103 protein-coding genes and 1 pseudogene (1 of these 104 cut by a window edge) are annotated in these 113,809 nt (G+C 61.3%); 53 read left to right on the top strand and 51 right to left on the bottom strand.

All coding sequences use genetic code 11. The annotated features are described in order from the left end of the window. The 3 genes from J1G35_RS08910 to J1G35_RS08900 form a co-directional block, all read right to left on the bottom strand. Positions 1 to 1,362, bottom strand: the 5' portion of a protein-coding gene (locus J1G35_RS08910; RefSeq protein WP_053129800.1) for an ATPase domain-containing protein. Its footprint begins 141 nt before the window's first position; the window shows 1,362 of its 1,503 coding nt (coding positions 1-1,362); its start codon is at positions 1,360 to 1,362; its stop codon lies off the left edge, out of view. Positions 1,363 to 1,473: 111 nt separating this feature from the next. Further along, the gene (locus J1G35_RS08905; protein ID WP_053129802.1) at positions 1,474 to 2,532 is read right to left on the bottom strand and encodes a HEAT repeat domain-containing protein; all 1,059 of its coding nucleotides are present in this window, start codon (positions 2,530 to 2,532) and stop codon (positions 1,474 to 1,476) included. Between the two features lie 76 nt (positions 2,533 to 2,608). After that, a complete protein-coding gene (locus tag J1G35_RS08900; protein WP_223014693.1) occupies positions 2,609 to 3,502 on the bottom strand; it encodes a bestrophin family protein in 894 nt (297 codons plus the stop codon). Between the two features lie 214 nt (positions 3,503 to 3,716). Here J1G35_RS08900 and J1G35_RS08895 point away from each other — a divergent pair, with 214 nt between their 5' ends. Genes J1G35_RS08895 through J1G35_RS08880 form a run of 4 tightly spaced genes read left to right on the top strand, consistent with a single transcriptional unit; the run spans position 3,717 to position 7,605 of the window. Then, positions 3,717 to 4,484, top strand: coding sequence for an SDR family NAD(P)-dependent oxidoreductase (locus J1G35_RS08895; RefSeq protein WP_223014691.1), 768 nt, complete (start codon positions 3,717 to 3,719; stop codon positions 4,482 to 4,484). An 11-nt stretch (positions 4,485 to 4,495) separates the two neighbouring features. Continuing rightward, positions 4,496 to 5,680 carry an acetyl-CoA C-acyltransferase gene (locus J1G35_RS08890; RefSeq protein ID WP_223014690.1) on the top strand — a complete coding sequence of 395 codons (1,185 nt, stop codon included), beginning with the start codon at positions 4,496 to 4,498 and terminating at the stop codon, positions 5,678 to 5,680. 12 nt (positions 5,681 to 5,692) lie between these two features. Continuing rightward, complete coding sequence (locus J1G35_RS08885) at positions 5,693 to 6,820, top strand: acyl-CoA dehydrogenase (protein ID WP_223014688.1); 1,128 nt, start codon at positions 5,693 to 5,695, stop codon at positions 6,818 to 6,820. Between the two features lie 11 nt (positions 6,821 to 6,831). Next, positions 6,832 to 7,605 carry an enoyl-CoA hydratase gene (locus tag J1G35_RS08880; protein WP_223014686.1) on the top strand — a complete coding sequence of 258 codons (774 nt, stop codon included), beginning with the start codon at positions 6,832 to 6,834 and terminating at the stop codon, positions 7,603 to 7,605. A gap of 75 nt (positions 7,606 to 7,680) precedes the next feature. Here the strand turns inward: J1G35_RS08880 and J1G35_RS08875 are convergent, their stop codons facing one another. From J1G35_RS08875 to arnC, 12 genes are all read right to left on the bottom strand, one after another. After that, a complete protein-coding gene (locus J1G35_RS08875; RefSeq protein ID WP_223014684.1) occupies positions 7,681 to 8,832 on the bottom strand; it encodes an acyl-CoA dehydrogenase family protein in 1,152 nt (383 codons plus the stop codon). A 3-nt stretch (positions 8,833 to 8,835) separates the two neighbouring features. Next, entirely contained in the window at positions 8,836 to 9,939 is a 1,104-nt protein-coding gene (locus J1G35_RS08870) for an enoyl-CoA hydratase/isomerase family protein (protein WP_223014682.1), read from the bottom strand. 142 nt (positions 9,940 to 10,081) lie between these two features. After that, entirely contained in the window at positions 10,082 to 10,792 is a 711-nt protein-coding gene (locus J1G35_RS08865; RefSeq protein WP_053129823.1) for an HPP family protein, read from the bottom strand. A 197-nt stretch (positions 10,793 to 10,989) separates the two neighbouring features. Next, positions 10,990 to 11,226: a type VI secretion system contractile sheath small subunit gene (locus J1G35_RS30875; protein WP_082340924.1), complete on the bottom strand. Its 237-nt coding sequence runs from the start codon at positions 11,224 to 11,226 to the stop codon at positions 10,990 to 10,992. Positions 11,227 to 11,417: 191 nt separating this feature from the next. Beyond that, complete coding sequence (locus J1G35_RS08855; protein ID WP_223014680.1) at positions 11,418 to 13,040, bottom strand: phospholipid carrier-dependent glycosyltransferase; 1,623 nt, start codon at positions 13,038 to 13,040, stop codon at positions 11,418 to 11,420. Between the two features lie 3 nt (positions 13,041 to 13,043). Continuing rightward, on the bottom strand, positions 13,044 to 14,423 hold the full coding sequence (locus tag J1G35_RS08850; protein ID WP_053129829.1) for a UDP-glucose/GDP-mannose dehydrogenase family protein: 1,380 nt from the start codon (positions 14,421 to 14,423) through the stop codon (positions 13,044 to 13,046). Further along, complete coding sequence (gene arnF, locus J1G35_RS08845) at positions 14,420 to 14,833, bottom strand: 4-amino-4-deoxy-L-arabinose-phosphoundecaprenol flippase subunit ArnF (RefSeq protein ID WP_223014672.1); 414 nt, start codon at positions 14,831 to 14,833, stop codon at positions 14,420 to 14,422. Before arnF ends, J1G35_RS08850 begins: the two co-directional genes overlap by 4 nt. Beyond that, positions 14,830 to 15,177 (bottom strand): 4-amino-4-deoxy-L-arabinose-phosphoundecaprenol flippase subunit ArnE, encoded by a 348-nt coding sequence (gene arnE, locus J1G35_RS08840; RefSeq protein WP_053129835.1) that lies wholly within the window; start codon positions 15,175 to 15,177, stop codon positions 14,830 to 14,832. The genes arnF and arnE overlap by 4 nt, the downstream gene beginning before the upstream one ends. After that, the gene (gene arnT / locus J1G35_RS08835; RefSeq protein ID WP_053129841.1) at positions 15,174 to 16,829 is read right to left on the bottom strand and encodes a lipid IV(A) 4-amino-4-deoxy-L-arabinosyltransferase; all 1,656 of its coding nucleotides are present in this window, start codon (positions 16,827 to 16,829) and stop codon (positions 15,174 to 15,176) included. Before arnT ends, arnE begins: the two co-directional genes overlap by 4 nt. Continuing rightward, positions 16,826 to 17,710 (bottom strand): 4-deoxy-4-formamido-L-arabinose-phosphoundecaprenol deformylase, encoded by an 885-nt coding sequence (gene arnD, locus J1G35_RS08830; RefSeq protein WP_223014669.1) that lies wholly within the window; start codon positions 17,708 to 17,710, stop codon positions 16,826 to 16,828. Before arnD ends, arnT begins: the two co-directional genes overlap by 4 nt. After that, positions 17,710 to 19,701 carry a bifunctional UDP-4-amino-4-deoxy-L-arabinose formyltransferase/UDP-glucuronic acid oxidase ArnA gene (gene arnA / locus J1G35_RS08825; RefSeq protein ID WP_223014667.1) on the bottom strand — a complete coding sequence of 664 codons (1,992 nt, stop codon included), beginning with the start codon at positions 19,699 to 19,701 and terminating at the stop codon, positions 17,710 to 17,712. Before arnA ends, arnD begins: the two co-directional genes overlap by 1 nt. Further along, positions 19,698 to 20,735, bottom strand: coding sequence for an undecaprenyl-phosphate 4-deoxy-4-formamido-L-arabinose transferase (gene arnC / locus J1G35_RS08820; RefSeq protein ID WP_053129847.1), 1,038 nt, complete (start codon positions 20,733 to 20,735; stop codon positions 19,698 to 19,700). The genes arnA and arnC overlap by 4 nt, the downstream gene beginning before the upstream one ends. Before the next feature lie 435 nt (positions 20,736 to 21,170). Between arnC and J1G35_RS08815 the strand changes: the two genes are divergently transcribed. Further along, positions 21,171 to 21,983, top strand: a complete 813-nt coding sequence (locus J1G35_RS08815; protein WP_053129849.1) for a hypothetical protein — start codon at positions 21,171 to 21,173, stop codon at positions 21,981 to 21,983. 106 nt (positions 21,984 to 22,089) lie between these two features. Next, a complete protein-coding gene (locus J1G35_RS08810; RefSeq protein ID WP_223014665.1) occupies positions 22,090 to 23,004 on the top strand; it encodes a tyrosine-type recombinase/integrase in 915 nt (304 codons plus the stop codon). A gap of 193 nt (positions 23,005 to 23,197) precedes the next feature. Here J1G35_RS08810 and J1G35_RS08805 read toward each other — a convergent pair whose 3' ends face one another. Both J1G35_RS08805 and J1G35_RS08800 read right to left on the bottom strand, forming a co-directional pair. Continuing rightward, positions 23,198 to 24,055 (bottom strand): SDR family oxidoreductase, encoded by an 858-nt coding sequence (locus tag J1G35_RS08805; protein ID WP_223014663.1) that lies wholly within the window; start codon positions 24,053 to 24,055, stop codon positions 23,198 to 23,200. 100 nt (positions 24,056 to 24,155) lie between these two features. Continuing rightward, positions 24,156 to 25,364, bottom strand: a complete 1,209-nt coding sequence (locus J1G35_RS08800; protein WP_223014661.1) for a multidrug effflux MFS transporter — start codon at positions 25,362 to 25,364, stop codon at positions 24,156 to 24,158. 157 nt (positions 25,365 to 25,521) lie between these two features. On the opposite strand from J1G35_RS08800, the gene J1G35_RS08795 reads away from it, so the two are divergent. From J1G35_RS08795 to J1G35_RS08780, 4 genes are all read left to right on the top strand, one after another. Then, positions 25,522 to 27,135 (top strand): HAMP domain-containing methyl-accepting chemotaxis protein, encoded by a 1,614-nt coding sequence (locus tag J1G35_RS08795; RefSeq protein ID WP_223014659.1) that lies wholly within the window; start codon positions 25,522 to 25,524, stop codon positions 27,133 to 27,135. Between the two features lie 200 nt (positions 27,136 to 27,335). Beyond that, on the top strand, positions 27,336 to 28,256 hold the full coding sequence (gene rbsK / locus J1G35_RS08790; RefSeq protein ID WP_223014657.1) for a ribokinase: 921 nt from the start codon (positions 27,336 to 27,338) through the stop codon (positions 28,254 to 28,256). A 28-nt stretch (positions 28,257 to 28,284) separates the two neighbouring features. Continuing rightward, on the top strand, positions 28,285 to 29,616 hold the full coding sequence (gene fucP, locus J1G35_RS08785) for an L-fucose:H+ symporter permease (protein ID WP_053129868.1): 1,332 nt from the start codon (positions 28,285 to 28,287) through the stop codon (positions 29,614 to 29,616). Then, complete coding sequence (locus tag J1G35_RS08780; protein ID WP_223014655.1) at positions 29,613 to 30,659, top strand: aldose 1-epimerase family protein; 1,047 nt, start codon at positions 29,613 to 29,615, stop codon at positions 30,657 to 30,659. Before fucP ends, J1G35_RS08780 begins: the two co-directional genes overlap by 4 nt. Here the strand turns inward: J1G35_RS08780 and deoR are convergent. After that, the gene (gene deoR, locus J1G35_RS08775) at positions 30,656 to 31,414 is read right to left on the bottom strand and encodes a DNA-binding transcriptional repressor DeoR (protein ID WP_223014653.1); all 759 of its coding nucleotides are present in this window, start codon (positions 31,412 to 31,414) and stop codon (positions 30,656 to 30,658) included. The two genes, J1G35_RS08780 and deoR, sit on opposite strands and share 4 nt — an antisense overlap. Positions 31,415 to 31,542: 128 nt before the next feature. On the opposite strand from deoR, the gene deoC reads away from it, so the two are divergent. After that, on the top strand, positions 31,543 to 32,226 hold the full coding sequence (deoC, locus tag J1G35_RS08770; protein WP_223014651.1) for a deoxyribose-phosphate aldolase: 684 nt from the start codon (positions 31,543 to 31,545) through the stop codon (positions 32,224 to 32,226). An 801-nt stretch (positions 32,227 to 33,027) separates the two neighbouring features. Here deoC and J1G35_RS08765 read toward each other — a convergent pair. Genes J1G35_RS08765 through J1G35_RS08750 form a run of 4 tightly spaced genes read right to left on the bottom strand, consistent with a single transcriptional unit; the run spans position 33,028 to position 36,833 of the window. Next, entirely contained in the window at positions 33,028 to 33,873 is an 846-nt protein-coding gene (locus tag J1G35_RS08765) for an alpha/beta hydrolase (protein ID WP_223014649.1), read from the bottom strand. Positions 33,874 to 33,885: 12 nt separating this feature from the next. Next, positions 33,886 to 35,178 carry an FAD-binding oxidoreductase gene (locus J1G35_RS08760; protein ID WP_223014647.1) on the bottom strand — a complete coding sequence of 431 codons (1,293 nt, stop codon included), beginning with the start codon at positions 35,176 to 35,178 and terminating at the stop codon, positions 33,886 to 33,888. A gap of 57 nt (positions 35,179 to 35,235) precedes the next feature. After that, entirely contained in the window at positions 35,236 to 35,658 is a 423-nt protein-coding gene (locus J1G35_RS08755; RefSeq protein ID WP_012724249.1) for a RidA family protein, read from the bottom strand. Positions 35,659 to 35,693: 35 nt separating this feature from the next. Continuing rightward, complete coding sequence (locus tag J1G35_RS08750; protein ID WP_223014645.1) at positions 35,694 to 36,833, bottom strand: tyramine oxidase subunit B; 1,140 nt, start codon at positions 36,831 to 36,833, stop codon at positions 35,694 to 35,696. A gap of 186 nt (positions 36,834 to 37,019) precedes the next feature. On the opposite strand from J1G35_RS08750, the gene J1G35_RS08745 reads away from it, so the two are divergent. The 6 genes from J1G35_RS08745 (at position 37,020) to J1G35_RS08720 (ending at position 41,346) form a co-directional block, all read left to right on the top strand. Then, entirely contained in the window at positions 37,020 to 37,847 is an 828-nt protein-coding gene (locus tag J1G35_RS08745) for an AraC family transcriptional regulator (protein WP_065950670.1), read from the top strand. Between the two features lie 146 nt (positions 37,848 to 37,993). Further along, positions 37,994 to 38,740, top strand: coding sequence for a response regulator (locus tag J1G35_RS08740; protein ID WP_223014644.1), 747 nt, complete (start codon positions 37,994 to 37,996; stop codon positions 38,738 to 38,740). Beyond that, positions 38,737 to 39,813: an ATP-binding protein gene (locus J1G35_RS08735; RefSeq protein WP_053129928.1), complete on the top strand. Its 1,077-nt coding sequence runs from the start codon at positions 38,737 to 38,739 to the stop codon at positions 39,811 to 39,813. The genes J1G35_RS08740 and J1G35_RS08735 overlap by 4 nt, the downstream gene beginning before the upstream one ends. A 23-nt stretch (positions 39,814 to 39,836) precedes the next feature. Then, positions 39,837 to 40,037: a hypothetical protein gene (locus tag J1G35_RS08730; RefSeq protein WP_012724254.1), complete on the top strand. Its 201-nt coding sequence runs from the start codon at positions 39,837 to 39,839 to the stop codon at positions 40,035 to 40,037. 20 nt (positions 40,038 to 40,057) lie between these two features. Further along, positions 40,058 to 40,456: a hypothetical protein gene (locus tag J1G35_RS08725; protein ID WP_223014642.1), complete on the top strand. Its 399-nt coding sequence runs from the start codon at positions 40,058 to 40,060 to the stop codon at positions 40,454 to 40,456. Then, positions 40,429 to 41,346, top strand: a complete 918-nt coding sequence (locus J1G35_RS08720) for an ABC transporter six-transmembrane domain-containing protein (protein WP_223014640.1) — start codon at positions 40,429 to 40,431, stop codon at positions 41,344 to 41,346. The genes J1G35_RS08725 and J1G35_RS08720 overlap by 28 nt, the downstream gene beginning before the upstream one ends. 12 nt (positions 41,347 to 41,358) lie before the next feature. Here the strand turns inward: J1G35_RS08720 and J1G35_RS08715 are convergent, their stop codons facing one another. The 9 genes from J1G35_RS08715 to J1G35_RS08675 form a co-directional block, all read right to left on the bottom strand. Further along, positions 41,359 to 42,300 (bottom strand): helix-turn-helix domain-containing protein, encoded by a 942-nt coding sequence (locus tag J1G35_RS08715; RefSeq protein ID WP_053129938.1) that lies wholly within the window; start codon positions 42,298 to 42,300, stop codon positions 41,359 to 41,361. A gap of 76 nt (positions 42,301 to 42,376) precedes the next feature. Continuing rightward, positions 42,377 to 43,156, bottom strand: coding sequence for a 2-keto-4-pentenoate hydratase (locus tag J1G35_RS08710; protein ID WP_223014638.1), 780 nt, complete (start codon positions 43,154 to 43,156; stop codon positions 42,377 to 42,379). Next, positions 43,153 to 44,760: a bifunctional 3-(3-hydroxy-phenyl)propionate/3-hydroxycinnamic acid hydroxylase gene (locus J1G35_RS08705; RefSeq protein WP_223014636.1), complete on the bottom strand. Its 1,608-nt coding sequence runs from the start codon at positions 44,758 to 44,760 to the stop codon at positions 43,153 to 43,155. Before J1G35_RS08705 ends, J1G35_RS08710 begins: the two co-directional genes overlap by 4 nt. Positions 44,761 to 44,822: 62 nt before the next feature. After that, a complete protein-coding gene (locus J1G35_RS08700; RefSeq protein ID WP_043206254.1) occupies positions 44,823 to 45,425 on the bottom strand; it encodes an amino acid synthesis family protein in 603 nt (200 codons plus the stop codon). 10 nt (positions 45,426 to 45,435) lie between these two features. Further along, positions 45,436 to 45,894 carry a VOC family protein gene (locus tag J1G35_RS08695; protein ID WP_012724261.1) on the bottom strand — a complete coding sequence of 153 codons (459 nt, stop codon included), beginning with the start codon at positions 45,892 to 45,894 and terminating at the stop codon, positions 45,436 to 45,438. Positions 45,895 to 45,905: 11 nt separating this feature from the next. After that, positions 45,906 to 46,946 (bottom strand): YCF48-related protein, encoded by a 1,041-nt coding sequence (locus J1G35_RS08690; protein ID WP_223014634.1) that lies wholly within the window; start codon positions 46,944 to 46,946, stop codon positions 45,906 to 45,908. Positions 46,947 to 46,958: 12 nt separating this feature from the next. Next, positions 46,959 to 47,753, bottom strand: a complete 795-nt coding sequence (locus J1G35_RS08685) for an SDR family oxidoreductase (protein WP_053129953.1) — start codon at positions 47,751 to 47,753, stop codon at positions 46,959 to 46,961. A 27-nt stretch (positions 47,754 to 47,780) separates the two neighbouring features. After that, complete coding sequence (locus J1G35_RS08680; protein ID WP_223014632.1) at positions 47,781 to 49,271, bottom strand: aldehyde dehydrogenase family protein; 1,491 nt, start codon at positions 49,269 to 49,271, stop codon at positions 47,781 to 47,783. Between the two features lie 11 nt (positions 49,272 to 49,282). Next, positions 49,283 to 50,824, bottom strand: a complete 1,542-nt coding sequence (locus J1G35_RS08675) for an acetolactate synthase large subunit (protein WP_223014630.1) — start codon at positions 50,822 to 50,824, stop codon at positions 49,283 to 49,285. A gap of 237 nt (positions 50,825 to 51,061) precedes the next feature. On the opposite strand from J1G35_RS08675, the gene J1G35_RS08670 reads away from it, so the two are divergent. Then, positions 51,062 to 51,820 carry an IclR family transcriptional regulator gene (locus J1G35_RS08670; protein WP_223014628.1) on the top strand — a complete coding sequence of 253 codons (759 nt, stop codon included), beginning with the start codon at positions 51,062 to 51,064 and terminating at the stop codon, positions 51,818 to 51,820. A 10-nt stretch (positions 51,821 to 51,830) separates the two neighbouring features. Here J1G35_RS08670 and J1G35_RS08665 read toward each other — a convergent pair whose 3' ends face one another. The 3 genes from J1G35_RS08665 to J1G35_RS08655 form a co-directional block, all read right to left on the bottom strand. After that, on the bottom strand, positions 51,831 to 53,156 hold the full coding sequence (locus J1G35_RS08665) for an alginate export family protein (RefSeq protein WP_223014626.1): 1,326 nt from the start codon (positions 53,154 to 53,156) through the stop codon (positions 51,831 to 51,833). 3 nt (positions 53,157 to 53,159) lie between these two features. After that, entirely contained in the window at positions 53,160 to 54,590 is a 1,431-nt protein-coding gene (locus J1G35_RS08660) for an aldehyde dehydrogenase family protein (protein WP_223014624.1), read from the bottom strand. Positions 54,591 to 54,681: 91 nt separating this feature from the next. Continuing rightward, positions 54,682 to 56,130, bottom strand: coding sequence for an APC family permease (locus tag J1G35_RS08655; RefSeq protein ID WP_223014622.1), 1,449 nt, complete (start codon positions 56,128 to 56,130; stop codon positions 54,682 to 54,684). A 343-nt stretch (positions 56,131 to 56,473) separates the two neighbouring features. Here J1G35_RS08655 and J1G35_RS08650 point away from each other — a divergent pair, with 343 nt between their 5' ends. Together J1G35_RS08650 and J1G35_RS08645 are read left to right on the top strand one after the other, a co-directional pair. Continuing rightward, positions 56,474 to 58,525, top strand: a complete 2,052-nt coding sequence (locus J1G35_RS08650; protein ID WP_223014620.1) for a methyl-accepting chemotaxis protein — start codon at positions 56,474 to 56,476, stop codon at positions 58,523 to 58,525. Between the two features lie 65 nt (positions 58,526 to 58,590). Further along, positions 58,591 to 60,084, top strand: coding sequence for an MFS transporter (locus J1G35_RS08645; protein ID WP_223014618.1), 1,494 nt, complete (start codon positions 58,591 to 58,593; stop codon positions 60,082 to 60,084). Here the strand turns inward: J1G35_RS08645 and J1G35_RS08640 are convergent. Together J1G35_RS08640 and J1G35_RS08635 are read right to left on the bottom strand one after the other, a co-directional pair. Further along, positions 60,081 to 61,529: an APC family permease gene (locus J1G35_RS08640; protein WP_223014616.1), complete on the bottom strand. Its 1,449-nt coding sequence runs from the start codon at positions 61,527 to 61,529 to the stop codon at positions 60,081 to 60,083. The genes J1G35_RS08645 and J1G35_RS08640 overlap by 4 nt on opposite strands. Positions 61,530 to 61,743: 214 nt before the next feature. Further along, the gene (locus J1G35_RS08635) at positions 61,744 to 62,718 is read right to left on the bottom strand and encodes a helix-turn-helix domain-containing protein (RefSeq protein WP_053129978.1); all 975 of its coding nucleotides are present in this window, start codon (positions 62,716 to 62,718) and stop codon (positions 61,744 to 61,746) included. A gap of 191 nt (positions 62,719 to 62,909) precedes the next feature. On the opposite strand from J1G35_RS08635, the gene J1G35_RS08630 reads away from it, so the two are divergent. The 3 genes from J1G35_RS08630 (at position 62,910) to J1G35_RS08620 (ending at position 66,414) form a co-directional block, all read left to right on the top strand. Further along, positions 62,910 to 64,286: an aspartate aminotransferase family protein gene (locus J1G35_RS08630; RefSeq protein WP_223014614.1), complete on the top strand. Its 1,377-nt coding sequence runs from the start codon at positions 62,910 to 62,912 to the stop codon at positions 64,284 to 64,286. A 27-nt stretch (positions 64,287 to 64,313) separates the two neighbouring features. Next, positions 64,314 to 65,768: an aldehyde dehydrogenase family protein gene (locus J1G35_RS08625; RefSeq protein WP_223014603.1), complete on the top strand. Its 1,455-nt coding sequence runs from the start codon at positions 64,314 to 64,316 to the stop codon at positions 65,766 to 65,768. Positions 65,769 to 65,850: 82 nt separating this feature from the next. Continuing rightward, positions 65,851 to 66,414, top strand: a complete 564-nt coding sequence (locus tag J1G35_RS08620) for a cytochrome b (protein WP_126570222.1) — start codon at positions 65,851 to 65,853, stop codon at positions 66,412 to 66,414. Positions 66,415 to 66,478: 64 nt separating this feature from the next. Here J1G35_RS08620 and J1G35_RS08615 read toward each other — a convergent pair whose 3' ends face one another. Then, the gene (locus tag J1G35_RS08615; protein WP_223014601.1) at positions 66,479 to 67,816 is read right to left on the bottom strand and encodes an alginate export family protein; all 1,338 of its coding nucleotides are present in this window, start codon (positions 67,814 to 67,816) and stop codon (positions 66,479 to 66,481) included. Positions 67,817 to 68,054: 238 nt separating this feature from the next. Here J1G35_RS08615 and J1G35_RS08610 point away from each other — a divergent pair, with 238 nt between their 5' ends. The 12 genes from J1G35_RS08610 to J1G35_RS08555 all read left to right on the top strand — a co-directional run bounded on the left by J1G35_RS08610 (position 68,055) and on the right by J1G35_RS08555 (position 77,243). Continuing rightward, entirely contained in the window at positions 68,055 to 68,447 is a 393-nt protein-coding gene (locus tag J1G35_RS08610) for a DUF6152 family protein (protein WP_223014599.1), read from the top strand. 64 nt (positions 68,448 to 68,511) lie between these two features. After that, positions 68,512 to 69,282, top strand: a complete 771-nt coding sequence (locus tag J1G35_RS08605) for a hypothetical protein (protein WP_223014597.1) — start codon at positions 68,512 to 68,514, stop codon at positions 69,280 to 69,282. A 34-nt stretch (positions 69,283 to 69,316) separates the two neighbouring features. Next, positions 69,317 to 70,807 (top strand): alpha/beta hydrolase domain-containing protein, encoded by a 1,491-nt coding sequence (locus J1G35_RS08600; protein ID WP_223014596.1) that lies wholly within the window; start codon positions 69,317 to 69,319, stop codon positions 70,805 to 70,807. 21 nt (positions 70,808 to 70,828) lie between these two features. After that, a complete protein-coding gene (locus J1G35_RS08595; RefSeq protein ID WP_223014594.1) occupies positions 70,829 to 71,308 on the top strand; it encodes a DUF6644 family protein in 480 nt (159 codons plus the stop codon). A gap of 32 nt (positions 71,309 to 71,340) precedes the next feature. After that, a complete protein-coding gene (locus J1G35_RS08590; RefSeq protein WP_223014591.1) occupies positions 71,341 to 71,829 on the top strand; it encodes a DUF6644 family protein in 489 nt (162 codons plus the stop codon). Further along, on the top strand, positions 71,829 to 72,530 hold the full coding sequence (locus J1G35_RS08585) for a hypothetical protein (RefSeq protein ID WP_223014589.1): 702 nt from the start codon (positions 71,829 to 71,831) through the stop codon (positions 72,528 to 72,530). The genes J1G35_RS08590 and J1G35_RS08585 overlap by 1 nt, the downstream gene beginning before the upstream one ends. Then, complete coding sequence (locus J1G35_RS08580; protein WP_223014588.1) at positions 72,527 to 73,459, top strand: zinc ABC transporter substrate-binding protein; 933 nt, start codon at positions 72,527 to 72,529, stop codon at positions 73,457 to 73,459. Before J1G35_RS08585 ends, J1G35_RS08580 begins: the two co-directional genes overlap by 4 nt. Beyond that, positions 73,456 to 74,163, top strand: a complete 708-nt coding sequence (locus J1G35_RS08575) for a metal ABC transporter ATP-binding protein (protein ID WP_223014586.1) — start codon at positions 73,456 to 73,458, stop codon at positions 74,161 to 74,163. Before J1G35_RS08580 ends, J1G35_RS08575 begins: the two co-directional genes overlap by 4 nt. Beyond that, positions 74,160 to 75,065: a metal ABC transporter permease gene (locus tag J1G35_RS08570; protein ID WP_223014584.1), complete on the top strand. Its 906-nt coding sequence runs from the start codon at positions 74,160 to 74,162 to the stop codon at positions 75,063 to 75,065. The genes J1G35_RS08575 and J1G35_RS08570 overlap by 4 nt, the downstream gene beginning before the upstream one ends. Next, positions 75,062 to 76,057: a zinc ABC transporter substrate-binding protein gene (locus J1G35_RS08565; RefSeq protein WP_223014582.1), complete on the top strand. Its 996-nt coding sequence runs from the start codon at positions 75,062 to 75,064 to the stop codon at positions 76,055 to 76,057. Before J1G35_RS08570 ends, J1G35_RS08565 begins: the two co-directional genes overlap by 4 nt. 29 nt (positions 76,058 to 76,086) lie before the next feature. Further along, positions 76,087 to 76,410: a hypothetical protein gene (locus J1G35_RS08560; RefSeq protein WP_223014580.1), complete on the top strand. Its 324-nt coding sequence runs from the start codon at positions 76,087 to 76,089 to the stop codon at positions 76,408 to 76,410. Positions 76,411 to 76,418: 8 nt separating this feature from the next. Beyond that, positions 76,419 to 77,243 carry a DUF4198 domain-containing protein gene (locus tag J1G35_RS08555; RefSeq protein ID WP_223014578.1) on the top strand — a complete coding sequence of 275 codons (825 nt, stop codon included), beginning with the start codon at positions 76,419 to 76,421 and terminating at the stop codon, positions 77,241 to 77,243. Between the two features lie 40 nt (positions 77,244 to 77,283). Here the strand turns inward: J1G35_RS08555 and J1G35_RS08550 are convergent, their stop codons facing one another. Next, complete coding sequence (locus J1G35_RS08550) at positions 77,284 to 78,216, bottom strand: LysR family transcriptional regulator (RefSeq protein ID WP_223014576.1); 933 nt, start codon at positions 78,214 to 78,216, stop codon at positions 77,284 to 77,286. A 165-nt stretch (positions 78,217 to 78,381) separates the two neighbouring features. Here J1G35_RS08550 and J1G35_RS08545 point away from each other — a divergent pair, with 165 nt between their 5' ends. From J1G35_RS08545 to J1G35_RS08515, 7 genes are read left to right on the top strand one after another with little or no spacing between them, the layout of a single operon-like run. Beyond that, positions 78,382 to 79,722, top strand: coding sequence for a cation:dicarboxylase symporter family transporter (locus J1G35_RS08545; protein WP_223014574.1), 1,341 nt, complete (start codon positions 78,382 to 78,384; stop codon positions 79,720 to 79,722). A gap of 12 nt (positions 79,723 to 79,734) precedes the next feature. Next, complete coding sequence (locus J1G35_RS08540; RefSeq protein WP_177013697.1) at positions 79,735 to 80,295, top strand: carboxymuconolactone decarboxylase family protein; 561 nt, start codon at positions 79,735 to 79,737, stop codon at positions 80,293 to 80,295. A gap of 10 nt (positions 80,296 to 80,305) precedes the next feature. After that, entirely contained in the window at positions 80,306 to 81,124 is an 819-nt protein-coding gene (locus J1G35_RS08535; protein WP_223014573.1) for an SDR family NAD(P)-dependent oxidoreductase, read from the top strand. Positions 81,125 to 81,141: 17 nt separating this feature from the next. Further along, positions 81,142 to 81,969 carry an amidohydrolase family protein gene (locus J1G35_RS08530; protein ID WP_223014571.1) on the top strand — a complete coding sequence of 276 codons (828 nt, stop codon included), beginning with the start codon at positions 81,142 to 81,144 and terminating at the stop codon, positions 81,967 to 81,969. A 26-nt stretch (positions 81,970 to 81,995) separates the two neighbouring features. Continuing rightward, positions 81,996 to 82,931: an SMP-30/gluconolactonase/LRE family protein gene (locus J1G35_RS08525; protein WP_223014569.1), complete on the top strand. Its 936-nt coding sequence runs from the start codon at positions 81,996 to 81,998 to the stop codon at positions 82,929 to 82,931. A 53-nt stretch (positions 82,932 to 82,984) separates the two neighbouring features. After that, positions 82,985 to 83,770 (top strand): substrate-binding domain-containing protein, encoded by a 786-nt coding sequence (locus J1G35_RS08520; RefSeq protein WP_223014567.1) that lies wholly within the window; start codon positions 82,985 to 82,987, stop codon positions 83,768 to 83,770. Further along, a complete protein-coding gene (locus J1G35_RS08515) occupies positions 83,770 to 84,651 on the top strand; it encodes an alpha/beta hydrolase (protein ID WP_223014565.1) in 882 nt (293 codons plus the stop codon). Before J1G35_RS08520 ends, J1G35_RS08515 begins: the two co-directional genes overlap by 1 nt. A gap of 81 nt (positions 84,652 to 84,732) precedes the next feature. On the opposite strand, the gene J1G35_RS08510 is transcribed toward J1G35_RS08515, so the two are convergent. Continuing rightward, entirely contained in the window at positions 84,733 to 85,611 is an 879-nt protein-coding gene (locus J1G35_RS08510; RefSeq protein WP_223014564.1) for an alpha/beta hydrolase, read from the bottom strand. A gap of 237 nt (positions 85,612 to 85,848) precedes the next feature. Here J1G35_RS08510 and J1G35_RS08505 point away from each other — a divergent pair, with 237 nt between their 5' ends. Then, on the top strand, positions 85,849 to 87,144 hold the full coding sequence (locus J1G35_RS08505) for an MFS transporter (protein WP_075944466.1): 1,296 nt from the start codon (positions 85,849 to 85,851) through the stop codon (positions 87,142 to 87,144). Positions 87,145 to 87,189: 45 nt separating this feature from the next. On the opposite strand, the gene J1G35_RS08500 is transcribed toward J1G35_RS08505, so the two are convergent. From J1G35_RS08500 to J1G35_RS08470, 7 genes are all read right to left on the bottom strand, one after another. Continuing rightward, positions 87,190 to 89,256 carry a 3-hydroxyacyl-CoA dehydrogenase NAD-binding domain-containing protein gene (locus J1G35_RS08500; protein WP_223014563.1) on the bottom strand — a complete coding sequence of 689 codons (2,067 nt, stop codon included), beginning with the start codon at positions 89,254 to 89,256 and terminating at the stop codon, positions 87,190 to 87,192. Between the two features lie 12 nt (positions 89,257 to 89,268). Next, positions 89,269 to 90,516 (bottom strand): OprD family porin, encoded by a 1,248-nt coding sequence (locus J1G35_RS08495; protein WP_262417201.1) that lies wholly within the window; start codon positions 90,514 to 90,516, stop codon positions 89,269 to 89,271. A gap of 82 nt (positions 90,517 to 90,598) precedes the next feature. After that, positions 90,599 to 91,594 carry an ABC transporter substrate-binding protein gene (locus J1G35_RS08490; RefSeq protein ID WP_223014561.1) on the bottom strand — a complete coding sequence of 332 codons (996 nt, stop codon included), beginning with the start codon at positions 91,592 to 91,594 and terminating at the stop codon, positions 90,599 to 90,601. Between the two features lie 36 nt (positions 91,595 to 91,630). Further along, complete coding sequence (locus J1G35_RS08485) at positions 91,631 to 92,398, bottom strand: ABC transporter permease (protein ID WP_223014560.1); 768 nt, start codon at positions 92,396 to 92,398, stop codon at positions 91,631 to 91,633. Next, the gene (locus J1G35_RS08480; RefSeq protein ID WP_223014559.1) at positions 92,395 to 93,243 is read right to left on the bottom strand and encodes an ABC transporter ATP-binding protein; all 849 of its coding nucleotides are present in this window, start codon (positions 93,241 to 93,243) and stop codon (positions 92,395 to 92,397) included. The genes J1G35_RS08485 and J1G35_RS08480 overlap by 4 nt, the downstream gene beginning before the upstream one ends. A gap of 179 nt (positions 93,244 to 93,422) precedes the next feature. Continuing rightward, positions 93,423 to 95,507 (bottom strand): acetate--CoA ligase family protein, encoded by a 2,085-nt coding sequence (locus J1G35_RS08475; RefSeq protein ID WP_223014558.1) that lies wholly within the window; start codon positions 95,505 to 95,507, stop codon positions 93,423 to 93,425. A 2-nt stretch (positions 95,508 to 95,509) separates the two neighbouring features. Next, on the bottom strand, positions 95,510 to 96,319 hold the full coding sequence (locus tag J1G35_RS08470) for an enoyl-CoA hydratase/isomerase family protein (protein WP_075944460.1): 810 nt from the start codon (positions 96,317 to 96,319) through the stop codon (positions 95,510 to 95,512). A gap of 120 nt (positions 96,320 to 96,439) precedes the next feature. On the opposite strand from J1G35_RS08470, the gene J1G35_RS08465 reads away from it, so the two are divergent. After that, positions 96,440 to 97,237, top strand: coding sequence for an IclR family transcriptional regulator (locus J1G35_RS08465; RefSeq protein WP_223014557.1), 798 nt, complete (start codon positions 96,440 to 96,442; stop codon positions 97,235 to 97,237). 70 nt (positions 97,238 to 97,307) lie between these two features. On the opposite strand, the pseudogene J1G35_RS08460 reads toward J1G35_RS08465, so the two are convergent. Continuing rightward, a pseudogene (locus J1G35_RS08460) lies at positions 97,308 to 97,975 on the bottom strand (FAD-binding oxidoreductase); the annotation flags it as partial. A gap of 216 nt (positions 97,976 to 98,191) precedes the next feature. Next, positions 98,192 to 98,437, bottom strand: coding sequence for a hypothetical protein (locus J1G35_RS30870; RefSeq protein WP_262417200.1), 246 nt, complete (start codon positions 98,435 to 98,437; stop codon positions 98,192 to 98,194). Positions 98,438 to 99,033: 596 nt separating this feature from the next. Between J1G35_RS30870 and J1G35_RS08450 the strand changes: the two genes are divergently transcribed. The 5 genes from J1G35_RS08450 to J1G35_RS08430 all read left to right on the top strand — a co-directional run bounded on the left by J1G35_RS08450 (position 99,034) and on the right by J1G35_RS08430 (position 106,411). After that, positions 99,034 to 99,903, top strand: a complete 870-nt coding sequence (locus J1G35_RS08450; RefSeq protein WP_053130002.1) for an oxaloacetate decarboxylase — start codon at positions 99,034 to 99,036, stop codon at positions 99,901 to 99,903. A 184-nt stretch (positions 99,904 to 100,087) separates the two neighbouring features. Continuing rightward, positions 100,088 to 101,827: an N-6 DNA methylase gene (locus J1G35_RS08445; protein WP_223014555.1), complete on the top strand. Its 1,740-nt coding sequence runs from the start codon at positions 100,088 to 100,090 to the stop codon at positions 101,825 to 101,827. Then, positions 101,824 to 103,437 carry a hypothetical protein gene (locus tag J1G35_RS08440; protein WP_223014553.1) on the top strand — a complete coding sequence of 538 codons (1,614 nt, stop codon included), beginning with the start codon at positions 101,824 to 101,826 and terminating at the stop codon, positions 103,435 to 103,437. The genes J1G35_RS08445 and J1G35_RS08440 overlap by 4 nt, the downstream gene beginning before the upstream one ends. Further along, on the top strand, positions 103,438 to 105,294 hold the full coding sequence (locus tag J1G35_RS08435) for an AAA family ATPase (RefSeq protein ID WP_223014551.1): 1,857 nt from the start codon (positions 103,438 to 103,440) through the stop codon (positions 105,292 to 105,294). It begins immediately after the preceding gene. Next, positions 105,287 to 106,411, top strand: coding sequence for a hypothetical protein (locus J1G35_RS08430; protein WP_223014549.1), 1,125 nt, complete (start codon positions 105,287 to 105,289; stop codon positions 106,409 to 106,411). The genes J1G35_RS08435 and J1G35_RS08430 overlap by 8 nt, the downstream gene beginning before the upstream one ends. A 38-nt stretch (positions 106,412 to 106,449) precedes the next feature. On the opposite strand, the gene J1G35_RS08425 is transcribed toward J1G35_RS08430, so the two are convergent. Both J1G35_RS08425 and J1G35_RS08420 read right to left on the bottom strand, forming a co-directional pair. Next, positions 106,450 to 107,805: a PAS domain-containing methyl-accepting chemotaxis protein gene (locus tag J1G35_RS08425; RefSeq protein ID WP_053130018.1), complete on the bottom strand. Its 1,356-nt coding sequence runs from the start codon at positions 107,803 to 107,805 to the stop codon at positions 106,450 to 106,452. A gap of 122 nt (positions 107,806 to 107,927) precedes the next feature. After that, positions 107,928 to 108,416 (bottom strand): helix-turn-helix domain-containing protein, encoded by a 489-nt coding sequence (locus J1G35_RS08420; protein WP_053130021.1) that lies wholly within the window; start codon positions 108,414 to 108,416, stop codon positions 107,928 to 107,930. A 106-nt stretch (positions 108,417 to 108,522) separates the two neighbouring features. Between J1G35_RS08420 and fabF the strand changes: the two genes are divergently transcribed. From fabF to J1G35_RS08405, 3 genes are all read left to right on the top strand, one after another. After that, positions 108,523 to 109,791 carry a beta-ketoacyl-ACP synthase II gene (fabF, locus tag J1G35_RS08415; RefSeq protein ID WP_223014548.1) on the top strand — a complete coding sequence of 423 codons (1,269 nt, stop codon included), beginning with the start codon at positions 108,523 to 108,525 and terminating at the stop codon, positions 109,789 to 109,791. 73 nt (positions 109,792 to 109,864) lie between these two features. After that, on the top strand, positions 109,865 to 110,245 hold the full coding sequence (locus J1G35_RS08410; protein ID WP_223014546.1) for a RidA family protein: 381 nt from the start codon (positions 109,865 to 109,867) through the stop codon (positions 110,243 to 110,245). Between the two features lie 70 nt (positions 110,246 to 110,315). Next, positions 110,316 to 112,295 carry a U32 family peptidase gene (locus J1G35_RS08405; RefSeq protein ID WP_223014544.1) on the top strand — a complete coding sequence of 660 codons (1,980 nt, stop codon included), beginning with the start codon at positions 110,316 to 110,318 and terminating at the stop codon, positions 112,293 to 112,295. Here the strand turns inward: J1G35_RS08405 and J1G35_RS08400 are convergent. Continuing rightward, a complete protein-coding gene (locus J1G35_RS08400; protein WP_223014542.1) occupies positions 112,273 to 113,175 on the bottom strand; it encodes a DMT family transporter in 903 nt (300 codons plus the stop codon). The genes J1G35_RS08405 and J1G35_RS08400 overlap by 23 nt on opposite strands. A 109-nt stretch (positions 113,176 to 113,284) precedes the next feature. Here J1G35_RS08400 and J1G35_RS08395 point away from each other — a divergent pair, with 109 nt between their 5' ends. Continuing rightward, entirely contained in the window at positions 113,285 to 113,728 is a 444-nt protein-coding gene (locus J1G35_RS08395; protein ID WP_053130035.1) for an Lrp/AsnC family transcriptional regulator, read from the top strand. Positions 113,729 to 113,809 lie beyond the last annotated feature (81 nt).

Here is a 113,809-nt window from a genome sequence, read left to right as displayed (position 1 = left end):
GTGCGCGCCAGTGCGCTTCTTGATGATCGAGATGGCGCGGCGCACCTTGCCCAGGGCCTCGAAGTAACGCAACAGGATCACCGTATCGGCCAGGTAAGTGATGTCAACCGGCGCCTGCATGTCGCCGACCAGCCCGTGTTGCGCGACGGTCATGAACGTCGCCGCGCCACGGCGGTTGAGGTACAGCAGCAGTTCATGCATGTGCAGGATCAGCGCGTTTTCTTCCGGCATCGCCGCCTGGTAACCGTTGATGCTGTCGATGACCACGGTCTTGATGCCGCGCTCATCCACGCAACGGCGCACGCGGTGGGAGAACTCGCCGGGCGACAGTTCGGCGGCGTCCACTTGCTCGATCAGCAGGTTGCCAGTGGCTTGCAGGGCGGCGAGGTCAATGCCCATGTTGTTCATGCGTTCGAACAGCAAGCCCAGTTCTTCATCGAAGATAAACAGCGCGGCTTTTTCGCCACGGGCTACCGCGGCTGCGGCGAAGATCATCGAGATCAGCGATTTGCCGGTACCGGCCGGGCCGAGGATCAGGCTGCTGGAGCCCGTCTCGACACCGCCGCCCATCAACGCATCCAGCTCGCGAATGCCGCTGCTCAACGTCTGACGCACATAACCGCCACGATGCTCGGCCGCGACCAGGCGCGGGAACACGTGGATGCCATCGTGCATGATGGTGAAGTCGTGAAAACCACCCCGGTATTTTTGCCCGCGATACTTCACCACCCGCACGCGACGGCGTTCAGCGCCGTAGTTGGGGGTCAGTTCTTCCAGGCGAATCACGCCGTGGGCCACGCTGTGCACGGTTTTGTCGAGGGACTCGGTGGTCAGGTCGTCGAGCAGCAGCACGGTGGCGTCATAGCGCACGAAGTAATGCTTGATCGCCAGGATCTGCCGGCGATAGCGCAACGAGCTTTGCGCCAGCAGGCGGATTTCCGAGAGGCTGTCGATCACGACGCGGGTCGGCTTGACCCGCTCCACCACTTCGAAGATCTGCCGGGTGGCTTCGCCCAGCTCCAGGTCGGAGGAGTACAGCAGGCTTTGCTGATGCTCGGCATCCAGCAGACTCTCCGGCGGGGTCAGCTCAAAGATATGGATATTGTCGTCCAGCTCCCAACCATGGGACTCGGCGCCCTGGCGTAACTCGCGCTCGGTTTCGGACAGTGTGATGTACAGCGTTCGCTCACCCTCTTTCGCCCCGGCCTGCAAGAAGTGCAGGGCGACCGTGGTTTTACCGGTGCCAGGTTCACCTTCCAGCAGGAACAGGTGGCTGCGCGATAGCCCGCCGCAAAGAATGTCATCAAGACCTTCGATGCCGATGGCTGCTTTTTCGGTTAACAACGCTTTGGATGTAGACAAGAAGTGCCCTCAGGTCACATACGAGTAGAGGATGCGCGCCCTTGTGGACGCGCCATGTTCTCTTGACCGTAGTGCTTTGCGGCGGTTCAAATTGATGCGCGATTATTGCGCCTACAGGCCTTGCTGCAGGGCCGGATCGTCAGGATTTTGCTGTTCGAGCTGGGCAAGCAGCACCTGCACATTCTGCAATTGGCCGCTTTCTTTCCAGTAGTTGACCAGCAGCACCCGCGCCTTGCGATTGGCCGGGTGGCGCTGGATGATTTCTTCCAATTGGCGCTGGGCGGCTTCCAGTTCCTGCTGGGCGTGCAGGGTGGTGGCCAGGTCATAACGATAATCCTGGTTGTCCGGCTCCAACTCCACCGCCTTGGACAGGCCCAGCAGCGCATAAGGACGCTCGCCGTGGTGCAGCAACCACATGCCGAGGGCGTGCTGCAGGTAGGCCGATTCGGGATGCGCCGCCAATTGCCGCGCCAACAACTGGCGGGAATCGTCGGTCTTGCCCTGCTTATCCAGCAATTCGATTTGAGCCACCACGGCCTGCAGGTTATCCGGTTGCAGGCGCATGGCCTGCTCCAGGGCATGTTGCGCCTCGGGCAACAGGGCGCTGTGGATGTACAGGCGTGCCAGTTGAATCCAGCCTTCGGCGGTTTCGGGCTGGGCCTTGAGCTTCTTCACGAATTCATCGAGTACTTGCTGCAACGGTCCGAAATACAGCCCCAGGGTATCGGGCGACAGTCCGAGCAAGGCATTCGCGGCGGCAAAGCGCACCTCCTGCTCGGGGTCATCCAGCGCCGGGCCGAGCAACAGCGTGCGTTGGCCGGTCGGCACCAGGCCGACAATGCTGTGGATGGCGGCCTCGCGTACCCGCGGTGATTCGCTGCTGAGGTCTTTATCCGCGAGCTTCAAGGCTTGGGGGCTGGGGTAGTTGGGCAGTTCGACGTGCAACGCGGCGCGGCGCTCGGGTGTCAGGTCCGGCCGGCCCAATTGCTGATACAGCACGCGCGCGGCGCCTGGCTCACCGTTGTGCGCCTGTTTCAGGGCTTTGGAGTAACCATGGGCAATGGCGGGAGGCACGGCCACCTGGGTGTTGCGGGAGAAATACCAGGTGATCAGCACAATCAACAACAGGGCGCACAGGCCGACGATGGAGTAACGGCGTGACTTTGACATGCAGGCGTCCGAAAGCTTGGGCAGCTAGAGCAAAGCCATCAGCTTCGGTCAGACCAGGGCAGGTGTCAAACCTGTGTCAGGTGAGCACGTATTCCACCGGCTCCAGGGCTGGCGGCAAGTCGGTTTCGCCCAGCGCGGCGAGCACCTCGCGCTCCAGGGTGCGCAGCAGCGCATTGCAGGGCAGGTCGTTTTCGTCGAAGCCGAAGGGGTCTTCCAGGTCATCGCCGATTTCATCCAGGCCAAAGAAGGTGTAGCTGACGATTGCGGTGAACACCGGCGTCAGCCAGCCCAGTGGCTCGGCCATAGCGAACGGCAACAGAATGCAGAACAGGTAGATGGTGCGGTGCAGCAGCAAGGTATAGGGGAAGGGCAGCGGGGTGGTCTTGATACGTTCGCATGAGGCCTGGACCTGGCTGAGGCTGACCAACCGGGTTTCCAGCTGGGTGTAGCGCCATTCGCTGAGCACGCCTTGCTCGGTCAGTACGGAAAACCGCGCACCGACCGCCTGCAACAGCTTGTCCGGGAGATTGGGGTGGCGGCTGTCCACCTCGCTCCAGGGCTGGATTGCCCGGGCTTCATCTTCATGGCGCAAACGCGCGATCAGGCCGTGGGCAAACCCGCACAGTGCGCGCAGCAGGGCGGCACGTTCGGCCGGGTCGCTGAGTACCTGGGTTTGGCGAATCAGCGAGCGCACATCGATGATCATCTGCCCCAACTGCTTGCGACCTTCCCACCAGCGGTCATAGCAGGCGTTATTGCGAAAGCTCATGAAGATCGACAGCGACAGCCCCAGCAGCGTAAACGGCGTGGCATTAACTTTGGAGAAGTACGCCGGGTGCAGGGTTTCCACCAGCACGATCACCGAGGCCAGCAACGTTACCAGCAGGCTGCGCAGCGCGATGCGCTTGGCAATCGAGCCCTTGAGGGAGAACAGGATACCCAGGAGGTTGGGTTTGGGACGCAAGATCATCGGGAGCAGGACTTCTTCGGTTGCGCAGGCCCTCAGGTTAGGAGCTCGCGCGATCGACGTCCAATCGCTTGGGCTGACCGGCCGATCAGCGGGGTCGATGATTGGCCAAACCAGTCAGCCAAGTTGAAGGCTTTGACCATTGCCGCTGCAGCGCTGCGGGGCGACTATTTCCCGGGTTCCGTCCTTAGTTGATGCACAGTTCAAGGAAACAATGATGCAGATTCAGAACAAGATTTTCCTCGTCAGTGGCGGCGCGTCAGGCCTGGGCGCAGCCACCGCTGAAATGCTCGTAGCGGCCGGCGCCAAAGTGATGCTGGTGGACTTGAACGCCGACGCCGTAGCCGCCAAGGCCAAGCAGCTCGGCGACAACGCCCGCAGCGCAGTGGCGGATATCAGCCAGGAAGCGGCTGCCGAAGCCGCCGTGCAGGCAACGGTCGCGGCGTTTGGCGGCTTGCATGGTTTGGTCAACTGCGCGGGCGTGGTACGCGGTGAAAAGATCCTCGGTAAGAATGGCCCTCATGGCCTGGCCAGCTTTGCCCAGGTGATCAACGTCAACCTGATCGGCAGCTTCAACCTGTTGCGCCTGGCGGCAGCGGCCATCGCTGAAACCGAAGCGAATGCCGATGGCGAGCGCGGCGTGATCATCAACACCGCCTCCGTGGCGGCCTTTGACGGGCAGATCGGCCAGGCGGCCTACGCCGCGTCCAAAGGCGCGATTGCCAGCCTCACGTTGCCCGCGGCCCGTGAGCTGGCGCGCTTCGGTATTCGGGTGATGACCATCGCCCCGGGCATTTTCGAAACACCGATGATGGCCGGCATGACCCCCGAAGTGCGCGACTCCCTGGCCGCCGGCGTGCCGTTTCCGCCGCGCCTGGGCAAACCCGCCGAGTACGCCGCACTGGTGCGGCACATCATTGAAAACAGCATGCTCAATGGCGAGGTGATCCGTCTCGACGGCGCCTTGCGCATGGCTGCCAAGTAAGGAGCACTTCCATGACCGATCCTATCGTCATCGTCAGCGCCGTGCGCACGCCCATGGGCGGGTTCCAGGGCGACCTCAAGGGCCTGACCGCGCCGCAATTGGGTTCCGCCGCCATCCGTGCAGCGGTCGAGCGCGCCGGCATTGCCAGCGACGCCGTGGATGAAGTGTTGTTTGGTTGCGTGCTGCCCGCCGGCCTCGGCCAGGCACCTGCGCGCCAAGCCGCCCTGGGCGCGGGCCTGGACAAGTCCACACGCTGCACCACCCTCAACAAGATGTGCGGCTCGGGCATGGAGGCGGCGATCCTGGCCCATGACTCGCTGCTGGCGGGCAGTGTCGATGTGGTGATCGCCGGGGGCATGGAAAGCATGTCCAACGCGCCGTACCTGCTGGATCGCGCCCGCAGCGGCTACCGCATGGGCCACGGCCGCGTGCTCGACCACATGTTTCTCGACGGCCTGGAGGATGCCTACGACAAGGGCCGCCTGATGGGCACCTTTGCCGAGGAATGCGCGCAGCTGAACGGCTTCAGTCGTGAGACACAGGATGCGTTCGCCATCGCTTCGCTGACCCGTGCGCAAGAAGCAATCGCCCATGGCAGCTTCGCCGCCGAAATTGTCCCGGTACAGGTCACCGTCGGCAAAGAGCAGAAAACCATCCTGCATGACGAACAACCCCCCAAGGCCAAGCTGGAAAAAATCCCCAGCCTGAAACCGGCGTTCCGCGAAGGTGGCACCGTCACGGCGGCCAATTCCAGCTCGATTTCCGACGGCGCGGCAGCGTTGCTGTTGATGCGTGAGTCCGAGGCACAGAAGCGCGGCCTTAAACCACTCGCGGTGATCCACGGGCACACCGCGTTTGCCGATGAGCCGGGGCTGTTTCCAGTGGCGCCGGTGGGGGCGATTCGTAAGTTGATGAGCAAGACCGGCTGGAGCATCGCCGACGTCGATCTGTTCGAAATCAACGAAGCCTTTGCCGTGGTCAGCCTGGTGACCATGAGCAAGCTGGAAATTCCCCATGCCAAGGTCAATATCCACGGCGGCGCCTGCGCCCTGGGCCATCCGATTGGCGCATCCGGCGCGCGGATCCTGGTGACCCTGCTCTCGGCCCTGCGCCAGAAAGGCCTCAAGCGTGGCGTTGCTGCCATTTGCATCGGCGGTGGTGAAGCCACGGCCATGGCCGTTGAATGCCTGTATTAAGGACTGATCCCCATGCTGCCCAATGACGAACAACTGCAAATCAGCGACGCGGCCCGGCAATTTGCCCAGGAGCGGCTCAAGCCGTTTGCCGCCGAATGGGACCGTGAGCACCGCTTTCCCAAGGAAGCCATCAGCGAGATGGCCGAACTGGGCTTTTTCGGCATGCTGGTGCCGGAACAGTGGGGCGGGTGCGACACCGGTTACCTGGCCTACGCCATGGCCCTGGAGGAAATCGCCGCCGGTGACGGCGCCTGCTCGACCATCATGAGCGTGCACAACTCGGTAGGCTGCGTGCCTATCCTCACTTTCGGCAACGATCAGCAGAAGGCGCAATTCCTCAAGCCCCTGGCCAGTGGCGCCATGCTCGCTGCGTTCGCCCTGACTGAACCCCAGGCCGGCTCGGATGCCAGCGGCTTGAAAGCCCGCGCACGCCTTGAAGGCGATCATTACGTGCTCAACGGCTGCAAACAGTTCATCACCTCCGGCCAGAATGCCGGGGTAGTGATTGTGTTTGCGGTGACCGACCCGGCAGCGGGCAAGCGTGGGATCAGCGCGTTTATCGTGCCCACCGATTCGCCGGGCTATAGCGTGGCGCGGGTCGAGGACAAGCTCGGCCAGCATGCGTCCGATACCTGCCAGATCCTGTTCGAGGATGTAAAGGTGCCGGTGGCTAACCGTCTTGGGGAGGAGGGCGAGGGCTACAAGATCGCCCTGGCCAACCTTGAAGGCGGTCGCGTCGGCATCGCCTCGCAATCGGTGGGCATGGCCCGTGCAGCCTTTGAAGCGGCCCGCGACTACGCCCGTGAGCGCGAGAGCTTTGGCAAGCCCATCATTGAACACCAGGCCGTGGCTTTTCGCCTGGCGGACATGGCCACGCAAATTGCCGTGGCGCGGCAGATGGTGCATTACGCCGCTGCGCTGCGTGACAGTGGCAAGCCCGCCCTGGTGGAGGCCTCGATGGCCAAGCTGTTCGCCTCGGAAATGGCCGAGAAAGTCTGTTCCGCCGCCTTGCAAACCCTCGGCGGTTACGGTTACCTGAGCGACTTCCCCGTGGAGCGGATCTACCGCGATGTGCGGGTTTGCCAGATTTACGAAGGCACCAGCGATATTCAACGCATGGTCATCTCACGCAATCTCTAAGGAGCCGATACATGAGTTACGAAACGATTTTGCTCGAAGTCCAAGGCCGCGTCGGGCTGATTACCCTCAACCGCCCTCAAGCCCTGAATGCCCTGAATGCGCAGTTGGTCAGTGAGTTGAACCAGGCCCTGGATGGCCTGGAAGCCAACCCGGAAATTGGCTGCATCGTCTTGACCGGCTCGAAAAAAGCCTTCGCTGCCGGTGCGGACATCAAGGAAATGGCCGAGCTGACCTACCCGCAGATCTACCTCGACGACCTGTTCAGCGACAGTGACCGCGTGGCCAACCGGCGCAAGCCGATCATCGCCGCGGTCAACGGCTTCGCCCTGGGCGGCGGCTGCGAACTGGCGCTGATGTGCGATTTTATCCTGGCCGGTGACGGCGCCAAGTTCGGCCAGCCGGAAATCAACCTCGGCGTGTTGCCAGGCATGGGCGGCACCCAACGCCTGACCCGCGCCGTGGGCAAGGCCAAGGCCATGGAAATGTGCCTGACCGGGCGTTTTATCGATGCGGTGGAAGCCGAGCGCTGCGGGATTGTCGCGCGCATCGTGCCCGCCGATGAACTGCTCGACGAGGCGCTGAAAGTCGCCACGCTGATTGCCGGCAAATCGGTGCCGATCAGCATGATGGTCAAGGAAAGCGTGAACCGTGCGTTTGAAGTGAGCTTGTCCGAGGGGGTGCGCTTTGAGCGCCGGGTGTTCCACGCGGCGTTCGCGACGCAGGATCAGAAGGAAGGCATGGCAGCATTTGTGGGCAAGCGTGCGCCGGAGTTCAAGGATAAGTAAGCGACCCCTCAAGAACTCAGGATCAAATGTGGGAGGGGGCTTGCCCCCTCCCACATTTGTTTTGTGGTGTGTCAGTTAGAGCTGGTAGTGCTTGAGCTCTCTGGCAATCACCATCCGCTGTATCTCGCTGGTCCCTTCGTAAATCTGCGTGATCCGCGCATCCCGGTAGTAACGCTCCACTGGGTAATCCTCCAGATAGCCATAGCCGCCATGAATCTGCATCGCACTGGAGCAGACTTTCTCGGCCATTTCCGAGGCAAACAGCTTGGCCTGGGACGCTTCCGAGAGGCAGGGCTTGCCGGCGCTGCGTAGGCGCGCCGCGTGCAGGATCAGTAAGCGGGCAGCGTTCAAGCGGGTTTGCATATCCGCCAGCAGGTTGGCCACGCTTTGGTGTTCGATGATCGGCTTGTCGAACTGCACCCGGTCGCGAGCGTAGGCCAGCGCTGCCTCAAAGGCCGCACGGGCGATGCCCAGGGCTTGGGCGGCAATACCGATGCGACCGCCTTCGAGGTTGGACAGGGCGATGGCCAGGCCTTTACCGCGCTCGCCAAGCAGGTTGGCCTCGGGCACGCTGCATTGGTTCAGGGTGACGGCGCAGGTGTCCGAGGCCCGAATACCCATCTTGTGCTCAGTGCGGTCGACCACAAACCCAGCGGTGTCGGTGGGCACCAGGAACGCGGAGATGCCTTTTTTGCCCAGGTCTGGATCGGTCACGGCAAACACGATGGCCAGTTTGGCGCGCTTGCCGTTACTGACGAACTGCTTGGCGCCATTGATCACCCACTGGCCGTCGCGCAGTTCGGCGCGCGTGCGCAGGTTGTGTGCTTCGGAGCCGGCCTGGGGTTCGGTCAGGCAGAAACAGCCAATCGCCTGGCCACTGGCGAGGTCGGCCAGCCAGGTTTGTTTTTGCTCTGTTGTGCCGTAGTTGAGGATTGGCCCGCAACCGACTGAATTATGGATACTCATCAGCGCGCCGGTAGCGCCATCACCTGCGGAAATTTCCTCCACCGCGAGTGCATAGGCGACGTAATCGACATAGGTGCCGCCCCATTCTTCCGGCACTACCATGCCCAGCAGGCCCAGTTCGCCCATCTTCGCCACGAGGGCGTCGTCGATCCAGCCAGCTTTCTCCCAAGCTTGGGCGTGAGGGGCAATCTCGCCACGGGCGAAGTCGCGCGCCATGTCGCGGATCATTACCTGTTCTTCAGTGTATTCAATATCTTGCATGGCTTATTTCGCAACCTGCTCGAAGTGATGGAAGAAGCTGTCGACATGGCTTTTGTCTAGCCCATGGAGCGTCGGCGGGTTCCAGCGAGGGTTCTTGTCTTTGTCGATGATCAGCGCGCGGACCCCTTCGATCAGGTCGCCGCGTTCGAACCATTGGCGGTCGAGGTGCAGTTCCAGGGCAAAGCACTGCTCCAACGGCAAGCGCCGGCCGCGTCGCAGCATTTCCAAGGTCACGGCCATGGCCAGGGGCGAGCGGGTTTGCATCAGGTGCACGGTGTTCAATGCCCACTCATGGCTGTCGGCGACGGTGACTTCCTGGAGTTGCTCGACGATGCTCGGAATATCCGGCAGGCCGAAGAAGTGGTCGATAGCTGGGCGCAATGCGGCCAACGGCGGGTCGGGCAGCCGCTGTACAGCCAGCTTGGCCAGCACGCCTTGCAGGTCTTTGAGCGGCGATTCGTGCCATTGCAGGCTATCGAGCTTCTGGTCCAGGTCGGCGAGTCTGGCACTGTCCAGGTACCAGTCCGCCAGCCCGCAGTAGAGTGCGTCAGCGGCGCGGATCTGCACGCCGGTAACGCCGAGGTAGATCCCCAGTTCCCCCGGGATGCGTGGCAGGAAGTAGCTGCCACCCACATCGGGGAAGTAACCGATGGCCACTTCCGGCATTGCCAGGCGGCTGCGCTCGGTGACGACGCGCAAATCCGCGCCTTGCACCAGCCCCATGCCGCCGCCCAGGACAAACCCGTCCATCAACGCCAATACGGGCTTACGGTAATGGTGGATGGCCAGGTCCAGCGCGTATTCCTCGACGAAGAAGTCTTCGTGCAAGGTGTCGCCGCGCTTGAAGCTGTCATACAGGGAACGGATATCGCCGCCGGCACAGAAAGCCTTTTCGCCCGCACCGCGCAGGACTACGCCATGCACCTGCGGGTCGTCTGACCAGGCCTGCAGCTGTTGCGTCAGGCGGCGGACCATGTCCAGGGTGAGGGCGTTCAAGCCGGAGGGGCGGTTCAGGGTGAGGTGGCCGATATGGTTGCGTACCTCGGCCAGTACGTCTTCCTCAAGCCTATCGGCACTGCTTGCTTCGCTTGAAACCTGAGCAGTCATCTATAACTCCCTGCTTTTATTGTTCTTTATCAAGATGTTCGTGCGCGAACACTCTCGTGAGAGTACCAGTGCAAATTTGCACAGTACAACCCGGAATCATGCAGGTCGTTTTTGCATTTATGCAGGGAGCCGGTGATCCGGCTCAGGGCACGCGACTTGCCAGGACTTCGCCGATGCTGCGGCGGCGCGCGTGGGTTTCGGCTGCGTGAATCAGCTGCTCCAGCTCTGTGGGCGCCACATCATAGAACTGCTCCATTTCGGCCAGCGCCAGCTTCAGGTCGGCGGCGGTCACGGCAGGATCACGGCCGGCATTCGGGCGGTTCAAAATAGCCGTCGGTGACTCAACCGCGCCCTTGGGGTAGCGCGTGCGCGTGGCATTGTTGTAGGCCAGGGCACAGGCGAGCAGGGTGCCGGCGCCGAGCAGCACGGCGCCCATCTCATGCCAGCCCAGGGCGGCGGAGGCTGGATCTGCGAGGACCAGGGTCATGGCAAGGCCGCCGGCGGGCGGGTGCAGGCAACGCAGCCAGCACATCAGCACCACGGCCATTCCGGCCGCCAGGCAGGCACCGCCCAGGGTGCGCCCAAGGACGCGGGCCACCAGCAATGCCACGACACCGGCGCACAGGTAGCTGCCGATGATCGACCAAGGTTGCGCCAGCGCGCCGGACGAGACCGCAAATAACAACACCGCCGAAGCCCCCAGCGGACCGAGTAGGTGCAGCGCGACCTCCATGCCAAAGACCTGGGCACACAGCCACACACTGAACAAGGTACCCAGGGCCATGCCAATGGCGGCACGGCTCCATTCAGTGGGGCGGGTGTTGATAGCAGCGGGAAACCAGCGAGCGAGCATTGAACAGAAATCCATAAACGGCGGGCAAAAAAAAGGCTTGTCTGGTTGCCCGGAAAAGCCCTTCGAAAGTTCCTGCATTTGGGGGAGGAACCTGCGCAGTGTGCCGCGCCTGTTAAGGCAGCGCCAATGCATATTAATGAGGGTTAAATACAAAAATAATGAATTTACAGGCGCTGTATCAAACGGGCGTGAGTCGATCAGGGCGTGACAGAGGGGTTGAGTTCGCCCAATACGCGGTTATCGGCCTCTTCATTGAACAGCTGCTTTTGCAGGTTTTCCTGCAGTCCTGGGTCGCCGGCCAGGGGGCCTTTGAGTGCCACCAGGGCATTGCGCAGCGACATCAGTCGATCCAACGGCGGAGTAGACAGATAGCCGATATGCACGCCATCACGGGCCAAGGCCGCAGGGGTATCCAGTAAACGATCATTTGGCAAGGCATTGTCCTCTCACGAAGTGAACCGCGATGCTGGCTGCAGCTCCTGGCGTCCTTGTTGTAATCCATCGTCCAGGGCGGTAGATACTTACCGCACGTGGACGTCGAGTCTACAGTTGGGCTTAAGGCGCGTGAAAGTGAAATGACACCAGCCATTACGCATAGCTGTGTAGGATCTTTCTGTGCCGTTGCTCAAGGTTGGGTGGATTTGGCCAGGTACAGCAACACATACGGGTTTCGATCGAACTCGCCGGTCAACGTGGGGGTGATAGCGGCAAAGCGCGGGTCTTTCAGCGCCTCGAAATCCACTTGGCTCATCACCAGCCAGGCTGGCCCTTGGATCGGCGCCAGGTCAGAGGCCTGTTGGGTAAACAGCGGTACCTGATCGCAGTCGAGGTTGACCATGTATTTGATGGCCTTGGCGTCTTTGCCCAAGCCGTGCAATACCACGGGGGCCCGCTGCTGCATCACCTGCTCGTGAACGTGCAAGGTAAACGTGCGGGTGTCATACAGGCTGCGCTCCAGCGGCTCCACCACCAGGATATAAGTGGCCCACACCGCCAACACTGCAGCAAACGCCGGAATCACCGGACGCAGGCGTGATCTGAACAACCCCAGCAGTGCCAGTACCTGCAGCGCACCCAGCACACCCAAGACCACTCCCAGATCACTCAACTGTTGCGCATAGCGTGGCCGCACGAACAACAATCCGGTGATCAGCAGCGCGGGCAGCAGCGTCCAGAGCCCCAGTATCAGCCCGCGTAGCCAGGCGAACAGTCGACCCTGTGCGACATAGAAGGGATAGGCCGCAATAATCGCCGCCATCGGCAACATCGGCAGGACATAGCGGGCCTTCTTCGCCTGGGGAATCGACAGGCCCAGCATCACCAGCAACCCCGCCGCGGCGCAGTACAGCACCAACTGCAAGGCCGGCTCCGGGGTACGGCGGCCACCGATTGCCACCGCCAGCAGCACCAACAAGGCCAAGGGATAGGCGAGCGCGTAGTTGCCCAGTGAGCTGGTGAAGTAATACAACGCACCGCTGGAGCCCTCGCTGCCATCCATGCGCCCGAGGAACTGCATGCGGATTACATCCTGCATGAAGCTCTCGCCGCCACTGAGCTTGGCCATCAGCAACAGCAGGCCGACACAGGCCACCAGCAGCGCCAGGGCCAGCCCGCCGAAACTGAACAGCTGACGCCATTGCCGGTTGATCAGGTAGTAGCTGCACAGCACGCCCGTCGGCACGACCAGGCCAATCGGCCCGCGAATCGCGAAACCTAGGATCAGCAGCAGGAACAGCCAGTGCAGGCGTTTGCCCGCCGCGAAATGATCGTGGGCGTAACCCAGGTAGAACACCGCCAGGGTAATGGCCGCGAGCATCTGGTCCAGGGACACCGCGCGGGTTTCGCTGATAAAGGTGGTGCTCAGCAGCAACACCGCAACACTCAACAGGCCCCAGCGTTGGGAGTAGGGCGCCGTCAGGCGATACACCAGGCTGACGATCACTGCCGAGGCCATGGCCGTCGGCAGCCAGGCCGTGAGGCTGGTGACCTGGCCAAGTGGCCATGACAGCAGCCAGGTCATCAGCGTCGAAGTGGCCAGGTAATCGGCATACGGCTGGCCGTAGGTGGTGGGGAAAAAGCTCGGTCCGTGCCGTAGCATCTCCTGGGCAAACACCACGAAACGTGAGTCGAAACCGATAATCGCCTGGTGCCAACTGCCGGCGATGAACAACAACAGCGCCAGCAATCCCAAGCCGAGGGATTGGCGGCGAATCGTTGGGCTGAGCAGGGACGGTTGAGCTTTGTTCACGTATCAGGCTTCCACGACCTGAGGTACCCACTGCTGCTGGGGAATCGGCAACTGGCAGGAATCGCCACGGCCGATCGGGTAGTACTGGAAGCCTTTGCGTGCCAGGCGTTCACCGTCGTACAGGTTGCGGCCGTCGAAGATCACCGGGGTTTTCAGGCGCTGGTGGATCAGGTCGAAGTCCGGGGCCTTGAACTGCTGCCATTCGGTGCAGACGATCAGCGCATCGGCGCCGACCAGGGTGGATTCCGGCGTGCCCATCAGCATCAGCCGCTCCTCGTCACCGTAGAGGCGCTGGGTTTCCTGCATGGCTTCCGGGTCGAACGCCCGCACGCTGGCGCCGGCGGCCCACAATGCTTCCATCAGTACGCGGCTGGGCGCATCGCGCATGTCGTCGGTGTTGGGCTTGAACGCCAGGCCCCACAAGGCAAAGGTCTTGCCGCGCAGGTTGCCCTGGAAGAAGGCATTGATCCGTTCGAACAGCTTGCTCTTCTGGCGCTGGTTGATGGCTTCCACGGCTTCCAGCAGGTCGCTGGAGCAGTTGGCCTGCTTGGCGCTGTGGATCAGCGCGCGCATGTCCTTGGGAAAGCACGAGCCGCCGTAGCCGCAGCCGGGGTAGATAAAGTGGTAGCCGATGCGCGAGTCGGCGCCGATCCCCAGGCGTACGGCTTCGATGTCGGCGCCCAGGTGTTCGGCCAGCTCGGCGATCTGGTTGATGAAGCTGATCTTGGTGGCCAGCATGCAGTTGGCGGCGTATTTGGTCAGTTCGGCGCTGCGCAGGTCCATGAAGATGATGCGGTCATGGTTGCGGTTGAACGGCGCGTACAGGTCGCGCATCACGTCGCGCACTTCTTCACGCTCGCAGCCGATGATGATGCGGTCCGGGCGGCGGCAGTCGGCAACGGCCGAGCCTTCCTTGAGGAATTCCGGGTTGGAGACGATATCGAACTCCAGGTGCCGTCCGGCCAGGTGCAGGGCTTTTTCGATGTGGGCGCGCAGGGTGTCGCCGGTGCCCACCGGCACGGTGGATTTTTCCACCAGGATCACCGGTTCGATGCGGTGGCGGGACACGGCATCGCCCACCGACAGCACGTACTTGAGGTCTGCCGAGCCGTCTTCATCCGATGGCGTGCCGACCGCGATAAACAGCACTTCGCCGTGTTCGACGGCGAGTTTTTCGTCAAAGGTGAAGCGCAGTCGCCCGCTTTCCAGGTTTTCCTTGACCATGGCCGCCAGCCCCGGCTCGAAGATGCTCACATGGCCCTGCTGCAGGAGCTTGACCTTGTTCTGATCGACGTCCATGCAGATGACATCGTGACCGACTTCGGCCAACACAGTGGCCTGCACCAGACCGACGTAACCACTACCAAATACACTGATTTTCATGGGGCATTCCTGGCGCTTGCAGCGCTAGCACGACGAGAGTTAATGACCAGCACACCAAGGATGACCAAGGCCACCCCCAGGGTTTTCGAGAGGGAAAAATGTTCGTTGAACACCGGCAAGCTGGCGGCCAGCAGGTACACCAGTGCATAGCTGATGCTCAGCAGTGAATAGGCGCGGCCCAGGGGCAGGTGCTTGAGGGCGCCGAGCCAGCAGAGCATCGACAACGCATAGGCGAGGATCGCCAGGCTCACCACGCCCAACGCTCCGAAGTCGATGGCGTTGCTGTTGAAGGCCGTCAGCCATTCGGTGGGCAAGGGCAGGCGCGTCATGCTCCAGCGCATGCCCAATTGGGCGGCGCTGACCAGGCCAACGCTGCCCAGGGCCAGGGCAAAACCACGCACGCGGCTCATACTTGGCGCCCCAACAGCACCACACCGGCAATCACCAGCACCACACCCAGCCAATGCCGTGTGTCGATGTGTTCCTTGAACACACAGCGCGCCACCAGCGTGACCAGCACGAAATTGAGGCTGAGCATCGGGTAGGCGATGCCGACTTCCAGGCGCTGCAACACCAGCAACCACACCAGCAAGCCAAAACCCAGGCACAGCAGGGCCGACCACAGCCACGGCGAGCGCAGCTTCAGCGCCCAACCGTCGGGCTGGTCGCGCCAGCTTTCCACGGCGAATTTTTGCGAGACCTGGCCCATGCATGTCAGCAGGCAGGCGGCCAATAACAGGCACAGCGTGATCATGGCGCAACCTGCGGGAACACCAGGATCACGATATTGCCTTGCTCGTAGCGCTTGCCGTCTTTGGGCAGCAGCTCCACTTCGGCGAGTTCGTCGTCACCCTTGACGCGCATTACCACGCCGACCGCGCCGTGTTTGCGTGCGTCGCTCATCCACTGTTGGACTTGCGTGGTGTCGACCTTGTGATGGGCCGCATCGTCAAAGGCCAAGCCATATTTCACTTCGCCGACGGTGTTATAGAGGGTCACGTCCGGGCGCTTGACGCGCCAGGCCAGGGCGGAGGCCGCGCCCAGGTCGTTGCTCAGCAAGGCACTGGTCTGACTCAGCTCCTGAAGGTGATCGATGATGAACTGGTCCGGAGTCTTGTTGTAAACCACCGAATGGGGCAGTGCGGCCGGGACCAACGCCACCAGCAACCAACTGCCGACCACCGGCGCTGCCCACAAGCGCAGCGGGCGTGACGCTTGCAGCAGGTTGGCAACGATCCAGCCGAACAGAAAGACAAACACCAGCACCAGGCTGAGGGTTTCGCTGCCGTGCTCATACACCGGTTTTTTCAGTTGGAACCACGTCAGCGCAAGCAAGGCCAGCACGCCGATGACCAGGTTCAGCCAGCCGTTGATGCGCAACACACGGCCACGGGCCTGGGCCAGTTTGTCGGCCAGGGTATGACCCATCAACAACGCCAGCGGCAACAGGCACGGCATGATGTAGGAGGGCAACTTGCCCTTGGCCAGGCTGAAAAACGCCAGCGGCATCAGCAGCCACAGCAGCAGGAAGGCAGTTTTCGCCGCGCGTTTTTCCTGCCACGCCTGTTTCAGGGTGGACGGCAGCAGCGCAACCCACGGCAGGCAGAATGCGACCAGCAGCGGCAGGTAATACCAGAATGGCTCGGCATGCTGGGCATCCTCGCCGGCAAAACGCTGGATATGCTCGTGCCAGAAGAAGAAGTTCCAGTAGTCCGGCTCTTGCAGGTGCACGGCCAGGGCCCACGGCAGGCTCACAACAATGGCGACGACCACGGCGACCAGGCCGTAACCGAGCAGTTCGCGAAAGCGCTTCTGCCAGATCGCGTAGGGCAGGGCGATCAACACCGGCAACAGCCACGCCAGGAAGCCCTTGGTCATAAAGCCCATGCCACAGGCAAAACCGAGCAGCGCCCAGGCTCCCAGGCGGCCGTTGCGGGTGGTGCTGTCGAAGCAGAACCACAGGGCAACGCCGGTCAGGTTGACCCAGAACGTGAACTGCGGGTCGAGGTTGGCGTAGCCGCCCAGTGCCGCCACGCTGACAAAGCTCATGTACAGCACGGTGCTGACCAGGCTTTTTTGCGGGTCATTCCACAGACGGCGCGACACCAGGTACACCAGCAGGATGCTCAAACCGGTGCTCAACGCCGATGCGAAGCGCACGCCAAACAGGTTTTGCCCGAAGATCGCCTGGCCGAGCGCGATCATCCAGTAACCGGCAGCCGGTTTTTCGAAGTAGCGAATCCCCATGAAGTGCGGCGAGGCCCACTTGCCGGTCAGCAGCATTTCCTGGCTGATCTGCGCGTAGCGGGTTTCATCCGGAATCCACAGGCCGTGGGTGGCCAGCGGCAACAGGTAAAACACACCGAACGCCAACAGGAGCAGGGGCAAGGCCCAACGCCGGATCATGCCTGCTGCACTCCGAGCCAACCCTCACGGCCGTTCAAGGCGCCGCGCACCAGGTGTTGCTGGGGCAGGGTGGTCAGGTCCGCAGGCAACAAGTCGCCCAGCGGTTTGAAATCAATGCCGCGCTGCCCTGCCTGGGCAAGCAACTGGCGAAAATCGTTGGCCATCAGAATCCCTTCTACTTCTGCGTGGATCGTGTAGACGTTGAGCTTCGACGCGGCAAACCGGTCAAGAATGAAGCTGTTGAAGTCTTTGGCGGCCACCACCGGCCCGACGACTTCGTCGAAGGTCGGCAGGTCCACCGGAATTTGTGGCGTACCCGCGCTGCCATCGGCCAATGTCGGCCGAAACAGGCTGGTACCCCGGCAATCGCTGTTGTAGCGAAAGTTGAAACCTTGCTTGGCTTGCACCACACGCTCATCGGCACGCCAACCGGCGGCCGCCGAACAGTCGATGCGTTCGCCCAGGATGTCGCTCAGGGTCTCCACGCCGCGTCGAATCTGCTCGACCAGCTGCGCATCGCTCCAACGCCCGGTGTTGGCCTGCCAGCCGTGGTGATCCCAGGCGTGCAGGCCGACTTCATGCCCCGCCGCCTTGGCCTGGCGCATCAAGTGCCCCAGGTCACGACCGATCGGCTTGCCCGGCCAGGCAGTGCCGGCGAGCAGGATGTCCCAGCCGTACAGGCCGGCAGCGTTGGAGCGCAGCATCTTCCACAGGAACTGCGGGCGGATCAGGCGCCACAAGTGGCGCCCCATGTTGTCCGGCCCGACACTGAAGAAGAACGTCGCTTTTACCCCGGCCTCATCCAGGGATTCGAGCAACCGTGGCACACCTTCACGGGTGCCGCGGTAGGTGTCGACGTCGATGCGAAGACCTGCCTCCATTACTTTTTGTCCGCAATTTCAAGCATGGCTTCACGCAGGAAGAAATCGAGCGTATTACCGATGGTTTCGCTCATTTCCACGGTCGGCTCCCAGTTCAGCAGGCGCTTGGCGTTTTCGATGCTTGGCTTGCGGTGTGCCACGTCCTGGTAACCGGTGCCGTAGAACGCCTTGCTTTCTACATCGCGGAAACCGGCGAACGGCGGGAAGTTGCTGCGCAGTGGGTGTGCTTCGAACTGACGCAGCAGCTCTTCGCCCAACTGACGGATGCTGGCTTCGTTTTCCGGGTTGCCGATGTTGATGATCTGGCCGTTGCAGGCATCGTTGTCGTTATCGATGATGCGCGCCAGGGCTTCGATACCGTCGGCGATGTCGGTGAAGCAACGCTTCTGCTCGCCACCGTCGAACAGGCGGATCGGCGTACCTTCCACCAGGTTCAGGATCAACTGGGTGATCGCACGGGAGCTGCCGATACGCGCCGAATCCAGGCGGTCCAGGCGTGGGCCCATCCAGTTGAAGGGACGGAACAGCGTGAAGTTCAGGCCCTTGGCGCCGTAGGCCCAGATCACGCGGTCCAGCAGTTGCTTGGAAACCGAGTAGATCCAGCGCTGCTTGTTGACCGGGCCAACCACCAGGTTGGAGGTGTCTTCGTCGAAGTACTGGTCCTGGCACATGCCATAGACTTCGGAAGTCGACGGGAAGATCACGCGCTTGTTGTACTTGACGCAGTAGCGCACCAGCTTGAGGTTCTCTTCGAAGTCCAGCTCGAACACGCGCAGCGGGTTACGGGTGTATTCGATTGGCGTGGCGATGGCCACCAGCGGCAGGACCACGTCGCACTTCTTGATGTGGTACTCGATCCACTCGGTGTGGATGCTGATGTCGCCTTCGACGTAATGGAAGTTCGGGTGGCTGCGCAGGCGCTCGATGGCGTCGGAGCCGATGTCCAGGCCGTAGACTTCATAACGGTCGTCACGCAGCAGGCGTTCTGACAGGTGGTTACCGATAAAGCCGTTCACACCGAGGATCAGCACGCGGGTACGGCGCGGCTTGCGGCCGGACTCGGCACCGCGCAGCACGGAGCCGTCGACCAGGCCCAGTTCGTTGGCCAGTGACGGACCGGCCAGATACAGGCCGTTGTCGTTGCGCTGGCCGAACTTGACCACGAGGGAGTCTTCACCGCAGGCGATGCGCAGCGGGTTGACGCTGATCACGCGGCCCGGCGCCAGGCCTTCATTGCCCTTGACCACTTCGGCTTGCCAGACGATGAGCTTGTGCTCACCGACGGCGCAGAACGCGCCCGGGTACGGTTGAGTCACCGCACGCACGAGGTTGAACAGTTCTTCAGCCGGTTTTTTCCACTCCAGCTTGCCGTCGGCAGCGGTGCGACGACCGAAGTAGGTGGCCTGGCTTTCGTCCTGGGCGGTTTCAGTCAGCTTGCCTGCGGCCAGTTGCGGCAGGGCGTCGCGCAGCAGGCTGGTCGCTGCATCACGCAGTTTGGCGTGCAGGGTCAGGCCGGTGTCAGTGCGCTCGATCACAACTTTCTGTTGGGCCAGGATCGCGCCGGCATCGGCACGCTTGACCATACGGTGCAGGGTCACGCCGGTTTCGGTTTCGCCGTTGACCAGCACCCAGTTGGCCGGTGCGCGGCCACGGTATTTAGGCAGCAGCGAGCCGTGCAGGTTGAACGCGCCTTTGCTGGCGGTGGCCAACAGCGGCTCGCTCAGCAGGTTGCGGTAATAGAAGGAGAAGATGTATTCCGGGTTCAGCTTGGCAATGCGCTCGATCCACAACGGGTGGTTGGCATCTTCCGGCGCGTGCACCGGGATGCCGTTGCGCGCGCACAGCTGGGCGACGGAACCGTAGAAATTGTTTTCCTTGGGGTCATCGGCATGGGTGAACACGGCGGCAATGTCGTAGCCGGCAGTCAGCAGGGCTTCAATGCCCGCACAGCCAATATCGTGGTAAGCGAAGACAACGGCTTTTGAATTCATGACGAAACCTGATCGGAAGGAGAAGTTGTGGTGGTATGGGAGGACACCAGGCCGTCAACGACGACCACGGGTGCCGGTGCTGCGGGTTGGTTGCGCAGCACTTTTTCAATAAAGAAGCGGGGGCGGGCGCGGACGTCGCTGTACATGCGGCCCAGGTATTCACCCAGCAGGCCCATGCCGATGAACTGGCCACCGGTGAACACGAACAGCACCGCGAACAGTACGAACAGACCGTCGCCGGCCCAGTCAGCACCGAAGGCCAGGCGCATCACGATCAACGCAAAGGCGAAAAATACGCCCAGCGCGGCCAGGCTGAAGCCGACGATGGAGAGCAGGCGCAGCGGGGTGGTGGTCATGCAGGTCAGCAGGTCGAACATCAGGCTGATCAGGCGCATGGCGCTGTATTTGGATTCGCCGTGTTCACGCTCGGCATGGTGCACCAGGATCTCGGTGGTATGACGGGCAAAGCCGTTGGCCAGGATCGGGATAAAGGTGCTGCGCTCGCGGCAGGCGAGCATGGCGTCGACGATGGTGCGCCGGTAAGCGCGCAGCATGCAGCCGTAGTCGGTCATGGCCACGCCGGTGGAGCGTTGCACGGCGAGGTTGATCAGGCGTGAAGGCCAGCGGCGAAAGGCCGAGTCCTGGCGATTGTTGCGTACCGTGGCGACTACGTCGTAGCCCAGGGCGGCTTGTTCCACCAGGCGCGGGATTTCTTCGGGAGGGTTCTGCAGGTCGGCGTCGAGGGTAATCACCACTTCGCCCCGGCACTGCTCGAAACCGGCCATGATCGCCGCGTGCTGCCCGTAGTTGCGATTGAGGATAACCGCCACCACATTGCTGCCGTCTTCAGCGGCGGCGTCTTCGAGCATCTGGGCGGAGTTGTCGCGACTACCGTCATCCACCAGGATGATTTCGTATTCGTAGGCCAGTTGCTTGCAGGCTGCTGTCGTGCGACGCAGCAATTCAGGCAGGCTGTCTTGTTCGTTGTAGACCGGGATAACGATCGACACGCAATGAATAGGGTAGGGTTTCAAAGATTCATGACCTCGGAGTTAGAGCAACTTGGAGCGTGGAAACATCAGCAATCGTTGGGCGAGCGCCTAGCCCGCAGATAAAAAAACGAGGTTAAAGCTGAAACGTAATCAACAGGTTAGCTGGTGTTACGAGTTTTGCCCTGAAGTTTCACGTCCAAGATTAAGCGCAAAAATGTTGAACAGATATGAAAGGCAGATGAAAAACTCGTTTATTTGACAGGTAGACAGCTAGTGTTCAGCTACACAACTAAGGCGCTGCGGGTGTTATTTATTGGGCGAAACAGGAACGGTTTGCATGTTGCGCGCCGGACTTGATGCGCACGGGCTGCGGGATAACGCTGCGCGACCGGCAGCTGCGTATTTATATTGAAGAATCTTCTCTGCATTGGCCCTCAAGTGCCGGTAAAGTAAGCCATCTCTTGCCAGGGTACTCGGATGAATAGCGTGCAGCGTATAGGCGGCCAATGGCGGCCCGTTTTGATCGGATTGTTGATGACGGCAGCCTTCGTCACGACCGTACGGGCAGATGATGGGGTGGCACTGACCACACTCGCTCAAGTGCCCGAGGGCGTTGAAGTGCGCGGCAGGCAGGTCGCCGCCTATACCTGGGACGACCGCCAAGGCAAGAACCTGCTGGTGCTCTCCGAGCAAGTCAGCGAGCGCGAAGACGACGGCACCCAGTCGGCGTTTGTCTATGCGGCGCAATACCTGATCGATGGCGACCGCCCCAAGCGCATGTGGATGCTCTACGACGACGTACAGCATTGCGAATTCGATGCGGCGCTGCGCTTTGACATGGCCGCGACCAAGGTCACCGACCTCACCGGCGATGGCATCACCCAGGCCACCGTAGGTTATTCGCGTACCTGCACCAGCGATGTCAGCCCCAATGAATTCAAGCTGATCATGCACGTCGGCAAGTCGCAGAAGTACCGCCTGCGCGGTGTCGATCGCGTGGGCGCGGCCTGGTGGGATGAAGAGGCCGGGGCACTGCGCGGCATGCCGCTGCCCAAGGATTGCAGTGTGGCGGGGCAGCAGGCGCTGGTCAGCCAGTACAAGGAGCAGGGCACGGAGTTGCCGTTGCCGGGGTGCTATGGCGATGAGAAGGATTTTGCCAAGGCGCCGGATGCCTATCTCGCATTCATGCGCCAGCACTGGTTCGCGTTGATGCAGAAACAGGACGCCGAATGGAGCCAGGCCCTGACCCAGCCCCAGGCACCCGCCGAGGATGACGAAACTGCCCCATGATTTGGCGTCATGGCCTTGGTGCGTTAGACTCGGCTCTGCCAATTCACTAAATACCTTGATTTAACAAAGGCTTGCTTGAGGTATTTAATCCAAAGGCTGATCTAACTTGACTGAGTCTATCCGCAACCCACTGACCCTCTACCTCACTCGCCTGGCACCCTCCAGCCAGCTGACCATGCGCTACGTGCTGCAGGACGCCGCCGACCGCCTGGGCTTTGAGGACATCAACCTCGAAGACATCGACTGGCACCTGCTGCAACCCGAGCACGTCATCGCCCTGGTGGCGGCCTTGCGCGAAGACGGCTATGCGCCGAATACCTCATCCTTGTATGTGAATGCGGTGCGCGGGGTGATGAATGAAGCCTGGCGCATGAGCCTGATCAGCCAGGAACATCTGCTCAAGATGCGCACGGTCAAGGCCACGCCTGGCACTCGCCTCAGCCAGGGTCGCAACCTGCGGCGCACGTTGATCCGCGAAATGATGGACGTCTGCGCCGCCGATCCACGCCCCCAAGGCCTGCGGGATGCGGCGGTGATTGGCATCCTGTACGGCTCGGGGATGCGCAAGTCGGAATCGGTCAACCTCGACCTGGCGCAGATCAACTTTGATGAGCGCAGCTTGCGGGTGATCGGCAAGGGCAATAAGGAGCTGGTCAAGTACGCGCCGGACTGGGCCTTCGCCAAGTTGCAGGCGTGGTTGGCCTTCAGGCGCGAACAGCTCAAGGACGGCGAACAGGACGATAGCTTCCTGTTCAACCGCATACGCCGGGGCAGCCATATCACCCGGGAACGTATCACCAAGCACGCGATTTACTACATCGCCCGCCAACGCGGTGAGCAGGTGGGCGTAAAGATCATGCCCCACGATTTCCGCCGCTCGTTCATTACGCGCGTGATCGAGGAACATGACCTGTCGATTGCACAGAAGCTCGCACATCACACCAATATCCAGACCACCGCCAGCTATGACGTGCGTGACGACAATGAGCGGAGGCGGGCGGTGGATCGGTTCGATTTATAGGCGACCGGCGCCGTTTTACGTAGCGCGAACCCCTGTGGCGAGCGGGCTTGCCCCGCGTTGGGCTGCGCAGCAGCCCCAAAACCTGTCTCTGCGGAATATCAGGTACACCGCATTCGTCCTTGATTGGGAGCGCTACGCGCTCCAACGCGGGGCAAGCCCGCTCGCCACACAAATATTGATAAGAGGGGCCGGTTTAGAGAATGGGTTTGCCACCGGTGACCGCATAGCGCGACCCCGAGATATAGCTGGCCTCATCCGACGCCAGCAGCACATAAATCGGCGCCACTTCCACCGGTTGCCCAGGGCGGCCCAGCGGGGTTTCGCTGCCGAAGCTCTTCACGTCGTCGTCGGTCATGGTCGCCACGATCAACGGCGTCCAGATCGGCCCCGGTGCCACACTGTTGACGCGAATGCCCTTACTGCCCAGCAACTGCGCCAAGCCGCCGGTGAAGTTGGCGATTGCGCCCTTGGTGGCGGCATAAGCCAGCAGGGTCGGCTTAGGCATGTCGGAGTTGACCGAGCTGGTGTTGATGATCGAACTGCCGGCTTTCATATGGGGCAGGGCAGCCTTGCAGATGCGAAACATCGCAGTGATGTTGATATCGAAGGTCTTGACCCATTCCTCATCCTCGATCTCTTCGAGCGTCTCGTGGGTCATCTGGAACGCAGCGTTATTCACCAGCACGTCGATGCGCCCAAACTGTTCTACGGTCTTGTCGACCAGCGCCTGGCAGGTGGCTTTTTGCGCGATATCGCCGGGCAGCAAAAGGCACTGGCGGCCTGCTTCCTCAACCCAGCGGGCGGTTTCCCTGGCGTCTTCGTGTTCGTCCAGGTAGGCGATGGCGACGTCAGCGCCTTCACGGGCAAAGGCGATGGCCACCGCACGGCCGATGCCGCTGTCGGCACCGGTGATCAAGGCGATTTTGTTGGCCAACCGGCCGGAGCCCTTGTAACTCTGTTCCCCGCAGTCCGGGTACGGGTCCATTTTGCGCTGGGTACCGGGCACGTTTTGCGCTTGAGGGGCGAAGGGCGGGCGAGGGTAGTCAGTCATTTCCAATCTCCATAGGTTTCGAGCGGTGCTATGGGATTAGTAGTTTCATGGCCGGCGATAGTTGTAATGGATGCCGGCCAGGCCCGACGAGTGGTACCGCTCAAGAGGAGGGCGGTACGCTCGCCAAGTGCGCCGGCAGACGGCGCAAGGTCCACAGGACGGTAAGCATCGCCGCCACGGCACACAACGCGATACCTGTCAGCATCGGCGCCGGTGTATGGTCGGCAAACACCCCGACCAGCGTCATCGACACTGCGGCGGTAATCATCTGGATCGCCCCCAGCAAGGCCGAGGCGGAGCCCGCCACTGCGCCGTGATCCTCCAGCGACAACACCCCGGCCGCCGGCAACAGCAGGCCGAGAAAACCGAAGCCGATAAACAGCAGCGCCATCATCCAGGGCAGGCTATCGACCCACAGCGTGGTGGCCGCCAGCACGATCATGACGGCGGCCACCGCCGTTACCGACCAGCGAATCAGCGGCGCCAGGCCGAAGCGGGCGCTCAGGCGAGCGGTGAGTTGGCTCATGGCGAAGAATGACGCAGCGTTCAGTGCAAAACACAGGCTGAATTGCGTAGGTGTCAGGCCGAAGTATTCGATATATACAAACGGCGCACTGCCAATAAACACAAAGAAGGTGGCCAGGCCAAAACCGCATACCACCGACAAACCGATAAAAACCGGGTCGCGCAACAATGCACCGTAGCTGCTGAACGCCGTGCCCAGGGTCTTGCCCAAACGCCGTTCGGCCGGGTGGGTCTCAGGCAGTTGCACGATGGTCATGACCAGGCACGCAACGGCCACCACCGCCAGCACGGCAAACACTTCGCGCCAGCTCCACAGCGAGATCACCAGGCTGCCGGCCAGCGGCGCGAGGATCGGCGAAACACTCATCACCAGCATCAGCAGGGCCATCAGCCGCGCGGCTTCATGGCCGGTGTACAGGTCACGCACAATCGCGCGGGGAATCACCATCCCGGCACACGCGCCGAACGCCTGCACGGCACGAAAGCCGATCAGCATTTCAATTGTAGGCGCCAGCGCGCAGCCGATACTGCCCACGGCAAAGATCACCAGCCCCGCATAAATCGGCGGCTTGCGCCCGAACACATCACTGATCGGCCCGTAGAACAGCTGGCACACGCCGATGATCATGAAGAACACCGTCAGGCTCATCTGCACCGCCGCCGGCGAGGCCTGCAGGCTAGCGCCCAGGGTTGGCAGGGCGGGCAGGTAGATGTCGATGGCGAATGGGCCGACGGCGGTGATCAACCCGAGCAGCAGGGCGAGGTGGGCGATACTTCGAGACATGTGCGGTTCCAGCGGGGGCAAAGGTCGGTCAGCTTAAGGGATCTGCTCAATTGCGCAAACTTAGCCTTAAATAACACGCACCCCATGCCGATAAAGGTACTAGCGACGCGCGAGCGGTTGGCTTCCCAGCCGCCCGTCCAGGTACGGGGATACCAGCATGACGATCAAATTACGCTTGATGCTGTTGATTGCGACGGGGCTTCTCACCGCCTTGATCATGAGCCTGGCTGCTTATCTGGGTAACACCCGTATGGGCAGTGCTGTGCAGGACAACGAGGTCAGCATGACGGTGCTGCGCAACCATATGGAAGCCGACATGATGCACGATGCCCTGCGTGCAGACGTGATGTCGGCCATGTTGGTGGGGTTGGGCAAAAGCACCAGCACCAAGGCCGAGGTCAGCACGTCGCTGCGTGAGCATGCCGAGCACTTTCGCCAGGTACTGGCAGAGAATCTCAAGCTGCCACTGGACGATACGCTGAGGGCCAGCCTGGAAAAAATCAGACCCAGCCTGGACACCTATATCAGCAGTGGCGAACGCATCGTCGCGCTGGCCCTGGACAATCCCGAGGCCGTGGGTGGCGAACTGCAAAGCTTCAACACAGCGTTCACCCGCCTTGAAGAGCAAATGGCGAGCTTGAGTGAGCTGATCGAAAGCAATACCCAGCGAACCAGCGAAGGGACTCGACAAACCATCAGCAGTGCGAATCTCACCCTGGCTGCGGTGCTGATCGCCAGCCTGTTACTGCTGCTGGCGCAGGGGCGTTGGGTCATCTTGAGCATCATGGGCCCGCTGCAGACCGCCAGCCGCATCGCCGCGAGTATCGCTCGGGGCAACTTGAGCGAGCCGATCGTCGAGCCCAAGCGCAAGGACGAAGCCAGCTCATTGATCCGCAACCTCGCCATCATGCAGCGCGATTTGCGCGGCATGATCGAAGTGGTGCGCAGCAACGCCCATGGTGTCACTGGCATGAGCGAACGCTTGAGCCAGGGCTGTCATGAAGTCGCCGGCAGCAGTCAGCAGCAAAGTGCGGCAGCCAGCACCATGGCGGCGGCAGCCAGTGAAATGACCGCCAGTATTGAAGAGATTACCCGGCATGCCGGGCGCGCCCTGGACATGGCCAATCAGGCTGAAGCCTTGGCCAAGGACGGTGGCCGGGTGATCCACCAAGTGGTCAAAGACATGGACGGCATTGCCCGTTCAGCGCAGCAATCGGCCCAGGTCATTCGTACGCTGGACAAGGAATCCGAGGCGATCTACAGCATTATCCAGGTGATTAAGGGGATCGCTGACCAAACCAACCTGTTGGCCCTGAACGCCGCAATTGAAGCCGCCCGCGCTGGCGAACAGGGGCGCGGTTTTGCGGTGGTCGCCGATGAAGTGCGCAGCCTGGCGGGCCGTACCAGTGCCTCGACTCAGGAAATTGCCAGCATGGTCGGGCGTATCCAGCAGAACACCCGGGAAGCGGTGACCAGCATGGAGGAGGGCGTCACCCAGGTGGATAAAGGTATGGCGGTGACAGCCGAGGTAGAGCGCGCGATCCGCGATATTCTGCAGGCCACCTTGAATACCACCGAACTGGTGAACGACATCTCGCGCACCATCGGTGAACAGAGCCTGGCCAGCAACGAGATCTCCCACCAGGTGGAGATGATTGCCGGGATGTCGGAAAACAACAGCCGTATCATCGGTGAAACCGCCTCAACCACCGATGAGTTGGCCGGCTTGGCCGGCAAGTTGTCGCAGTCCGTGGATCGCTTCAGCCTGTAACAAATCACAAACCCGATAAGCGCTTTATCAACCGGCCCCCTGTGGGCCGGTTTTTTTTGCCCGATGCTCCGACCCACCTGCAGCGTTCATTGATCGGCTATCGCAAAAAAAAGATTGAATATTCACACCTAATGTTATTTAAATAACAAAACAAGAGCGCCACGACCTGCCTGGTCGTGCTGCAACAAGGTGGAATAGCAATGAGCAAGATCGCAGTCATCGGCAGCAACATGGTGGATTTGATTACCTACATCGACCGTATGCCGGCCCAGGGCGAAACCCTGGAAGCGCCTGGCTTTGCCCTCGGTTGTGGCGGCAAAGGGGCCAACCAGGCGGTGGCGGCAGCCAAGCTTGGGGCGCAGGTCCTGATGGTGAGCAAGGTGGGTGACGACATGTTTGCCGACAACACGCTGGCCAACTTCCAGCGTTTTGGCATTGACACCCGCTATGTCCAGCGGGTGCCTGGGGTTTCCAGCGGCGTAGCGCCGATTTTTGTCAGCCCCGACTCCCACAACAGCATTTTGATCGTCAAAGGTGCCAATGCGCATTTGTCGCCGGCGGACATCGACGCGGCGGCCGCCGACCTGCGCGAGTGCACGCTGATCGTGCTGCAACTGGAGATCAATCTGGACACGGTCTACTACGCCATCGAGTTTGCTCATCGGCACGGCATCGCGGTGTTGCTCAATCCGGCACCGGCCCTGGCCGGCTTAAGTGGGACGCACCTGGCGCAACTGGATTTCCTGATCCCCAACGAATCGGAACTGGCGTTGATCACCGGTCAGGTCGTGGACTCACCGGAAGCGGCCCAACGCGCCGCACGCACGCTGGTGGCCAACGGCATTCGCCATGTGATCGTCACCCTCGGCGAACACGGTGCGTTGTACGTGGGGGAGGAGGGCGAATTCCGGGTGCCGGGCCGAAAAGTGGTCGCGCGTGACACCACGGGCGCCGGTGATGCCTTTATCGGTTGCTTCATCCAGCACTGGAGCCGTGACGGCGCTATCCGGCAGGCCATGGAACAGGCCGTGGCGTATTCCGCCTGCTCGGTCATGGCGCTGGGCACCCAGACGTCTTATCCCGACCGCCAAGCGTTCGCGCGCTTCCAGCAACAGCAGTAACCCTTTCAAACCAGCCCGGAGAACAATAATGAACAAACCTGCGCTGCAACAGACACCCGATGGTTTCTACCTGAACCGCACGCCCTGGTTCGCCTTTATCCTGCTGTGCAGCATTTTTGCGCTGTGGGCGGCGGCGGCGAGCATGAACGACGTGCTGATCGCACACTTCAAGAAAGCGTTTTTGCTCAGTGATTTCCAGACCGCCTTTGTGCAGTCGGCGTTTTACCTCGGCTACTTTTTCGTGGCGATTCCGGCGGCGATGGTCGTGCGCCGTTTCAGCTACAAGAGCACGATCCTGATCGGGTTGCTGCTGTACATGTTCGGCTGCCTGCTGTTTTTCCCGGCGGCGTCCACGGCCAAGTACGGCATGTTCCTGCTGGCGCTGTTTGTGATTGCCGCCGGCCTGTCGTTCCTGGAGACCGCCTGCAACACCTACTCGACATTGATGGGGCCACGGGAAACCGGGACGCGGCGCTTGAATATCTCGCAGACCTTCCACCCCTTCGGCGCGATGGCCGGGGTGTACGTCGGCAGTTTCGTAATGTTCAAGGACACCGACGCCACCACCGAACAGCTGACACAGATGAGCGCCACCGAGGCGGCTGTGCAGCAGTTGCAAATGATCCAGTCCACGCTGTTGCCGTACAAGTGGATGATTGCGGTGCTGGTGCTGATGTTTATCCTGATCGCCATTACCCGTTTCCCCGCCTGCAAGGGCAATAAGCCTGCTGACAGCAAGCCAGGCAGCCTGCGTGAGAGCCTGGGCCGGCTGCGGCGTAACCCGCGCTTTACCTTTGGCGTATTGGCGCAGTTTCTCTACGTGGGCGCGCAGGTTGGCGTGTGGAGCTTTACCATTCGCCTGGCGATGCAAATGGGCGGTATGAATGAGCGCAGCGCTTCCTGGTTCCTGCTGACCACCTTTGCCGCCTACTTTGTCGGCAAGATGATCGCCAACCTGTTGATGCGACGCCTGCACCCGGCCAAGGTCTTGGCAATTTACGGTGTGCTGTGCATCGTGCTGCTGGCCTACACCATTCTGGTGCCGAACATTTCGGCGGTGTATGCAGCGGTGGGTGTGAGTATTTTCCTCGGCCCTTGCTGGCCGACCATCTACGGCCTGACCATCGATGGCCTGGGTGAAGACACCGGCGTCGGCGGCTCGTTGCTGGTCATGAGCATCGTCGGCGGCGGGGTGATTCCGATCTTCCAGGGCCTGTTGTCCGACGCCAGCGGCGGCAACATGCAACTGGCCTACAGCGTGCCGCTGCTGTGCTTTATCGTGATCGTGATGTATGCGCTCAAATGCTTGCGCCAACCCGGCACCTTGCCCTCGGGCGCAGCGGCGGCGGTGGCCTCATGAACACGCGTATCCCGCTGTATCCTGCGCTGTTTGCCGAGCAGGAAAAGATCCTGTTGCAGTCTGAGGATTTCAAGGTCTGTGGGTGGACCTACGGGTCCGGCGTGCAGGCGCTGAGCCTGGAGAACAGCCGTGGACGACTGGTGCTCCTGCCTTATCAAGGGCAGATGATCTGGTCGGCGGTGTTCGACGGCTGCGACCTGACCATGAGCAACCTGTTCGAGCAACCCCGGCCCAGCCCGACGGTCATCGATACCTATGGCTGCTTCATGTTTCACAGTGGCCTGCTGCGCAACGGCTGCCCGGCGCCGGATGACACCCATGCCCTGCATGGTGAAATGCCCTGCGCGCCGATGGATTCGGCCTGGCTGGAAATCGGCGAGGGCTTTGTGCGCCTGGGCGGTTTCTATCAATATGCCAAGGGCTTCGGCGATCGTTACCGAGCGTGCCCCAGCGTGACCCTGCGCGCTGACTCGGCCTTGTTCGATATCGATATGGACGTGACCAACCTGGCTGGCAAGCCTATGGAGCTGATGTACATGGCCCATATGAATTATGCGTATGTGGCCGGCGCGCGGTTTGTTGAACCCTTGGGCATGCAGCACCTGCGCCTGCGCACCAGCATTCCGGACCATGTCAAGCCGACGCCGGATTGGAGCGCCTACATGGCGCAACTGGCCGAGCAACCTACGCAATTGGTGTGTCTGGATAAGCCGGCGTTGTACGACCCTGAAATCGTGTTTTTCTTCGACGACGTCGGCACGGACGCCGCAGGCCAGGCGCACTTTCTGCTGGATCATCCCGATGGCGCGGCGTTCTACACCCGGTATCGCCCCGAACAATTCGAGCACGCCGCACGCTGGATCCTGCACACGCCGGATCAGCAAGTGGCGGCCTTCGTGCTGCCATCGACCTGTGAACCCGAGGGCTATAACGCCGAGAAAGCCAAGGGCCACGTGCGTCTGTTGCCGGCGGGAGCCAGCGCCTCCTTCAATGTGACCACCGGCTATCTGAGTGCGCAGGAACGGCAGCGACTGCTGGGTTAAACCAGCAATTGCGCGCCGTGGGCCTGGATGACGTCCTTGTAGCTGCGGGGGATTTTCTTGTCGCTGACCACGTACTGAAAGTCCTCCAGGGTGGCGAAGTGAGCGGTGCGCACTGTGTCGAACTTGCTGAAATCGGCGAGCAACACGCGCTGCTGAGCCTGGCGCATGACCTTTCGCTTGACCTCGACTTCGTTGAAGTTGAAGCACGTCACGCCGAATTCCTGGCTGACGCCGGCGGCCGTCACGAAGGCCCAGGTCAGGCGCACGCTGTCGAGGATGCTGCTTTCGGCACTGTTTTCAAACACCTGGTTCTTGCGGTGAAAGGTCCCGCCGCACAACACGATGTGGCAGTTGGGCTTGTTATGCAGCTTGAGCAGCACGTTCAACGAGCTGCACACCGCCGTGAACTCCACTTCATCAGGGATGAAATCGATCACAAAGGGCGAGGTGGTACCGCAGTCGAAAAATACCGTGTCACCGGGCTGGATCAGCCGCGCGGCGAGTTTGCCAATGCGGCGTTTTTCCTCGACGTGACGGGTGTCCTGCTCGGCGACCCGGTAGTCGCTGACTTCACTGCCGACCCGGGTGATGTAGCCGCCCAACAGGCGCAGGTGGTCGCTGAAGTGATTGAGATCGCGGCGCAGGGTCATCTCGGAAACCTCCAGCAGCGCCGCCATTTCCCTCAGGTGAATAGCGTTCTGGTCCTGCAAGGCTTGCTGGATAAGCTTGAGTCGCTCGGCTTTTCTACTGTCCACGAGTATTCCAGGGCTTGATTGTTTGTGTTAGATAAGTAACATCTAGTGTTATTATTGTAACGTATTAATGTGGTCGCTGTGACAAGCGGCACACGATCATTCGCAACATACAGGCAAGGGCACGTTAAATGAACACTCTTCAACCCGCAGCATTGGCCAAGTACATCGATCACACCTTGCTGGCGCCCGACGCCTCCCGTGAACAGATTCGCACCTTGTGCGAGGAAGCCCGGGAGCATGGCTTTTATTCGGTGTGCCTGAACTCGGGGCAGGTGCCTTACGCCGCGTCCTGCCTGACCGACGCCAGCGTGGTGATTTGTGCCGTGGTGGGCTTTCCGCTGGGCGCCGGCCTGAGTGACACCAAGGCCTTCGAAGCCGAACGGGCGATTGCCGCCGGGGCAGGGGAGATCGACATGGTGCTCAATATCGGCTGGCTGAAGGACGGCCTGCTGGAGGCAGTACGCGAAGACATTGCCGTGGTCCACAAGGCGTGCGGCGCCGTGCCGTTGAAAGTCATCCTGGAAACCTGCCTGCTGGACGACGCGCAAAAAGTCCAGGCCTGCGAAATCTGCCGGGACTTGGGTGTGGCATTCGTCAAGACGTCCACGGGGTTCAGCCGAAGCGGTGCCACCGCCGAAGACGTCGCCCTGATGCGTAAAACCGCGGGCGCCGGGGTTGGAGTCAAAGCGTCCGGTGGCGTACGCGATTACCCGACGGCGGTGAAGATGATTGAAGCGGGCGCTACACGTTTGGGTAGCAGTTCGGGGATTGCGATTGTGGGCGGTGCGGTGACGGCGGCGGGCGGTTACTGACGTTGATGCGTATGCCGTTAATAACAAATGGATTATAACTAAACTAAATAGTCATTTAGTTTAGTTATATTTAATGGTTATTGATGGGGAAGGGTAGCTCATCCTTCACATCACCCGGTTCTACAAGCCTAAAGGCCTGAAAGCTCCTATTTAAGTCACCGGCCATGCCACGACACACCGACGCTCCGGAGCGAATCCGTGCTTTTAATCCTCGCTGAATATCGCCGCTAGCCTCTGATCCAGGTCTGCGGGGCTTGGGTTTGAAAAGCCTAACCGGGAGTAAAACGGTGCATTTCATGGCACGTCTGTGAATGTCATCGTACTCAGCCCTAAGAAATCCTTGCGGGCGATTTAGTCATCAAGTGCAACTCGATAGCGCTATGAGTTGGTTAAGACCCTCGATGGGCATCGGAGGCGATTCAGCTAGTAGCCAACTCAACGCATCCATCATTCGAAATGCCTGAGCAGCGGAGATTTCAATGGCGGGCAGGAGTTGTGCATCTTCGGGTACAGCGAGACGGATAATCGATTGTTGAAGCGGCAGGATGGCCAAGCCCAGAAGTCGTCGTCCTGAACGTGTGTTGCTAGAAGCAACACCTGAGCGCTGCGTTGAAATCCTATGGGGGCTGCCCCTGAATCCGTAACATCGTATTACGCATAATGTATATTATGTTAAATCATATGTCAGGCCGCTCAACTTCCTGCTCTCATCACCCACCAATACGAAAATCAATGTGTCGGCAGGTAACCCAGTGAGCTGCCGGCCCTATCTCTTACCCCCACCCCAGACTGAAAACCTCACTAAGCTGCACGCACCACACGGCTTAAAAAGTCTGCGACCAGGCGATTGAACACTTCGCCTTGATCGTCATGAACATAGTGACTGGCGTCTGCCACTTCCACGGCTTGGACCTGGGGGTTGCTGGCGCACATGGCCTGCAGCATGGCCGGTGGTAGAAAGTCCGAGCGGCCACCGCGAATGAACAGGCTTGGGCAATCCAATGAGCGCACCGCCGGCCACAAATCAGTGGGTTCAATACTCAGTCGTGCCTCGGCAATTCCGTGCTGATCATGGCGCCAGCCAATCACGCCGTCGCGTTCTTGCATCGAGTGCGCCAGCCTGGATGCCAGGCCTTGCTCTGACAGGCCTGGGCGTGACGCCTTCCAGAAGGCACGGGCAGTGTCCCAGCTGTCGAATTGCAACGGCGTCTGGCCCATTTCGCGACGAATACGCGCCGCGCCATCGCCCTGTGTTGAAGACCCGGGGCCGATGTCCTCGATCAGCAAGCCGATCAAGCGACCGGGGTGTTGCCGCGCATATTCGAGGGCGTTGGCGCCGCCCAATGAATGCCCGAGCAAGACAAAACGCTGCAGGCCGACATGGGCGATCAAATCCTCAAGGTCCTCGACATAGGATTGAGTGTGATAACTGGAAGGTTCAGCCCAGTCGCTCAACCCACGGCCACGCTGGTCCAGGGCATAAATGCAGTACCCCTCCCCCAGGGTTTGCACCAGCGATTCCCAGGTCTGGGCATAGGCTCGCAAGCCATGCAACAGCACCAAGGGCACACCGGTCTGGGCGCCCCAGCGCAAATAGTGCAGGCGCAAGCCCGAACGATTGGTGAAGAAACAGCTATCGGCAGGCATGGCCTTGCTCCTTTAGAAACGGTCGAAGCGGTAAGGGCTTGGGTCAATGATCGGCGTATGCCCACTGACCAGGTCCGCCGCAAGATGGCCCGCCGCCGGCGATGTGCCGAACCCGTGCCCCGAGAAGCCGGTGGCCACGGTCAGGCCCGGGATCTGCGCGACCGGCCCGATGACCGGATTGGAGTCCGGTGTTACATCGATAGTGCCCGCCCAGGCGTGGGCAATCCGCGCCTGTTCAAACACCGGCCAGGCGGCAATCAGGTTGTTCATCGCGTCGCCGTTGAGCCGTGGATTGGCCGCCGGATCCTGCACCCTGACGCGCTCGAACGGGCTCACGCTGTCGGCGCGCCAACGCCGTGCCAGCGCCAGGTCTTGGACAAACGGCTTGCCCAGCGACACGTTCAGCACGCTGCGTTGCGCACGGAACTGCGGCATGTATTGCTTGGCGAGCAACAGGTGGTCGAGGGTCAGGAAGGCATCCAACTTACCGCGTTGAGTAATGATGAAACCGCCGTCCTTATGCTTGCGAAACGAAAAGTCCGGCGCGCCGACAGCAATCTCCGTCGGCCCGTCCATGGGGTGGGTGCGCAGCACCGAGCAGGTCAACGGCAGGGTCGGCAACGACACCCCGAGGTTGCCCAGAAAGCGCCGTGACCACATGCCCCCCGCGAGCAAGACGTGATCGCAGCGAATTTCGCCTTTTTCCGTGACCACACCACTGACCGCACCGGCAGCCATCTGCAACGTACGCACCGCGCATTGCTCAATGATCACCACACCCAAGGCCATGGCGGCCTTGGCAATCGCGCTGCTGGCCAGCGTCGGTTCGGCACGCGCATCGGATGGCGTAAAGATACCGCCGGCCCACTGCCCTACGCCGCCGGGTACCAGCGCGTCAATCTCACGCTTGCTGAGCAGGCGCGAATCCAGCGACAAATGCTCCACCGACTTGAGCCAGTTTTCGTGCATGGCCATTTGCGCCGAGGTACGCCCGACAAACATGATGCCTTCCTGGCGATACCCCACATCCGCCCCTACCCGCTCAGGCATCTGCGCCCACAAGCGGTCAGCAGCGAGGGCCAGCGGGATGTCAGCGGCGTGGCGGCTGGTCTTGCGCACCCAGCCCAGGTTGCGGGAGGACTGCTCGGCGGCGATCCGGCCTTTCTCCACGACCACCACCGAGATGTTGCGCTCGGCCAGGGTCAGCGCAGCCGTCAGGCCAATGATCCCGCCGCCTATGATGACGACGGAGGTGGCGCGGGGAAACACGGTGGAGGTTGTCAGGGGCGCTATTGTCGGTGCCATGGTCAAGACTCGGTAAGCGAATAAGGACGGCCACGCCTGCGCACGGCCGCGTGACGATTATTGCGACAGGCGAATGACCTCGACCTGCGCCTTCGACGCGTTGCGATACGCCGTCACTTCCAGCTCGACCTTGTAGACCGTCGAGCCCAGGGGTGGACAGGTGACGGTGCTGGCCGGATCGACGCCGCGAAACTTTTCACCGATCAGGCCCATCACGGCCGGCACATCCTTGGGGTCCTGGATAAAGACCCGCGAACACACCACATCGGCCAGGCTCGCATCGACGACTTTCAGGGCCGACTCGATGTTGGCAAACACCTGGTGTGTCTGCTCCAGGACGTCTTCCGGGATCAGCTTGGTCTGCGGGTTGCGGCCAGCGGTGTTGGACACGTAGATCCAGTTGTCCACCACCACCAGGCGCGAATAGCTGGCCTGATCTTCGAACGGCGAACCGGTCTTGAGCTTGATGATTTTTGTCATGTCGAATACCTCGTCAGGTTGAAGGAAGGTGTGGCTCAGCGCAGCTCCGGGGTTTCCCACAGGTTCAGGGTCACGCCGATGCCTTGCTTGATAGCGTTGCGGTACACCACCGTGCCCCACGCCACGTCCTCGACGGGCATGCCACCCACCGACATGATGATGATTTCTTCATCGTTCCTGCGGCCAGGCGCGGCCCCGGCGATGATCTTGCCGATGTCCTCGACGTCTTCGAGCTGCATCTTGCCTTCGGCAATCATGTCCATGAAGCGCACGCCAATCACCGGCACATTGTGGTGCGCGGGCTTGGGCAATTCTTCGAACCAGGCCTGGTAGAGACCGGTGTTATCGAGCACCTTGCGTACGTCAAGCTGCTCCATTCCCGCGTCGAGCGAGCAAGACGCCGGCATCGCGAGGAAGGCACCTGGCTTGACCCACTCACGCCGCACAATTGGGTAGATCGAGGGGTCGCCCGTGGCGCCGGAGCTACAATAAGTAACAAGGTCCGAGTCGCGGACCACCGCTTCGAGAGTGTCGACCACTTCTATCGTGGTGATCTGCGGATAAGTCTGTTCGACCCACGCGATAAAGTTGTCGAGGCTCTGCTGGCCACGGCCCTTGATCTTCAGTGTGTCGATATGCGGGCACACCGCAATGAAGGCCGCCAGGGTGGTCTTGCCCATCACGCCAGGACCAAGCAGGCCGACGACTTTTGAGTCTTTGCGCGCCAGGTGGCGTGCACCCACGCCGGGAATCGCACCGGTGCGATACGCCGACAGCAGGTTGGCCGACATATGGGCCAACGGCGCGCCGGTGTCGGGGTCGTTCAGGGTGAACATCAGGATGGAACGCGGCAGGCCTTTTTCGCGGTTGGCGATATTGGAGCCGTACCATTTCACCCCGGCGGTGCAGAAACTGCCGCCCAGGTAGGCCGGCATGGCCATCATGCGCCGATCAGCCGTGGGTTTGGGCATGTTCGGAAACGGCGAATCCTGCGGAAAAATCACCATCGCGCCATGGGAATCGTTGTTCGGGCCGGCCATGCGATAGTCACCGGCGTACAGCAAACCGAACATCTCCTCCATGGTATTCACACAGGCCAGCATGTTGGTTACACCCGCGCGGATCATGTCCTGCTCGGAGAGGTAGATGAAGTCGATTTTTGTAGTTGTAGACATAGTTATTCTCGGGCTGAAGGTGATATCACTGCGATAGGCGCAGCTCCACGCTGTCGAGACCGAGTATCAGGCGGTGGGTATCGGCGGTATTGTAAATTTCGGACATGCCGCTCACGCCGACACGCGAATAGTTGGCGTGATTAATGCGTTAAATTTCCCGTAGCGCGGCCTTCCCTAGGTACAACCATGATCAAACCGAGCGTGCCGACTCCCCGGCACCACACAGCGAACGAACAGCCCTGGTTCGTGCTCAACTCTTCACGCTATTCGGTGATGCCTTGCGCGCACCCGGCGATCTCGCATTTCTATGCATTCGATGTGGCGCAATCGGCCAACCTGCTGGCCGTGCCGGACGGCTGCGTGGATATTTTGTTCGACTGTGATGCGACACGCCCCACGGCGCGAATCTGCGGCACTCCGCTGGTTGCCCAGGCCGTCGAGTTGCACCAGCACCACCACTACTTCGGCGTGCGCTTTGCACCGGGGGTCATTCCCGGCTTCGTCAATGTGCTTGCCGAGGAGTTGACCGAACGCGAACTCGACCTGCTGGAGGTTTCCGAGTTTGCCCAACGCATCTTCGAAAGCATTGTCCAGGCACCGCTGCTGGGCGATCAGATGCGGCTGTTCAACGACTACCTGACCCCGCGCCTGATGGGCAAGACGTCGAAACTCACCGCGATGATCATCCAGCAGGCGCTGCACCATCGCGGCGATATTCGCATCCAGCAACTCGAAGACCTCAGCGGCTACACCAGCCGTACCCTGCACCGCCAGTTCAACCAGGACACCGGCATGTCACCCAAGACGTTTTGCCGGATCATCCGCTGCCAGGCGGCTCTGGACACCCTTAACACCCAGCACGATGTATCGTTTTCGCAGTTGGCCCTCGACCTGGGCTTTTCCGATCAATCGCACTTCCTGCGCGATTTCAAGAAACTGGTCAGCACCACCCCCTGCGACTACCAACGCACAATGACCCAAAACGCCTACACCGACAGGATCAGCTACGCCTGATCACACTCTGCGCAAATAAATCCGCATCTCCATCGTTTCTCCATAAAACCTCCCATGAAAGCGCATGCTCGTGGTGCACAGTAGTCTTCGTCGCAACAGGCTAATTCGCCATACTGCGACGATCGAACAGCACGACCGAGCGGACCATGACCGAATCACACCGAGTATCGACACCCACGGACCTCGCGGACAAACGCCAGGCGTTGATATTGATCGCCGAAGACGAACCCGAAATCGCCGACATCCTCAGCGCCTATCTCAAGCGCAGTGGCTTCCAGACCGCCCATGCCCTGGATGGCCGCCGCGCCCTTGAACTGCATCAATCGCTCAAGCCTGATCTGGTGTTGCTGGATGTGCTGATGCCAAACCTGGACGGCTGGATGGTACTGGCCGAGATCCGGCACCGGGGCACCACCCCCGTGATCATGCTGACTGCCCAGGACCAGGACATGGACAAACTCATGGGCCTGCGCATCGGCGCCGACGACTACATCGTCAAACCGTTCAACCCGGCCGAAGTCGTCGCCAGGACCCAGGCGGTACTGCGACGCTCGCTCGATCACGGCTATGCCACCCGCCCCAGCGTACTGCGGGTGAACGCCTTTGAAATCGACATCGACAGCCATGAAGTCAGTGTGCAGATCGGGGCACAGAAGCACCCGCTCAACCTGACGGTAACCGAGTTCAGGTTGTTGGCCCAATTGGCCAAGGCCCCCAAGCGCGTATTCAGTCGCGCCGAATTGCTGGCCCTGTGTTCGCCCGAAAGCGACAGCCTGGAGCGCACAGTCGACAGCCATATCAGCAAGCTGCGACGCAAAATCGAAGATCTGGGCCTGCAGGGCGTACCGGCCAGTATCCGTGGCGTCGGCTACCGATTCGGGAGCACCCCATGAGGATCGCCAACAGTTTGAGCCGGCAGATCATTTTGTCGATGTCCGCCGTGGTGCTCTGTGTGATCGCACTGGCGGTGGTCGGTTCCTATGTGTTTTACGCGTTGCTCTGGATGTTCTGGCCGCCGTCGGATCTGGACGTGGACGAATGGCTGCCCACCGGCGTGGAGTGGGCATGGATGGCACTGATCACCTGCATCAGCCTGGCAGTGGGCGCCGTGGTCGCGATCAAACTGTCCCGACGCATTCTGATGCCCTTGAACTCGGTCGCAACCAGCCTGCGCCGCCTCGCCGACGGCGACCTCGATGCCCGGGCAACCGCCTCCAACCGCTCATTGGCGGAGGCCACCTTGTTAGTGGATGACTTCAACAGCATGGCCGATAGATTGAAACGCATGGCCGAGGAGCAATCCTTCTGGAACGCCGCCATTGCACACGAATTGCGCACCCCGCTGACCATCCTGCGTGGCCGCCTGCAAGGGTTGGCGGAAGGCGTGTTCACGCCGGACCAGGCGCAGTTCTACAGTCTGCTGAACCAAGTGGAAGGCCTGACGCGCCTGATCGAAGACCTGCGGGTAGTGGGCCTGGCGGACAATGGTTACCTCGAAGTGCATATCCAAAGTGCCGACCTGGCCGAGGAAATCGAGGCAGACGCCCGCCTGTTCGAACCGGGCCTGCTTGCCGCCGGGTTCGTGCTGCATCTGGATCTGCTCGAACGGCCTGTGCAGTGTGATCCCGCCAGGATCCGCCAAGCGTTGCTGGCCATGCTGGACAATCTGAGACGGCATGCCACCCCAGGCAATGTCACCGTGCGCCTGAGCAGCCAGGATGGCCTGAATACCTTGAGTGTCGCGGACGAGGGTCCGGGCATAGAAGAGGCCTTCGCAACGCACATCTTCGAACCGTTCCAGCGCGGCGAAAGTTCGCGCTCCCGTGCCCAGGGCGGCAGCGGCCTGGGGCTCGCCGTGGTGCGTGCGATCGCCCTGTCCCACCAGGGCAGCGTGACCTGCCGGAACCTGGACAACGGCGGCACCTTATTCGAATTGAGCTGGCCCGACCAACTGGTCGCCATCTAACCCCAACCGCCCCAGGTGAAGGCATGCGCCTCTCTATTTTCAGGGTCAATCGGTACCGCCACTTTGCCTTGCTCGACACACAGGGACGTTGTATCGCTTTCAAGAGCTGCGAAGGGATTCCAGAGAACGGCAAATGGGTGCAAGTCAACGAAGTCAACCTGGCCTGGCTGAACCGCGCGCTGCCTGCGCGCGCCATGGCCAAGTCAAACACCCGCCCCTTGTAGGTCAGCCTGGGATTGCTTGTATGTCTATTAACGATCGCGATCGAAACCGAATTGACGTGACGCTGCTTGAAGACTCGGTACGGCTCTACAGCGCCAAGCTCAGAAAACTGCAGCGGTTCTGGATTCCCCTGCAAAAACAGGCGCCCCGCCTGGTGTTGTCACTGTGGGTCCTGGGGGTGATCGCCTCGCTGTTCAGCCAGTCCTATTACCACTGGTTATTTACCGCGCCGGCCATTTGCCTGCTGATCATTCTCGAAATCGTCATCGAAGAAGTCCAGATCGACTTGTTATTGGTGACCGAGGAGACGCGCTATCTGCTCGACGTCACCCACGGTCTTTATACCGGGACCCTCAGTTCCCACCCCCGTACTCTGCGTAAGCCAGGTGGCCCATGCCCTCCGTCACACCTCCACTCCTGATCGAGCACAGCCGCAAGCTCGGGCAACAGTCCGCCAGCCAGACACTCAAGGCGATCGCCAAGGCCTATCCGGGCAAGTTGTTCGGCACCCTGTCGCTGGTCGCGTTGGAAAATGCCCTGCTGCTCGCCTACCCCTTGTTTGCGGGGTTTGCCGTAGACGCCATGCTCCGTGGCGATGCCGGCAACGCCCTGCTCTACGCCGCCGTGGTCCTGGGTTTCTGGGTGGTGGGCGCCGCCCGGCGCGCCCTGGACACCCGCACCTTTACGCGTATCTACGCCGACCTTGCAGTGCCGGTGATTCTTAACCAGCGCCTGCAACGACACAGCACCTCCAAGGCCGCCGCACGGGTGGTATTGGCACGGGAATTCGTCGATTTTTTCGAAAAACACGTGCCCACGATTGCCACGGCGCTGGTCTCGATCATCGGCGCGGCCGCCATGTTGTTGGCGATTGAACCCTGGGTCGGCCTGGCGTGCCTGCTGGCGCTGGGGCTCTGTCTCGTCGTGGTGCCTGGCTTTGCGCGGCGCAACCAGCGCTTGCATGAGCGCTTGAACAACCGTCTGGAAAAGGAAATCAGCCTGGTGGAAAGCGTCGGCGCGCACACCTTGCGTCGTCACTATCAGGTGCTGTCGCGCCTGCGTATCTGCCTATCGGACCGCGAGGCCATCGCCTTTCTCACCATCGGCATTCTGGCAGCCTTGCTGTTTGTGGTCGCCATCAGCCAACTGGCACTGGCGCCTGCGGTGAAGGCCGGCCATATCTATGCGGTGATGACTTACCTGTGGACGTTCGTCAGTTGCCTGGATGAAGCCCCCAGCGTGGTCGACCAATTGGCTCGGCTCAAGGACATCGGCAAACGCGTGGATCCGGGGTTGAACGAGGCGGCCTGATCCCTCGCCTATTCAGAGGTTCGCCCGTTGAGTTTCCGATGGAGACTCGCCAAACAACTCGCGGTAATGCGCGGCGAAGTGGCTCAGATGGAAAAAACCCATGGCCACCGCCACATCGCCGACGTTCTGGCTGCAGGCCGGGGTCGTGATCAACTGCCGGCGTACCGCGTTCAGGCGCAGGTTGCGCAGGTACTCGACCGGGCGCATGCCGGTCACCGCCTGGAAACTGTTCTGCAGGGTCCGTCTGCTGACCCGCAGGTGTTCGCACAGGTCGAGAATGCTCAGTGGCGTGTCACCGCTGGCGTCGATCAACTCCTGGCAACGCTTGACCAGGTAGGCACTCACGGCGAAGTTGCCACGCCGGCAACGCACTTCGTCGGTGGCGTTGCTGAACAGATCGAGAAAGGCGCCAAGCAGCTCGTCTTCAAGCATCTTTTCGGCGCAGGCACTGATAGGGTCCGTCTGTTGCAATAGGTGACGAAACAGCGGGTAGATACGCTGGCGTATCCGCAACAGTAACGCGTCATCCACGCAAATCTGGGAACGGGTGGTGACGCGCTTGAGTTGGTCGCTGGACAATTCGAAGGCGGCGAGTTTGGCAAAACGTACGGTGTCGACGTTAAGCGCGAAGAAATGCGTGCCTTCGGGCGCATGCAGTACAAACTCCTCGCCATCGCGCAACAGCACCACATTGTGCGCGCCCACCTGCTGCCCCTGTACCACCGGTGCACTGCCCAACGACATGGCCACGCACAGTCGTCCTTTAGGCGCAAAGCCACGCTGCACCACGCGCTTGTCCAGCACTTCCTGGAAGATCTGAAAGCGCTCGGCAGACAATTGGCGCAGCCCACTGGTCAGGCAGCCACGCCCCAGTTGGTCATACACTTGCCGCCAGCCCTGGATGGAGCCGGCGTGCAATTGAGGGTCATTGAAGGTTCGAACTTCAGCAAGCATGGTCGTCGTTCCTCGGGGGCCCCGTTGTCGTATCGGCCTGAAGGGGACTGGAGTCATCCTTGACGGCAGCTAGGGCTCACACTGCGGCAGTGTCCGCAGTGAAAAGCAAAGCCAGTTCCGTGCCAAACATCTGCAGGCGGTAGGTGCAGGGCTGGATATTCATCGGCGCCAACAGCGCGCCAGACAGCACCACCTGCCCGGCTTCCACCGGTTGACCATCGGCCAGCAGCCGGCGTATCAGCCAGCACAGATTGGCCAGCGGTGGATCTTCCCGGCCCAGGGTCTCCCCTTCGCCGCAGATCGCGCCTGCGCATTCCAGGCGGAACGCCACGTTGGCATGTTCAACAGGGTCGAAAACGGTTCTGGGCCCCAGGCAATACAAACCCGCCGCCGCGTTGTCGGCCAGAAAGGCCCCTACCCCGAAAGTCCACCCCTGCCAACGGCAGTCGGCGATTTCGAACGCGGGTGCCACTTCGGCAATTGCGGCCAGGATTTCTTCATCGCTGTAGTCACCTGGCGCCAGGCTGCGACCCAGCACAATCGCCACTTCGACTTCCAGCTTGGGCTGGATCAACCGCGAAAGCGCCACCGCCGTGTTCGACGGTACGCGCATCTGATCGGTCAGGCCGCCATACACCGGTTCGTCAATGCCGAAGCGCCGTTGCGCGGCGCTGCCAGCGAAGGCGATCTTCCAACCGCTGAACTGTTCGCCCGCCGCCAGGCGCGCATCCAGCGCTAGGCGTTGCAGTGCGTAGCCGCCGCGCAGGTCCAGCGCCTCGGGGGCCAGTGGCGCAATCGCTTGCACCGCACGCGTGGCCTGGTCTAACTGGCTTAATACGCCCGTATCGATGCTCATGACAGTTGCCCCGCTAACTTGCGTAATACCGCGTCAAGCCGCTCCGGCGTGGTGATGGCGGCAACAAACCGATCCGGACGCACCACGACGATGCAATCGCGCACCCTGGAGAACCATTCACCGAGGCGGTTATCCACATCTTCCACGCTGATGGCGTCCGTGGCCGTCAATGGCTGGTTGCGGACCGGACCACTGCGCGAACGATTGACCTGGATAAAGCGCGTGTCCCAGCGAGCCCAGAACGTTGCCATTTCTGCGCTCAGTTGCTCACGCGGATTGACCCGGTAACCCAGCACCGCATAGGAGTTGCCCAGCACGTCATCCAGACGCCGGCGTTGCCCCTGGGCGTCTTCGATATACGGCTGCACAAACAGCTGGCCGACCAGGTCGTCTTCGCGCAGTTCGGCACGCTCGTGATAGACCAGCCCTTTGGTGATGGTCGCCTTGGGTTTGAACTTGAACTCCAGCAGGTGCGAGCGCAGGTTATCGACGCTGTTCACCGCCTGGAACAACCAGTCGCGCACGCCGGCCATCAATGGGTTGGTCAGCCCCAAGACCGTGCCCATATTGTCGGCCAGGGCCACCAGTTCGGTGGCGTGCCCGCGACGTTCCTGGTCGTAGCTGGCGAGGATCCCATGGGACGCGCGCCCCTGGATAATCGCCGCGAGTTTCCAGGCCACGTTGGCCACGTCGCGCAGCCCGGAATTAAGGCCCTGCCCGGCCCAGGGTGGCGATATATGCGCAGCATCGCCGACCAGTGCCACTCGCCCCTGGACAAACCGCGCCGCCACCCGTGAATGGTGGGTGTAGGCGCGGATACGGATGATATTCAACGCATCCACCGCATCGCCGATATGCCCACGGATGAGGTCGCGGATGGTGCTCTCTTCGCACATCTTCGCCTCATCTTCGCCCTCCATCAGCATGAATTCCCAGCGTCGCTGCTGGTAGGGCAAGTAGATGCACACGAACGGCCGCTGCGGATCGGCATGCAGTGCGGTATACGGCGCATCAAGGGTGTCATTGGCGACATCCACCACCACCCATTTGCGCGCATGGGTCAGCCCCAGCAGTTCGACACCCAACTTTTTGCGTACGGTGGAGCGCCCGCCATCGGCGCCGATCACGTAATCGGCACGCAGCTGATAGACCTCGCCCTGGGCATCGCGCACCTGCAAGGTCACCCCCTCTCCGTCCTGCTCCAGCTCCAGCATTTCATGGCCCTGGCGCAGCACTACACTGCTGCGCTGCCCCAGGGTTTCGCGCAGCGTGCCTTCGAGCAGCTGCTGCATGAAGATGTTGCGCATGGGCCAGCCGTAATGCGCGGTACTGGGCTTGACCTCGGCAAAACACACACCACGGGCGTTGTAATAGCGCAGCGGCACGTCGCAGATCATGTCGCGCACGGCCAGTTCGGCAATGCCGATAGCCTGCAGCACGCGCAACGCTTCATCGTCCATGCCCACCGCACGCGGGTACGGCAGTATGCAGTCGGCAAGCTCAAGGACGACGCAGTCGATACCGTACATCCCCATATAGTGCGCGGCCGTGATCCCATTGGGCCCGCCCCCGACAATGACAACCTGGGTCTTCTCCTGCTTCATCGCTATTCACCGCTTTCTTGTTGTGGTTTTAAACCGGCGTTGCCAAGGCCGCACGCCTGCAATCAGTGCAGTCCATCAATACCTTTGATGTCTTCGGCCAGCAGGCCACCCAGCCGTGCATGCAAGCGGCCACGGGTGGCGAAGGCCCAGATCACGATCACTTCATCCGGCGCGGGGCCGTCGCCGAACATCAGCGACATGCTGTCGTAGTGGGAACGCACGTAGAGCGCATCCTTGTGTGCCAGCGGTACGTCGATGGTCGAACCCGGTCCGCCGCGCTTGCCGGTAGACGGCACCCACGACTTGCCACCCCCCAGCGCGACGCGAATCGGATCGGCGGCCGGGTTGGTCAGGAACGCGTTGCCGTGCTCGTATTCGCCCGCGCTGCCGACCAGGATCGCCTTACCATAGCTGACGATCTCATGGGCACCGGCCAGTGCCTGTATGCGCCGGCCGAACTCTTCGCCCAACAGCGGCGATGGATCGACCAGTTCGGCAAGCGACTCGCTGTAGCGACCGGCATAGGGGTTGGCGATCACGGCGGCAATCGCGTACTTGAACAGCGGCTCGCCATCGGCCAGTTGGCCGGTTTCGTTGGCCAGGGTTTCTTCGACGAAGCTGTACCATTTGCGGATGTGATACGTAGCAAAGTTCGCGGTTTTCATCAGCATTGCCTCAAAGTGGGTCGAGTGGATCGAGGTTGAAATGTCGGCTCGGCGCGCCGGCAGCCTTGAAACGGGCCTTGCCGCGCGCATCGTCGTGTTCGGTTTCGAGAAAGAATTCCATGCGATTGCCGTCAGGGTCGTTGAAGTACACGCCATGACCGATCTCGTGATCGGTGATCTTCACCACCTCGACGCCTTTGCCCAGCAACATGCCGTAAAGCTGGCGCAAGGTGGTCATGTCCCCGGCGATTTCCAGGCCGTAATGTTGCAGCCCCAGGCCACCTTGATGGGCGCCGGGATCGGCACGAATCAAGGCGATGTCGTGGTGCTTGCCGCCAAACGCCATCATGACCCAGCTCTCGCCTCGGGCACTTTCGTGCATGCCCAGGATGTCGGCGTACCAGCGCGCCGACACGTCAGGGTCACTGACCCAGAGCGATAGGTGAGTCCGCAGGATCTCGATCTTCATGGCGGTATACCTCAGTGCTTTTTGACGATGGATTGATGCCCGGACTTGATCTGCGCAACCGCAGGCGTCCACAGCACATCAGCGATCTCGCTGAATTCCCGCCAATGTTTCTGCCAGCCGTCACCGCCATTGTCGGAGGTGAACAAATGCCCGTACTTGGTGCCCGCCACGATCTGTCGCGGGTTGGCCGGGTTGAAGGCAATCGCCCAGACGCAGGAGTTGGGCTGTTGTGGCAGCGGCAGCACGTTCCAACTGAGTGCGGCATCACGGGATATCAGAATCTTGCTGGTGGTGCCGGGCGTACCATCGGAAATACTCAGGTACAGCTCGTTTTGCGTGCCCAACGGCGCGTTCATGGCGCGTATGTAGTACAGGCCGAAGGCTTCGCGACCAATGATGCCGGTCCAGGTCAGTCCCTCGTCCAGACTGCGGTACACCGCATTGACGCAGACCACCACGATGACTTTCTCGCCGTGATTGGGCAGTACCAGGATGTTGTGGACGTCCGAGTTGTAGTCCCACAGCAGTCGGTCATCGACGCGGGTCCAACTGTCGCCACCGTCACGGGAATGGAACAACCCGCCCTCCTCCAGGCCGAACCACAGCTGGTTGCGGTCGGTGGGGTCATAGGCGAAGGCCAGCAGGCGTGGACGACTGACACCATCGCAGAACTCGGGGATCTCCACCGGGGCGCGATCCCAGCTCAGGCCGCCGTCCAGGGTGCGCCACAACACGGCACGCGAAGGCGCGCCGGTGCCGACGAAAATGCGTTGTGCATCCTGCGGGTCAACCGCAACTTTCCACACGGTTTGCCCGTTGAAAGGCGAATCGATGCGCTGCCAATGCCCACCGGTATCGTGGCTCACACACAAGCCCACATCGGTACCGGCATAGATCCGCTCGGGCGTGTCGGGGTGCAGGCTCAAGGATCGGGTGATCGCATCGAACTCCAGGTCCTGCCCCAGGCCCAGGCGATGCCAGGTCTTGCCATCGTCGGCGCTGCGGATCACCGCTTGCCCGACGGTGGCGACCAAAAGGGTTCCATTACTCATCTGTGATACTCCTCAGATATAGATGCCACGGGTCAAACCGCCGTCGATGCCGATGGATTCACCGGTCACCGCAGCCGCTTTCGGCGACGCCAGGAAGCCAATCAGCCAGCCCATTTCAATCGGTGCGAGGGTGCGGCGAATCGGCGTCGCGTCGATGTAGGCCTGTTCGACCTGCTCGGCAGTCTTGCCCTGCTTGACTGCTTCGCGCTCGTACAGCTCCTGGATATGCGGGGTATCGACGACGCCGGGGTGAATCAGGTTGACCGTGATACCCGACGGGCCAAGCTGGTCGGACAGGGTCTTGGTCATGTGCGCGATGGCCAGGTTGCGCATGCCCGAGAGCACTTTGCTGCTGCGCCCGGTGAGGCCGCCGATGTTGATGATGCGACCGAAGCCGCCCGCCTTCATGTGTGGGGTCACCGCCTTGGCGCAACGGAAGTAGCCGATCACCTTGGTGTTGAGGTCCGACAGCAGCTCATCATCCCCGGCGTGTTCGATGTCATTGCGCACCACACCCGATGGCGCCGCAGCACCGTTGACCAGAATGTCGATACGGCCGAAATGCTTGTGAGCCGCCTCGACCATCTCCGACACAGCCTTCATGTCATTGGTGTCACAGAACAGCGGCAGCACTTCATTGCCGGTCTGTGCGGTGATCTCTTCGGCCGCCAGCTGCAGGAACGCCATGCGCCGTGCGCAGATCACCACCTTGCAGCCTTCCTCGGAGAGAAAACGTGCGACTTCCTTGCCGATGCCCATACCGCCACCGGTGACAATGGCCACGCGGCCTTTCAATTCCAGATCCATAGCAATTACCTCTTGTGATTATTCAGTTCAGGCCAGATCGACAAACACACTCTTGGTCTCGGTGTAGGCATCGATCACGTTCTTGCCCATTTCCCGGCCCCAGCCGGATTGTTTGTAGCCACCGAACGGTGAAGAGGGATCGACCACGTTCCAGCAGTTGATCCATACCGAGCCGGCCTTGAGCTGTGCGGCCACGCGATGCGCCGAGCGCAGGTCGCGGGTCCAAAGGCCCGCGGCGAGGCCATACGGCGAATCGTTGGCGCGCAGCACCAGGTCGTCGATTTCTGTCCAGCTCATGACGGTCAGTACCGGGCCGAAGATTTCTTCGCGAGCTACACAGGCGCGCTCGGCACGGTCGAGGAACACGCTCGGTTGAATGAAATGCCCATGCTCCAGGTGTTCGGGACGGCCGCCGCCGCAGATCAGTTCGGCGCCCTCCTCCTGGCCCCGCTGCAGGTAACCCTTGACGGTGTTCAACTGCCGCGCGGAGACCAACGGCCCCATGCTGTTGGCCGGGTCCAGGCCGTTACCCAGCACATAGGCGGCGGCATGGCGCTGCAATTCTTCGAGCACCTGGTCGAGCACACTGGCGTGTACATACAGGCGTGAACCCGCCGTGCACACCTGCCCTTGGTTGTAGAAAATCCCATCGGCGGCCCCCTTGGCGGCGCGCACAATGTCGGCGTCTGGAAGAATGATGTTCGGCGACTTGCCGCCCAGTTCCAGCGAGACCTTTTTCATGTTGCGAGTGGCCGCCTGGGCGATCAGCCGCCCGACCTGGGTCGAGCCGGTAAAGGCGATCTTGTCCACGTCGGGGTGCTGTGCCAGCGGTGCGCCGGTGTCGGCGCCCAGGCCGGTGATCAGGTTGACCACGCCGGCGGGAAAGCCTGCCGCCTCGATCAGTTGCACCAGGCGGATCGCGATCAGCGGCGTCTGCTCGGCGGGCTTGAGCACCGCCACGCAACCGGTGGCCAACGCCGGGCCCAGCTTCCACACGCACATGGTCAACGGGAAGTTCCACGGCACGATCAGCGCGCAGACCCCCACCGGTTCGCGCAACGTGTAGTTGAGCATCGGCGCGCCGCTGGCCGGCGATACGGGCAGCGTGCTGCCTTCGATTTTGGTGGGCCAGCCGGCGAAGTAGCGGATGATATTCGCCGCGCTGGCCGCTTCACCGCGTGCGTTGGCGATAGGCTTGCCGTTCTCCAGGGTGATCAGTTGCGCCAGTTCCTCACGGTGCTGATCCAACAGATCGGCCAGGCGAAACAGCAACAGGCCACGCTGCGCCGGTGACTGCAAGGCCCACGTGCCGGTAAAGGCTGCGCGGGCGGCTGCAACGGCCGCATTCACATCGCGCTCATCGCCTTGGGCGACTTCGGTCAGGGTCTGTTCAGTGGCCGGGTTTTCCACCGCAAAGCGCCGACCGCTGGCGGCGTCCTGCCAGGTACCGCCGATGAACAGGCGACCGGGCTGCGCCAGGAACGCCCGGACGGCAGGTAATAATTCGGGCTGATGCATAGTCGACTCCTTCACAGCGCCATTTCGATCAGGCAAGGACCACGGTCGGCCTTGGCATTGGCCAGCGCCCGTTGCAGTTCGGCATTGGTCTGTACCGTGCAGGCCGGGACCCCGTAGCCTTTGGCCAGGGCCTTCCAGTCAATACGCGGGCTGTCGAGCACGGTCAGGCGCAGGGCTTGCGGGTCCATTTCGGTCATGCCGAAACGGCGCAGCTCGTTCTGCAAAATCGCGTAGCGATGGTTGGCGGCAATCAGGATCACCACCGGCAACTGCTCGCGGGCGATGCTCCATAGGGTTTGAATGGTGTACTGGGCACTGCCGTCCGATTGCAGGCAGAACACGCTATTGCCGCGCTCCGCTAAGGCGGCACCGAACCCCACCGGAATCCCCTGGCCAATCGCGCCACCGGTATTGGTCAATACCCGATGCCGCGCGGCGCGGGCGGAAGCGGTAAAGAACGGATAGCCGCAGGTGCCGCCCTCGACCGAGACAATGCTGTCGTGGGGCAGTGATGCGGCCAGCACTTGGCCGATGGATTGTGGCGTCAGCTCGGCATGGCCGGGCGGCAGTTCGATACCCTCCGGGGTCGGCACATAGGCCGGTGCATTCAGGGCATCGGCCAACGCCGTCAGCGCGCCGGCAACATCGTCACCGACTTCGGCCAACGTCAGCAGGCGCTCACGTTCGGCGAGGCGCGACGGGATGCCTTCGTAGCCAAAGTAGCTGATGGGCTCGGGCACGCCTGCACAAATGACCAGGTCGTACTGCTCAAGAATTTCAATCGCCACTTCCGGGAAATACGGCAGGCGATCCAGGTCCGGCAAACCACCACCACGGTAGCTCAGGCGCGGAAAGGTCTCGGCAAACAGGCGCACGCCGGGCAGTTGTGCCAGGCGCCCCGCCGCTTCCAGGCCGGCGACCGACAAGCCCTCATCGCCGACGATAAACACCAGCCGCTGGCCGTCCCGCAGTGCCTGCGCCACGGTTTCGATCCGGTCACCGGCAAACCGACGAACCGGAGCGCGCAGTGGTGCGAACACACCGTTGTGCGTCACCGCGTGGGCTTGCAGGTCCATGGGCAGAATCAAACTGGCGATCTGGCCTTTGGCCTGCCATGCCGCACGCACCGCTTCCTGCAAATCCTCACCGATACCCGCCGCCGTGCGCGAAGTGCGCACCCAGCCAGAGACGGTGCCGGCCAGGGCCTGGATGTCGCTGGCCAAGGGCGGATCGTAGTTGACATGCCAGGAGGCGTGATCGCCGATGACGTTGACGATCGGCGTATTGGCCCGACGCGCGTTATGCAGGTTGGCGATGCCATTGGCAAAGCCTGGGCCCAAGTGGGTCAGGGTCATTGCCGGCTTGCCGGCGATCCGGCCATAGCCGTCCGCAGCGCCCGTGCACACCCCTTCGAACAGCGACAACACCGGCTTGAGAGCAGGTGCGCTGGCCATGGCGGCCACCAGAGGAATCTCGGTGGTCCCGGGGTTGGCGAAGCAGTACTCGATCCCGCTTGCCGCTGCCGCATTCACTATCAGTTGCGCACCATTCATTTTCAGCCCTCTTGCTTGAGCATTCGCAGTGATGAGATTTATCACATACAAAATCGCAACCAACAAGCATTTTGTTAATTATTTTCTCACTTAATGAGATTTACGCGATATTTATAGGCTCAAGATCCATCCCGAGATTGCGTTTTTCTCTCACTGCGGTAGTGTGGCGCCAGCGCTTGGGCGACCTGATCCTGGCGGGTACGCAACCAACGCCCTTCCCTTTCTTTTAGGAACACAATGAGCAGCCTGAGCAAATTGCTGAGCATCCTGGACCTGTTCGGTCCACAGACGCTGAAGATCGAACCCGACACCATTGCCGAGCGCATGGGTCTGTCACGGGCGACCGTGTACCGCTACGTCAAGGACTTGTGTGACGCCGGCATGCTCTCCCGCGTGGACGCCGGCAGCTATGGCCTGGGGCCGCGCGTGATCGAGCTGGACTGGATGATGCGTCAGTACGATCCGATCCTGATCGCCGGCCGCGAGCTGATGCACGAGCTGTCCGCGCAAACCGGCCTGGCGGTGTTTGCCAGCGTGTTTTACGACGGGCGCATCATCAACACATACATCGCCGAACCCACCGACACCTATCACTTTGCGTTCGGGCGCGGGCAGCCGTTGCCGTTTTTTCGCGGGGCGCAATCGAAAGTCCTGATCGCTTTCCAGAAAGGTCGGCGCCTGCAACGCTTGTTCGACGAGCACATGGCCAACGACCCGGACAGCCCGTATGACTGGGCCGGTTTCTCCAAAGCCGCGAAAAAAATCCGCAAGGACGGCTACTGCCTGACCCACGACGAACTCAACCTGGGCCTGACCGGTATCGCTGCACCGATCATCCAGGCCGACCTCGACGAGGTGGTCGGCAGCCTGTCCGCCGTCGGCAGCAGCCAGAGCTTCAAGCTGCTGCGCCAGGAAACCGTGATCGAAATGGTCATGGATACCACCCGGCGCATTGCCGAAAACATGCGCAACCCGCCGAGCAGCATCACGCCCTAGCCCATCGCGCTCAGAACGGCACGGCCACCGACAATTGGCTGTACAGGTTGGTGCCATTGCCACCCACTTGATTGCCGCCGGTGGTCGAGTCCTGCCTGGGTTTGTACAGCCCCACCAGCGGCGTGATGATCAAGTGCGGGTTGACCGCCCATTCGGCGTACACATCCAGCTCGCGGCCATCGAGGTTCAACGCATTGCTTTTACGCACGGTGGCGTAATCGAAATACAGCGCGCCCAGGCTCAGGTTTTCCAATGGGGTTGCCTTCAACCCGACATGGTGGATGCGGGTATTGGTGTTGAACGGCCCGGCGTAGTTGCCGGCCACTTCGCCCTGGAACCAGGTGCCATAGCCCGTGCTCAAGCCGGTGAACAGCGCGTCCCAGTTCTGCGAATAGCGGGTGTAGCGATACGTCACCTTGGGAGCCCAGGCGGTATCGGCGAAGGTGTAGCCCGCCTCGCCGTACCAGGCTTTTTCAGGCCCCGCATCCTTGTCCTGCCAGGCGTACTCGAACGCCAGGCTGACGTTCTTGATGCCCGCATCGCCTTCACCGCGCACGCTATAGATGTTCATGCCCTTGCGCTGGCGTTGAAAATCGCTGGCCCATTGATCATTCACGTCCAGGCCATGGACCCAGGTCAAGCCGAGCGTCCCCGGTTGGGCGGTGTAATCCAGGGTACCGGCGGCCAACTCGGTCTCGGCCTGGATGCGGTTGTCGGACTTGAGCCACAACACGCTGCCATGCAGGCCGTCCTGGCCCCCCAGGCGCAGCACGGCGGTCTGATCGAACGCGTGCCGGGCCGCCAGGTAGTAGGCGCCCCCACGGTTCAAGGTGCCATCGGCCGGGCCCTTGCCGGGATTCAGACCGTCATCGTTGATCAGGAACCCTCGGCCGACCTTGACCACCTGGCGTCCGCCGGAAATATCCACGCCGTCTTTACCGAGCACAGGAAACAGGTCACCGGAACGCCAGCCCAGGTAGGCGTCTTCGATCTTCGTCGTACGCTCGGTGCCGAGGCTGTTGCCGCCCGGATCGCCATCGCCCCACGAGGCGGAGCTGACCAGGGCGAAAGCCCCGTATGCGCTGCCATTGCCCCCCAACGTCTGGTTGCCACTCAAACCGTATTTGATAAAGCCTTCACGCCAACTGGAGCCACCTGGCGTGCCATCGTAATTCTTGCGGCTGTTGAACAGACCGAACACCGCCGTCATGTCGGCGTTGAGATGACGACTCTCATCGCTGTACAGCTCATAAGCGTGCACCTGACTGATAGTGCCGAGCGCCAGGGTGCACACAAGCGTGCAACCGAATACGGGATGACGTGATAGATAACGCATGGTTCAAACTCCTTCTTCGACAGCCTGCTTGCGTACAAACAGCAGTTGCTGACCCGTGAACTCCAATAGCCCTTCAAGACCGAACTCGACACCAAACCCCGACATCTTGCTGCCGCCAAACGGCGTGTTCGGCTGGATCTGTGCGTGGCAATTGACCCACGCCACACCACTCTCCAAGCGACTGGCCAAGGCCTGGGCCTGCTCGACATCCGGCCCCCAGACCGAGCCGCCGAGCCCCATGTCTCCGGCATTGGCGCGCGTCAGGACATCCTCGACATCCCGGTAGGCAATCAACGGCAACACCGGGCCGAACTGTTCTTCGTCGACCAGGCGATGGCCGTCGGTCACGTCTGCAACCAGCGTCGGCGGATAGAAATAGCCCGGATGGTCCAGGCGCGCACCGCCACATAACACCCGCGCACCCTGTGCCCGTGCGTCGTCGACCAATGCCTCCACCAGTTCCAGTTGCTCAAGGTTCTGCACGGGCCCGAAGGTCACACCGGCGTCGAGGCCATCACCCACCACCTGGCGCGCTGCAATCTGCGTCAGCGCGTCAGCAAAAGCCTGGTACTGCGATTCGTGGATATACAGGCGTTTGAGCGCAGCACAGGTCTGGCCCATGTTGAGGAAGGCCGCCTGGAAGATCTCCTCGGCCACGGCCTCCACGGCGGTCCCCGGCAATACGATGGCGGCGTCGTTACCACCAAGTTCCAGGGTCAGGCGCTTGAGGTTGCTGGCGGCGCCGCGCATTACGCTTTGCCCGGTGGCGGTGGAGCCGGTGAAGACGATCTTCTGGATCCCCGGGTGCGAGGTGATCGCACTGCCGAAGCCTCGCTCGCCGGTCACGCAATTGATCACACCGCGAGGTACGTGCCGGCCAATGATCGCCACCAGGCCCAAGGTACTCAGCGGTGTCAGGCTCGACGGTTTGCTGATCACACAGTTGCCCGCACGCAGCGCCGGCATGATGTGCCAGACGGCAATCATGAACGGCCAGTTCCAGGGGGTGATCGACGCCACGACGCCCAACGGTTTGCGGTGCAGCTCAATGCGCTGGGTGGGAGTTTCTTCCACCAGTTCCACCGCAATGTCCTGCCCGGCCGCGTAGCGCGTCCAGGCGGCGGCGCCCATGACCTCGGAAAACGCCAGCTCCAGCGGCTTGCCTTGCTCCAGCACAATCAGGCGCGCCAGTGACTCGGCCTCTTGCTCGATATCTGCCGCAATCGCCATCAAACGCTCGCAACGGTCAGGGTGGCTACTGTGGCGCCAGCTTTTGAACGCCGCCTGCGCGGCACTGACGGCCTGGTCAAGTTGCTCCAGTGAACCGGCCGGGCATTGGGCGAATGCCGTACCGGTGGCCGGGTTGATCACATCAAACTGGCCTTCGTCGCCGGCCACCTGAACCCCATCGATAAGCATCTTGTAGTTATGCATTTGAAACCTTCCTTTCACACGCTGACGCGCCATGCCGAGCAACGGCAGGCTGCGATTGTCTGGTTAGTCGAGCTATGAAAACGCGGGGGCCTTAAAGCTTGTGGCTGCCCAAGGCCAGGAAGCGTTGCGGCGAGCTGTTGCGCAGTCGCGCGGCGAGCACGATGCCGATGATCAAGGCCGCCGGAATAATCGCGCAGAGGCTGTAGGACAGCAGTTGGCTGGCACCGGTCAGCACATCGAAATGCACCACCGCCAACACCAGCACCATCACCAGCGCCAGGCTCGAAATACCGGGCAGGATCCGTCCACGCAACAGCCCGACCTTAAGCTCGGGATGGCGATGAAAGTAGACGCACACCGACACTGAGGTCAGCGCCATCAACAGGATCACGCACAGCGTGGCCAGGTTGGACAGCCAGGCAAACAGTTGCAGGATCGGATCGGCATCCATCGCAGCAAATATCAGCACCACGACCGCAGCGATCAAACTCTGCAACGCCGAGCCCATATGCGGGCTCTGGTGCACGCGATGGGTGGTGCCCAGCAGGCTGTGCAACAGACCGTCGCGCCCGATGGCGTAGAAGTAACGCGCGGCGGCGTTGTGAAAGGCCAACAGCCCGGCATAGATACTGACCATGAACAGCACGCGGATAATCTGGGTCAGTTGCGGGCCGACAAAGTGGTCGGACATGCCATAGATAAACGTCGTTGGGTCCTGCAAGGACTGCAGCAGCGGCACGATCTTGTCCGACCCCACCCCCACCACCATCGACCACACCGACAGTGCGTAGAAACCACCGATCAGCAACACCGAACAGTAGGTGGCAATCGGAATACTGCGCTTGGGGTTCTTGGCCTCTTCACCGTAGATGGTCGTGGCCTCGAAGCCGATAAAGGCGGCGAAACAGAACAGCAAGCCGATTGACGGCGTGCCACTGAACACATGGCTGCTGCTGAACGAGTCAAGGTTGATGCCGCTGTCGCCGCCGGACTTGAGAATGGCGAAGTCCAGGACCAGGATCGCCAGGTACTCGGCGATCACCACCACCGACAGCACCCGCGCCGACAGGTCAATCTTGCGATAGCCCAGGATCGCGATGCTTGCCATCGCCATCAACGAGTACGACCACCACGGCAGCACCAGGCCGAAGGCGGTTTCCATGGTGCCACTGACCACACCACCAAACATCCCGTACAACCCGACCTGCAGGATGTTATAGGCAAACATCGCCAGCACCCCGGCGGCACCGCCCGCCAGGCCACCCAGGCCACGGGACGTGAACGCGTAAAAGCCACCGGCATTGGTCACGTGGCGCGACATGGTGGTGTAACCCACCGAGAACGCCAGCAGCACCAGCAAGGCGAGAATCAGCAAAGCCGGGGTGCCGGCCCCGTTGCCCAGCATGATGCCGATGGGGAAGCCGCCGGCGATCACACTCAGCGGGCTCGCCGCCGATATCACGAAGAAGATAATGAAGCCCACACCCAGGGCGCCACGCTTGAGCTCCGTGGAGCTGTTGACCGGGATAGATACACTCATGTTGTTGACCTTATTGTATGAGGCAGTCGCTTTAGGGGTGGTCCGACCACACAGCATCGGCACCGGTTAGCGTTTTGTTTTAGTTGCGCGCTGAATTTGATCCTATGCCCGCCCCTGAACCGCTCGCTATCCCAAATCGGTAGCATCCGAAGCCCCGCCCCAAAACAGGTCGAGGTAACACGCTCACTCCCCGCGCAGTTGCCGATTTGGGATAGCCGCCTGGCCTGTCATGCCTGCAACCTAGCATCAGCCGTGCTATGCCCGGATGCCGGCCACCAGAATAAGAATGAGGGCTCGCCCCCCAGCCCATCATCGCGACGCCCACTTGTAGGAAGCCTCAACCATGCAGCCAGCTCACCTCACCATTCAATGGCGTATTACCCTGCTGAGCGGACTCTGCCTGCTGGCAGTGGTGGCGGCTCTGATTGGTGCCAGCGCGTATCAGAATCAAGCCAGTGCAAAGCTGCTTAAAGAGCAGAGCAGCGAGTTGCTCGGACAGGCTGCGCTGGAGCGCTTGCAGGCCCAGGCCGTGGCGCATGGCCAACAGGTGGAGCGTTTTTTCACTGAAACCGCGCTGTATGGCGAAGGGTTTGCGCAACAGGTTCTGCAACTGCGCGAGCAAACGCTCAACGGTCGCCTGACGGTCGCGCAATTGCGCGAAGCGCTGATCAGCAACGCCCGTGAAACCCTGAAACAACGCGAAAAAGTCCTCGGCCTGTACGTCATCATGCTGCCGGACGCGCTGGGCGGCACTGACGCCGATTGGCGCGACCAACGCGCGGTGGCGGGCAATGAAACCGGGCGCTTTGCGCTGTATTGGTCACAGAGTCAACCGGGGCAACTGGTGCAGGAGGTACTGAGCGAGGCACAAATCGCCGCAAACACCGCGCCCCCCGGCAGCGAACCGGGGAACGCCTGGTACGCCTGCCCTCAGGCGCAACGCCAGGTGTGTGTGGTCGAACCGTACACCATCGAAGTGGAAGGCCAGAAAGCCCTGATGAGCAGCATTTCCATCCCCCTGATCGTCAACGGCAAAGTGCTCGGCGTGGTGGGTATGGACATCAGCCTCGACACCTTGCAAAAGCTGGCGGCCAACCTCGGCCAGGACCTCTACCAGGGCGACAGCCAGGTCACCATCCTGTCGGCCACGGGCCAAGTGGCGGGACGCAGCGGCGCTGTCTCGGGGGACACACTGGATATCCGCCAGCCCTTACAGACGGCGGCGGGCACGCCGGCCTGGCAACTGCAGATCAAGGTTCCACAGACGCGGGTGCAGGCGCCAGCCCGGCAGATGCAAAGCGAACTCGACGACAAAAGTCGTGAGTCCAACTGGCTCAACCTCGGCCTGGGTATCCTGGCCAGCAGCCTGGGTATGCTGCTGATCTGGCTGGCCGCTTACGGCGTGACGCGCCCGCTGCTGAAGATGGCCGAATTGCTCGATGCGATTGTCGAAGGCGACGGTGACCTCACCCAGCGCCTGCCTACCGGGCGACGCGACGAACTGGGCCACTTGGCCGATGGCTTCAACCGTTTCCTCGACAAGTTGCAGCCGATTATTCGCGCGATCCAGGCCGCGTCCCTGGACACCCGCAACAGTGCCGACACCTCATCGGGCATTGCCCGTGAAGTCAGCGCCGGCATGCAGCGCCAGTACCGCGAAGTGGAGCTGGCAGCGACCGCGTTGCACGAAATGAGCGCCAGCGCCCAGGAAGTCGCGCGTCACTCCCACAGCGCCGCCGACGCCGCGACGGCCGCCGAAAACGCCAGCCGTTCAGGCCAGGCAGTGTTCTCGGCCGCCGAGCGCAGCATCGAGGCCCTTGATCAACGCCTGGAAACCACCCTGCAGCAAGTCAATGCCCTGGCCGATAGCAGCGCCCAGATCGGTCAGGTCCTTGACGTGATCAGCGCCATTGCGCAGCAGACCAACCTGCTGGCGCTGAATGCGGCCATCGAAGCGGCGCGGGCCGGCGAACAGGGGCGCGGCTTTGCGGTGGTGGCCGATGAAGTCAGGCACCTGGCGAGCAACACCCAGAGTTCGGTCGAACAGGTGCGCACGGTGATCGAGACGCTGCAACAGCTGAGCCAGGCGGTGGTGCACAGCACCCAATTGAGTCGCGAGCAAGCCGGCGGCAGCGTGCTCCAGGTGCAACAGACCCGCGTGGCGCTGGGGCATATTTCCCAGGCCGTGGAGGTGATCGAACAAATGAATCAGCAGATCGCCAGTGCGGCCCTTGAGCAGAGCAGTGTGGTGGACGATATCAGCCATCGGGTCAGCGACATCCGGGGCATCAGCGAAACACTCGCCGGGCGCATGAACGAAGCGTCGAAGGCCAGTGACGCACTGCATCAAATGTCCAATCACCAACAGCAACTGGTCGGGCATTTCCGCGTGTAAAACGTATGCCGTCGTGACTCGGTTACAGTGGCCGCCTTTCAACTCTCCTACATCGAGCACCACCCATGATTTTCCCACGTCGCTGGCTGATCCTTGCGATCATTTCCAGCGCCTTGCTGCTCATCGTCATCGACATGACAGTGCTGTACACCGCCCTGCCCACCCTGACCCGAGAGCTGAATGCCTCGGCCTCGGAAAAACTCTGGATCGTTAACATCTATGCGCTGATCGCCGCCGGTCTGCTGCTGGGCATGGGTACCCTCGGTGACCGTCTTGGACACAAACACCTGTTCATCGGCGGGCTCGGCGTGTTTGGCCTGTTCTCGCTGATTGCGGCGTTCTCACCCTCCGCCGCCGTATTGATTGGCGCACGGGGGTTCCTGGCGGTCGGCGCTGCGATGATGATGCCCGCCACGCTGGCCATCGTACGGGTGACCTTTACGGATCCGCGCGAACAGGCCATGGCGTTCGGTATCTGGGCCTCGGTGGCGTCAGGAGGCGCGGCGTTCGGTCCAGTGGTGGGCGGCCTGTTGCTGGAGCATTTCTGGTGGGGCTCGGTATTTTTGATCAACGTGCCGATTGTGCTGGTGGCATTGGTCGTCGGCGCCCTCTTGATCCCGAATCACCCGGGGGATACGAGCAAACGCTGGGACTGGCTGGGCTCGCTGCAGGTGATGATCGGCTTGATCAGTGTCGCGTATGCGGTCAAGGAACTCGGCAAACGCACGCCCTCCTTCGAAGGCATGCTGATCGCACTGCTGCTGGGCGCGCTATTCCTGACGTTGTTTATTCGCCGCCAACGTCGCGCCACTCAGCCGATGCTCGACCTGGGGCTGTTCAAAGCCACGGGGTTCAGAAATGCGGTGATCTCGGCCGTGGTGTCCGCCGCAGCGTTGATCGGCATGGAGCTGGTATTCAGCCAACGCCTGCAACTGGTGCTGGGCCTGTCGCCACTGGAAGCGGCGTTGTTCATCCTGCCGCTGCCGTTGGGCTCGTTCATCTCCGGGCCGTTGGCCGGTTACTACCTGCCTCGTCTGGGGAACCAGCGGATGCTGTTCTGGACCCTGCTGCTGTCTGCTGCGTCGATGCTCGCCTACCTGCTGCTGTATGACGCTGCGGTGTACCTGCAACTGATCGTCCTTGCGCTGCTGGGTTTTACCATTGGCGCAGCCCTGACGGCGTCGTCCAGCACCATCATGCTCAGCGTACCCGCCAACCAGGCCGGCATGGCCGCCTCCATCGAGGAAGTCTCGTTTGAGCTGGGCGGTGCGGTGGGGGTGACCCTGGCGGGCAGCCTGTTATCAGCGATTTATGCGTATTCGGCGGGCGTGGTGATTCCCTCCTGGCTGACCCGCAACCCTGCGACCTTCGACAGTCTTGACGACGCGCTGGTCGTTGCCGAAACGCTGTCGCCCGAAGGCGCTGCCATGCTGCGCGCATTTGCCCGCTCGGCGTTCGACGCGGGCTTTGTCACGGTGCTGGCGGTGTCGGCAGCACTGCTTTTGATCGCAGCGCTGCTGGTCAAGTTGAGCAGGCAAACACCGCCGGCCACGCCTTAAAGCTTGTGGCTGCCCAACGCCAGGAACCGCTGGGGCGATGCCTTGCGCAGCCGCGCCGCGAGGAATACCCCGCCCAGCAAGGCCAGGGGAATAATCGCGCAGAGGCTGTAGGACAGCAGTCGACTGGCACCGGTCAGTACGTCGAAATGCACCACCGCCAACACCAGCACCGCCAAGAGCGCCAAGCACGAGAAACCCGGGAAGATCTGCCCGCGCCAGACCCCGACCTGGAGCTGCGGGTGGCGTCGGAAGAACACCAGCACTGCCGCCGAAGTCAGCGCCATCAGCAAGATCACACACAGCGTGGCCAGGTTGGACAACCAGGCAAACAGTTGCAGGATCGGATCGGCATCCAACGCGGCGAAAATCAGCACCACCACGGCCGAGATCAGGCTCTGCAAGGCCGAGCCCATATGCGGGCTCTGGTGTACGCGGTGGGTGGTGCCCAACTGGCTGTGGAGCAAACCGTCACGGCCGATGGCATAGAAGTAACGTGCAGCGGCGTTATGGAAGGCCAACAGCCCGGCATAGATGCTGACCATGAACAGCACACGGATAACCTGGGTCAGTTGCGGGCCGACAAAATGGTCGGACATGCCGTAGATAAACGTGGTCGGATCCTGCAAGGCCTGCAACATCGGCACGATCTTGTCCGCCCCCACGCCCACCACCATCGACCACACCGATAACGCGTAGAAACCACCGATCAGCAACACCGAACAGTACGTCGCAATCGGAATGGTGCGCTTCGGGTCCTTGGCCTCCTCCCCGTAGATGGTCGTTGCCTCAAAGCCGATAAAGGCGGCGAAGCAAAACAGCAAGCCGATGGACGGCGTGCCGCTGAACACTCGACTGCTGGTGAAGGCGTCAAGGTTGATGCCGCTGTCGCCACCGGACTTGAGGATGGCGAAGTCCAGGACCAGGATCGCCAGGTACTCGGCGATCACCATCACCGACAGCACCCGCGCCGACAGGTCGATCTTGCGATAACCCAGGATTGCGATGCTGACCATCGCCATCAGCGAGTAGGACCACCACGGCAGCACCAGGCCGAACGCGGCTTCCATGGTGCCACTGACCACCCCGCCGAACATGCCATACAACCCAACCTGCAGGATGTTATAGGCAAACATCGCCAGCACCCCGGCCGCGCCACCCGCCAGGCCGCCCAGCCCGCGTGCGGTAAAGGCGTAAAAGCCACCGGCGTTGGTCAGGTGGCGGGACATGGTGGTGTAGCCCACGGAGAACGCCAGCAGCACCAGCAAGGCTAGGATCAGCAACGCCGGGGTCCCCGCCCCGTTGCCCAGCATGATACCGATGGGGAAGCCGCCGGCGATCACACTCAGCGGGCTTGCCGCCGACACCACGAAGAAGATGATAAAGCCCACACCCAGGGCGCCACGCTTGAGCTCCGTGGAGCTGTTGATCGAGTTGGATACACTCATGTTATTGACCTTATTGTATGAGGCAGTCGCTGCAGGATCGGTGCAGCCGGCGGTTCACCGGCACCGAATAGCTTGTCGTTCTTGTTGCACGCTGGCACTGATCCTATGCCTGCCCTGCAACGTGCCGGTATCCCAAATCGGTAACGCAAGCACCCACGGCGAAACACCCGCCTCTCCCAAGCAGGCTGTATCCGGTCTTTGCAGAATTTTTCGTTCAGGCGCGCGCGTAAGCGGCGATGGCTGCGCGGGCGGTATGGGACGGCAGCTCTGCGAACAGCTCCTGGTACTCCGCCGCGAAATGGCTCAGGTGATAGAAGCCCCACTGGGCGGCGGCATCACCAATCGTCAGCTCGCAGGCACGGGTGGACATCAAGGTGCGGCGTACACCGTTGAGCCTTACAGAGCGCAAGTAATTCAGCGGAGTGGTCTCGGCGACCGAGCGGAAGCTGTTCTGCACCGTACGCCGACTCACCTGGAGACGCTCGCACAAATCGATCACGCTGGGCACGTTGATCATTTCGGTGGTCGCCAGGCGGTGGCATTTCTCGACGATAAAACTGCGCGTGGAACTGGGGCTGCGCTGGTGCTTGTCGCACGCGGGGTCGATCATCAGTTGCAACAGCTCACTGAGCATGGCCTGCTCCAGCGCTACCTCGCGCGCTCGATCCAGCGTGCTATCGAGGTCTTCGTGCACCAGTGCCTGGGAGAAAAGCGCCAGCAATCGGCGCCGAGCCTGGGCAAATCGCTGGGGGGAAACCCTGATCACCGGCTGGCGCAGCAACCGATTGAGGTCCTTGGCTGAAGCGGTCTGCTCCAACGCCTCGTCGAATAAGTCACGCTCAAAGGTGATGGACAGCAACTCCATGCCCATCGGCATATGGAACATGAACTCCTCGCCGCCGTGGAGAAAGAACAGGCTGCTGTCATCCACCTCGCGCCCCTGCATGCGAATCGAACCCGGGACGTTGATCGGCACGGCGAAGCACATCTTGTCGCGGGGCGCCACGCCGTTCTGCACCACGCGCTGGTTGATCTGTTCGAGAAACAAGTGACAACCGGTTGTCGTCAGTTGCATCAGCGAGCTCTCGGCGCAGCCGGCGGTTAACTGGCTGTAGTCCTGGTTCCACTGCTGGATGGTGGCTGCATGGACGTGGACATCTCGAAAATGGCTGATCGTCTGGTTTTTCATTGGGTCGTGTACCTCTACCAATATTCTTGTTTTTAGATCGCCTATGGGCTTGATAGTCGCACATAGCACAAATCGTGGAAATTGTTTATGCGCTGGAATGCATGCATCTCATGTGCCGATTCGGGCTACCGGCCTGGAACCGGCGCCGGAGATGATCGGCACACTTAAATAGACATTCCAGAGAGACCGTCATGAGTGAAGCCAAACTTCAATCCCTGCACTTCGCGGATGCCCCGCGGATTATCTCCGGCGAACTGCCCGGCCCCAAAACCCGCGAAGCCCTGGCGCTGTCGGCGAGTACCGAGTCGATGGCACGCGGCGGCGGACGCATGCCGATCGCCATGGACCGCGCCTTCGGTGCGACCTTCAAAGACCCCGACGGCAACACTTACATCGACCTGTCCGCCGGCGTTGGTGTCAGCAGCGTAGGTCGCTGCCACCCCAAAGTGGTGCAGGCGATTCGCGAACAGTCCGAAGTGCTGATGCACGCCCTGGAAATCAACAGCACCCGGCGTACCGAGCTGGCTGCCAAGTTGTCCGAAATCGCGCCCGAGGGGTTGCGTGGCGACTGCATCACCTTCTTCACGCAAAGCGGCAGTGATGCCCTGGAAGCCGCGATCAAGTTCGCCAAGCGCATCACCGGGCGGCACCAGATCATCGCCTTCCACGGCGGCTACCACGGTGTGTGGAACGCTTCGGGCTCGCTGACCACCGGCACGGCCTACCGCAAGGGCTTTGGCGCGCAGATGGGCGGCGTGATTCACGCTCCCTACCCTTACGCCTATCGCTTCCCCTTCGACACCACCCACAAAAGCGCCGAGCAGATCGCCGGCGAGTACATCGATTACCTGTTGAACACGCCGTACACCGCCGCCGATGACGTGGCGGCCGTGATTGTGGAACCGGTACAGGGCGAAGGCGGCTACGTGCCGCCGTCGCCGGAATTCCTGCAATTGCTGCGCCAGGCCTGCGACCGCAGCGGCACATTGCTGATTGTCGATGAAGTGCAGTCCGGCGCCGGTCGCACCGGCAAGATGTGGGCGGTCGAGCATTCCGGCGTGAAGCCGGACATGCTCACCTTCGGCAAGGGCATCGGCAGCGACCTGCCCATGGCCGGCCTGATCATGCGCTCGGACCTGGCAGCGAAAATCCCCGACGGTTCCATGCCCAACACGTTCGCCGCCAACTCGTTGTCGGCTGCCGTGGCACTGACCAACATCAGCATCCTCCAGGACCCTGAACTCGACCTGCTCAGCCGTGCCCACACCCTGGGGCTGGAAGCTCAGGCGCATATTCGCGGCTTCAACAGCCCGTTGGTCGGTGAAGTGCGCGGGCGCGGCCTGATGATCGGTATCGAACTGATCGAAGACCCGCTCACCAAGGCGCCCCTGCCGGGCGAAAAGATCGGCCAACTGATGGGCTATCTGCTCAACCACGGCGTGCTGATGATTCCCTGTGGCCGCTACAGCAACGTGATGCGTGTCATGCCCTCGCTGACGATCTCGCGTGAGCTGTTCTTCAAGGCACTGGACATCTTCGGCGACGCCCTGGCTTCCCTCAAAGCATGATCTTGTCCATTACTGGAGGACCGCAACATGACTGAGCACTTGAATCATTTCATCGAAGGTGCGTCCTGCGAAGCCTTCGACCGTCGGCGCATCGACCTGGTCAACCCCGTGACTGAACAGGTGTACGGCAGCTCCGCACGCGGCACACGCGAAGACGTGGACCGTGCCGTGGCGGCTGCACGCCGGCAACTCGACGGCGGCGAGTGGAGCCAACTCGACGGCGCCCAACGTGGCCGACTGCTGTCGAAACTGGCCGACCTGGTGGAGCGCGACACCGAGCTGCTGGCCGATCTCGACGCCAACGCCATCGGTCGCTCCCCCATCGAGCCGCGCCGGATGGACCTGCCCAACGCGATTGCCAACCTGCGCGCCGCCGCTGGCTGGGCCAACCAGCTTGAAGGTCGCACCATTCCCACCAGTGGCTACTTCGGCACCAAAACCCTGTCGTACACGGTACGCGAGCCCGTCGGCGTGGTGGGTGCCATCGTGCCCTGGAACTCGCCGCTGATGATCACGGTGTGGAAGCTCGCCGCGTTGCTGGCGGCTGGCTGTACCGTGGTGGTCAAGCCATCGGAAGAAACCCCGCAGTCAGCCTTGCAACTGGCGCTGCTGGCGCAGGAAGCGGGTTTCCCGGACGGCGTGATCAACGTGGTCACCGGCTACGGTAACGAAGTCGGTCGCGCCCTGTGCGAACACCCGGATATCGCCAAGATCAGCTTCACCGGCAGCCCCGAGGCCGGGCGTGAAATCCAGCGCACCGCCGGTGTGTTGTTCAAGCGCGTGGCCTTGGAATTGGGCGGCAAGAGCCCGCAAATTGTGTTCGACGATGCCTCCTTCGAGGACGCCCTGCGCGGCTGTACGCTCGGTCTGTTCGCCAACCAGGGCCAGGTGTGTGCGGCCGGTTCGCGGATCCTGGTGCAGCGCAGCCTCGCCGACCGTTTCGGCGCCGCACTGGCCGAGGCCGCCCAGGCGGTGACCGTGGGCGACCCTCGCGAGCCCGGCGTACAGATGGGCCCCGTGGCCAAGAAGGCGCAATTCGATCGCGTCAACCGCTATATCCAACTGGGCATCGACCAAGGCGCAACGCTGTTGGCGGGCGGCGTCTCGGCCCCTAAGAAAGGCTGGTTCGTGCGTCCGACGATCTTCGCCAACGCCCGCAACGACATGGAAATCGCCCGGGACGAGATCTTCGGCCCCGTTGGCACACTGATCACGTTCGACAGCGAAGACGAAGCGATCGCCCTGGCCAACGACAGCAGCTACGGCCTCGCGGCCACCGTCTGGACCAGCGACCTGGTCAGAGCCCACCGCGTCGCGGCAGCGGTGAAAGCCGGCGCCGTGGGCATCAACTGCTGGAGCCCATTGGACGCCAACCTGCCCTGGGGCGGCGTCAAGACCAGCGGTATCGGGCGTGAAGGTGGGTTCAGCGGTGCACTGGCCTACACCGAGGAGAAAGTCATCACCGTGCTGCTGCCGTCCTGAGTGCAGCGCCTACCCTGACCGAGCCACCCTCCAACGTTGAGGGTGGCCATTCAACCGTGCATCGCTCCGTGGAGAGCCTGATATGAACCCAATAGATCAACCGACAATCGATCGGTACCCGACCTCCCTGCGCGTGTTGCACTGGGTGCGTGCCGTGCTCGTCCTGGGCCTGCTGTGGGTCGGCTGGCACATGACCGGCATGAATGATGAAGTGGCGAGCAAATACGAGCTCTATTACCCGTGGCACAAGTCCTTCGGAGTGTTGACGTTCCTGGTGGTCCTGACTCAGCTCGCCGTGCGTTTTCGTACCCCCAAGCTGCCGCAGCCGCTGGAAACCCTGGCGGGGTATGAACGGTTCCTGTCACGCCTGACCCAGCGCGTGATGTACGTGCTGCTGGTGATCGTGCCGTTGATGGGCTACTCCATGTCGAGCACCTACACGATGAGCGACGGGGTGTTCTTTTTCGGGGTTAACCTGCCGGAACTGTTGCCAAAGAATGACGATTGGTTTGCGGTGTTCCAATGGCTGCACAAAGTCCTCGCCTATACGTTGCTGGTCCTGATCGTGCTGCATGTGGCGGGCGCCCTCAAGCATCGCTTCTACGACCGCGACCCGCGCAACGACGTGTTGCGCCGCATGCTCTGAATGGATGAGGCGTTGACGCAAAACGTCAACGCCTGCGGGACCTGCAACAGCCTTTAATGATGACTCAGAACGTCACCCACACAATGAACTGCATGTACGCGTTGGTCGACGCGCTGCCGCTCTGCCCGCCACCGTTGCCAAACCATTTCTCGGGCTTATAGAGGCCGATCAAGGGCGAAAGCGTGACGTTATCCGTGACCATCCAATCCAGGAACAGATCCACCTCCCGCGCCGCGAAATCCCGCTCATTGCGACGGGACAGTTGGTGGTAGTCGAAGGCCATCGCGTTCAGGGTCAATTTCTCGCTTGGCCGGACTGAAAGCAGCACGTCGTTGATCTGCATATTCGAGGTCACCGAACCGGCGTAGTTGGCTGCGATTTCTCCCTGGTAGCGTTTGCGAAAGCCGCCCTGGAACAGGAAATCCCAGCCTTCGGAATAGCGCGAGTAGCGATAGCTGACCGTCGGCTGCCATTGCACATCGGCGAAGGTGTAGCCGGCGTCGAAGAACATTGCCCGCTGTGAGCCGGAACGTTTTTCCTGGCGAGCCACCTCGAATGCGAAGTCGGCGTTTTCAATCCCCGCGTTGCCCTGCCCACGAATGCTGTAGACGTTCATGCCCTTGCGTTCAAGCCGATCCGCGAAGGCATATTTCTCATCCACATCCAGGCCGTGAATATAGGTCGAACCGATTGAGCCAATGGGGGTGGTGTAATCGAGAGTGCCTACCGCCAGTTCGGTCTTGGACTGGCCGGGGTTCTCGGACTTCAGCCATATCAGGCTGCCGTGCAGCCCCTCCTTGCCGCCCAGTTTCAGCACCGCCGTGTTGCCAAACGCCAGGCGCTGCCCAAGGTAGAAGGCCCCCCCTCGGTTGAATCGACCATCGCGCACGCCCTCGATGGGACTGAATGCGTTCCCTGGGTTGAAGCCATCGTCGGTGATCAGGAAACCGTCCACCGTGACCAGTTGGCGCCCAAACGAGAAATCTACGCCGTCCTGGCCCAGGGCAGGCAGCAGGTCGCCGGACCTCCAGCCCAGGAAGGCGTCTTCCACCGCGGTTCTGCGCTCATTGCCCGCCGTGATCGCCCCCGGATCACCGTCGCCCCATGTGCCGCTGCTGAGCAGGCTGAAGCCGCCGTATATGGCGCCAGCGGTGATCTTGTCGGTGGTGCCGTTGAGGCCATATTTGGCGTAGCCCTCCTGCCAGCGCATGCTGCCGGGTTGTTTCTGCGGGTCGCCGACGTAGTTGCGGGTACTGCCGAACCAGCCAAACCCGGCGCCCAGGTCGGCGTTCAAAACGGTTGCACCGTCGTCTTCGCTGTAGACCGTATAGGCGTGCGCCTGTGAGCCGACTGCACAGAGTGCAACCAGCGACAGTAATGGCGCGTAGGGGGGAATGCGCATGACGTCTCTCCTGTTTTTATAGTTGTGAGGCGAGACACAAGTGTTCCGGCATGGGTCGCCAGCGCGGTAACCCAAATCAGCATCTGCACGGGCCTGCTCGTCGATCCGTCGTTGCGCGATACCTCACCCGCGCCAAAACGCCTGAACACCTTCAATGGTTGCCGTTTTGGGCTAAGGCCTGTGAACGCGAGCGCCCTATGCTGGGCCCATAAGAACCATAAAAACCGAGGCACCCGTCATGACCCCTTTGTCACCTTTTCCGCTGTTTCGTCAGGGGCTTTGCCTTCTGACCCTCATCGCCTGCAGTGCCTTAGCGCCTGTGGCCAGTGCCCACCATTCATTTGCGCTGTTCGACCAGACCCAGACCCTCACGATCAAGGGTGTGGTCGAGCGCTTCGCCTGGACCAACCCGCACATCACGATCTACGTCGACGTTCCCGGCCCGCCGGCCCAGCGCTTCAAGATCGAGACCGGCAGCGTCAACGCGCTGCAGCGCACAGGCTGGACTGCCGACTCGGTCAAGGCCGGCGAAAACGTCGAGGTTTCCTATAAACCGTTGAAAAACGGTGAGCCCGGCGGGCTGCTGGTGGAGATCAAGATGGGTGACGTGGTGCTCTCGGGCGGCGGCTAAACGCAGCTCCTCCCGAATGCGACAACAACAGAACTGGGCAAACCAGCAACGCGGAGACTTTTCAATGAAACCAGCACGCACCTCCAACGCCGCCATGATCGTCCTGGGCGTGGTCCTTGCGACCTTCGCCGGGATAAGCAGCGCCGCGACAGCCTCGCAAAAGCACAGCGCGACCACCCGGCCAGACATCAGCGGTACCTGGGAAAGAACCCCTGACGACTGGTTCGGCGAAAACCCGGACGACCCGGTACACCCCGGCGGTCCGATGGACCTCAAGGCGCCCTACGACACCGAGTACGCCGAGCTCAAGAAGAAAGAAGCCGTGGCCAACGCCGCCGGCACACCGATCGCCACCACCAGTTCCAAGTGCCTGCCCGAAGGCATGCCGACAATGATGGCGGCGCTCTTCCCGATCCAGATCATTCGCGATGACAAGCAAGTGATCATCCTCGGCGAGTATCTCCAGCAAGTGCGGCGGATTCTCTTGAACCAGGCCATGCCGCCCACAGACAAGCTCGACCCGCTGTACCAAGGCCATTCGCGCGGCCACTGGGAAGGCGACACGCTGGTGGTCGAGACCCAACGCGTGCGAACGGACGTGCGCTTCTACGACGTGCCCCACGGGCCGGCCATGAAGATCACCGAACGCATCCGCTTACGCGGGCCGGATCACCTGGAAAACCAGGTCCTGATCGAAGACCCGCAAGTCCTCAATACCCCGTATCGCTTTACGTTTGAGTACAAGCGCTCCAACTACGCCATTCAAGAGTACGTGTGCGAGAACAACCAGATCGTGATCGACAGCGAGGGCAAGGCATCTCTGAGCCTTGAGTGAAGACGCCCATCCATCCCCTGCTGGAGCTTTACGAATGAAACGCCTGACCCCCCTCAGCCTCAGCGTCGTGCTGTGGCTGTGCATCGCGGCGAACACGTTCGCCGAGGTGCCACGCATGCCCACGGCGATCCCCGTGCCGCCTTCCGACAAGGCGCCGCTGTCGTCGGCGACACGCCCGGGCACCGAATACAGCGACCTCGACCACTACGGCTACATCGAGCAAGAGTACTACCTGCAAGGCGTCGCCCCGGCCATTAACGCCGCCGGCCAAACCCTGTTGGAAGCGCCTTACACCACGCGCATTCTGGTGCGTAAACCGGCGGATCCGGCGCGCTTCAATGGCACGGTGGTGATCGAGCCGTTCAGTTGGTTCGGCGAGCGCGGCGCAGGTTGGATTCTGACCCGCGACTACCTGCTGCGGCGCGGCTACGCGTACGTCGGGTACACGCTGAATGTGAACAAGCCGGCGGTGGACCCCAAGTTGATCTCCGACACCCCGACGGCCGAAGCCGAACAGATCGCCCAGTACGGACCGATCGTGAATTTCGAGTTCATGCGCCGCTTCGACTTTGCTCGCTACGCGCCGCTGGGCACCTATTACGACCCGGTCCACTTCACGCGTGGCGCAGCGCCCGATCCCTTTGCGCCGCAGTCCCAGGGCATCGGCGCGCAACTGGCGTTGCTGCTTAAAACCAACGCGGCCCAGAGCCCGCTGGCGGGCCTGGAGGTGCAGCGCGTCTATGTGAATAGCTGGGCCGTCACCGCGCAAGTCTGGATGGACTATCTCGACCAGGGCCGTCACCAGCAATGGCGCATGCCCGACGAAACGCCGCTGATCGACGGCTATATGACCGGCCGCATGGCCTACGGAGAAGTGGGCGGCGACGTGATCCGCGTGCCGCGCCAGATGCCCGAAAGCGTGCCGTTCGTGACCGTCTACAGCCAGTCCGAACTGATGCACGACGTGATCGAAGGCATCCCCCTGCCCGCCGACACCGACGCCCCGCAGCTGCGCTACTACGAAGTCACCGGCATTCCCCATCTGCGCCTGGCCGACCTTGGCACGGAGCACACCGAAAAACTCGCTGCCGACATCGGCAAGGGCGACGACCCGCGCTGCCGGACGTTGTATGACGAACCGGCCGAACTGGTGGTCTCGGCGCTGCTGGATGGCATGGACCAGTGGGTGCGCGACGGCAAACCGATGCCCAAAGCCCCCCGCGTGGTGCGCGACGGCAAGGCCGCTGCCCGTGCGCCCGCTACCGGCAACCTGCAAGGCGGCGTGCGCCCGCCGTGGATCCAGGTGCCCAGCGCCCGCTACCTCACCGATCAAGAGACCGGCTGCGGACTGATCTACGACACCAAGGTGCCTTACCCGAAAGAAGTGCTCGGCCAGCGCTATGGAAATTTCAGCCGCTATGCACAGAAGTTCGAAGACGCCAAAGCCTTGTCGATCCAGCAAGGGTACTTGCTGCCCGAGGATGCGGCGGGCCTGCATCCGATCGCAACCCCTGAAGATTTCTAACCCATTGCGGGAGAAAAACCGATGTCATCGTCACTCATCATTGCCTGGATCTACGCGTCACCGTTAAGCACTGCCATCCGCGACATCCTGTGGGTCATCCCCACGGTGCAGAGCATTCATATCATCGCCATCACCGTGCTGTTCGGCTCGGCGCTGATTTCCGATCTGCGCCTGGCGGGCGTGTTTGCCAGCGATGAGCCCTTGCGCGGCATCGTACGCCGTTACTACCCGTGGATGCGCAATGCACTGATCGTGCTGCTGTGCACTGGGCTACTGATGATCATCGCCGAGCCTGATCGGGTACTCGTCAACTCGACGTTCTGGCTAAAGATGGTCCTGGTGGTGACCGCGTTCAGCTTGACCTGGCTGCTGCGCCGCCCTCTGCTGCGCTCTGCCGGCAGTGACGTCGCGTCGGGTTCCGTCAAGGCATTGGCGTGGCTGTCGATCGGTTTGTGGTGCGTCGTGATCATCTGCGGGCGCTGGATCGCCTACACGATCTAAGCGTTTTCAACCCAAGTTCTCAGGTATTCACCATGAATGTTCAACCTCTGCTGCAAGCCGTCCAGGACACTCCGGTCGCGACGTTCATTCGCGAGTCAGGCTCGGCATTCCCGATGCTGGAATCGGTGCACGTGATCGGCATCGCCATCGTCTACGGCACCATCGCCGTCGTCGACCTGCGCTTGCTGGGCGTCACCGCGCACCGGCGCGGCGCGCTGAAGCTGATCCAAGACTTGCTGCCGTACACCTGGGTCGCGTTCGTGACCTGTGTGATCACTGGCCTACTGATGTTCTGCGCGAATGGCACGACCTATGTGCAGAACACCGCGTTCCTTTTCAAAATGGGCCTGTTGATGCTGGCCGGGATCAACATGGCCGTGTTCCATCTCGGGGCCTTTCGCCGAATTGCCGAATGGGACACGACGCTGCCGCCTCCGCGCCAGGCGCGTGTGGCCGGCTTCAGCTCGTTGCTGCTGTGGGCGGGCGTGGTCTTCCTGGGCCGCTGGATCGCGTTCCTCTGATGGCGCGCCCCAGCGCTGCAATCACGCGGGTGCGCCCACGCTCCAGTGGATGGGAGTCGCTGGCGTTGGTGCTGGCGGCCCTGAGCGTCATCGCCGGCGTGGCCGGCTATGTGCTGCTGCGCCCCGAACGCGTTGGTCCGCCTACCCCGTTGAGCTGGCAGGTTCGTTCCCTCGATGGCCTGGGCGCGGTCGATCAGGCCATCCATAGCGCGTTGTTACCGGCCGGTGAAGAAATCATCTGGACCAACAACGATACCGGCGGCTGGATCACCCTGGAGCGGGCGCAGAAGCTGTTGCTGCCGCCCTTCTACCGGGATGCCTTCTGGAAAGCCAATGGCGAGGTGCACTGGCAATTGATCCTGCCGGGCTCCCACGTGGCCCATACGGGGGGCGATGACGATGCCACGGCGGCGGCCCCGCCCGTCAACGCCGTGTCCCAGGCCACCCTGGGCCAGGGTGCGACGGTGTACTACGGCTCCGGCGGTCGTGCACCGGGCCAGAGCGCCTACCTACTGATCATCGGTCATGCCCATGCGGGAGTGATGTGGGCCAACCAAGCGACGATCTGGGTCCACCGTGACCCGAACGTGCCCTACCCCGCCATCGTCAAGCCCGAATCCCTGGTCGGCGAAGGCTGGCGCCAAGTCATCCCGTACGACGGCACCAGTGAAATCGAACGCGTAAAAGGAACCCAGCCATGACTGTGTCTACGAAACACCGCGCCTTGTGGCGCCGTTGCATCGCGCTGCTGGTGTTGATACCCGCCATCGCGCTTGCCGGCCCGGCCTTCGCCTCGGCAAAGAAACTCAGGGTCGGTATAACCCTGCATCCCTACTACAGCTTCGTCGCCAATATCGTCGGTGATCGGGCCGAGGTCGTTGCGCTGATCCCGGCAGAGGCTAACCCGCACAATTACCAGCCGCAGCCCGATGACATTACCCGCGCGATGAATATCGATGTGCTGGTGGTCAACGGCATCGGCCACGATGAATGGGCCTTCCAGATCATCAAGGCCGCCGGCCGCACGCAAACGCTGCCGATTATCCAGGCGAATGCCACGGTGGCGCTGATTCCCATCGGTGGCGACCAGGAAGGCGTCAAGGTGGTCAACCCGCACACCTTCGTCTCCACCACGGCGGCGATACAGCAGGTGTTCGAGATCGCCCGCCGGCTCGGAGAGCTGGACCCGGACAACGCGGCGGTGTATCGAAAAAATGCCCTGGCGTATGCAGGCCGTATCCGCGAGCTGCGCGCAGGCTTCATGACGCGCTTTGCCGCGCTGGACTTGTCTTCGTTCCGCTGTGCGACGACCCATGCCGGCTACGACTACATGATGCAGGAGTTCGGCCTGTTCGTAAGCGCGGTGATCGAGCCGCGTCACGGCGTCGCGCCGACGGCACGCCAATTGGCCAACACCATCGAGGCGATCAAGAAGGCCAACGTCAAGGTGCTGTTCGCCGAGAAAAACTTCTCCCTCGACTTGGCCAAACCCATCGAAGCCGCCACCGGCGTGAAGGTGTTCGCCCTGTCCCATATCACCGGGGATACCTACAGCGCGGACGAGTTCGAGGTGGCGATGCGTGAAAACCTCGAAACCCTGGCGCAAGCCGTTGAGTACACCCAGCAATGAATACGCTGAAGGAGGAATACGCGATGCGCGGCCCCGCCATTGTGTTCGACAACGTCTCCCTGCGACTGGGAGGCACGCAGGTGCTCGACCAGGTGAACATGCGCATCGAAGCCGGCGCCTTGCACTGCCTGGTAGGCCCCAACGGCGGCGGCAAGACCTCACTGGTGCGTGCGCTGCTGGGGCAGATGCCGCATACGGGAGCGATCCGCTTCGAGGGTGAGTTCACCACGCCCATGGGCTATGTCCCGCAGTTGCCGGACTTCGACCGCAACGTGCCGATGACCGTCAACGATCTCATGGCCCTGCTGGGTCAACGCCGGCCTGCCTTCTTCGGCGCAAGCCGCGCCGCCAAGGCGGCCAACGCCCAGGCCCTGGCGCGTACCGGCATGGCGGGGATGGGAAAAAAGCCGTTTGGCAGCCTGTCCGGCGGTCAGCGTCAGCGCGTGCTGCTGGCCCAGGCCATAAGCCCGGCGCCGTGGTTGCTGATCCTCGATGAGCCGACCGCCGGGATCGACGAGGCCGGTGTGCGCCTGGTGGAGACGCTGGTGGCCGAACTGAACGCCCGTGGGGTGACCATCCTGTGGATCAACCACGACCTCGAACAGGTCAAGCGTGTCGCGCAGTCCGTGACCGTTATCAACCAACGGGTGCTGTTTCACGGCCCCGCCGATCAGATCGACAGCCGACTGGAGGCGATTCGATGAATGCCTTTTACGATTTCATTCGCGACCACCTCCAGGCGCTCGCCGCGAGCCACGTGTTGCCGCAGCCGTTCGAATATGAGTTCGTGATCAATGCGCTGATGTGCTCGGTGCTGATCGGCCCCCTGCTGGGCGTATTGGGCTCGATGGTGATGATCAAGCGCATGGCGTTCTTCAGCCAGTCCGTGGGCAATGCGGCGATGACCGGCGTGGCCATTGGCGTGCTGATCGGCGAGTCCTACACCTCGCCCTACTTCTCGATGTTCGGCTTCTGCCTGCTGTTCGCGCTGACCCTCAAGTACACGCAACACCGCACCACCCTGGCGAATGACACGCTGATCGGTGTGTTCCTCTCCATCTCGCTGGCAGTGGGGGCTTCGTTGCTGCTGTTCGTCTCGGCAAAAATCAACACGCACGTCATGGAAGGTGTGCTGTTCGGCTCGATCCTGGCCGTCGACCACACCGACATGAACGTACTGCTGGGCGTGACGGTGATTTGCGCGCTGATCGGACTGCCGCTGTACAACGGCATGCTGCTCTCCAGCCTCAACCCGAGCCTGGCCCATGCACGCGGCGTGAAGGTGCGCAGCGTCGAGTACCTGTTCGTGGTGCTGGTCACCCTAGTCACGGTGGCCTGCCTGAAGATCATCGGCGCCGTATTGGTGGAGGCCCTGTTGCTGATACCGGCAGCAGCGGCCCGCAACATCAGCCACTCACTGCCAGGCCTGGTCACCTGGGCCGTGGTGATTGCGACCTTTTCCTGTGTGGTCGGCATTCTGGCACCGATGCAGTTCCATATACCCGTGCCCACGGGCGGCGCCATCGTGATCGTCGCGGCCTTGGTGTTTGCGTTCACCAGCATCATCCGAGGCACCGCGCCGCAGTTCAAAGGGGCCAGCGTATGACACGGTTCAACTTATCCATTCGTCCTTGGCTGGCACTTGTGGTCGTGATGCTGGGCGGCGCGCCGTCGGCGTTTGCGCAGGTCGACCAGCAACAGGTGCTGGTCGCCCTGCCAGCGCTGTATGCACTCACCTCGGCACTCGGCGAAGGCACTCATATCGAAGTGGTACGTGTGCCGATGGACGCCGCCGTGCCCATGGAAAGCCAGGCCAACGCGCTGTCACGCCTGGCGCCGGAGGTGTTCCAGAAGGCCGCCGCCGTGGTCACCCTGAGCAGCCTGTGGCGTGCTGATCCGTTGTATGCGACGGCTCGGCGCCAGAACCTGCGCATCGTCGAAATCGATGCGTCGCACTCATGGGACAGCTTCAAGCCCGGCGTGGCCGTGACCCGCGCGCCCTCCAACGATGTGCCCTGGGCGAGTGCCCGCGACGGCGATGGCGGCCTGTCGCCGTACGCCTGGCTTGGCCCAGTCAATGCCATGCGCATGTCGGCGTTGATTGCAGCCGACCTGGCACGCCTGTCCCCGGCCGACGCGCCTCGGATCGAGCGCAACCTCGTCGCACTCGACGGCCGCTTGCGCCAGCTGAAGGCCGATTACGGTGACCGGCTGTTGAAGGTGCCGGACCTGCGCGTGCTGTCGCTGGCCAGTGAGCCGGTCTACCTGTTCGGCGAGTTTGGCGTGTATGTGGACGGTTGGTTCGTGCGCCAGGACATCGACTGGACTGACGCCGACCGCACCGCCCTGACCGACTACCTGCGCGAGCGCGAAATCCGTGTGGTGGTGCACAAGTGGGCGCCTGACGCCAGGATTGCCCAGGCCATCCAGGACGGCGGCGCCCGCCTGCTGATCCTGGATATCGGCAACCCGGGCATGCTCGCCAACACAGCCAACGGCTATGAGGCGTTGCTGAGTTCCAACCTCGACGCCTTATTGGCGGCCTTCGCACCGGCCGGCGCCCCTGCGGCTGACGTTCAAGCCGCGAAACCGCAGTGATCAACTTCGACCATGGAGACGCAAACCTGATGAAAACGCGAGATCTGGCCTACCCGATACTGCTGGCAGGTGCCCTGCTGTTCTGCCGGGCCGCCTTGGCCCACGGCCCCGTTTTCGATTGCTATATCGAGCACGATGACTGGGTGAAGTGTGAAGCCGGCTACACCGACGGCAGTTCCGCCGTGGGCCGCAAGATCCATGTCCAGGACACCAGCAATAAGGTGCTGATAGACGGCACTGTCGATAAAGACAACAGCTTTACCTTCCAGGCCCCCACTGGCGTCTACTCCGTGGTGTTTCTCGGGGGAGACAACCATGGCGCCACAATCCAATCCTCTGACATCACCCAGTGAAAACCACCATGCCCATCAAACGACGACTGCTCCACGCCCTCGCCGCCGCGACCTTCGGTTGCATGGCCGGTGCCGCACAGGCCCATTTCCAGATGCTGTACGTGGACGAAACGGCACTACCGCGCGCGGACAACCTGGAATTCGCCATCGTATTCACCCACCCGTTCTCTGGCGGGCCGACGATGAACATGGGGCAGCCCCTCGCCTTCAACCACGTCAGCTCCCATGGCGGGGAGAAAGTCGACCTGCGTCAATTCCTGCGACCCGTGCAGTGGCAGAGTCGCGATAATCAGGCGAGCGCCTACCGTGCATCGATCCCGCGGGAATTGGTGCGCTCCCTCGGGGACCATGTCTTTGTACTGGAGCCCGAGCCCTACCTGGAAACCGCCGAAGACGTCTACATCCAGCAGTTCACCAAACTGGTCGTGAACGTCGGTGGCGTCCCCGGCAACTGGTCGGAACCGCAAGGCTTGCCGGTTGAAATCCAACCGTTGAACAAGCCCTATGCCAACTGGACCGCCGGCGTGTTCCGCGCCGTGGTGCTGGCCGACGGCAAGCCCGTGCCGTTCGCCGAGATCGAAATCGAATACCTCAACCATTCGGTCGATATCAAAGGCAACGCCTTCGGCCAGCAGGACTACGTCACGGCCCCCCAAGCCTCGTTCAAATCCCTGAGTACCTATTCGGATGCCCAAGGCGTCGTCACGATCGGCCTGCCCCGAGCCGGCTGGTGGGGCATTGCAGCGCTGAACATCGGTGCGACCAAAATCTACAAAGGCAAACCGCTGTCCCAGGACGCGGTGCTGTGGATCCAGGCCAAGGATATGAAATAACGTGCTACCGGGCAGGGTTCCAGGTTAATGGGACCCTGTCCTAGCCGTCGCCTCCTAACCACAGCGTGGCATCCTTCCACGCCCCAACTGTCACTAACTCCTCCAGGGTTTCCAGCAGGATTTTTTCCCAACTCAATGCCAGGCGACTGCTCCTGCGCTCCTTGAGTGTGGTCAACGAAACCGTCGACCGAATACCTGGCCTCTCGATGGCGTGGCCGACCAAAATCCCCTTGGCGATATCTTCCTGCACTGCCGCATGGGCCAGGATCGAGTACCCCATGCCTTCAGCCACCATGCGCTTGGTCAGGCTGACACTGTCCACGTCGAATATCACATTCAAATGAAACCCGTTCTGCGCCGCCACTTGCTCGATCAGGCGTCGATTGCTGTGGGGTAATCCTGGGAGGATCAGTGGAAAATCCGCCAACCCCATGATGCGCACCGATTTCGTCGATTCGCCTGGCGGCCCGACCAGAACCATCCGTTCACTGAAAATCGGCCTGACATCAAACGCCTCAAGCAGCGGCTGGTTGTACACCACGGCGACCTGAATACGACCATCCAGCAACCACTCCTGCAATGACGTGCTCAACCCTTCCAATGCATGCAACGACGCCTTCGGCCAACGCTCGTGAAAACGACGGATCAACTGTGGCCCGACGATGGTACCGATCGCTGGGGGCAAGCCGATTGCCAGGTGCCCGCGCTCCTCGAATGCGCTGTTGCGCACGTGGTCGGCGGTTTCTTCCATGTAGCGCAGCATGACGTCTGCACGCTCCAGCAAGCGGGCCCCGGCGGCCGTCAGTTCCACACCCCTGCCATGGCGAATGAACAGTGCGACCTGAAGCTGCTCTTCGAGCTTGGCGATCTGCCGGCTCAGCGCCGGTTGAGCGATAAAAAGCTCTTTGGCGGCGCGGCTGAAGCCGCCGCACTGAGCCACTTTTACAAAGGAGCGGAGTTCTCGAATGTCCATCGTACTCACCATGCCGTAATGGCATAGCTTTGTATCAAAATAAGGTTTTTGTGCCTAGACATAGTTTTTTCTATGCTCAACGCGGATAGCTGAAGGCCCAGCTTGCCCGTCAAGGGACGTGTTACCACAAGAATAATGATGCCCACTATTGGGTCAGGAAATGCCATGAATCAGTTAAAGAAGCTCCACGTGCAGGTGCTGATCGCACTTATCGCTGCCGTCATTCTCGGTTTCGCCGCACCACAATGGGCGGTCGCCATGAAGCCCCTCGGACAAGCGTTCATTGCCCTGCTGAAAATGATGCTGGCACCGATCGTCTTCGTGACCCTCGTGCACGGTCTTACCCACGTTCAGGACATGCGTAAACTCGGCCGGCTCGGTATCAAGTCGCTGGTCTACTTTGAAGTGGTCAGCACGGTCGCGATGCTCATTGGCTTTATCCTTGTAAACGTCGTTGAGCCGGGAGTAGGCCTGCATGCGACAAGCCTGAATGAGTCCAGTGAGGCGATCAAGGCAACTTCCGCAGCAGGCGGTGTATCCATGATCAACTACCTGCTGGGCCTGATCCCTCACACACTGGTCGATGCATTCGCCAAGGGCGACATCATTCAGGTACTCATTATTTCGGTGCTGGCGGGCATAGCGATCAATCGCGTATGCGCCCCGGACTCTGTCGCTGTAAAAGCCCTTGGCGAAGCGCAGAGCATCCTGTTCAAAATGCTCAGCTTCATCATGAAACTCGCCCCCCTCGGTGCGTTCGGTGCAATGGCGGCAGCCATCGGCAGCTACGGTGGTGACACCCTTCTCTACTTGCTCAAGCTGATCGTTGTCTACTACGCCGCCTCGCTGATCTTCGTGTTCGGCATTCTGGGTTCGATCAGTTGGTCCATCGGCTTGCCGTTCGGCAGTGTGCTGCGCTTGATCCGCGATGAAATCCTGCTGGTGTTCGGCACGGCGTCCGGTGAGGTGGTGTTTCCGCGCCTGATCGAAAAGCTCAAGCGCAGCGGTTGCGATGAAGTGGTGGTCGGTTTTGTGCTTCCGGCAGGCTATAGCTTCAATCTCGACGGCACCGCGATCTACATGGCGATTGCCATCGGTTTCATCGCCCAGGCCACCGACACACCGTTCTCGCTGATGCAGCAATTGGGTCTGCTGGCCATCCTGAGTATTACCTCCAAGGGCGGTACCACCGTGGCGGGCGGCGCCTTCATCAAACTGGCCGCGACCTTGCAATCGGTGCAAACCCTGCCCCTGAGTGGTCTCGGGCTTCTGTTCGGCATCGACCGCATCATGGCCACCGCTACCGCCCTGACCAATATCGTCGGCAACACCGTCGCGGTGTTCGCCATCGCCCGCTGGGAAGGCGCCTTCAACCCTGAAGACTTCGAACGCGAAACCGGCCGTAAACCGAGCCGCAGCCTGCTGCGCCCGCCGGTGGAAGCCCAGTCGGCCGAGTTGCCCATCGAGCCGGCGCATAAACCTCATATTCAATCACCGCGTCCCTGACAGGAAAGCTCCATGAATCGTCTGCCCCCTATCGACCCAAACAACCTCAGCGATGCGCAGCACTCGGTCTACGAGCGCATCGCCAACGGCCCGCGCAAAGGCGTGCGAGGCCCCTTGGCCATCTGGCTGCATCGGCCTGAACTGGCCGAGTGCGCCCAGGCGTTGGGCCGCTACTGCCGCTATGACACCTGTCTGGATCCGCGCCTGTCCGAGTTGGCCATCCTGATGATGGGGCGCCACTGGCTCGCCGAATACGAATGGGCCGCCCATAAGCCGTTCGCGCTGGAGGCAGGTTTGGCGCCGCAGATCATTGATGCCATTCGCGATGACCTGCCGCCTGCGTTCGAAAACGCCGATGAAGCGCTGGTTTACCGCTTCATTCGCGAACTGCATGCCCAGCGTGCAATCAGCGACGACCTGTACGCCGAATTCACTGCGCTGTTGGGCACCGATGCGGCTGTCGACCTGGTCGGCATCGCGGGCTACTACAGCCTGATTTCCATGACCATCAAGGTATTCGAAGTGCCCCCGCCCGCCGGCGCCACTGCCGAACTGCCGACTACATTGAACTGAGGATATGCACATGACCGATACTCTTCCAAAAAGCGACCGTCTCAAAGGCAAGATCGCTATCGTCACCGGTGCCGGTTGTGTCGGCAGTGGCTGGGGCAACGGCCGCGCAGTCGCGGTGATATTCGCCATGGCCGGCGCCAAGGTCTTCGCGGTCGATCGTGATCTAGGGGCCATGGAGGAAACGCTGCAGCGCATCCGCGATGCGGGCGGGGAAGTCACTCCGTATGCCTGCGACGTCACCAACACCCAGGCCGTCGCCGCGATGGTTGCCGCCTGCAAAGAGACCTATGGCACGGTTGATATTCTGGTGAACAACGTCGGCGGCTCGGCACCGGGCGGCGCCGTTGCCTTGGCTGAAGAAAAGTTTGATGCCCAGATTGCCCTGAACCTCGGCAGCGTCTTCCTGACCTGCAAGCACGTGCTGCCACTGATGGAAGCCCAGGGCAGCGGCTCGATCATCAACACGGCTTCAACGTCCGGTATTCGCTGGACGGGCTCGGCCCAAGTGGCTTACGCGGCCAGCAAAGCCGGGATCATCCAGCTGTCTCGCGTGACCGCCGTGGAATACGCGCCCAAGGGCATCCGCGTGAACACCGTGGTACCCGGGCAGTTGCACACACCGATGGTCGAAGTACGCCTGGCCGGGCAACGCACCGGCGGTGATGTGAGCAAATTACTCGACACCCGCCTGGCCCGCATTCCCCTCGGGTTCATGGGCGATGGTCGCGACACGGCTTACGCCGCGCTGTACCTGGCCAGCGATGAATCACGCTTTGTCACCGGCACTGAAATCATCGTCGATGGCGGCATGACCGCGCGTTGCGACTAAGCCAGCCAGGAGCCAGCATGTCGACTTCATCCAGCTCTACGGGGGTGTGGGATTGCCACACGCATATCTATGGTCCCTGGGCTCATTTCCCTCTGCCGGCCAATGCCGCCTATACGCCTGAGCCGGCGCCTTTCTCCGAGTTGCTGGCAGTGCATCGACAACTGGGCATCAGTCACGGCGTGCTGGTGCAGGCCGCGCCCTATGGCACCGATCACGCCGCCATCCTGCAGGCGATTGCCAGCAGTGGCGGGCGTTATCGTGGTGTCGGGATCATTGACGACAGCACCACCGACGCGCAGTTACAGGCACTGCATGACGGCGGCCTGCGCGGTATTCGCTTCAACCTGATGGGCCACCTGCCAGGCGCTCGGGATCCGCAAAAACTGCGCACCCTGGCCGAGCGTGTCGCGCCTTTCGGCTGGCATGTGCTGGTGCATGGAGAATTGCCGGTGCTGCTCCCGTTTCTACACGCCTGGCGGGATCTGGCGACGCCGCTGGTCATCGATCATATGGCCCGCCCCGATCTCACCAGGCCTGTTGACCCGACGCTGATACGTGAACTGCGTGCCGAGCTGAGCCATGCAAACCGCTGGATCAAACTGTCCGGCATCGACCGCGCCATGCAAGGCCTGCCCGGCCCTTGGCCGCAGGCGCTGGACCCGGTGCGTGCGCTGCTCGAATGCGCGCCTGAACGCGCTATCTGGGGCTCGGATTGGCCGCATCCGAATATCAAGGGGCTGGTCCCGGATGACGCACATTTGCTCGACTTCATTGCCCAGGTCTGCGACAGCCCCGCCTTACAGCAGGCCGTCCTGATCGACAATCCGGCGCGTCTATACAGCTGACGTCCGCCCACTTCGGAGATCAAACGATGGACGAGATTACCTGGTCGTCCAGCCCGCGCGTGCCCGATCCAAGGGTACGCGAGCTGGACCCACGCTTTGCCCACTACCGCCTGGCGCATGCCAAGGTCGAACGCTTGGGTGGCGGCCTACGCTGGGCCGAGGGCCCGGTCTGGTTCGCCGACGGACGCTTCCTGCTGTTCACCGATTTGCCCAACGATCGCATCATGCGCTGGGACGAGGCCACCGGCGTCCTGGGCGTGTTTCGCCAGCCCGCCAACCAGGCCAATGGCATGACGCGCGACCGTCAAGGCCGCTTGCTGGTATGCGAACACGGCGGGCGGCGGGTGACCCGCACCGAGTACGACGGCAGCATCACGGTGCTGGCCGATAGCTTCGCGGGAAAACCGCTGAATTCGCCGAATGACATTGTGGTGAGGTCTGACGACAGCATCTGGTTCACCGATCCGCCTTTCGGCCTTATCAGTGACTACATGGGCCGTCAAGGCACGCCCGAACTGCCGGCCAACCTTTATCGCCTCGACGCGGATGGCACGCTGCACTGTGTCGCCGAAGACCTCGAAGGCCCCAACGGCCTCGCCTTCTCCCCGGACGAAAAAACCCTTTACCTGGTGGAATCCCGGGCGCGTCCGCGGCGGATCGTGGCCTACAGCGTCGACAGCCAAGGCTGCCTCAGCCAAAGGCGCGAGCTGATTGATGCCGGCAGCGGGTTGCCGGATGGGCTGCGCGTGGACGTGGACGGCAATCTCTGGTGCGGCTGGGGTGCGCCGGAGCCAGGCATGGATGGCGTGCGCATCTTCGCTCCCGATGGCACCGCCATCGGGCATATCGACTTGCCGGAGCGCTGCGCCAATTTGTGCTTCGGCGGGCCACGCGGCAATCGACTGCTGATGGCCTCAACCACTTCGCTGTATTCGTTGTTCGTCAACACCCGTGGCGCTTGAAACGAGCGTCTAATAGAGAAGGTAGCACCATGAAAAAAACAAGATCTGCCCCGATGTTAGTGACCACCGGCCTGGTCAGCTTGTTCGGTTTCTCTCAGTTAGGCGAAGCGGCCGAGCTGAAGGTCATTGCCAGTGGCGCACTCCGGGGCGCCATGGAACACCTTCAACCAGCCTATGAAAAAGCCAGCGGCAATACCCTGAGTTTCAGTTGGGGGCCTTCGATGGGCACCTCGCCTGAATCCATTCCAGAGCGCATCCGGCATAAAGAGCCGATGGACCTGGCGATCATGGCCGACGAAACCCTGGAACTGCTCTCGGCCACCGGCGCCTTCAACATGACGACCCGCCGCGAAATCGCGGATTCACGTATTGGTGTAGGTGTCCCTCATGGTAAACCGAAGCCGGACGTCTCAAGCGTCGCGGCGTTGAAGGCCGCCCTGCTGAACGCTGACAAAATCGCTTATTCCCAGGGTGCAAGCGGCGTGTACATCCGCACAGAGCTATTCCAGCGTTTGGGTATCAGCGATCAAGTGAAAAACAAGACCGTTGAAATCGCCGGCAAGGAACTGGTAGGCACAGCCCTGGCCAGGGGCGATGCAGATATAGGCATGCAGCAAATCAGCGAGTTGAAGGTAACGCCCGGAGTCGACTTCCTGGGCCCGCTGCCGGAGGAGGTGCAGAAAGTCAGCCGCTTCTGCGCCACCGTTGCACACCAAACCCAAAATGCGCTGCCTGCGCGTGAATTCATTGCCTTTCTCAACAGCCCGACTGCACGTCGTCTGCTTGAAGAGAGCGGCCTTGAGCCAGCGAAAAACACGAATACCCAGGAGTCCAAATAATGAAAATAGTCTCGCGTCTTCTGCTCGGTGCCACTTTTGGCCTGGTCTCTGCCATTGCGACGGCCGCCGGTGCGCCGTTCAAACAGGAACTGGTCAGTTACGACAACGTTCAAATCGAGGTCAACTCCCAAGGCACCGGGCCAGTGATCGTGATGCTTCCCTCGCTGGGCCGTTCGGGTCGCGATTATGACCAGGTCGCCGATTATCTTCAGGCCGACGGCTTTCGCGTAGTCAGGCCAGAGCCGCGTGGCATCGGGCAAAGCAAAGGGCCGATGGAAAACCTGACCGTGCACGACTTTGCCCGTGACGTGGCGGCGGTGGTCGAGCATGAAAATAAAGGCCCCATCGTGGTGGTCGGTCATGCCTGGGGCAATTTCGCGGCGCGCATGCTCGCGGCGGATCGTCCCGACTTGGTGCGTGGCGTGGTCATGGCTGCTGCGTCTGCTGGCAAGGTTCCGCCAGGATCCACTGAAAAACCCATCAACGCGGAGATGCGCCAGGCTATCGACGGCGCCGGCGATATGTCGCTGTCCGAAGAACAACGTCTTGTCTATCTGCGCAAGGCATTCTTTGCGCCCGGCAACGACCCCAAGGTATGGCTGGGCGGCTGGCACCAGGCGACCCACGATGCCGAAGGCCATGCGCGCAACATCACCCCGGTGGACGACTACTTCGCCGCCGGCAGTGCGCCGATTCTCGACTTGCAAGGTGATGCGGATACCGTCGCACCCAAGCGTTTCTCAGGTGTGCTGAAAAGCATGCTCGGTGACCGTGTCCAGGTGGTGGTATTGAGAGATGCCGGACACGCCATGGCTCCGGAACAACCCAAGGCAATGGCGGATGCAATCGCCGCGTTTGCCAAGGCGCAGTACGCGAAGTAAGAGAGATAGAACATGATGGGTGATGCTCCGAATCCAATGATTCGGAGCATTTTTTTCGTCAGGCTATACGCCGTCAGTTGATCACTTGGCCGCGTACACACGCTGGGCGAATTCGGCGATGGCGTCTGCCATTTCACGAGGCTGCTCGGGCGCCATGGCGTGTCCGGCGTTGGCGATGGTCTTGTGTTCGACCCGGTCGCCGAGCATGGACTTGAGAATGTTCGGAATCACCACTGCGTCATGCTGCCCCTGCAAGTCCAGAATCGGTACAGTTTTGCCGGCCGACCAATAAAGTTCCACCGGCGTGCTGTCTCGCGCATGGTCCTGCGCCTGGTGGGTCTTGTCATACCATCCGCTCAGCCAGGGACGCGGGTCATTGCCGGGGGCAAAAAACGCCTCTTTGAGATAGTCGATACGCTTGGCTTCCGGCAACGAGTAATTACCCGCGCCTTTGATCGCCTCGACCATGCGGCCATAGGGTTTCTCCGATGAGCCGGCGGGCAGCTTTCCTATCGATGCGGCCGCCAATACGATGCCGTTGACCAGGTCCGGGCGGTCCACCGCCAGCACGCGCGCGGGCTGGCTGCCCCACGCATGCCCGACCACGACCGAAGGCCCGGTCTTGGCCTTGTCCATTACCAGCGCGACGTCGGCGGCGAAGTCATGCAGTGTCGGTGTATCCATGGGCCCCTTACTGCCCTTGACCCCGCGTGGTTCTGGGCGGATCACGCGATAGCCGTCAGCGGCCAGGTAGCGTGCGACCTCGTCATAATCATTTGCACCGCGGCCCTTAGAGGGCAGGATTACGATCACATGGCCCTTGCCCTGGTCCAGTGCTTCGATATGGACGTTGCTCTTCTCGGCCACCAGTGTACGTACCGAATCATCGGCATTTCCCGGCAGGCTATAGGCAACGAGGCCAGCGACGATTAAGGATTGCATGACGCGAGTGTAGTGCATTGGATGAGCCTTTTTATTATGGGTGTGAACACTCAGGTTTATGCACCGGGAAGAAAATAACCAATACCGATATCTCATGGTGTTCGATGCCTGTCGGGCATGGCCCCTCCCCTGCAGAAATCCCCTCAAAGTCCCATGCCCTGCCGTTATGGATACCTATGGTTTAAAGGTCTTGGCGCGCACCAGAACGCCGGCCATATGCTTCCAGGCTCATGAATACAACAATAATGGAGCCCCATGAATACACTCACCGCCGCTCAAGTCACACCCCAGGAGGCGCTTGAGTCCAGCGCTTGTCGCAAAGCCGCGATACGCTTGATCCCGTTGCTTGCCATCGCGTATTTCTTCAACTACCTGGACCGAACCAATGTCGGCTTCGCATCGTTGACGATGAACGACGACTTGGGGCTCACCGCGTCCCAGTTCGGTTTTGCGGCCGGCATCTTTTACGTCGGTTATTGCCTGTTCGAGGTGCCCAGCAACCTCGCGCTTTACCGCTTCGGCGCGCGGCGGTGGCTGGCCAGAATCATGATTACCTGGGGGCTGTTTTCGGCTTCCACAGCGTTGGCGCAAGGGCCTGTTAGTTATTCGGTCATCCGCCTGCTGGCCGGCATCGCCGAAGCCGGTTTTTTCCCCGGGGTAATCTTCTTCCTGTCGTTGTGGTTTCCCATCCAGTATCGAACACGGGTAATGGCCTGGTTTCTGTTCGCTATTCCTGTGTCTTCGGTCCTGGGCGGACCTCTCTCGGCTGCCATGCTGGCAATGGATGGCATCTGGGGTTTCCACGGCTGGCAGTGGCTGCTGGTGCTGCAAGGTCTGCCGGCCTGCGTGCTGGGTGTGATGTGCCTGAACATGCTGGCTGACCGGCCCGCTGACGCAAAATGGCTGACCGTGGACGAGCGTCACGCGTTGCAATCGGCCCTCGATGCCGAGCATGAATCGAAGGGCTCCCACAGCTTTCGCGAGTCAATCAACGACGTGCGCGTGTGGCTGCTGGCGGCCATTCTGTTCAGCTACATCATTGGCATCCTCGGCATTGGCGTCTGGCTGCCGCAAATCCTCAAGACCCATTCACTGACCACCACTCAAATCGGCTGGGTGTCGGCGATCCCCTATCTGATCGCCAGTGTCGCCATGCTGCTGTGGGCCAAAGTGCTCGCACGCAAGCGGCGTTATGTCCTGCACCTGGCGATTACCTGCGCCACGGGGGCGGCCGGTTTTATCTTCTCGGTGGTCTATAGCGACCTGATTCCGGCGCTGATTGGCCTGACGGTCGCGTTGATTGGCTTAAGCTCGGTGCGCACCTGCTTCTACAGCATTCCGGCGACGTTCCTGAGCAAGCAGGCAGCGGCGGGTGGCATTGCGTTCATTAACGCGGTGGGCAGCCTTGGCGGCCTGGTGGGACCTTATGCAGTGGGCTGGCTCAAGGACGTCACACACTCATTCAATGCCGGGCTCATTGCGATGGCGGCCATGCTGTGTGTCGCCACGGTGTTGACGTTGATTTTGCGCTACGTGGTAAAGGAAGCCTGATACACCAAGGCCCCGGCAGGCTGATTAAACCGCCGGGGTTGCTCGTCAGTTGCTGTGGAAGGTTTTCTGGCGAGTCATAAAGGTCGAGAGCGCCTTGCCCTCAAGGTTGTAGCGCTTGAGCGCCCTCGTCACAGCGCCGAGCCCTATCTGATCGGCATAGTAGGTCAACCCGCCTTTGTAGCGCGGGAAGCCATAGCCATGAATCCACACCAGATCGATGTCAGCAGGGTGAGCGACGATATCGTGCTCGATCAACCAGGCGGCCTCGTTGACCATCGCAGACAAACAGCGCTCTTCAATTTCCTGATCGGTGATGCTGCGGGGGGTGATGCTCCATTGTTGTCGATGATCCGCCAACAACTCTGCCAGCCAAGGGTCCGGCAACGCTTGGCGGCTGCCTGACGTGTAGCGATAGAACCCGCTGCCAGCCTTTTGCCCGAGCCGACCTGCGGCATACAACGTATCGACCCAATCGCAGCGTTTCTCACGCTCGCTCAACTGCGACAAACGCCCCTGACGGTTACGCCAGGCGACGTCCACGCCAGCCATGTCCCGCAGTTCAAAGGGGCCAATGGGAAAGCCGAACGCACGCATTACCCGGTCGACTGCTTCGGTCGAAGCCCCCTCCTCCAGCAGGAACATGGCTTCGCGCTCTCGCGCCGCTAGGAGCCGATTGCCTACGAAACCGTCGCACACCCCCACGGTGACCGCCACTTTGCCCAGTCGCAGCGCCAAGCCAAGCACGGCAGCCAGCACAGACCTATCCGTTTGGGTAGTGCGCACCACTTCCAGGAGTTTCATCACCGGCGCTGGGCTGAAAAAGTGCATTCCCAATACCTGCTGCGGGCGACGGGTGCAATCGGCGATGGCCTCGACGTCCAGATACGAGGTATTGGTCGCCAGAATGGCGCCCGGCTTACACAGGGTATCCAACTGGCGAAATACCTCGCGCTTGACCTCCATGTCTTCGAAAACAGCTTCGATGACCAGGTCTGCGTCCGCCACAGCGCCCATTGACGTCGATGGCAAGATCAATGCCCGACGTTCCTGACAGGCCTGCTCATCCATACGCCCCTTAAGCAATGCGTCGCGGTAATAGTCATCAATGTGCTTTACGCCGCGTTGCAGCGCGGCGTCTTGTACATCAATCAGGCTCACAGCAACACCGGCATTGGCCACGCAAATAGCAATCCCGCTGCCCATCGTGCCTGAACCGATCACCGCGACCTTTTGAATCGCATTTGCCGGGCCATTGGCGGCCAGCTTGCGCGTGCGACCCGCCAGGGCTCGCTCGGCGAAAAACAGATGCCGCAAGGCCTTGGCCTGGGCCGATTGCCGCCGTTCGATAAACAAATCGCGCTCCAGCGCCATGCCGGCGTCAAACGACTCGGTCAGCGCCACATTGATGGCCTTGAGCGCGGCCTGGGGCGCTTGTTGCCCAGCCAGCTTCTTCATCACTGCAGTGACTTTCGTTTCGAATTCAGCGCTGTTGTGGGCAAGCATCAACCGATCCCGCGTGCGCTCCCAAAAAGGATGGGTAAGGATAAAGCGCCTGGCGTGTTCGATGGCCGCACCTGGCAGGTCGTCGACCACACAGTGGTCGACCAGCCCGACGGCCTGAGCCTGCATCGCCGTCAGGCGCTGCCCGCCAATCACGACATCCACGGCAACCAGCGGCCCACAGAGGCGAACCAGCCGCTGGGTACCTCCCGCGCCAGGTATCAAACCCAGGCTGACCTCCGGCAAGCCCAACACCGTGTGCGCAGCGGCAATACGTAAATGACACGCCATCGCCAACTCCAGACCGCCACCGAGCACCGAACCATGCAAGGCTGCGATCACCGGCTTCTGACTGTTTTCGATGGTACTCAGAACGTCGGGCAGATGGGGCTCCATCAGCGGCTGGTCGAATTCCTTGAGATCGGCGCCGGCCACAAACGTCTTGCCCTGGCAGATGATGACAATGGCCTGCACCGCAGGGTCGGACCCGGCCCGCGCGAGACACGCCGAGAGCTGTTGCCGGACGCCCTGGGACAAGGCGTTCACCGGCGGGTTATTGATGGCGATGACAGCGATGCCGTCATCTGTTTTCAGGCTTACCAATGCATCCATAAGGGTTACCAGTCAGAGGAAGGAAATGGGATAGCTGAGGATCACCCGCGTGTCGTTGGCATTGCGCGAGAAATCCGAGCGATACGCAGCGTTGCGCAAGCGTATGTCCAGGGCCTTGAGCGATCCGCTCTGTACCCGATACTGCAATTCGAGATCCAGCTCGCGCTCGCGGCCTGAATCGGTGGTCAGCACCTGTGCATCAGTGCCTTTGATATAGCGGGTCATAAAGGTCAGCCCCGGCAAGCCCCATGACGCCAGGTCACGGGCATAACGCAGTTGCCAGGAGCGCTCACCCTTCTCGGCAAAATCGCCCACCTGCACGAAGTTGACCAGATACGGGTCGGTGCCCTCGACGTAGGGAAACGCCGAATCCCCGCTCATGGCCTGGTAACCCAGGCTGAATGCGTTGCCACGCCATTCGTAGGTCGCCATTACACTGAATGCGCGATTGTCGATCTGCCCGGCGCGTGCCTGTCCTTGATCATCAGTGATAAACAGCCGCAGGTCTGACTTGAACTTGCCCTCGCCGATGTCGTTGGCGCTGCTGAACCCCAGGTAATGCTGTTGGTAGACATCCTCCAGACGACCGGCCTGGTAAGTCAGCTGCACCGTCTTCCAACGATAGGCCGCGCCTGCCAACTCAAAGGCACCGCCATCCAACTGGCCGCTGAATCGCCGGTTTTTATTATTGATGGCCAACCCTTGCGCGCCGGTGACATCGCGATCAGTGGCTTGGTCAAGGTGCCCGCCTATCAGCTCCAAGCCACCCCACTCTCGGGATTCGAGCATGCCGCCGCGAAAGGTCTGCGGCAGTAAGCGGCCGAAGTTCGATTGCAACGTGGGCAGCTTGGGCATCAAGGTGCCCACCTTCAGCTCGGTTTTGGACACGCGCATTTTTGCGGTCAGCCCGGCTTTGGAATACTCATCGGGTGCCCTGCCGTCATCATGAACCGGCAGCAAGCCGGTACCGGTGCGGTCCGGGCTGGAGTCGAGTTTCAGTCCGACCATAGCGATAGCGTCCAGGCCGAAGCCGACGAATCCTGGGGTGTAGCCCGACTGCGCGCGAAGAATGAAGCCTTGGGCCCATTCATCGCGCTTTGATTGGCCGCTGCCATCGCGAAAGTCGCGGTTCATGTAGAAGTTGCGCAGCTCCAGGTCGACTTTGGCATCCCCCAGGAAATCCGCGGCCTGTGCACTGGCAAGCCATGGCCCGGCGGCGACGATCACGCCCCAGGATGCAGCTGTTTTCTTATTATTCATGAGCAATTCCGGGCCGTACCCAGCCACACCGAACTCGGTTGAGGTCGGTGGGCCGGTACGTGCGTCAATGTTGAGAGGGGTATCAGCGTACTGAGGTCATGTAGTCGCTGGCCTTGCCAGGAATCGATTGGCCCTGAATCTTGCCGAGAAATGCAATGGCCCGGGCTACGTCTTCTTCGCTCAGATAAGGCGTTTGCGGGAACGAGTGTTTGTTGGACTTCCACGCCGCTGCGTAGACATTGTCCGGGGTGCCTTCAAAACGAGCACGCACGAGTTTCATCGCTTGCTCAGGGTCTTCGTTGATCAGCTTGGTCGCTTGCGCGAGGCCGTCGAGGAACTGCTTGACCGTGTGCGGGTTTTCATCGGCCCACTGTCTGCGTGCGCTCAAGGCAATCGAAGGATAGCCATCCAGTTCCTTGACCTGCCCGTCGGCCATGTCCAACAGCGTGAACCCTTTGTGCTCGATAATCGCGCTGTCCGAGGTGGGCGAGGACAAGGCAAAGCCATCAATTCGTCCTTGGGAGAACGCGGTCAGAATGGCGCTGGCGCTGTTGAGGTAAAGCAGGGTGAAATCTTTCTCTGCCGAGAGTCCACCCTTTTCACCAAGGAAACGCACCAGGAAATCGGCGCTGCCCCCCGCGCCGCTGACGGCGATCTTTAAGCCTTTCATCGCCTTCAGGCGTTCTTCCATAGGGGTCTGCGCGGTCAGGCCGAGTTGGTCGGCTTTCTTCTGGCTGATGACCACGTTACTTGCATACTGTCCCACCAGGCGTCCCAGAAGGGTCAGATCAGCGCCCTTCAATTTAGCGTTGATCGAATTCTGGATCGCGCACGAACAGAACTCCACGGTTCGACTGGCCAGGCCCGATGTCGCGGCGCCGCCGCCCTTGAACTTGATAAGTTCAACATTCATACCCTGCTTCTTGAAATAGCCGCCATCCACCGCCACGAACAGCGGCATGTGCACGAAGCCGTCGGTGCCCAGGGCCACCTTGATGTCCTGCGCATGTGCGCCGGCGCTCGCGGCCACCAGCGAAGCGACCAGGCCCATCTTTGCAATCAGCGTTTTAATAGACATATGTACACCTGTATTTTCTTGTGCGTTATGAACAGGTCAAACCGAAGCTTCACGATCACCCAGGTCTTTTTTCCACGGCATCAGACGGGTTTCCACCATCCGTACAACCGCTTGCAGCAGCAGTGCCAGGGCGATAATCGCGACCAGTGCGGCGAATACGCCGGCGGTGTCCAACTGCCCGGCTGCATCTTGCAGCAGGTAACCGAGCCCGCGATTGGAGGCCATGATTTCGCCGACGATCGCGCCGATCAGGGCATACGGCACCGAGAGCTTGAGGCCGGTGAACACCCATTGGATCGCCGAGGGGAACACCACTTTGGTGATTAGGTGATGTTCGCGGGCACCCATCAGGCGCAGGATCTCCAACTGCTCGCGGTCAACCGCACGCACGCCGCTGTAGGTGTTGAGGAACACCAGGAAGAACACGATGGTGGCGGTCAGGATGATCTTCATCTCGATGCCAATGCCGAACCACATGATGAACAGCGGCGCCAGGGCCACTTTCGGCAGGCTGTAGATCGAGATCAGGATTGGATCGAGCAGCTTGGCCAGCAACTCGTTACGACCCAACAGCAACCCCACCGCAATCCCGACGGTCGCCCCCAGTACGAAGCCTGCGAGGGTTTCCACCACCGTGATCCCGCCATGGGAAAACAGCCTGCCACTGATGACCAGCTCGTAGAACTTGCCGGCGATCTCGCTGGGTGAACTGACGAAGAAGGGGTCGATCAACGGCCCCGAAGAGAGCTGCCAGGTGCCGAAAAGCACGATGAAAATCGCGAGGCGTCCAAGGAAAATGTTCATGCTTGATGATCCTTTGCTGCATCGTTCAAAGACGGGGTCATGAAGTCCCACAAATCGCCGCAGAGCTGGTGATAGCGAGGGTCTTTGCGCAACTGCAGAATGTTGCGTTCCTCGCCTAGGGGAATCTGCACGTCCTTGACGATGGTGCCGGGACGGCCGGCGAAGATAAGACAGCGATCACCGAGTGCCACGGCCTCATCCAAATCGTGGGTGACAAAGATGACCGTCTTGTTCAACCGGCGACTGAGCCGGATCAGCTCGGTCTGCATGCGCATGCGCAGTTGCGCATCGAGTGCGGCGAACGGCTCGTCCATCAGTAGGGTTTCAGGGTCGTACGCCAGCAGGCGGGCCAGTGCCGCACGTTTACGCATGCCGCCGGAGAGCTGGCTGGGGTAGGACTTTTCGAAGCCTTCCAGACCCACGAGTCGAACCAGCTCCTGGATGCGCACGCGGCGTTCGGCCTTGGCCATACCCTGGATTTCCAACGGCACGGCAATGTTGCCGACCACGTCACGCCAAGGCAGCAAGTGGTCACTCTGGGTCATGTAACCGGTACGGCCATTGACCCCGCAAACGGCCTTACCGTTGTAGACCACCTGACCTTCGGTGGGGGCGAACAGCCCCGCGACCATGTTCAGCAGGGTGGACTTGCCGCAGCCCGACGGCCCGACCACGGTGACTACTTCGCCCTTCTTGATCGACAGGTTGATGCTATGGGAGGCCTGTTTGGCAACGCCCTTGACGGTGAAGGATTTGGACACGCCGACAAACTGGATGAGCGATGAAGCCTGCTCGTCGCGTTCGGCGCCTTTGGGCTGGGTGATGGCTTTCAATGCGACAGGCATGATGGGCCCCCGCGCTGAAAATGGACGTTACCCAGAGGGAGAGGTTGATTCGATGTGCAATTAAGTACGTTCATAGCGACCTACTTGTTTTTATGAGTCGTTGATGAAGCTGTCTTGATTATGAAACCGGGGGTTCGGGGGTCAATCCACCTATTCCACACAGTGGAACAGGTGATGCCTCAGGCCAGCAGTGTGAGGCCATCCACCGCCCTCACGCCCTGCCCTTCGGCCAGCACGCGCAAGGGGTTGATCTCGGCCTCTTGCAGCTTTGTTCCCAGGGTGGTGGCCATATCGGCGAAGGCGAGAATGCAGTCGACCAACGCGTTGATATCGGCTTTGGGCGCGCCGCGATAACCGTCGAGCAGTGCGAAGGTTTTCAGCTCCCGCAGCATTGCGTCCGCGTCATTGCGCGAGATCGGCAGCAATCGCATGCTGGTATCGCGCAGCAGTTCGGCGCTGACACCGCCCATACCCAGCAGCAACGCGGGCCCCAGTTGCGGGTCGCGGTGGAAGCCGAGGATCAGCTCGTGACCGCCGCTGACCATCTCCTGAACAAGGAAACGCTCGGGCGCGAACCCCGCCTTCTGGGTGACAACGCGGCGCATGTCGTCCAATGCCTGACCGATACTGTGTTCGGTCAGGCCGAGTGCGACACCGCCGACTTCGGTCTTGTGAGGGATGCGCTCGGAGAGCACCTTGAGCACCACGTTCGGGCCGAGCGTCCGGGCGGCTTCGATGGCCTCGCCGGCATCCGCGACCGCCTGCTCGCGGGTAACGGGCACGCCGAAACGGGTAAACAGGACTTTGCTCTGCTGTTCATCCAGGGTTCCACCGGGCAACTGCTCCACGTCCTCGGCGCTCATATGCTGGCTTGATTGCGCTCGCGGCGTGTCCTGAACAACGCAGGCTTTGGCCTTGAGTGCCAGCAATGCACTCGCGCAAGCCTCCGGCGCAGTAAAGGCGACGCCCTGGTTGCTGTTGATGCGCAGCAAGGCTTGCGGTGCGTAAGGGCTGACATAGGCGAGCACAGGCTTGCTGCTGTCGCGCTGGCTGTCACGGATGGCGTCGGCCATCAGCGTCGGGCGCGCAACGCCGGATGAGCCCACCACACTGATGACCGCGTCGTAGTCCACGCTTTCCAGCAGGATGCGCATGGCCTCCTGCATGATCTGCGGCTGCAGCCCGGCCAGCGTCAGATCGATAGGGTTGCGGTCGAGCACCGCCTGGTCGCCGAGGTCCAGATCACGCAAGCGTGCAGCGGTGGCCTCCCCCGGCGGCGGGGTGTCAAAACCATTGGCGCCCAGGGCATCGGCGATCAGCGTGCCCGCGCCGCCGGTCGAGGTCAGAATCGCCACCCGGTTACCCGCCATTGTGCGCCGACTGGCCAACGCGAACGGCAGGTCGAGGAGATCGGCAAACGTCTGCGCACGCACGATGCCCAGTTGTTTGAAGTACACGTCGTAGAGTGCGTCGGCTCCGGCCAGGGCGCCGGTATGGGAAGCAGCTGAACGGGCCCCGGCTTCGGAGCGCCCGACCTTGAACACCACGATGGGCTTGCCGGCGGCTCGCGCCTTGAGTGCTGCGCGGCTGAATTTCTCGGTGTCGCGCAGCCCTTCAAGGTAAAGAGCAATGACTTCGGTGGCGTGGTCATCTACCAGGTAATCGACGAAATCGGCGACGTCCAGGTCGACTTCGTTGCTGGTCGCCACCAGCTTGGAAAAACCGATGCCGGCGGCAGCACCACGGGACAGGAGCGAGCCCAGGATCCCGCCACTCTGGGAAATGACCGCGATGTTACCCGCTCTCAATGCATCCTGATCCAGCGCACCACTGGCCGACAAGGTGATGCCCTGGGTAAGGTTGATCAGGCCGATGGTATTCGGCCCCAGGATGCGCATGTTGCCTCGCGCCTTGTGCAAGGCCTGCTGGCGCGCGATGCCCGCTTCGCCAGCCTCGCCGTAGCCACCGGCAAGCACGATGGCCGCCGGGGTGCCCATGGCCGCCAGTTCGGCAACGGCCTGGTTGGCACGTTCGGGGCCGAGCAGGATGATGGCGGCGTCCGGCACCTCTGGGAGGGCGGCGATCGAGGGGTAGCAGGTCAAGCCATCGATCTCGGTATAACGCGGATTGACGGGGTACAAGCGACCTTCAAAACCATGTTTACGCAGGAACGCGATGGGCCGCCCGGAGGTTTTTTGTGCATCGCCGGAGGCGCCGATCACCGCGACACTGCGCGGGTTCATCAGGCGGGAAATATTATCCATGCTCATGCCCTCTTCGCCTTGGCCGCCAGAAAAGCCGCCACCGACGCCTGATGTTCAGCCGAGGTGTAGCAGATGCCTTGGGCCTGACTGCCCATGGCCAAGACCTGGGCCTGGGTCAGTTCGAAGCTGTTGTTGAGGATGGATTTGCTCAATGCCAGCGCGGTCGCCGAACCGGCAGAGAGTTCCAACGCCCAGCGGCGGGTTTCGTCCAGCAGATCGTCATGTTCAACCACTCGGTCCACAAGGCCGATCGCGAGGCCTTCGTCGGGCTCTACGCGGCGACCGGTGTAGATCAATTCCTTGGCTTTGGGCAGTCCGACCCGACGCGGCAACAGGTACAAGCCGCCGCCGTCGGGGATAAGGCCGCGTGCGATATAACTCATGGCGTAGCTGGCTTGTCGGGAAGACACCACGAAATCGCAGCTCAATGCCAGGTCGCAACCCAGCCCTGTGGCGGCACCATTGACGGCGGCCAAGGTCGGCTTGGGCAGGTTGAGCAACAGGGAGACCGCATGATGCACGCGCTGCTGGCGCTTCCAACCGTTATAGGCCACCTCGCCCGCCGGCGCGCTCATGCGTTTTTCCATGCCCTTGATGTCGCCGCCCGCGCAGAAGCCTTTGCCGGTACCGGTGATGATGAGAGCGCGGATCTGGCTGTTTGCGGCCACTTCTTCCAGCAACTCGATCATGTGGCTGCGCATCTCGTCGCTGATGGCGTTGCGCGCTTCGGGTCGATTAAGGGTCAGCACCGCGATGCCATCGTCATCGACGGCCATGTGGATGGGCGAGGTAACACTTTGCAACATCGTCATGGGAAATCTCTCTCTTGTTGTTGGCTTGGCAGCGGCCCAGACTGAAGGGCCTTGCGCTGATCCCGAGTCTATGGAGCTCCCCATGATTGACAATCTGCCAATTCCACTGGATGGAACGCGATGAACGTGGACGACAGGTTTGACACGCCGGGTGCCGGCAAGGCGCCGATCAACCGTTCGCTGGAACGCGGCCTTGAAATTCTGCGAGCCTTTCGCGCGGGCACCGAGTATTTGGGTAATGGCGAAATCAGCGAACGCACAGGTTTGTCCAAATCCACGACCAGTCGCCTGACCCAGACGCTGATCCACAGCGGCATGCTGGTGTACGACGGCCAACGCAGTGCTTATCGCCTCGCACCCGCCACCCTTTGCTTCGCCAACTCCATGTACAACAGCAGTTCGCTGGTGCAGATCGCCGCGCCATTAATGCGCGAAGCGGCCCACGCGTTGGGGGTGAATGTCGGGCTGGCCGCCGCTGACCGCGATGAGATGATTTACTTGGAGTCCATCCGCCTGAGTCGCAAGAACACGCCCAGGACCGTGCAAACGGGCCAGCGGGTCCCGATGGAGTTTACCTCCCTTGGGCGCGCGTTCCTGGCGACAGTGGGTGCGCCAGAGCGGCAGGCGCTTATGGCGATCTTCAAGGCAAGACGCTGCGATAACAGGTGGAAAGTGCTTGAAACGGAAATTGCCGACGCCTGCGAAAGCGTGCGACTCGTAGGGTATTGCGCGGCTTCCTGGCAGGCCGAAGTCGTCGCCATTTCCACGCCACTCGGCATCCATAATTACCAGGACCACATAGTGAACATCAGCGTATCCACCCCTAAGTCGATTGACGCTGTGATCGCTCAATATGCCGAACCCTTGATGGTCCTGGCTGACAAGATCCGCGCCAGTTTCGACAGCGACGGCCGCTAATCACGGGCTGAACAGCCTGGCCGGAAGGCGGAAGGCGCGCTCAAGAGGTTTTCAACAGAACGCCTTCAGCTCAAAAGCCCGCGACCTCGCCCCAGGCGGACGTTTGAAAACGGTCCGGGTGATAAGTACGCGGATCAACAATGGGGCTCATACCGCTGACAATATCGGCAATAAGATGACCTGCGCCCGGGCCAATGCCAAAACCATGCCCGCTGAACCCGGCCGCGATCACCAACCCTGGCAGGCTGGCCATTTCGCCGATACCAGGAACACCGTCCGGAGTACTGTCCACATAACCGGCCAGGCCGCCTTGATGGACGCCCCCTGGAACGCCGGCACCAATTCCACCGCCCGCTTGTAAGTCAACGCAACGGCCGAGGTGTCAGCGCTTGGATCAAGAATTCGCATTCTTTCCATCGGCGTGGGCTGGTCCAGGCGCCAGCGCTTCAAGCTTTCGTGGCCTGCGCGCCAGCCTTCCAGCCCCCCAGGCGCAAAGTTGCGCCAGCGACGCTGAAACATCGGCAAGAATTGCGCCGAGAACCCCAGCAACTGCGGCGTGATGTCGACTCGACCTCGGCCGCTGATCACCAGCGTGTAACCACCATCAAAGCGGCGGGTCATGGACGCGCCGACGGTATGCAGCGCACTGGGAATGTCCTGGCTCGGGGCGGCGACCGAAAGCACCGTCTGACGAATCGTCGCTTGCGGGAAGCGAATACCATACTGGCGGCAGAACGATGGCGGGGAATGGGTGTTTTCGTTGACCCTGTATTCATCGCTGGTGGAGGACCGCCGGCCGTTGCTGGTGGTGGGGAATATGTATTTACCGATGGTGCTGGAGCAGAATTGAAGGCGGTAAGAGGCGACGGGGGGCTCTGTGTTCAGGATCGTTGCAGGTGCACGTCTCGACACAGGGCTCTACGCCTAGCGAAGTCCAAAGCTGGATGCTCCTTTCTAAGGGCACCTCATACTCCTGACCTTGGTTGCGGATTTGGCATCGCGCAGTTCGTTGCAGACCTGGGCTATATTGATGGGTGTCAGAAACACATTATTCGAAAACCATACGCGCTTGGCCAAGGGCAGTTTTTCCAGCGCACCGCCGGCTTTCAGAACACTTAACACAACTGTCGCGCAACTTTTGCGCAGCGTTTGATAATGCGCATGCGGCTTATCGCGAATGCTCAACCAGGCTGTGCGCATTTTCTGTTCATTGAGTCCATGAAGGGTATAAACGACGTGCGATCTAGCGCGTTCTGCCACCACATCCTCTTTTAGAAAAAACTTCGCTTGATGCTCGGACTTGTCAAACAGTCCTGGGCGAAAAGACGGCCACCAACTGATGTAGCTGGAGTTTTACACCGATGTACGCCCATGAATGCTGAATTTATAGCAGGCGTATTCAACATTTCTGCCGGTCTTGGGATCGCCGATGTACATGGACTCGTGGCCAAAATTTACACCACTGGGATAACATATATAGACAGTTGCACTCACTGGTGCGGTATTCATGTTTCCTCCCGTTTATACCCATTGAAGTTCGATAACAAAATCGCTGGCGAATCACCCTAAGTAGTGCCTAACGCATGGCCCCTTCATGTCTCGATAACGTAACTAAAAAGAGTAATTATTGGACGTAAATGAAAAAGGTCATCCTCAATTCAATCACTTAAAACCAGCTATTCCCAGCCACCCCCATTCTAAAAAGTCATAATCCTACGTTTTCCTACATGGTAATCTCGCACGTCTACCCATAGGCTTTGATCGAATGTCGACGATGGCCAGTACCAGGAAAGACCATGCCAAAAAAGTCCCACTCAGCCCTGCGTCGTAATTTCCGTGAACTGCTTGCAACGCCCGCGTGCGTTGAAACCGCTTCTGTCTTTGACCCGATGTCCGCGCGCATCGCCGCCGACCTGGGTTTCGAAGTTGGCATCCTGGGGGGCTCTGTCGCCTCGTTGCAGGTACTGGCGGCGCCCGATTTCGCATTGATCACGCTGAGTGAGTTCGTCGAACAGGCAACCAGGATTGGCCGCGTCGCTCAGTTGCCGTTCATCGCAGACGCCGATCACGGCTACGGCAACGCCCTGAACGTGATGCGCACGGTCGAAGAGCTCGAACGTGCCGGTGTCGCCGCGCTCACCATCGAAGACACGCTGCTGCCGGCGCAATTCGGGCGCAAATCCACTGACCTGATTTCCATCGAGGAAGGCATCGGCAAAGTCCGGGCTGCCCTGGAAGCACGTGTCGACCCCGAGCTGTCGATCATCGCCCGCACCAACGCCGGGGTGTTGCCGACCGAAGCGGTGATCGAGCGCACCCTGGCCTATCAAAAGGCCGGTGCCGATGGGATTTGCATGGTCGGTGTCAGCGACTTCGAACACCTGGAAAAGATCGCCGAAAACCTCACGGTGCCACTGATGCTGGTGACCTACGGCAACCCCAAGCTCAATGACGCGCAACGCCTGGCCAGCCTCGGCGTGCGTGTGGTGGTTGCCGGCCACGGCGCGTATTTTGCGGCGATCAAGGCCACCTACGACAGCCTGCGAGCCCAGCGCCAGTTGACCCACAGCACGTCGAACCTCAGCGCTACGGAGCTGACGCACACCTACACGTTGCCGGAGAGTTACGTGGCGTGGGCTGAAGAGTTCATGGATGTAAAAGAGTAATACCGAGGAGGAACGAGGGGGGCAATCCCCCTCCTCCTTCGATTCACCGCCCCACCACCCGCACGTTGCCGGGCCTGCCTTTCAGCCACTCGCACCGTCAGTTCGCCGCGCGATGACTGCCAATTCTGGCTATTTGCCTCTATGCTTGGCGCCTGGATCGCCACACCTATCGAAAAGGACTCCGATGTCGACTGAACACGCCCGTAATCAAGCCGTTGCGCTGTGGAATATCCTCGTGGCCTCCGGCCTCGCGTCTTCGCCTCAGGTCGCCGTCGAGCAAATTGCCTGCCTGATTCTGATCAAGTATCTGGAGCATCGGCGTCTTGACCGGTCGTGGACGGCGCTACTGAAGAACCGGGACCCCGCCCCCTACCTCTCGGGCATCGCCTTTCCGCGTCTACGCCATTTCGATGTTTTTCAAGACGGGGCCGAGAAGAAACGCCTGGACTTGAATGGTCTGTTCAGCGACGCCTACTTCCAGCTGGAAGCCACCAAGCCCGAAGCCCTGGTTTCGCTATTGAAGGCCGTCGACCGGTTGTTCAACTTCGTCGAAAAAAGACCGCTCGCGGCACGCTCGGCCGGCAAGGTATTCGATGATCTGCTCAGCCTCGCCGCCGTCGGCGGCAACTCGCTCAGCAGCACGCCACCGCGGCTGTCGCGATTTATGGTGTCTTTGCTCGACCCCAGGCCCGGAGCCCGGTTGATCGACCCCGCCGTGGGTACGGCGCGGTTATTGGTCGACGCCGAACTCTATATGAACAACCGTGACACCGCTTCGCACAGACTCCCAGTGGGGATAGACACCGACAACTCGCTGGCACGCATCGGCTGGATGAGCCTGCTCTTGCACAACCTCGGCCCTGCGCAGTTGCACACCGGTAACAGTGTTTCCAGGATGCTCGACGGCCTGGCCGTCAAAGGGTTGTTGGGAAGCGGTCATTACGACTATGTCCTGTGTGACCTGCCACTGGGCAACGTCGGCGATGATGCGCTGCCAGCCCAGGCGGGTTATCTGCCGCCTGCCGCATTCGGTGAAAAAAATAAACTCACCCGCAGGCTTGAGCTGCTGTTCATCTGGCGCGCCCTCGACTTGCTGAAAGTCAAGGGCCGTGCAGCGTTGGTAGTGCCCCAGGGCGTGCTCCATGGAACTACGCCGGCGCAGCGCAGATTGCGTCACGAATTGCTCGTGCGGCATGTCATCGAGGGCGTGATTTTGCTGCCGCCCGGAACACTGCCGCAGGTCTCTACCCCTGTCGCCTTGCTGGTCTTCCAAAAAGCCCAGGATTCGGAAAACGCGTCAGACCCCGACACCCGCATCGAGCCCCTGACCAGCAGCGTATGGTTCTACGACGCAGGAGAGGAAAAAAACGATCTGTACGACGCCATGGTGCACTTTCGGCAGCGAAATAAGCGGCTGAAAAGCGATGTGTATTATCAGCCGCTGGATAACACTAAACAGCCCGGCCACGACTACGTTGTGAAGGACCTCGTTGTGCTGTCTACCAACGACCTGGATGGCAGTGTTCCGGGCCCTCGGTTCATGCAGTTTTTCCCAACCCGGGCGCATGCCACCAAGCAATGGCGAGTGCCTGTTCGCGAGTGGCTGTCGAAACCCGATTGGCAAGACCTTACCGGCCAGATCAAGGGCTCCCATGACGAAGCCCAGCGCGTACGCCCGGAATATACCGCTGAGATGGCACACCGGCTGTATGTCGACGGCGTGCTGCAGGAAGGTTTCCTCGCCCCCCACTGTATCGAGGCCAACCAATGGAGCCTGGACCTCAATGATTACCGCTGGCCTGAAGCGCCGAGGGTTCCCCAGGGCACCAGTACGTTGGCGCTGATTGATGAGCTGCGCGCGATCGAGCACGACATTCTCGGCCGATTGGACGACCTGCGCTCACTGCTGGAGGCGGGCCGATGAGTGGCGTTTCCCCTTGGCGGGAAGTGCCGTTGTTGCATCTGTGCAAGCTCAATCCGAGGTACAGCCTGCCTGCCGATGAATTGTCCGTCGACTATGTCGATTACGCGGGAATTGACGATGAAACCGGCGAAATCCTGAACAGCAGCCAGCGCTTGCTGGCAGACGTACCTGAAGGCACGGCCATGTTTCGCCAGGGCGATATGCTGTTCGCCGGCGTCACGTCAGGACGCTGGGTATCGGCGGTGGTCGGCGAACTGCAACACGGCGTGGGATTCGGGCCTCAGATGAGCGTTCTGCGCCCCGGCCCCAACGTATCTGCCCGTTACCTATGGCATGTATTCCAGCAGCCCTGGCTGCGCCAGCAAGCCGCGCGCAGTAACACCTCAACGCTCAGCCAGCCAACCTTGCCCCATGGTTTTTTTCGCAACCTGCATATCGCGCTGCCATCGATGGACGAGCAGCGCTATATCGTCGACGTGCTGGAGCAGGCCGGTGTGCGCCCCTATCGGGACGCCGTAGACAGGGTCCGTCACCTCAAGCGTGAACTGGCGTCGCGGCTGATGTTAGGGCTACCAGGGCCCGGCTGGGCCTTGCTGACGTTGGCCGACATCGTTCGGGTCAACCCTGACTATGACGAAACCGAGACAGAGTACGCCGCCGATGCCGAGGTGGCGTTCTTTGGCCAGCGGGATCTTATGGCCCCTCACCTGCGGCCGACATTGGTGCGCTTTCACGACATGCCCAACCCTGGCCGTGAAGTTCGCAGCGGCGACCTGCTGCTCGGCGCACATCCCGACCGGGTTACCTATGGCCACGTGGGCGTAGTGCCCAAGGGGGATGTACCGACATTCGCCGCGCGCACATTGACCGTGCTGCGCCCAAATGAAGGGGTCAGCGCGGACTACCTCGTCTCGTTGTTCAGGTCTGCTTGGTTCGACCTGGCCGTGACGCCCGAGCGGCGCCTCGACGACATGTACCTGCTGGGACGCATGAAGGTCGCACTGCCCCCCTTGGCCGAGCAGCACCGCATCGTTGGCATACTTGACGCCGTGCCCGTGAAGAGGATCGAGGACGCCCTGGAAAAGTCCCGCGTTCTCTATCATGCACTCGCGCGCGACGCGTTCGACGGCAAGCTGTCCACCCGTTGGCGCGCGCCTTCACCGGCATATGTCGCGCCATCACTACCAGACGATGACATCGAGGCCGCACCGGTCCTATCCAGCGCGTTCAGACGCGCCTACCGCACCACGGCGACTGAACAACTGTCCTTGCTCCAACGCCTGGTATGGCGCGGGCTGCGTGGGCGCAGCCAGGCGCTGATCGTCGACGATCCTGAAAGCTTCGAAGCCTTCTGCACCTCGCAAGCCCTGAACCCTTTGCATCAGTACGTCAGTCCTAGCCAGGTTCGCCGAACCCTGGAACAACTATGCGCGCTGGGCTTGATCCAGCAAATCAGCCTGCCGCCCCGCGCCAAGGGGAATGCTGCACCTTATCTGGCGGCGTTTCGCGCCTATCGGCAGAGCAAGGATTGGCGCAGTAAGGACGGCCTGGCATCGCGGGATGCCAAAGCATTGAGAGCAAGCATTCTCGAAGCCGAGTTGGGGTTATAAATGCGCCTGCGCTATCTGAGTATCGATCGTTACCCTCCCCTGTCCAACGTACAGATCTGCTTCTCGAACAAGGCGCCCTGGCCGGTGCTGGGTGATGAAGCCAACCGTTGCGGGATCCATTTCATCGCCGGGCTTAACGGCAGTGGCAAGAGCCACCTGCTCAGGGCGATTTCCGCGATTTTCCTGGCGATGGCGGACGGGCAACTGCCCGGTTTTCCGTTTACGCTGATCTATGAGTTGGGGGCCAATGAACAGTTCTGCGAAGTTGTCTTCGACAACCCTGGCAAACAAAGCGAAGCCGCCATCTGGCAGCGCACTAAAAACCCTTTTCCCAAGTATTGCGCCGAAGCGGTCTTTTCAGAGTCCCTTGACGTGTTGCGCACGGGTGGGCATGAGTCACTTGGATTCGTCACGCGGGTACCAAGGGGAAGCTTTCCCCAGGGCGTGAAAGATCTGCTGCCCAAGGTCCTCGCCTACACCTCCGGGTCGTGGAGGCCTTGGCAAGCCATCTGGCAACCCCCTCTCAGCGCCGACGCACTCCCCGATGTCAACGATCACGAACTGTACGGCCAGGGCCTGGAGCGCCCGGCCGGCTGGACTCATTACGATGAGAGCAGCGTTCGGCTCAACGAGTTGCCGAGCCCGCCAACCAGCCCCTTGGCGTATACCAACCGGGATGCCAGTGACCTGCTCAGTCGGCCATTCCTGCTGAGCGACAATCGTCCTGATGCAGCCCTGCTGGCGGTGGCGCTGCACGATAGCCTGGTTACCCGCAGCGGCCAGGGAGAGCCTCGGTTGGCCGCGCTGCTGCAAACAGCAGGCTGGCATCAATTGGTCAGTGTGGGCCTGCTGATTGACTTGGATAAAGTGAAGGACGCGCCGCCCGCGTTCCAGAAAAAAATCCATGACCTGCTGCTGATGGCCGGTGATGTGATTGCAATCCCCCATCCGAATCGCTCCTTGCGCAGGGTTTATTTCGATATCGAAGGAGATGTGCCTGCTACGCGAACGTCCTGTTTCGACGCACGCTTTCACAACCAGGACATTCAACATCAGGGCGACGTACTGGCGCTGATGCTTGGGGAAGCCAGCCAAAGTCCATTCAGTCGCTTCCATGAGTTGATCCGCTGGATGGCCCTGGGCTTGGTTGGCGATCTTGAGATGTGCATTCGTCGCGATGGCAAAACCAGTCGCGAAGACGCCCTCCACGACCAAGGCATCATGGCCTACAGCGAAATGTCGGACGGCGAACAGATGGTCCTGCGGCGCTGGGCGCTGTTTTATCTGCTGGCCGGCGAGCCTGATGCGCTGCTGCTGTTGGACGAACCCGAGACCCATTTCAATGACAGCTGGAAGCGCGAAATTGTCAGCATCATCGAGCACGCCATGGGCAGGGACAACAGCGCCGTGCTGGTGGCCAGCCATTCGTCAATTGTGTTGTCCGACGTGTTTGACGAGGAAGTCATCTTCATCGCCAAAGACAGCACCGGCCACTCCCGCGCCGGCACATTAAAAACACGCACCTTCGGCACCGAGCCTGGGGCGCTGTTGATGTCGGTGTTCAAGGCCAAGGACAGCATCGGTTCACGGGCGAAGGCTCGCATCGAAAAATTCCTGGACGAGGTGAAAGGTATCCAAGTTCCGCTGGCTGAGGACATTGCCGGCGTCGAAACCTTGATTGCGCACCTGGGCACGGGTTTCCACCGTTCGGAACTGCGGGTGCTGTTGAACCGCTGGAAGGAAGATGACGAGGCCAGGGCATTGAAGCAACTGCTGCCAAGCTTGAAAGACGGTGCGATGCGCAACGGTGTCCTTGAGTTGCTCAAGCAACATTACGAGGGCAAATCGGATGCTTAAGCCGATTCAATACAGCAAGTGGGCACCGGCGTTGGCAGCCTGCCAGAAAATGATGCACACCTTTGCCTTGTGGTTGTGTGAACCCACCGTCCATAGCGGCCGACTCACTGAAGCAGAACTCATCAAGGCACTGGACACGCGGATCGAGGGTAAATGGCTCTGGCACTTTCTGGGGCGAAAGGTGGGTAAAACACCGCTGTTGACGCACGCCATTCGATTGGCCGATCTCAGCATCAGCGACAAAAACAACCTGAAACAGTGGGTGATGAAAACCAGCGATGTGTCGGGCTATTTTTCATTGGCGCCCAACACCCATGTGCTCCCGATCAAAAAACCATTCCAGACCGATGCCGACTGGGACGCGCTGCAAATACTGATGGAAGCGTTCTACTCGCCAGGGTTGCGCAAGGGATTGCCCTATGGTGTCGCGGGCAATGCCACTGACGACAAGCCCAGCCAGGTTACCTACGAGTTCTTCAAGCAGGACTTTCAGCAGGTTCACAAAGTCGACGACCATCCCGATGCTCGCGAGGCGTGCGTGGTGTGTGGGGCTGAACTGGGCAAGGCGCATGTGGATCACTGGGTAGCCAAAGCGCAATTCCCGCTGCTGTCAGTGTGCGCAGACAACCTCATCCCCATGTGCGACGACTGCAACGAGGCCCCGAATAAAGGAACGCACAAGGTCCACACAGATGGCTCGTTTCAAGAGTGGTTCCATCCCTACAAACGGCCACCGGCGGGAAAGTTTGCGCTGAAGCTGCTGCCGGTCGACCTTGAGGTTGAACTGGAAAGCATCGACCCGATCGATGCACCAAGGGTTGTCAACCTGAATCGCGTGTTCAATCTGAGCGAACGCTGGAGCAAAGAAGTGCGCGCCGAATACCGTCGGGTCCAGCGCTGGCTGGAGCGCTGGCAGGTGGATAAAAAGGCCGCCCTGACAACCCAGGAACTTGATCGGGCGGTGTTGGATATGGCCAAGCGTCTTTGCGCGGCAGAACCCAATCATGCCGTGCATCAGGCATTGTTTGAGGTGATCTGCGATCCAGCTCGACTGCTGGCGTGGCAGACCGAGCTAAAAGCTGACTTCGAGGAGAAAGTAGCACTGGGCCTGGTCTGAGCCCTGCCCGTGCAGGTAAGCCTGTCGGTACGCGGGAATTATCCCACCCAGCCGACGGCAGTCTTGGGAATAACCTCCGACTCATCCAGTTTGGACGCGAACATACTCACGGCCTGCACCGCGTCACTGGTGCTGGTGCGGATCTGCAGGATCACCGAACCTGCCTGGTCCGCCAGGTTCACCCCGCGTTGCGCACCTTCCTGGGTGGCGTTCATGCTGGTCACCGCATCGCGGGTCTCGGAGAGGATCATGCCGATCATCTCAGCGATTTCCGCGGTGGAACGGCTGGTACGCCCGGCCAGTTGCCTGACCTCATCGGCGACCACCGCAAAACCACGGCCCTGGTCACCCGCTCGGGCAGCTTCGATGGCAGCGTTGAGCGCCAACAGGTTGGTCTGGTCGGCAATGCCGCGGATGGTATTGACGATGGCGGTAATTTGCTCCGAGCGATCGCCCAGTTGGCCGACCAATCTTGCCGAGGCGCCGATGTTGTCGGCGATGCGGCGCATTTCACTGGCGGTCTCCTGGATGACCTGGGTGCCGTGCTCGGCGAACCGCTCGGTCTCGGATGAGATGTGGTAAGCCCGGGAGGCGCCGCGAGAGTCTTCCTCGAATTTCTCCACGCGCTCGGTAATGTCGCTGGCGAACTTGACGATCTTGATCAGCTTGCCGTCGCCGTCGTAGACCGGGTTGTAACTGGCCTCCAGCCACGCGATCCGGCCATGTTTGCCAAGACGCTTGAATTGCCCGGTGAAGAATTCACCGTTGTTCAAGCGTCGCCAGAAATCGGCGTACTCGTTGCTGTTGATCAAGCTCGGCTCGCAAAACAGACGGTGGTGTTTGCCTTTGATTTCGGCCAGCGAGTATCCCATCAGATGCAGAAAGTTCTCGTTGGCGTCCAGTACCTGCCCGCTCAAGTCGAACTCGATCACCGCCATTGCCCGGTCCAATGCCACGAGCTTGCTGCGGGTCGCCGCTTCCTGTTCGACTTTAGCAGTGACGTCCAGCGCGTACTTGACCACTTTCAGCACCTGGCCACGCTCATCCAGCACCGGGTTGTAGCTGGCCTCCAGCCAGATGGTCTTGCCGTGGGCATCCACTCGTTTGAAGGTGCCAGAGACGAACTTGCCCGCCTTGAGTTCACCCCAGAACTGGCTGTAGGCCGGGCTGTTGGTCAGCGCCGGCAAGCAAAAGTCCCGGTGGGATTTGCTCGCCAATTGGTCGCGGCTGTAACCCAAGGTTTTCAGGAAATTGTCGTTGGCACGCAGCACCTTGCCGTTGAGGTCGAATTCGACGATTGCCATGGAGCGTTCCAGGGCGTTGATCAGTCCTTTGTACTCGGTGACTTCGGCCATCCTGGTCGCCAGTTCTGTCTTGAGTGTTTTATTGAACATGACCTGCCCTCAGCGCTGCGGAAAAAACCTTCTCTGATTGGCTATCGGCCGTGAAATCCGCGACTTTACGTCGTAAAAATGATTATTTTCTGACGTCAAATTCTTGCGCAACCCCGCATGATTCAAGGCTTGGCAGCGAGTGAAGCCAATCGCTCACGCATACCGCTGCTGGCGGCCGGGCCCGCCTGCAACACACAGTGATCCAACGGTACGATCTGGCCCTCGGCACTCGCCAACATCGGCTGCACCGGTCGCCCCGTGTCCCGCTCGACCAGCTCGACACTGGTACCCTCCTCGGCGTAATGCCGGTTGCCCCAAGCCACCAGCGACATCAGCACCATGCGGAAATCCTCGCCCTTGGCGGTCGGCACATATTCATAGCGCGGCGGTCGCTCGCTGTAGGCCCTGCGCTCCAACATTCCCGCCTCCACCAACGCCGTCAGGCGGCGCGTGAGCATGTTCGGCGCAATGCCCAAGCTGCGCGAAAACTCATCGAAGCGGCGCAGCCCCTGCAACGCGTCGCGCATGATCAGGATGCTCCACCATTCCCCTACCCGTTCGAGGCTACGGGCGATGGGGCATTCGTCGCGGGTCAGGGACTTGCGCTGCATAGGGCTCCTTTGAGGCGGTGCAAAATTGTGTGACGCCATGTTACTTTCATCATGATAGTGACGTCCATAGGGTCTGAACCCTCAACGCAACCGGAGTCGATTGATCATGAGTAAACGTATCGTTGTGACAGGCATGGGTGCGCTGACGCCACTGGGTGCTGACGTTGAGTCAACCTGGAAACGCCTGTTGAACGGGCAGTCGGGCATTCGTCGCCTGCCTGAAGAGCTCATCGGTGACCTGGCCATCAGCATCGGCGGCCAAGTCCAGAGCGTGCTGCAGGATCCTGAAGCCGGGTTCGATCCTGATCGCCTGTTGGCGGCCAAAGAACAGCGCAAGATGGACCGTTTTATCCTGTTCGCACTGGCGGCGGCCGATGAAGCCTTGAAGCAGGCCGGCTGGGCACCAAAGACCTTGCAAGAACAGGAACGCACCGCAACCATCATCGCCTCGGGCGTCGGCGGCTTTCCGGCCATCGCTGAGGCGGTACGCACCACCGACAGCAAGGGGCCACGACGCTTGTCGCCGTTCACCATTCCATCGTTCCTGAGCAATATGGCCGCCGGGCATGTATCGATCAACTATGGCTTGAAAGGCCCATTGGGGGCACCGGTCACGGCCTGTGCGGCGGGTGTGCAGGCCATTGGCGACGCCGCACGGATGATCCGTGCTGGCGAAGTGGATGTGGCGGTGTGCGGGGGAGCCGAAGCGGCGATCCATCGGGTCAGCCTGGCCGGCTTTGCGGCGGCGCGGGCCTTGTCCAGCGACTTTAACGACGCACCCGAGCGCGCCTCGCGCCCATTCGATCAGGCGCGTGACGGTTTTGTCATGGGCGAAGGCGCCGGCATCCTGGTGATCGAGGAACTGGAACACGCCCTAGCACGCGGTGCCCAGCCGATCGCAGAACTGGTGGGCTACGGCACCAGTGCCGATGCCTACCACATGACGGCTGGCCCGGAAGACGGTGACGGCGCGCGCCGGGCGATGACGCAGGCCTTGCGCCAGGCGGGCATCGAGGCGTCCGCGGTGCAGTACCTGAATGCGCACGCCACCTCGACGCCGGTGGGCGACAAAGGCGAATTGGCGGCCATCAGGACCGTATTCGGGCCCGGTGGTCGCCTGGCGATCAGTTCGACCAAGTCCGCCACTGGCCACTTGCTCGGCGCTGCGGGCGGCATCGAAGCCATCTTCACCGTGCTTGCCCTGCGCGATCAGGTCGCACCGGTGACGCTCAACCTGGAAAACCCGGATGACCTGGCCGAAGGGTTGGACATGGTGCGCGGTGATGCGCGGCCCATGCCGATTGAATATGCGCTGTCCAACGGCTTCGGGTTTGGTGGCGTGAATGCCAGCGTGCTGTTCCGCCGCTGGGTATAAGCCAGCGGTTTGCCCCTGAGGGTATTTTCGGGGACCATGGGCGCCTTTCTGTCACTGCCAGCACGAGGCGCCCATGGCCAACCACGACCTGTCCTACACCCCCGACCCGGATGCCGAGTCGATTTCCTCCGACGTTATCGGTTTCAACGGCATCCTCGTCTCCACCCAGATCCCCACTCGTGCCGACGGCAGCCTGGAGCTTGGCGATATCACGCTGCAAAGCGAATGCACCCTGCAAGCCTTGAAAGTGGCTTTGGAAAAAGCCGGCAGCAGCATGGACCGGGTCATGCACCTGACCATTTATCTGACCGATATGGCCGACCGCGCAGCGTTCAACGAGGTCTACAAACGCTTCTTCGCCAAGCCCTGGCCCGTGCGCGCGGCGGTTGGCGTGGCTGCACTGGCGGTAGACGGCATGCGTGTGGAAGTCACGGCGATGGCCGCCAAGGCCTGAGTTGATGCCGGTCAGGCAATTCACGGCTACAATGCCCGCCTCAACCGTGACAAGCCTGACTAAAAAAACTATGTCCTTGCCCAAGCATCACCTGGAATTGCTCAGCCCTGCCCGCGATGTCGCCATCGCGCGCGAGGCTATCCTGCATGGCGCCGACGCCATCTACATCGGCGGCCCCAGCTTCGGCGCGCGCCATAACGCGTGCAACGAAGTGAGCGATATCGCTCAACTGGTGGAATTCGCCCGTCGTTACCACGCCCGCGTGTTCACGACCATCAACACCATCTTGCATGACAACGAACTCGAAGCCGCACGCAAGCTGATCCATCAGCTCTACGACGCCGGTGTCGATGCGTTGATCGTGCAAGACCTGGGCGTGATGGAGCTGGATATTCCGCCCATCGAGCTGCACGCCAGCACCCAGACCGATATCCGCACCCTGGGCCGCGCCAAGTTCCTCGACCAGGCCGGTTTCTCGCAGTTGGTCCTGGCCCGTGAGCTGAACCTGCAGGAAATCCGTGCCATCGCCGACGAGACCGATGCCGCCATCGAGTTCTTTATCCACGGCGCCCTGTGCGTGGCGTTCTCCGGGCAGTGCAACATCTCCCACGCGCAAAATGGCCGCAGCGCCAACCGTGGCGACTGCTCCCAGGCCTGCCGCCTGCCGTACACCTTGAAAGATGACCAGGGCCGCGTCGTGGCCTTTGAAAAGCACCTGTTGTCGATGAAAGACAACAACCAGAGCGCCAACCTGCGCGCCCTGGTCGAAGCCGGCGTGCGTTCGTTCAAGATCGAAGGTCGCTACAAGGACATGGGCTATGTGAAGAACATCACCGCCTATTACCGCCAGCGCCTCGACGAAATCCTCGAAGACCGTCCGGACCTCGCCCGCGCGTCCAGCGGCCGTACCGCGCATTTCTTCCTGCCCGACCCGGAAAAAACCTTCCACCGTGGCAGCACCGACTACTTTGTCAGCGACCGCAAGATCGACATCGGCGCCTTCGACACCCCGACCTTCACCGGCCTGCCGGTGGGTGTGGTGGAAAAAGCCGGCAAGCGTGACCTGCAAGTGATCACCCATGAGCCGCTGTCCAACGGCGACGGCCTCAATGTGCTGGTCAAGCGCGAAGTGGTGGGTTTCCGCGCCAACATCGCCGAGCCCAAGGGCGAGTTTGAGGAAGACGGTGAGAAGCGCTACCGCTACCGCGTCGAGCCGAATGAAATGCCGGCCGGCCTGCATCAGTTGCGCCCCAACCACCCGCTGAACCGCAACCTGGACCACAACTGGCAGCAGGCATTGCTCAAGACCTCGGCCGAACGCCGTATCGGCCTGTCATGGGTCGCACGTTTGCGCGAAGAACAGCTGGAAGTCACCGCCACCAGCGAAGAAGGCATCTGCGCCAGCGTCACCCTGCCCGGCCCGTTCGGCGTGGCCAACAAGCCGGAACAGGCGCTGGACACCCTGCGCGACCTGCTTGGCCAACTCGGTACCACCGAGTATCACGCCACCCGTATCGAACTGGATGCACCGCAGGCGTTCTTCATTCCCAACTCGCAACTCAAGGCATTGCGCCGCGAAGTGATCGAAGCGCTGACCGCCGCCCGTGTTGCCGCACACCCGCGTGGCGGGCGCAAATCCGAAACCACGCCGCCGCCGGTGTACCCGGAAGCGCACCTGTCGTTCCTGGCCAACGTCTACAACCAGAAAGCCCGCGACTTCTATCACCGTCACGGCGTGAAGTTGATCGACGCGGCCTTCGAAGCCCACGAAGAAACCGGCGAAGTGCCGGTGATGATCACCAAGCACTGCCTGCGTTTCTCGTTCAACCTCTGCCCTAAACAGGCCAAGGGTGTTACGGGTGTGAAGACCAAGGTCGCGCCGATGCAGTTGATTCATGGCGACGAAGTGCTGACCCTGAAGTTCGACTGCAAACCCTGCGAGATGCACGTGGTGGGCAAGATCAAGGGGCATATCCTGGGGCTGCCGCAACCGGGCAGTGCCGTGGAGCATTTCAACCCGGAAAATCTCATCTATCAGGGCACGCACTGACCCTGTGGGAGCGGGGCCACCACCAGCCCCGCTGCAACCCCGCCGCTGCCAGCAGAATTGCCGCCACCCCCAGCCATTGCAGCCAGCCCAGGCGATGCCCGAAGGCGATCCAATCGACGAAGATCGCCGCAATCGGGTAGATAAACGACAGTGCGCCGGTGATGGCGGTGGGCAGTTTCTGGATCGCGCCATACAGCAACACATACATCAAACCGGTGTGCACCACGCCGAGCGTCGCCAGTGCCGCCCAGGCGTGGGTGGTGACCGGCAAGCTATGCCAGGGCACCAGCGGCGCCAATAGCAGCGCGCCCGTCGTCACCTGGATCAACGCCATCAAATGCGGCGGTACGTCCTTCAAACGCTTGATGATCAGTGCGGCAATCGCGTACAGCAATGCCGCGCCCAGCGCCAAGGCAATGCCTGCAAGGTAATCGTCGCCGGTTGGCTGATCGCCATGGGCGGTGACAATCGCCAGCATTCCCAGGAACGCCACGCTCAGCCACGCCAGTTTCTGCACGGTGATCTTTTCCCCGAGGAACAGCGCCGCCAGCATCACCAACATGAACGGCTGCACGTTGTACACCGCCGTACTGATGGCGATCGATGCACGGGAATAGGATTCGAACAGCAGCAACCAATTGCCGACAATCGCCACGCCACTGAGCATCGCCAGGCCGAGCTTGGCCTTATTGAGCAGGTCCAGCCGCAGGTAACCCAGCAGCGCGCACACCAGCAACAGGGTCAGCCCACCGATCACGCAGCGCCAGAACACCACTTCGATCACCGACACACCGGACACCAGCACGAACCAGCCGATGGTGCCCGAAATCAGCATGGCGGCGATCATTTCCCACGAACCGCGACGGATGGATGAATCCATGATTGATGCTCCTCAAGTGAGGCTCAATTATGGCAATCTGCTTGTGAGCGGCTCCAGCGACTAAAAAAGGCAAAACCCCGAAATTACCTTTTCTTATTAGGCGAACACCATGATCGACACCATCGACCAGCAACTCATCGCCGCCTTGATGGATGACTCGCGGTTGTCCCTCAAGGCCCTGGCGGGCATCACCGGGCTGTCCTCGCCCAGCGTCGGCGAACGCCTGCGCCGCCTGGAAGAACGCGGCGTGCTGACCCACTACACCGTCGACATCGACCCCAAGCACTTCGGCTACCTGCTGCAAGCCATCGTGCGCATCCGCCCCCTGCCCGGCAAATTGCAGGAAGTGGAGCGCCAGATCCAGGCGATCCCCGAGTTCACCGAATGCGACAAGGTCACCGGCGAAGACTGCTTCATCGCGCGCCTGCACGTGCGCACCATGGACCATCTCGACAGCCTGCTGGATCGGATCAACGCCTATGCCGAAACCAACACCGCCATCGTCAAGAAAACCCCAGTAAAGCGACGCTTGCCGCCGCTGACCAACGACTGACCCGTAACACACCGATTCCTGTGGCGAGCGGGCTTGTTGTGGATGAAGCGGGCTTCCTGTGGCGAGCGGGCTTGCCCCGCG

The sequence above is a fragment of the Pseudomonas sp. SH10-3B genome, assembly GCF_019891415.1.
GTDB lineage: Bacteria > Pseudomonadota > Gammaproteobacteria > Pseudomonadales > Pseudomonadaceae > Aquipseudomonas.
Note: the sequence above shows the minus strand (reverse complement) of the source record. Positions and strands in the feature narration are given on the sequence as shown.

Excerpts from the sequence above, each read along its gene's own strand:
- J1G35_RS08905 (WP_053129802.1), bottom strand. The coding sequence starts at position 2,532 with ATGTCAAAGTCACGCCGTTACTCCATCGTCGGCCTGTGCGCCCTGTTG.
- J1G35_RS08900 (WP_223014693.1), bottom strand. The coding sequence starts at position 3,502 with ATGATCTTGCGTCCCAAACCCAACCTCCTGGGTATCCTGTTCTCCCTC.
- J1G35_RS08895 (WP_223014691.1), top strand. The coding sequence starts at position 3,717 with ATGCAGATTCAGAACAAGATTTTCCTCGTCAGTGGCGGCGCGTCAGGC.
- J1G35_RS08890 (WP_223014690.1), top strand. The coding sequence starts at position 4,496 with ATGACCGATCCTATCGTCATCGTCAGCGCCGTGCGCACGCCCATGGGC.
- J1G35_RS08885 (WP_223014688.1), top strand. The coding sequence starts at position 5,693 with ATGCTGCCCAATGACGAACAACTGCAAATCAGCGACGCGGCCCGGCAA.
- J1G35_RS08880 (WP_223014686.1), top strand. The coding sequence starts at position 6,832 with ATGAGTTACGAAACGATTTTGCTCGAAGTCCAAGGCCGCGTCGGGCTG.
- J1G35_RS08875 (WP_223014684.1), bottom strand. The coding sequence starts at position 8,832 with ATGCAAGATATTGAATACACTGAAGAACAGGTAATGATCCGCGACATG.
- J1G35_RS08870 (WP_223014682.1), bottom strand. The coding sequence starts at position 9,939 with ATGACTGCTCAGGTTTCAAGCGAAGCAAGCAGTGCCGATAGGCTTGAG.
- J1G35_RS08865 (WP_053129823.1), bottom strand. The coding sequence starts at position 10,792 with ATGCTCGCTCGCTGGTTTCCCGCTGCTATCAACACCCGCCCCACTGAA.
- J1G35_RS08850 (WP_053129829.1), bottom strand. The coding sequence starts at position 14,423 with ATGAAAATCAGTGTATTTGGTAGTGGTTACGTCGGTCTGGTGCAGGCC.
- arnF (WP_223014672.1), bottom strand. The coding sequence starts at position 14,833 with ATGAGCCGCGTGCGTGGTTTTGCCCTGGCCCTGGGCAGCGTTGGCCTG.
- arnE (WP_053129835.1), bottom strand. The coding sequence starts at position 15,177 with ATGATCACGCTGTGCCTGTTATTGGCCGCCTGCCTGCTGACATGCATG.
- arnT (WP_053129841.1), bottom strand. The coding sequence starts at position 16,829 with ATGATCCGGCGTTGGGCCTTGCCCCTGCTCCTGTTGGCGTTCGGTGTG.
- arnD (WP_223014669.1), bottom strand. The coding sequence starts at position 17,710 with ATGGAGGCAGGTCTTCGCATCGACGTCGACACCTACCGCGGCACCCGT.
- arnA (WP_223014667.1), bottom strand. The coding sequence starts at position 19,701 with ATGAATTCAAAAGCCGTTGTCTTCGCTTACCACGATATTGGCTGTGCG.
- J1G35_RS08815 (WP_053129849.1), top strand. The coding sequence starts at position 21,171 with ATGAATAGCGTGCAGCGTATAGGCGGCCAATGGCGGCCCGTTTTGATC.
- J1G35_RS08805 (WP_223014663.1), bottom strand. The coding sequence starts at position 24,055 with ATGACTGACTACCCTCGCCCGCCCTTCGCCCCTCAAGCGCAAAACGTG.
- J1G35_RS08800 (WP_223014661.1), bottom strand. The coding sequence starts at position 25,364 with ATGTCTCGAAGTATCGCCCACCTCGCCCTGCTGCTCGGGTTGATCACC.
- J1G35_RS08795 (WP_223014659.1), top strand. The coding sequence starts at position 25,522 with ATGACGATCAAATTACGCTTGATGCTGTTGATTGCGACGGGGCTTCTC.
- rbsK (WP_223014657.1), top strand. The coding sequence starts at position 27,336 with ATGAGCAAGATCGCAGTCATCGGCAGCAACATGGTGGATTTGATTACC.
- fucP (WP_053129868.1), top strand. The coding sequence starts at position 28,285 with ATGAACAAACCTGCGCTGCAACAGACACCCGATGGTTTCTACCTGAAC.
- J1G35_RS08780 (WP_223014655.1), top strand. The coding sequence starts at position 29,613 with ATGAACACGCGTATCCCGCTGTATCCTGCGCTGTTTGCCGAGCAGGAA.
- deoC (WP_223014651.1), top strand. The coding sequence starts at position 31,543 with ATGAACACTCTTCAACCCGCAGCATTGGCCAAGTACATCGATCACACC.
- J1G35_RS08765 (WP_223014649.1), bottom strand. The coding sequence starts at position 33,873 with ATGCCTGCCGATAGCTGTTTCTTCACCAATCGTTCGGGCTTGCGCCTG.
- J1G35_RS08760 (WP_223014647.1), bottom strand. The coding sequence starts at position 35,178 with ATGGCACCGACAATAGCGCCCCTGACAACCTCCACCGTGTTTCCCCGC.
- J1G35_RS08755 (WP_012724249.1), bottom strand. The coding sequence starts at position 35,658 with ATGACAAAAATCATCAAGCTCAAGACCGGTTCGCCGTTCGAAGATCAG.
- J1G35_RS08750 (WP_223014645.1), bottom strand. The coding sequence starts at position 36,833 with ATGTCTACAACTACAAAAATCGACTTCATCTACCTCTCCGAGCAGGAC.
- J1G35_RS08745 (WP_065950670.1), top strand. The coding sequence starts at position 37,020 with ATGATCAAACCGAGCGTGCCGACTCCCCGGCACCACACAGCGAACGAA.
- J1G35_RS08740 (WP_223014644.1), top strand. The coding sequence starts at position 37,994 with ATGACCGAATCACACCGAGTATCGACACCCACGGACCTCGCGGACAAA.
- J1G35_RS08735 (WP_053129928.1), top strand. The coding sequence starts at position 38,737 with ATGAGGATCGCCAACAGTTTGAGCCGGCAGATCATTTTGTCGATGTCC.
- J1G35_RS08730 (WP_012724254.1), top strand. The coding sequence starts at position 39,837 with ATGCGCCTCTCTATTTTCAGGGTCAATCGGTACCGCCACTTTGCCTTG.
- J1G35_RS08725 (WP_223014642.1), top strand. The coding sequence starts at position 40,058 with ATGTCTATTAACGATCGCGATCGAAACCGAATTGACGTGACGCTGCTT.
- J1G35_RS08720 (WP_223014640.1), top strand. The coding sequence starts at position 40,429 with ATGCCCTCCGTCACACCTCCACTCCTGATCGAGCACAGCCGCAAGCTC.
- J1G35_RS08715 (WP_053129938.1), bottom strand. The coding sequence starts at position 42,300 with ATGCTTGCTGAAGTTCGAACCTTCAATGACCCTCAATTGCACGCCGGC.
- J1G35_RS08710 (WP_223014638.1), bottom strand. The coding sequence starts at position 43,156 with ATGAGCATCGATACGGGCGTATTAAGCCAGTTAGACCAGGCCACGCGT.
- J1G35_RS08705 (WP_223014636.1), bottom strand. The coding sequence starts at position 44,760 with ATGAAGCAGGAGAAGACCCAGGTTGTCATTGTCGGGGGCGGGCCCAAT.
- J1G35_RS08700 (WP_043206254.1), bottom strand. The coding sequence starts at position 45,425 with ATGAAAACCGCGAACTTTGCTACGTATCACATCCGCAAATGGTACAGC.
- J1G35_RS08695 (WP_012724261.1), bottom strand. The coding sequence starts at position 45,894 with ATGAAGATCGAGATCCTGCGGACTCACCTATCGCTCTGGGTCAGTGAC.
- J1G35_RS08690 (WP_223014634.1), bottom strand. The coding sequence starts at position 46,946 with ATGAGTAATGGAACCCTTTTGGTCGCCACCGTCGGGCAAGCGGTGATC.
- J1G35_RS08685 (WP_053129953.1), bottom strand. The coding sequence starts at position 47,753 with ATGGATCTGGAATTGAAAGGCCGCGTGGCCATTGTCACCGGTGGCGGT.
- J1G35_RS08680 (WP_223014632.1), bottom strand. The coding sequence starts at position 49,271 with ATGCATCAGCCCGAATTATTACCTGCCGTCCGGGCGTTCCTGGCGCAG.
- J1G35_RS08675 (WP_223014630.1), bottom strand. The coding sequence starts at position 50,824 with ATGAATGGTGCGCAACTGATAGTGAATGCGGCAGCGGCAAGCGGGATC.
- J1G35_RS08670 (WP_223014628.1), top strand. The coding sequence starts at position 51,062 with ATGAGCAGCCTGAGCAAATTGCTGAGCATCCTGGACCTGTTCGGTCCA.
- J1G35_RS08665 (WP_223014626.1), bottom strand. The coding sequence starts at position 53,156 with ATGCGTTATCTATCACGTCATCCCGTATTCGGTTGCACGCTTGTGTGC.
- J1G35_RS08660 (WP_223014624.1), bottom strand. The coding sequence starts at position 54,590 with ATGCATAACTACAAGATGCTTATCGATGGGGTTCAGGTGGCCGGCGAC.
- J1G35_RS08655 (WP_223014622.1), bottom strand. The coding sequence starts at position 56,130 with ATGAGTGTATCTATCCCGGTCAACAGCTCCACGGAGCTCAAGCGTGGC.
- J1G35_RS08650 (WP_223014620.1), top strand. The coding sequence starts at position 56,474 with ATGCAGCCAGCTCACCTCACCATTCAATGGCGTATTACCCTGCTGAGC.
- J1G35_RS08645 (WP_223014618.1), top strand. The coding sequence starts at position 58,591 with ATGATTTTCCCACGTCGCTGGCTGATCCTTGCGATCATTTCCAGCGCC.
- J1G35_RS08640 (WP_223014616.1), bottom strand. The coding sequence starts at position 61,529 with ATGAGTGTATCCAACTCGATCAACAGCTCCACGGAGCTCAAGCGTGGC.
- J1G35_RS08635 (WP_053129978.1), bottom strand. The coding sequence starts at position 62,718 with ATGAAAAACCAGACGATCAGCCATTTTCGAGATGTCCACGTCCATGCA.
- J1G35_RS08630 (WP_223014614.1), top strand. The coding sequence starts at position 62,910 with ATGAGTGAAGCCAAACTTCAATCCCTGCACTTCGCGGATGCCCCGCGG.
- J1G35_RS08625 (WP_223014603.1), top strand. The coding sequence starts at position 64,314 with ATGACTGAGCACTTGAATCATTTCATCGAAGGTGCGTCCTGCGAAGCC.
- J1G35_RS08620 (WP_126570222.1), top strand. The coding sequence starts at position 65,851 with ATGAACCCAATAGATCAACCGACAATCGATCGGTACCCGACCTCCCTG.
- J1G35_RS08615 (WP_223014601.1), bottom strand. The coding sequence starts at position 67,816 with ATGCGCATTCCCCCCTACGCGCCATTACTGTCGCTGGTTGCACTCTGT.
- J1G35_RS08610 (WP_223014599.1), top strand. The coding sequence starts at position 68,055 with ATGACCCCTTTGTCACCTTTTCCGCTGTTTCGTCAGGGGCTTTGCCTT.
- J1G35_RS08605 (WP_223014597.1), top strand. The coding sequence starts at position 68,512 with ATGAAACCAGCACGCACCTCCAACGCCGCCATGATCGTCCTGGGCGTG.
- J1G35_RS08600 (WP_223014596.1), top strand. The coding sequence starts at position 69,317 with ATGAAACGCCTGACCCCCCTCAGCCTCAGCGTCGTGCTGTGGCTGTGC.
- J1G35_RS08595 (WP_223014594.1), top strand. The coding sequence starts at position 70,829 with ATGTCATCGTCACTCATCATTGCCTGGATCTACGCGTCACCGTTAAGC.
- J1G35_RS08590 (WP_223014591.1), top strand. The coding sequence starts at position 71,341 with ATGAATGTTCAACCTCTGCTGCAAGCCGTCCAGGACACTCCGGTCGCG.
- J1G35_RS08585 (WP_223014589.1), top strand. The coding sequence starts at position 71,829 with ATGGCGCGCCCCAGCGCTGCAATCACGCGGGTGCGCCCACGCTCCAGT.
- J1G35_RS08580 (WP_223014588.1), top strand. The coding sequence starts at position 72,527 with ATGACTGTGTCTACGAAACACCGCGCCTTGTGGCGCCGTTGCATCGCG.
- J1G35_RS08575 (WP_223014586.1), top strand. The coding sequence starts at position 73,456 with ATGAATACGCTGAAGGAGGAATACGCGATGCGCGGCCCCGCCATTGTG.
- J1G35_RS08570 (WP_223014584.1), top strand. The coding sequence starts at position 74,160 with ATGAATGCCTTTTACGATTTCATTCGCGACCACCTCCAGGCGCTCGCC.
- J1G35_RS08565 (WP_223014582.1), top strand. The coding sequence starts at position 75,062 with ATGACACGGTTCAACTTATCCATTCGTCCTTGGCTGGCACTTGTGGTC.
- J1G35_RS08560 (WP_223014580.1), top strand. The coding sequence starts at position 76,087 with ATGAAAACGCGAGATCTGGCCTACCCGATACTGCTGGCAGGTGCCCTG.
- J1G35_RS08555 (WP_223014578.1), top strand. The coding sequence starts at position 76,419 with ATGCCCATCAAACGACGACTGCTCCACGCCCTCGCCGCCGCGACCTTC.
- J1G35_RS08550 (WP_223014576.1), bottom strand. The coding sequence starts at position 78,216 with ATGGACATTCGAGAACTCCGCTCCTTTGTAAAAGTGGCTCAGTGCGGC.
- J1G35_RS08545 (WP_223014574.1), top strand. The coding sequence starts at position 78,382 with ATGAATCAGTTAAAGAAGCTCCACGTGCAGGTGCTGATCGCACTTATC.
- J1G35_RS08540 (WP_177013697.1), top strand. The coding sequence starts at position 79,735 with ATGAATCGTCTGCCCCCTATCGACCCAAACAACCTCAGCGATGCGCAG.
- J1G35_RS08535 (WP_223014573.1), top strand. The coding sequence starts at position 80,306 with ATGACCGATACTCTTCCAAAAAGCGACCGTCTCAAAGGCAAGATCGCT.
- J1G35_RS08530 (WP_223014571.1), top strand. The coding sequence starts at position 81,142 with ATGTCGACTTCATCCAGCTCTACGGGGGTGTGGGATTGCCACACGCAT.
- J1G35_RS08525 (WP_223014569.1), top strand. The coding sequence starts at position 81,996 with ATGGACGAGATTACCTGGTCGTCCAGCCCGCGCGTGCCCGATCCAAGG.
- J1G35_RS08520 (WP_223014567.1), top strand. The coding sequence starts at position 82,985 with ATGTTAGTGACCACCGGCCTGGTCAGCTTGTTCGGTTTCTCTCAGTTA.
- J1G35_RS08515 (WP_223014565.1), top strand. The coding sequence starts at position 83,770 with ATGAAAATAGTCTCGCGTCTTCTGCTCGGTGCCACTTTTGGCCTGGTC.
- J1G35_RS08510 (WP_223014564.1), bottom strand. The coding sequence starts at position 85,611 with ATGCACTACACTCGCGTCATGCAATCCTTAATCGTCGCTGGCCTCGTT.
- J1G35_RS08505 (WP_075944466.1), top strand. The coding sequence starts at position 85,849 with ATGAATACACTCACCGCCGCTCAAGTCACACCCCAGGAGGCGCTTGAG.
- J1G35_RS08500 (WP_223014563.1), bottom strand. The coding sequence starts at position 89,256 with ATGGATGCATTGGTAAGCCTGAAAACAGATGACGGCATCGCTGTCATC.
- J1G35_RS08495 (WP_262417201.1), bottom strand. The coding sequence starts at position 90,516 with ATGAATAATAAGAAAACAGCTGCATCCTGGGGCGTGATCGTCGCCGCC.
- J1G35_RS08490 (WP_223014561.1), bottom strand. The coding sequence starts at position 91,594 with ATGTCTATTAAAACGCTGATTGCAAAGATGGGCCTGGTCGCTTCGCTG.
- J1G35_RS08485 (WP_223014560.1), bottom strand. The coding sequence starts at position 92,398 with ATGAACATTTTCCTTGGACGCCTCGCGATTTTCATCGTGCTTTTCGGC.
- J1G35_RS08480 (WP_223014559.1), bottom strand. The coding sequence starts at position 93,243 with ATGCCTGTCGCATTGAAAGCCATCACCCAGCCCAAAGGCGCCGAACGC.
- J1G35_RS08475 (WP_223014558.1), bottom strand. The coding sequence starts at position 95,507 with ATGGATAATATTTCCCGCCTGATGAACCCGCGCAGTGTCGCGGTGATC.
- J1G35_RS08470 (WP_075944460.1), bottom strand. The coding sequence starts at position 96,319 with ATGACGATGTTGCAAAGTGTTACCTCGCCCATCCACATGGCCGTCGAT.
- J1G35_RS08465 (WP_223014557.1), top strand. The coding sequence starts at position 96,440 with ATGAACGTGGACGACAGGTTTGACACGCCGGGTGCCGGCAAGGCGCCG.
- J1G35_RS30870 (WP_262417200.1), bottom strand. The coding sequence starts at position 98,437 with ATGCGCACAGCCTGGTTGAGCATTCGCGATAAGCCGCATGCGCATTAT.
- J1G35_RS08450 (WP_053130002.1), top strand. The coding sequence starts at position 99,034 with ATGCCAAAAAAGTCCCACTCAGCCCTGCGTCGTAATTTCCGTGAACTG.
- J1G35_RS08445 (WP_223014555.1), top strand. The coding sequence starts at position 100,088 with ATGTCGACTGAACACGCCCGTAATCAAGCCGTTGCGCTGTGGAATATC.
- J1G35_RS08440 (WP_223014553.1), top strand. The coding sequence starts at position 101,824 with ATGAGTGGCGTTTCCCCTTGGCGGGAAGTGCCGTTGTTGCATCTGTGC.
- J1G35_RS08435 (WP_223014551.1), top strand. The coding sequence starts at position 103,438 with ATGCGCCTGCGCTATCTGAGTATCGATCGTTACCCTCCCCTGTCCAAC.
- J1G35_RS08430 (WP_223014549.1), top strand. The coding sequence starts at position 105,287 with ATGCTTAAGCCGATTCAATACAGCAAGTGGGCACCGGCGTTGGCAGCC.
- J1G35_RS08425 (WP_053130018.1), bottom strand. The coding sequence starts at position 107,805 with ATGTTCAATAAAACACTCAAGACAGAACTGGCGACCAGGATGGCCGAA.
- J1G35_RS08420 (WP_053130021.1), bottom strand. The coding sequence starts at position 108,416 with ATGCAGCGCAAGTCCCTGACCCGCGACGAATGCCCCATCGCCCGTAGC.
- fabF (WP_223014548.1), top strand. The coding sequence starts at position 108,523 with ATGAGTAAACGTATCGTTGTGACAGGCATGGGTGCGCTGACGCCACTG.
- J1G35_RS08410 (WP_223014546.1), top strand. The coding sequence starts at position 109,865 with ATGGCCAACCACGACCTGTCCTACACCCCCGACCCGGATGCCGAGTCG.
- J1G35_RS08405 (WP_223014544.1), top strand. The coding sequence starts at position 110,316 with ATGTCCTTGCCCAAGCATCACCTGGAATTGCTCAGCCCTGCCCGCGAT.
- J1G35_RS08400 (WP_223014542.1), bottom strand. The coding sequence starts at position 113,175 with ATGGATTCATCCATCCGTCGCGGTTCGTGGGAAATGATCGCCGCCATG.
- J1G35_RS08395 (WP_053130035.1), top strand. The coding sequence starts at position 113,285 with ATGATCGACACCATCGACCAGCAACTCATCGCCGCCTTGATGGATGAC.